Genomic DNA, 113103 nt, shown 5'->3' on the forward strand with positions numbered 1-113103 from the left:
ACTCCGAGAAGGTGTCGGACTTCGGCATCGACACGGCCAACATGTTCGAGTTCTGGGACTGGGTCGGCGGCCGCTACTCCTACGACTCCGCCATCGGCCTCTCGCTGATGATCGCCATCGGCCCGGACCGCTTCCGCGAGATGCTCGACGGCTTCCACCTGGTCGACGAGCACTTCCGCACCGCCCCCGCCGAGTCCAACGTGCCTCTCCTGCTGGGCCTGTTGGGCATCTGGTACGGCAACTTCCACGACGCCCAGTCGCACGCGGTGCTGCCGTACTCGCACTACCTCTCCAAGTTCACCGCCTACCTGCAGCAGCTGGACATGGAGTCCAACGGCAAGCACGTGGCGCGCGACGGCAAGGAGGTCGACTGGCAGACCGGCCCGGTCGTCTGGGGCACGCCCGGCACCAACGGCCAGCACGCGTATTACCAGTTGATCCACCAGGGCACCAAGCTGATCCCGGCGGACTTCATCGGCTTCGCCGAGCCGGTCGCCGAGCTGAGCGGTGAACTCAAGGCCCAGCACGACCTGCTGATGGCGAACTTCTTCGCCCAGACCCAGGCGCTGGCCTTCGGCAAGACGGCGGAGGAAGTCCGCGCGGAGGGTGTCCCGGACGAGCAGGTCCCGCACCGCACCTTCAAGGGCAACCACCCCACGACGACCATCCTCGCGCGGGAACTCACCCCGTCGGTCCTCGGCCAGCTGGTGGCGTTGTACGAGCACAAGGTCTTCACCCAGGGCGCCGTCTGGAACATCGACTCCTTCGACCAGTGGGGCGTGGAACTCGGCAAGGTCCTCGCCAAGCGCGTGGAACCCGCCCTGACGGAGGGCGCGGAGGTGCCCGGCCTGGACGCGTCGACGAAGGCGCTGGTGGCCAAGTACCGGGAGCTGCGCGGGCGTTAGAGCCGGTCATGAAAGAACCCGTACGGCCGCGGTGGCCGTACGGGTTCCTCCATCAGGGCTTCGCCGGCTTCGTCACGCCGAAGCCGGCGGATACAGCGACCGCGGCAGCTGGGAGGCTGCCGTCGAGTCCAGGAGCCACAGGGTGCGCTGGCGGCCCTGGGCGCCTGCCGCCGGGGCCTGGATCTCGCCCGCGCCCGAGAGGGCGATGGCGACGGCCTCGGCCTTGTCCTCGCCCGCCGCCAGGAGCCAGACCTCGCGGGCCGAGCGGATGGCGGGGAGGGTGAGGGAGACACGGGTCGGCGGCGGCTTGGGGGCGCCGTGGACGCCGACCACCGTGCGTTCCGTCTCGCGGACCGCGGGGAGCTCCGGGAAGAGCGAGGCCACGTGGGTGTCCGGGCCGACGCCCAGCATCAGGACGTCGAAGGTGGGCACCGAGCCGTGGTTCTCGGGGCCGGCCGAGCGGGCCAGCTCCGCCGCGTAGGCCTCGGCCGCCGCGTCCACGTCCGTGTCCCAGGGACCGTCCGACGCGGGCATGGCGTGCACGCGCTTCGGGTCCACCGGGACCTGGTCGAGCAGGGCGTCGCGGGCCTGGGTGACGTTGCGCTCCGGGTCGCCCTCGGGCAGGAAGCGTTCGTCGCCCCACCAGAGGTCGAGCCGGCCCCAGTCGATGGCGTCCCGGGCCGGGGCCGCCGCCAGGGCGGCCAGCAGGCCGTTGCCGTTGCGGCCGCCCGTGAGGACCACGGACGCCTCGCCCCGGGAGGCCTGGGCGTCCACGATCTTCGTGATCAGACGGGCCGCGGCGGCCTGCGCCATCAGCTCCTTGTCGCGGTGCACGACCAGCTGGGGAGTGCTCATGTCGCCTTCGCCCTCTTCTTCAGCGGCGGCCTTTCCTGCGGTGCCGCTTCTGTCGTGGGAGCCTCGGCAGCGGCTTCGGGGGCTGCTGCCGCGTGGGTGACCGGTTCTCCTTTGGGGGAGACCTCCGGAGCCGAAGCCTCCGGTACCGGTTCCGCGGCGGCCGACGCGTTCAGGCGCTCCACGCCGAACCGCAGCGCCGACGCGTAGGTGTCGTCCGGGTCGAGCCGGCGCAGCTCCTCCGCGATCAGCTCGGCCGTGTCGCGCCGCTTCAGCGCCACCGCACGGTCCGGCTGACCGTCGATGGACAGGGTCGCGAGGGAGCCGTCCGCGCGGTCGAGCGCGATCGCGCCCTCGCTGGTGGCGAGGCGGACCGCGGTCAGGCCGGGGCCGGCCGAGAGGGAGCGCTTGACGGGGACGTCCAGCCGGTCCGCGAGCCACATCGCGAGCAGCTCGCAGCTCGGGTTGAACTCCTCGCCCTCCACCTCGACCGCCTTGACGTCGCAGACCACCTGGTCCAGGGCCGCCGCCAGCATCGAGCGCCAGGGCGTGATCCGGGTCCAGGACAGGTCCGTGTCGCCGGGGGTGTAGGCGTCCGCGCGGGCGGACAGCTCCCGTACCGGCTGCTCGGAGGAGTAGGTGTCGGTGACCCGGCGCTGGGCGAGGGCGCCCAGCGGGTCCTGCGCCGGGTCGAGCGGGGCGTTCACCGGCCACCAGACGACGACGGGCGCGTCCGGCAGCAGCAGCGGCAGTACGACCGAGTCGGCGTGGTCGGCGACCTCGCCGTACAGCCGCAGGATCACCGTCTCGCCGGAGCCCGCGTCCGCGCCCACCCGGACCTCGGCGTCCAGGCGGGACGCCGTACGGTCGCGGGGGGAGCGGGAGACGCGCTTGATGACGACCAGCGTGCGCGAGGGGTGCTCGTGCGAGGCGTCGCCGGCGGCCTTCAGGGCGTCGTACGCGTTCTCCTCGTCGGTGACGATGACGAGGGTCAGCACCATGCCCACGGCGGGCGTGCCGATGGCCCGGCGGCCTCGCACCAGCGCCTTGTTGACCTTGCCGGCCGTGGTGTCCGTGAGGTCTATCTTCATGGCCGGCGCCAGCTCCGTCCGTCTCGTGCGAGCATCTCGTCGGCCTCGGCGGGACCCCAGGTGCCCGACGGGTACTGGGCGGGCCTGCCGTGCTGGTCCCAGTACTCCTCGATCGGGTCGAGGATCTTCCAGGACAGCTCGACCTCCGCCGTACGCGGGAAGAGGTTGGAGTCGCCGAGCAGCACGTCCAGGATCAGCCGCTCGTAGGCCTCCGGCGAGGACTCGGTGAACGACTCGCCGTAGGCGAAGTCCATCGACACGTCCCGGATCTCCATCGAGGTGCCCGGCACCTTGGAGCCGAAGCGGACCGTGATGCCCTCGTCGGGCTGGACGCGGATGACGATCGCGTTCTGGCCCAGTTCCTCCGTCGCCGTGTGGTCGAAGGGGGAGTGCGGGGCCCGCTGGAAGACCACCGCGATCTCGGTGACGCGACGGCCCAGGCGCTTGCCGGTGCGCAGGTAGAAGGGGACGCCCGCCCAGCGGCGGTTGTCGATCTCCACCTTGACCGCGGCATAGGTGTCGGTCTTCGACTTGCTGTCGATGCCGTCCTCTTGGAGGTAGCCGATGACCTTCTCGCCGCCCTGCCAGCCGGCCGCGTACTGACCGCGCACGGCGTGCCTGCCCAGGTCGTCCGGCAGCCGTACCGCGCCGAGCACCTTCTCCTTCTCGGCGGCCAGCGCGTCCGCGTCGAAGGAGGCGGGCTCCTCCATCGCGGTCAGGGCCATCAGCTGGAGCAGGTGGTTCTGGATGACGTCACGGGCGGCGCCGATGCCGTCGTAGTAGCCGGCGCGGCCGCCGATGCCGATGTCCTCGGCCATGGTGATCTGGACGTGGTCCACGAAGGACCGGTTCCAGATCGGCTCGAACATGGTGTTGGCGAAGCGCAGCGCCAGGATGTTCTGGACGGTCTCCTTGCCGAGGTAGTGGTCGATCCGGAACACCTGGTCCGGTTCGAACACCTCGTGCACGACCTTGTTGAGCGCCTCGGCCGACTTCAGGTCGTGGCCGAAGGGCTTCTCGATGACCGCGCGCCGCCAGGAGCCGCCGGTCTGGTCCGCCAGGCCGTGCTTCTTCAGCTGCTGGATGACCACAGGGAAGGAGCGCGGCGGGACGGACAGATAGAAGGCGAAGTTGCCGCCGGTGCCCTGCGCCTTGTCCAGCTCCTCGATGGTGGAGCGGAGCCGCTCGAAGGCGTCGTCGTCGTCGAAGGTTCCCTGGACGAAGCGCATCCCCTGGATGAGCTGCTGCCAGACCTCTTCGCGGAACGGGGTGCGGGCGTGTTCCTTGACGGCGTCGTGGACCTCGGCGGCGAAGTCCTCGTTGGCCCACTCGCGGCGGGCGAAGCCGACCAGGGAGAAGCCCGGCGGCAGCAGACCCCGGTTGGCGAGGTCGTAGACCGCGGGCATGAGCTTCTTGCGGGAGAGGTCGCCCGTGACACCGAAGATGACCAGACCCGACGGTCCCGCGATACGCGGGAGCCGTCGGTCTGCGGGGTCACGCAGCGGGTTGCTGCTCGACAATTTAGCCCTCCGAGGGGGCCAGGCGCTCCAGCTCCGCCTGGGTCGACTTGAGCAGGTCGTTCCAGGACGCCTCGAACTTCTCGACGCCCTCGTCCTCCAGAACCTGGACCACGTCGTCGTACGAGATCCCGAGCGCCTCGACGGCGTCGAGGTCGGCGCGGGCCTGCTCGTACGTGCCGGTGATCGTGTCGCCGGTGATGCCGCCGTGGTCCTCGACCGCGACGAGGGTGGCCTCCGGCATGGTGTTCACCGTGTTCGGCGCGACCAGGTCGTCGACGTACAGGGTGTCCTTGTACGCCGGGTCCTTCACGCCGGTGGAGGCCCACAGCGGACGCTGCTTGCGGGCGCCCGCGTTCTCCAGCGCCTGCCAGCGGTCGGAGGAGAAGACCTCCTCGTACGCCTGGTAGGCGAGCCGGGCGTTGGCGACGGCGGACTTGCCGCGCAGCGCCTTGGCCGCGTCGGTGCCCAGGTCGTTCAGGCGCTTGTCGATCTCGGTGTCCACCCGGGACACGAAGAACGACGCCACCGAACGGATGAGCGACAGGTCGAGGCCGCGCTCCTTGGCCTTCTCCAGGCCGGAGAGGTAGGCGTCCATGACCGCGCGGTAGCGCTCCAGCGAGAAGATCAGCGTGACGTTGACGCTGATGCCGAGGCCGATGACCTCGGTGATCGCCGGCAGACCCGCCTTGGTGGCCGGGATCTTGATGAGCGTGTTGGGGCGGTCGACCAGCCAGGCCAGCTGCTTGGCCTCGGCGACGGTCGCCTTGGTGTTGTGTGCGAGGCGCGGGTCGACCTCGATCGACACGCGGCCGTCCTGGCCCTCGGACGCGTCGTACACCGGGCGCAGGATGTCGGCGGCGTCGCGGACGTCCGCCGTGGTGATCATGCGGATGGCCTCTTCGACGGTCACCTTGCGGGCGGCGAGGTCCGAGACCTGCTGCTGGTAGCCGTCGCCCGAAGAGATCGCCTTCTGGAAGATCGTCGGGTTGGTGGTGACGCCCACGACGTGCTGCTGGTCGATCAGCTCGGCAAGGTTGCCGGACGTGATCCGCTTGCGCGACAGGTCGTCCAGCCAGATCGCGACGCCTTCGTCGGAGAGGCGCTTGAGTGCGTCTGTCATGGAATTACATCTCCTACGTGTCGTATATGAGCGTCAGCGCTGCGCGGCGGCGATGGATTCCCGGGCCTTGGCGGCCACGTTCTCGGCAGTGAAGCCGAACTCGCGGAAGAGCACCTTGCCGTCGGCGGAAGCACCGAAGTGCTCCAGGGAAACGATGCGGCCGGCGTCCCCGACGTACTTGTGCCAGGTGAGGCCGATACCCGCCTCGACCGACACCCGCGCCTTGACGGACGGCGGCAGGACGCTGTCCCGGTACCCCTTGTCCTGCTCCTCGAACCACTCCACGCACGGCATGGACACGACGCGCGTGGGCACGCCGTCGGCCTCCAGCTGCTCGCGCGCCTCGACGGCCACGTGCACCTCGGAGCCGGTGGCGATCAGGATGACCTCGGGGGTCCCGTTGGACGCCTCGAAGAGGACGTAACCGCCCTTGACCGTGTCCTCGTTGGACTCGTACACCGGCACGCCCTGACGGGTCAGCGCCAGGCCGTGCGGAGCGCCCTTGCCGAAGACCTTCGTGTAGCGCCTGAGGATCTCGCGCCAGGCGATCGCGGTCTCGTTGGCGTCGGCCGGGCGGACCACGTTCAGGCCGGGGATGGCGCGCAGCGAGGCGAGGTGCTCGACCGGCTGGTGGGTGGGGCCGTCCTCGCCGAGACCGATGGAGTCGTGGGTCCACACGTACGTCACCGGCAGGTGCATCAGCGCCGACAGCCGCACGGAGTTGCGCATGTAGTCGGAGAAGACGAGGAACGTACCGCCGTAGACACGGGTGTTGCCGTGCAGGGTGATGCCGTTCATCTCCGCGGCCATGGAGTGCTCGCGGATACCGAAGTGGATGGTGCGGCCGTAGGGGTCCGCACCCGGCAGCGGGTTGTCCGCCGGAAGGAACGAGCTGTTCTTGTCGATGGTCGTGTTGTTCGACCCGGCCAGGTCGGCGGAACCGCCCCACAGCTCGGGGACGACCGCGCCGAGGGCCTGGAGCACCTTGCCGGAGGCGGCACGGGTCGCGACGCCCTTGCCGGGCTCGAAGACCGGGATCTTCTCCTCCCAGCCCTTGGGCAGCTCGCCCGCGGAGATGCGGTCGAACTCGGCGGCCCGCTCGACGTTCTTGTCCCGCCACAGCTGGAAGGACTTCTCCCACTCGGCCTTCGCCGCGGCACCGCGCTCCCCGGCCTGGCGGGTGTGGGCGATGACCTCCTCGGCGACGTCGAAGCTCTTCTCCGGGTCGAAGCCGAGGACGCGCTTGGTGGCCGCGACCTCGTCCGCGCCGAGCGCCGAGCCGTGCGCGGCCTCGGTGTTCTGCGCGTTCGGGGCGGGCCAGGCGATGATCGAGCGCATCGCGATGAAGGACGGCTTGTCCGTCACCTTCTTCGCGGCCTCGATCGCGTTGTAGATGGCGTGCGGGTCCAGGTCGCCGTCCGGCTTCGGGGCGATCCGCTGCACGTGCCAGCCGTACGCCTCGAACCGCTTGACGGTGTCCTCGGAGACGGCCGTCTCGGTGTCGCCCTCGATCGAGATGTGGTTGTCGTCCCACAGCAGGACCAGGTTGCCGAGCTTCTGGTGGCCGGCCATCGAGGACGCCTCGGCGGAGATGCCCTCCTGGAGGCAGCCGTCACCGGCGATGCAGTAGACGAAGTGGTCGAACGGCGACTCGCCCTGCGGCGCGTCCGGGTCGAACAGACCGCGCTCGTAGCGGGAGGCCATGGCCATGCCGACGGCGTTGGCGACACCCTGGCCCAGCGGGCCTGTGGTGGTCTCCACGCCCCTGGTGTGGCCGTACTCCGGGTGGCCGGGGGTCTTCGAGCCCCAGGTGCGGAAGGCTTCGAGGTCTTCCAGCTCCAGGCCGAAGCCGGCCAGGTAGAGCTGCGTGTAGAGGGTCAGCGACGAGTGACCGGCGGACAGCACGAAGCGGTCGCGGCCCACCCAGTCGGGGTCGGACGGGTCGTGCCGCATCACCTTCTGGAAGAGGGTGTACGCGGCCGGCGCCAGGCTCATCGCCGTACCCGGATGGCCGTTGCCGACCTTCTGTACGGCATCGGCGGCCAGGACGCGGGCGGTGTCTACGGCCCGCTGGTCCAACTCGGTCCAGTCGAGGTCTGTGGTGGTCGGCTTGGTGCTCACCCTGAGTCAGGGCTCCTCTCCACATGTTCGGTTACCGGTCCCCGGGCACATGCCCGCACCGGCTGCCGGTGCACTGGGTGCCCACCGGCCGTTGTCGAGCCTACCCCCGTAAGGACGTGCATTTTTTCGAGTGTTTCCAGACTGCCGGGACTCTCGGGGATCCGCCTCCCGACTGGCCGAGAAGGCATTCGGCACATGAATACGGAACCGCTCATCTGACTGCTCAATCGAGCCACCCCACCCCTCTCCCGAGACGCCCGCCAACACGACCCCACCCCCGCGAAGGTCGGGGTATGGGCAACGTCTAAAGTGGCGTGGTACGCGCGAGCCTTTACCGTGAGTTCACACGGCGGGGCTCGCTGGGAGTCTCTGTCAGGGGTGTGCGTGACGGCCGTCGAATCCCGTCCAGCGGGGGTGCTCGGTGCGAGCGAGAGCCCGAGCCACCGGCCGTTCGGGGCCCGTGTCAAAGCTTTCGTGGCGCTGACCAAGCCACGGATCATCGAGCTGCTGCTCATCACCACCGTTCCGGTGATGTTCCTGGCGCAGCAGGGCGTGCCCGACCTGACGCTGGTGTTCCTCACCTGCGCCGGCGGTTACCTCTCGGCGGGCGGCGCCAACGCGCTGAACATGTACATCGACCGGGACATCGACGCACTGATGGACCGCACCTCGCAGCGTCCGCTGGTGACCGGCATGGTCAGCCCGCGCGAGTGCCTCGCCTTCGGCATCACCCTGGCGGTCGTCTCCACCCTGCTGTTCGGTCTCACCGTCAACTGGCTGAGCGCCTGGCTGTCACTCGGAGCGCTGCTCTTCTACGTCGTCGTCTACACGATGATCCTCAAGCGCCGTACCTCGCAGAACATCGTGTGGGGCGGCATCGCCGGCTGTCTGCCGGTGCTGATCGGCTGGTCGGCCGTCACGGACTCCATGTCGTGGGCGCCGGTCATCCTCTTCCTCGTCATGTTCTTCTGGACGCCGCCGCACTACTGGCCGCTGTCCATGAAGGTGAAGGACGACTACGCGCGCGTGGGCGTGCCGATGCTGCCGGTCGTCGCCTCCAACAAGGTGGTCGCCAAGCAGATCGTCATCTACAGCTGGGTGATGGTCGGCGTCTCCCTGCTCCTCACCCCCCTCGGCTACACCGGCTGGTTCTACACGCTGGTCGCCCTGGTGGCGGGCGGCTGGTGGCTGTGGGAGGCGCACGGGCTGCAGAACCGTGCGAAGGCCGAGGTCACGGGCGGGAAGCTCAAGGAGATGCGGCTGTTCCACTGGTCGATCACCTATGTCTCCCTGCTCTTCGTGGCCGTGGCGGTCGACCCGTTCCTGCGCTGACCCACATCACATCGTCCTGCCCTCGCCAGTGGATCTACTCGTGAGTAGCATCCTGTCCATGGCAGACACGCAGCAGGTTGACCAGAAGGCCGAGCGCAAGGTCGCGCGCCTCGCCAAGCAGATCGACACCTTCGCCAAGGCCCACGGCGGCGCCGAGGGCCAGGTGGCGTACATCGGCGAACGCGGCGCCCGCATCGTCCTCGTCGGCGAGGACGGCGGCTGGGGCGACCTGGTGGCCCCGACGTACGAGATCGCCGAGCAGGCGGTCGCCAAGTCCGGCATCACGGTCCACGAGTCCTTCGACGGCGAGTTCGCGGCCAAGGTGACGACGGGCCCGTACGAGTGGAAGCGGATGGCCGGCATTCAGATCGGCGGCTGAACAGGCGCCCCTCGGGGGCGCGGGGCCGTATCGACATGCGGCTCCGCCGCGTGGGCGCGAGCAACCGCATACGGCCCGCAGCCGCCGATCAACCGGTACTCCCTCCCCGAACCGCGACCTCAATCCCGGTTCACCCGTTAAGACGGTTAAACAACCGTCCACCTCGGGGAGCCCGGATGATCGAGACGCCGTCCCTGGTGGACCAGTACTGCCACGGCGTACTCCGAACGGAGTTGGGCCTCGGCACCTTCGAGGCCCAGCTCGCCCGCACCGAAGGCCCCCCGGCCGCCGGCACCACCCTCTTCGACACCCAGACCGGTTTCGCGGTACGGCGCTGGTGCCCCCCGCTCCTGGGCCTGGAACCGCACTGCGCACCGGCCCGCTACCTGGCCCGGCGCCGCGAACTCGGCGTCCTGGAGACCGGCCGCCGTCTCCTGCGCGGCAGCGGCATCACCACCTACCTCGTCGACACCGGCCTGCCCGGCGACCTCACCGGCCCCGCCGAGATGGCCTCGACCGGCGCCGCGGCGGCCCGCGAGATCGTCCGCCTGGAGCTCCTCGCCGAGCAGGTCGCCGACACCTCCGGCACCGTCGAGTCGTTCCTCGCCAACCTCGCCGAGTCGGTGCACGGCGCGGCGGCGAACGCGGTGGCCTTCACCTCCGTCGCCGGTCTCCGGCACGGCCTGGGCCTGGCCCCCGAACCCCCCGGCCCCGGTGAGGTGAGAGGCGCGGCCGGCCGCTGGCTGGCGGGCCGCCGGGTCGGCGGCGAGCTGGCCGACCCGGTCCTGCTGCGACACCTGCTCTGGATCGCCGTCGCCTCCGGTCTCCCGCTCCAGCTGCACGCGGGCCTCGGCGAGCCCGGGGCCCGGATCGACCGCACCGACCCGGTCCTGCTCACCGACTTCGTCCGGGCCACCGCCGGCCTCGGCACCGACCTGGTCCTCCTGCACGGCTACCCCTACCACCGCCACGCCGCCCACCTCGCCGGCGTCTTCCCGCACGTGTACGCCGACTCGGGCGCGGCCCTGGTGCGCACCGGCGCCCGCGCCGCGACGATCCTCGCCGAGATCCTGGAACTGGCCCCCTTCGGCAAGATCCTCTTCTCCAGCGGCGCCCACGGCCTGCCCGAGCTGCACGTGGTCGGCGCCCGCCTCTTCCGCGAGTCCCTCGCCCGGGTCCTCGGCACCTGGGTCGCCGAGGGCGCCTGGTCGCTCGGCGACGCCCAGCGCGTGGCCAGGCTGATCGCGGCGGGGAACGCGAAACGGGTGTATGGGCTGGAGTGAGCTGTACAGACTGAGCCCATGGACACCGAGACGTTACTGGCCCGCTTCGTGCGCGAGCTGTCGGCACTGGACCCCGTGGCCGCGTGGGCGCACGGCTCGCTCGCCGCGGGCGACGACTATCAGGAGGGCCGCAGCGACCTGGACCTGATCGCGGTGCTGCCGGGCCCGGTGACCCCGGCCGTCGTATGGAAGATCGCCGTGGCGCACGCCCGGCTGCGCGCGCTGCCGCTCGCCCCCGTCCTGCACTGCACCTATCTGACCCCGTCGACCGCTGCCGACCCCACCCGGAGCCATCTCACCTACGCGTACGGGCAGTTGTTCAAACGGCCGGTCAGTCCGGTGACCCGGCGTGAGCTGCACGCCTTCGGACGGGTGCTGTACGGCCGGGCGCCCGACGGGCTGCTGCCACCGGTGACGGACCGGGAACTCGGCGAGTTCGTCGTCCGGGACCAGCGGGACTACTGGCGGCCCGTCGTCGACAAGGCCCCGCTGTGGACCCAGGACGTCTGGGTGGACCTGGGGATGATCACCTTCGCCCGTGCCACCGTCACCGCACGTGAAGGCCGCCTGATCTCCAAACGCGAGGCCCTGGACCTGCTGCCCGGTCTGGGCGCGCCCGCCGAGGTCGTCGAGGACATCCGGAGCCGCCGCTACGACGCCCCCGCCCCGCCCACCGAGGAGTGGACGGCGCGCCGGGCCCGGCTGACCCGGGACTACTTGGGCCCGGCGATCGACGCGCTCACGGCCTCGTACGCCTGAGCGGGCACGTCGGCCGTCACCTCGGCGCGTTCCCGCAGGGACAGCAGAACGCGCAGCACGCCGATCCACACCAGGCAGGAGCCGAACATGTGCAGGCCGACCAGAACCGTGGGCAGGTGCGTGAAGTACTGGACGTACCCGATCACGCCCTGACCGAGCAGGATCAGGAACAGGTCGCGGACGCGGTCCCGCGGTCCCTGGGGCGCGCCGACGCCCCTGAGGAAGAACCACAGGGCGAAGGTCAGTGACACCACGATCCAGGCGAACACCGCGTGCAGCTCGGCGACCCCCGACCAGCTGACGTCGATGCGCTCGACGTCGCCGGAGTCGCCGGGGTGCGGTCCCGCACCGGTCACCACCGTGCCCGCGGCGATGAGCAGCAGCGTCACGGCCACCAGGGCCCACACCAGCTGCTGCACGGCCTTGCCGACCAGCGGACGCGGCTCGCCGTCGCCCTCGCGGGTGCGCTGCCACATCAGGGCGGCGACCGTGATGAGCGCCGTGGCGAGCAGGAAGTGCGCGGCGACGGTGTACGGGTTGAGGCCGACGAGCACCACGATGCCGCCGAGGATCGCGTTGCTCATCACGAGCCAGAACTGCGCCCAGCCCAGCCGGGTCAGGCTGCGCCGGAACGGCTTCTGGGACCGGGCCGCGATGATCGCCCAGCCGACCGCCGCGCACAGCACGTAGGTCAGCATGCGGTTCGTGAACTCGATGGCGCTGTGGTAGCTCAGCGCGTCGGTCGGGGTCAGCGAGCCGGCGGTGCACTCGGGCCAGGTCGGGCAGCCGAGCCCGGAGCCGGTGAGCCGCACCGCGCCGCCGGTGACCACGATGACCACCGACATGACGAGCGCGGCGAGCGCCGCCCGCCGCACGGTCCGGGGCTCCGGCGTCCAGTGATCGGCGATGAAGGCGAGCGGGTTGCGCAGCGCCGCTACGAGGTCGGCGGGGGTCAGCTTTGGCACGGGCACCATGGTAGGGGGCCGCTTGTGCATGCGTTCACGAGGGTCGGGGTCACCGTGCTCACAACAGCCGGCGGATGCGGTCCGCCTCGCGCCTGAGCCGGCCTGCCTCCTCGTGGTCGCCGCGGTCCGAGGCGCAGTCGGACAGGTGCTCGCACACCGCCATCAGCGCGGGGTGGTCGTCACCGAGGGCCGCCCGGAAGATCCCGTCCGCCTCCCGGAGCACGTGCTCCGCGCCGCCGCCGTCGCCCTGGGCACGCAGCACGGGACCGAGCCGGGTCAGGGACTTGGCGCGGTAGTAGTGCCGCTCGCCGTAGAGCCGCAGGTAGATCGCCTCGGCCTGCTCCAGCGTCCGCCGCGCCTCGGCCGGCCGGCCCTGCGCGAGCCGTAAGGAGCCGAGCTTGTTGAGGCAGGCCGCGTATTTGTGCTCCTCCGCCTCGCTTCGTTTGCGGTGCAGCTCCACCACCGGACCGAGGAGCCGCTCGGCCCGGTCCAGTTCGGCGCGGGCCCTGCGGCTCAGGTCGCGACGGTGCAGGAGGCGCAGGCTCCGGCGCGCCTGCTCCTTGTGGCTCTCGCTGCGCCGGCGGAGCACGTCCGAGAGGAACTTGGCGATCTGGGCCGTCTCGAAGTCCTCTGGACCCCGATGGGCGCCGAACACCGTCAGGGCCTCGGTGAGCATGGACTCCGCGTGTTCCAGCTGCCCTCTGTCCTGGGCGACGATGCCCAGGTCGCGCTGGAGCATGGCCCGGAACACGGTGTAGTCGGGGGGCTCCTGGTTGCCCCGGGTGGGTATGCACTCCTCCGCCCGCCGGTAGTGCCGGGTGGCCTCGGTGAGGCGCCCCGCGTTCCGGTGGATCAGCCCGGTCTCCTGCTCGGCGACGGCCCAGTCGAGGCTCTCCTCCCGCCACGCCTGCCCCTCGTAGATCCCGACCGCGGTCCGGGCCGCGCGCAGTGCCTCGGGGAAACGGTTGTGCTCGCGCATGATGCCTCCCAGCTGTCGCTGGCAGTGGGCCCGTAACCGCAGGAACGCCTCCTCCTCGCGGTCGTCGCACAGCCGGAGGGCACGGCGGCACTCCCGTTCGGCGTCGTCCAGCCCGGCCAGGAGATAGTGCTGACGGGCCACGGCGTACCGCGCCGTCGCGCGGCCGAGGAGGTCGCCGCCGTTGCCGATCTCGCGCAGCTCGGCCTCCCGCTCGAAGAAGTCCAGGGAACGCACCCAGTCGCAGCGGTGCTCCTGATAGGCGCCGACGCGGTGCAGCAGCCGGGCCAGCGCCTCCGGGTCCTGGGACGCGCCGAGCCCGCCGTCGGCGTCGTCGCCCCACGCGAGCTTGTCGATGACGGCCTCGACGTGCGGCATCAGCCGTTCGCACACCGGCCTGGACGCCAGCAGGTCCGGAGTCGCGGGGAAGCAGGCCTCCACGAGCCGCACCGCCGCCTGGGACCACTCCAGGCGCTCGGCCAGACTCAGCCCGTCGTGGATCAGGGTCTGGACGCGCGGGTGCATGCCGTAGGCGGCGGATCCGTCGCGCCAGTCCCCGCTGCGCGTCAGCAGGGAGTGGTCCACCAGCAGCAGAACCGCGCGGTTGAAGGTGACCGGGTCGGCCATCACCGTCCGCAGCCGGACCGGGAGGACCGACCGGTACTGCATCAGCGTGGTCTTCTGCACGTCCTCCGAGGCGAGGAACGTGCACAGCCGCAGCAGATCCACCGCGGCGGGAGAGGTCTCCGAGATGCGGGAGATGGCGAGCCGGAAGGTGTCCTCGACCGAGGCTCCGCCGGGCAGGTCGCGCAGGTACTCGGCCACGGTCGTCTCCGCCTGGACGATGTAGGCCGCCGCCTGTTCGAGGGCCAGCGGAAGCCAGCCGAGCTGGCGGCCGAGCCGGGTGAAGGCCTCCAGGTCCTGCTCCGAGGCCTCTTTCGGCTCGATGCCGAAGCGCCGCCGCAGGAACTCGATGCCCTCGTTCTCCGGGAAGACCCGGAGTCCGATGGGGCTCGCGCGCAGGCCGTCCCACCCCTGGTTCTGCTGGGTGGTGATCAGCACCTCGCCGTCGCCCTCCGACGGCAACAGGCTGCGCAGCGCGTCCTCGTAGGCGGGCCAGCCGTCGTAGACGAGCAGCCAGCCGCGCTGGTCGCGCAGCCAGCGCCACAGGTTCATGAGGACGACGTTCTTGCTCTCCTGGTCGTGGATGCCCACGTACTGGGCGAACTCCAGCAGCTCCGTGCGCAGCGCGTCGGGCCCGGAGGCGTTGAGCCACCAGGTCAGGGTGTGCCGGTCCAACTGGTCGCGGGCGTAGGCCACGGCGAGCTGTGACTTGCCGGCACCGGTCGCCCCGTACAGGACACAGACCCGGGGCACGGGCCGCTCGTCCCGCCGGCGCCCGCGGTCCGGTCCCCGCAGCACGCCCACGATGCGTGCGGTCTCGGCGGTGCGGCCGGTGAAGTACATGCTGAGGACGGGCAGGTTGTGCGGCGGCCCCTGGAGCGCGCTCGTCGGCACGTCCGGCAGGAGGTCCGGGCCGGACCTGCGGGCGACCTGCGCGGCGATGCCGCCGGCCAGGCCCGCGACCAGTCCCGCGGCGACGGACAACCACCACAGCAGAGCGCCCCCGGAATCGGCGGCCTTCACGGCCACCGCGACGAACGCGGTCGTTCCGGTTCCCGCCCCGGCGGAGACAGTGATCACCCAAGCGCGCATGTGGTTCCCCCGAAGCCGCGCCACTGCCGTGGGATTCGACCCACGTTCAGAGCGAATGTCGTCGAATCTTCTGTTTTCCCTACTTCTCTGCCGTGCAACCAATCGGTAACCGGTTCGTTGAAACCATCAGTTCGGGGCCGGTCGGTGGAATAACATCCCGGCTTGCGCAAGTCTGTTCTGCCGTTCACCGGGTGTGGCCCGAGCACGGTGGCAAGGGTGGCCGGAGGCGGCAATGAGGCAGGAGCCGGATCGACAGACCCCGAAGGCGCTGAACGTCGCCTTCGTCCACTGGGCGTTCCCGCCGACGGTCGGCGGCGTGGAGTCGTACCTCTGGAACTGCTCCAGGCTGCTCGCCAGAAGTGGGTACCGGGTGACGGTGTTCACGGGGACGTCGGACGTCCGGACGCCCCCGGAGGGCGGGGTCGAGGTGCTGCGGCATCCGGGGCTCGACCTGTCCCGGGCCGCCGGGAGCGCCATGGAGCGGGCTGAACTGCGCACGTGGTTCAAGAGCGAACTGGCCCGCAGGGAGATCCGGTTGGTCCACGGCCACAATCTTCATCACTTCTCGGCGGCACCGGCCGAGGCGCTGCTCGACCTCAGGGCCGACCTGGACCTGGTGCTGCTGCACACGTACCACAGCATCTGGCGTGACCCCGAGAGCGTCGCCCTGGCCAGGGCGTGCGGTGAGTTCGACGCGCACTTCGCGGTCTCCGGCTTCCTCCGCGACGCCTGCACGGAGGACCTCGGGGTGAAAGGCGCGGAACTCATGTATCTCGGCATCGACGCCGAATCTTTCCTGCGGGTTCCGGAACTCGCCGATCCGGCACCGGACGACGAGGCGCTCATTCTGTTGCCGGCCCGTCTCATTCCCGACAAGGGAGCGCTCATGGCCGTACGGGCCATGCGTCGGGTCCTGAATGAAAATCTTCCGGTGCGCCCTCGCCTTGTTCTCATGGACACACCGAATTCGGTTGATTTCCATGGCGAAAAGGTCGGTTTCCGAGATGACGTGACCAGGCTTGCCAAGGATTTGAATGTCGCGGATCGCGTGAGTTTCGACCGGGCGGGCGTGGACGGAATGCACGAGCTGTACCGGCGCGCGCGTGTCGTGGTGTGTCCGTCGACCTTCGCCGAGCCCATGGGCCTCGCGGCGCTGGAGGCGATGTGTTCGGCACGCCCCGTGGTCGCCACCGACGTGGGCGGCCTCGCCGAGGGAGTGGGCCGGGACGGCTCGACCGGGTTCCTCGTACCGCCCGGCGATTCGGATGCTCTTGCCCGTCACATCACCGAACTGCTGCGCTCGCCGAGCCTGGCGCGCACCGTCGGCAATGCGGCGAGGAAGCGCGTGGTGGCGGAATTCGATCTGGAGAGTCGTTGTCTGCCCCCCCTGCTGTCGTCCTACGAGGAGTGTTCGGGTCTTCCGTTCCGGCGGCGTCAGGAGGCCACGTGCCGCCACCCCTCGGGAAGTCCCTCGACCGTGATCCCGTCCGTCGGGTGATCCGTGCGGACGGTGATGCTCCGTCCGGCCAGGCGAATGCTCTCGACCGTGCGGATCAGCGGCGCGGTCGGGGAGAGCTCCCGGACCATGGGGGTGACCCGGAGGGTGCGTTCCCTGGCATTCGGCCGGAGACCGAGCAGGGCGCCCAGCAGGGCCACACCCGACGCGGCGGACCAGCCCTGCGGACGGCAGGCGGCAGGGTAGGCGAGCGGGGCGGGCGCTCCCTGCGTGCGGCTGTCGCCGCCGTACAGTTCCGGCATCCGGTACTCGAAGTGACTCGCCGCGTCGAGCAGGCCTGCCGTCAGGGCGTACGCCTCCTCGTGGCGGCCCGCCGCGGACAGGCCCTGGATCGCGATCGCGGTGTCGTGCGTCCAGACCGAACCGTTGTGGTAGCTCAGCGGGTTGAAGCCGGGCAGCCCGGCGGAGCGGCTGCGCAGCCCCCAGCCGGAGTTCAGTTCGGGCGCGGCGAGCCACGCCGCCACGTCCCGGCAGCCGTCGGCGTCCAGGATGCCGGTGGACAGCAACTGGCCCATGTTGGACGCGGGCCCGCTGACCGGTTCCAGGCCCCGGCCGACGGCGATCGCCACGTACCGCGGGGCCGGACCGCGCCGTGCCGACACCCAGAAGGTGTCGGCGAAGTGTTTGCGCAGCGCGTCCGCCCAGGTACGGAGCCGCACGGCCGCGTCGTGACGGCCGCGGGCCGACAGCAGCTCGGCCAGTCCCGTCGCCGCCTGGTAGGCGTACCCCTGCACCTCGCACAGCGCCAGCGGCGGTTCGATACGGCGGCCGGTCGCGTCCCGGACGGCGTCCTCGCTGTCCTTCCACGACTGGTGGCGCAGCCCGCCCTGCCGGGGGTAGTAGCGCAGGAACCCGTCCTCGTCCCCGGCGCAGACCTCCAGCACCCACTCCATGGCGCGCTCGGCGTACGGCAGCAGTGCGTCGACCTCTTCCGCCGGCAGCCCCCAGTGCCATGCGTCCACCAGGAGCGACACGAACAACGGGGTCGCGTCGACCGAGCCGTAGTAGCGGGAGGGAAGACGCAGGCCATGACCGTGTTCGGCGTCGGCCGGGCGCAGTTCGTGGAGAATGCGGCCGGGCGCCTCCTCGCGGAACACGTCGTGGGCCGTGCCCTGACGGCGCGCGAGGGCCCACAGGGTGCCGCGGGCCAGGTCCGTGCCCAGGGGCAGCATCATGCGCGCCGACCAGATCGAGTCACGGCCGAACAACGTCAGGTACCAGGGGCAGCCCGCCGCGATGAACTGGTCCTCGGTGCCGCCCGCCGTTCGCGTTCCGCGTTCGGGATCCGCGAGCCGCAGCGCCCCCAGGTCGTCCAGGCCCCGGCGGACCAGTGCCACCAGCCGTGGGTCGCCCGCCACCCGGGGTTCGGCCCAGGGGGCCGCTGACCGCGGTGCGCCGGGGTGACCGGGCGGAGTGGGGACCGCGCCTCCGGTCACGCCGACGTGGGTGTGCCAGTCCTCGCCCGGGCGCAGCACGATCCCGGGCCAGGCGAAGGTACCGCCCTCCGGTCCGTCCGTGACCTCCGGTGCGCCCGCCCCGCCCACGGTGCGGACCTCGGCGCGGCCCGCCGGGGTCTGCCAGCGCAGACCGCCGCCGTCCCCGGAGGCGGTGCACGGCACGGTCGGCGTCCGGCGGCCCCGCTTGACGTCGGCGATGTCCGCCAGGTCGGTCGCCAGCGCCAGTTCGAGGCGCAGGCGCCGGGTGACCGTACCGACGTTCCTCAGCTGGATGAACTCGCCCTGCCCCGCGACCCGCACCCGCTCGACGATCAGGGTGGGATCGTCGCTCGGGTCGCCCTGGTAGCGGTGGACCGAGGTGAAGCGCACCCGGTCGGGGCCCAGCGGCTGTACACCGATCGGCTCGGGCTCGCGTCCGTCGATCAGCAGACAGGCCGTGTGCAGCAGCCTGCGGTCGTGGCCGTAGAAGCCCTCGGCCCGAAGACCGCGCAGTTGTCCGTCCCGCGGCGATGCCACGAAGGCCGGGGCCGCCACGCACATCACGACGTCGTGCAGCAACGGTTGCAGAGCGCTGTCGTGCAGCAACGGTTGCAGAGCGCTGGGGAGTTCCGCCGACTCGTACACGGAGCGTCTTTTCCCGCTGGGCACGAACGTCACTCACGTGGCCCAGTGACGGCTTCCGCTCCGCCACGGCCGGCCCGTCACTCCCAGCGGAAGAACCTCCCGGCCGCCCCCAGCGCCACCACCGCCCACACGGCGAGGATCCCCAGGTCGCCCCACGGCATCCCCGCCCCGTGCTGGAGTACGTCCCGCAGCCCGTCCGACAGCGCCGAGATGGGCAGCAGGCCGAGTGCGTGCTGGGCCCCGCCGAACTTGTCGAGCGGGACGATGACCCCGCCGCCCACGAGCAGCAGCAGGAACACCAGGTTGGCGGCGGCCAGGGTCGCCTCCGCCTTGAGGGTGCCGGCCATCAGGAGGCCGAGGCCGGAGAAGGCGGCGGTGCCGAGCACCAGGAGGAGCAGGACGGCGAGCGGGTTGCCGTGCGGGGACCAGCCGAGGGCGAAGGCGATCGCCGTCAGGAGGATCACCTGGAGGACCTCGGTGACCAGGACCGACGCCGTCTTCGCCGTCATCAGGGCCCAGCGGGGCAGCGGGGAGGAGGCGAGGCGCTTCAGGACGCCGTAGCGGCGCTCGAAGCCGGTCGCGATGGCCTGGCCGGTGAAGGCCGTGGACATGACGGCGAGGGCGAGGACGCCGGGGGTCAGGAAGTCGACCGAGCTGCCGGATCCCGTGTCGACGATGTCCACCGAGCTGAAGAGCACGAGGAGCAGGGTCGGGATCACCACCGTCAGGAGCAGCTGCTCGCCGTTGCGGAGCAGCATTCTCGTCTCCAGGGCCGCCTGCGCCGCGATCATGCGGGGGAGCGGGGCGGCACCCGGACTGGGGGTGAAGGTACCGGTCGCGGTGGTCATGAGCGCAGCTCCTTGCCGGTCAGCTCCAGGAAGACGTCCTCCAGCGTGTGGCGTTCGACCGAGATGCGCTCGGGCATCACGCCGTGCTGGGCGCACCACGAGGTCACCGTCGCCAGCAGCTGCGGGTTGACCTTGCCGACGACCCGGTAGGAGCCCGGGGTCAGCTCGGCGGCCGTGGAGTCGGCCGGCAGCGCCTTGAGGAGCGAGCCGACGTCGAGGCCGGGGCGGCCGATGAACCGCAGGGTGTTCTCGGCGCCGCCCTTGCACAGCTGCTCGGGGGAGCCCTGGGCGATCACCCGGCCGTCGTCGATGACGGCGACGTCGTCGGCGAGCTGCTCGGCCTCCTCCATGTGGTGCGTGGTGAGGATGACCGAGACACCGTCGGTGCGCAGGTCCCGGACGAGGTCCCAGGTGGCGTGGCGGGCCTGCGGGTCCAGGCCCGCCGTCGGCTCGTCGAGGAAGACCAGCTCCGGGCGTCCGACCACGGCCATGGCGAGCGCGAGGCGCTGCTGCTGGCCGCCGGAGAGGCGGCGGTACGACGTCCGGCCGCAGCTGCCGAGGCCCAGCCGCTCCATCAGCGCGTCCACGTCGAGCGGATGCGCGTGCAGCTTCGCCACGTGCCGCAGCATCTCGTCGGCTCGGGCGCCCGAGTAGACGCCCCCGGACTGGAGCATCACGCCGACTCTGGGGCGCAGCTCGGCTGACTGCCGTACCGGATCGAGGCCCAGGACGCGCACCGCGCCGGAATCCGGCTTGCGGTACCCCTCGCAGGTCTCGATCGTGGTCGTCTTGCCCGCCCCGTTGGGGCCGAGTACGGCGGTCACGCCCGCCTCGGCGGTCAGATCGAGGCCGTTCACAGCGGTCTTGGCGCCGTACCGCTTCACCAGGTCCCGCACCTGGACCACCGGCTCACTTCGCATGGTGACAGAGTCTAAGGACGCCTGCCGTCACCCGGACGGCCGGGTGCTAGATCTCCTCCTCACGGGGGCGATGTACGGCCAGCCATCGCTCGGCGTAGGCCACCGCGTCCGCCACGGGGAAGAGCCGGGCCTCGGCCGCGCCGACCGGGCCGCGGAGGACCACCGGGCGGTCGCGTTCGAAGTCGTACCCCAGTTCGTCGAAGCGGTCGGAGGTGATCGACAGCTCGGTGACCTCCTCCCAGCCGCCCCCGGGGGCGGGGCGGCCGACCCGGACGCGCGGGGAGGGGATCCGGTACTCGGCGAGGTGGAAGCTGGTGCAGGTGGCGTAGCCGGTGCCGAGCATGAGCACGCGCGCGTGCAGTTTCTCCAGCCGGGCCAGCGGGCTGCGCTCGCCGAGCCGGCAGTCGGGGGCGTGGCCGTCGAGGATCTCCGCCGCGCGGGGGCCGACGGCCGCGAAGGAGGTCTGCGGGTGGGCGCTGCGCAGCGCACCCGGCCAGGTCCGCACGGTCTCCGGGATCACGCCGACCCCGCGGGTGGGGGTGGTCCGGGGGTCGTACGGCGGCATGGTGGCCCGGATCGTCTCCCACCACTCCTCGGGCACCGGCGGATTCCGCCACACCGCGGGGTCCGAGAGGTCGCCGGTCTGGGTGGGGACCACCAGGGTGCCGTCCGGGCCGAGGGCGTCGAGGAGGGCTTGGACGACCGCCACGGCTCCGCCGTTCACCCAGCCGAGGGAACTGAGCGAGGTGTGTGCGAGGAGGGTCTCGCCGGTCTTGACACCCAGCAGGTGAAGCTGCTGTGCGAGGGCGTCCCGCGTGACAAGAGGGCCGGTCGGAGGGGGTGTGGGCATGGTTCCGGAGTGTTCCCGAGGGGGCCGTGGAACGCCACCGAATTGGCTGAGGGATGATCGATCAAAGATCGTTTCCGCAGGTCAGGGCCAGTGCTTGGTTAGGCATGCCTAAGTGATGCAGGGCACCGTCCCGTCGCCCGGACGCCGCTTGCCTGGCTCTGAGGAATTACGCAACAATGGCGTTGTGAAAAACGTCGGCGAGGCTCGGGAGACCCCCACGGGGACCCCGCAGGAGGAGCTAGCGACCGGTGAGCGCTCGACGCGCAACCGGGTCGCGCGGTCCATCCTGGACCACGGGCCGTCGACCGTCACCGAGCTGGCCGGACGCCTGGGCCTGACCCCCGCGGCCGTACGCCGGCATCTGGACGCGCTGGTCGCCGACGACGTCGTGGCGGCACGCGAGCAGCGGGTGTACGGCGCGCGGACGCGCGGGCGGCCCGCCAAGGTCTTCGCGCTCACCGACTGCGGCCGGGACGCCTTCGACCAGTCGTACGACAAGCTCGCCGCCGACGCGCTGGGCTGGATCGCCGAGCAGGGAGGCGGCCAGGAGGCGGTCGCCGCCTTCGCGCGGGCCCGGATCACGGCCCAGGCGCGCGCCTACCGCAAGGCGATCGAGAGCGTGAGCCCCGACGAACGCACGGAAGCGCTGGCCAAGGCCCTGAGCCTGGACGGGTACGCTGCAACGGCGCGCACCGCACCGGTCGGCGAACAGCTGTGCCAGCACCACTGCCCGGTCGCCCATGTCGCGGAGCAGTTCCCCCAGCTGTGCGAGGCGGAGACGGAGATCTTCGCCGAGCTGCTCGGAACGCACGTCCAGCGACTGGCGACCATCGCGCACGGCGACGGCGTCTGCACGACGTTCATCCCCAAGATTTCCACTGACGCATCTGCTAGCACGGCCGGGAGGAACCCCGCATGACTCTCCCCACGGAGACTGCCCACCCTGAGCTCGAAGGCCTGGGCACGTACGAATACGGCTGGGCCGACTCCGACACTGCCGGCGCCTCCGCCAAGCGCGGCATCAACGAGGACGTCGTCCGGGACATCTCCGCGAAGAAGTCCGAGCCCGAGTGGATGACCAAGCTCCGCCTCAAGGGCCTGCGCCTCTTCGAGAAGAAGCCCATGCCGAACTGGGGCTCCGACCTCTCCGGCATCGACTTCGACAACATCAAGTACTTCGTGCGCTCCACGGAGAAGCAGGCGGAGTCCTGGGAGGACCTGCCCGAGGACATCAAGAACACCTACGACAAGCTGGGCATCCCGGAGGCGGAGAAGCAGCGCCTGGTCGCCGGTGTCGCCGCCCAGTACGAGTCGGAGGTCGTCTACCACCAGATCCGCGAGGACCTGGAGGAGCAGGGCGTCATCTTCCTGGACACCGACACCGCGCTGAAGGAGCACCCGGACCTCTTCAAGGAGTACTTCGGCACCGTCATCCCGGTCGGTGACAACAAGTTCGCGTCGCTGAACAGCGCGGTGTGGTCCGGCGGTTCCTTCATCTACGTGCCGAAGGGCGTGCAGGTCGAGATCCCGCTCCAGGCCTACTTCCGTATCAACACGGAGAACATGGGCCAGTTCGAGCGGACCCTGATCATCGTCGACGAGGGTGCCTACGTGCACTACGTCGAGGGTTGTACGGCCCCGATCTACAAGTCGGACTCGCTGCACTCCGCGGTCGTCGAGATCATCGTCAAGAAGAACGCCCGCTGCCGCTACACGACCATCCAGAACTGGTCGAACAACGTCTACAACCTGGTCACCAAGCGCGCCGTCGCCTACGAGGGCGCCACCATGGAGTGGATCGACGGCAACATCGGCTCCAAGGTGACGATGAAGTACCCGGCCGTCTACCTGATGGGCGAGCACGCCAAGGGCGAGACCCTCTCCATCGCCTTCGCGGGCGAGGGCCAGCACCAGGACGCCGGCTCCAAGATGGTCCACATGGCGCCGAACACGTCGTCCAACATCGTCTCCAAGTCGGTGGCCCGCGGCGGCGGCCGGACGTCCTACCGCGGTCTCGTCGAGATCGGTGAGGGCGCCCACGGCTCCAAGTCGAACGTGCTGTGCGACGCGCTGCTCGTCGACACGATCTCCCGCTCCGACACGTACCCCTACGTGGACGTCCGCGAGGACGACGTGTCCATGGGCCACGAGGCGACCGTCTCCAAGGTCAGCGACGACCAGCTCTTCTACCTGATGAGCCGCGGCATGACCGAGTTCGAGGCGATGGCGATGATCGTGCGCGGCTTCGTCGAGCCGATCGCGAAGGAGCTGCCCATGGAGTACGCCCTCGAACTCAACCGGCTGATCGAGCTCCAGATGGAAGGCGCGGTCGGCTAAGCGACCGCCGTCACCGTCACACACACGATTTCCGAAAGCGAGCACTACGACAGCCATGGCTGAGGCTCAGAACACCCCGGTGGGCTCCACCACCGCCGGCGCCATCGCGGTGGCCGCCGAGTCGACCGTCGCCACGCGCATGAGCGCGCCCCCGTCCTTCGACGTCGCGGACTTCCCGGTCCCGCACGGCCGCGAGGAGGAGTGGCGGTTCACCCCGCTGGAGCGCCTGCGCGGGCTGCACGACGGCACGGCGGTTGCCACCGGCGACAGCCTGAAGGTCGCGGTGGAGGCCCCCGAGGGCGTCACCGTCGAGCTGGTCGGCCGCGACGACCCCCGGCTCGGCCGGGCCGGCGCCCCGGTGGACCGGGTCGCCGCCCAGGCGTACTCCGCCTTCGAGCAGGCCGGCGTGGTCACCGTCCCCAAGGAGACGGTGCTCACCGAGCCGATCCGGATCAGCGTGCACGGCCAGGGCGGGGTCGCCTTCGGCCACCAGGTCATCGAGCTGGGCGCCTTCGCCGAGGCCGTCGTCGTCATCGACCACACCGGTGACGTGGTCACCGCCGCCAACGTCGAGTACGTCCTGGGCGACGGCGCCAAGCTCACCGTCGTCTCCGTCCAGGACTGGGACGACAAGGCCGTCCACGTGGCCCAGCACAACGCCCTGGTCGGCCGCGACGCCAGCTTCAAGTCCGTGGTCGTCACCTTCGGCGGCGACGTCGTACGACTGCACCCGCGCGTCGCCTACGCCGGCACCGGCGGCGAGGCCGAGCTGTACGGCCTGTACTTCACGGACGCCGGGCAGCACCAGGAGCACCGCCTGCTGGTCGACCACAACACCCCGCACTGCAAGTCCAACGTCGCCTACAAGGGCGCGCTCCAGGGCGAGGACGCGCACGCGGTGTGGATCGGCGACGTCCTCATCGAGGCCAAGGCCGAGGGCACCGACACCTACGAGATGAACCGCAACCTGGTCCTCACGGACGGCGCGCGCGTCGACTCGGTGCCGAACCTGGAGATCGAGACCGGCGAGATCGTCGGCGCCGGGCACGCCTCCGCCACCGGCCGCTTCGACGACGAGCAGCTCTTCTACCTGATGGCCCGCGGCATCCCGCAGCACGAGGCCCGCCGCCTCGTCGTCCGCGGCTTCTTCGCCGAGCTGGTCCAGCAGATCGGTGTCGCCGACATCGAGGAGCGGCTGCTCGCCAAGATCGAGGAGGAGCTGGAGGCCTCGGTCGCATGACGTCCACTGCGTTCGTACGCGCCTGCGGGCTGAGCGAGCTGGAGGAGGACACCCCGAAGCGGGTGGAACTCGACGGCACGCCGGTCTCGGTCGTGAAGACCGAGGGAGAGGTGTTCGCGATCTACGACATCTGCTCCCACGCCAACGTCTCGCTCTCCGAGGGCGAGGTGGAGGACTGCCAGATCGAGTGCTGGCTGCACGGCTCCAGCTTCGACCTGCGCACCGGCAAGCCGTCCGGCCTCCCGGCCACGCGCCCCGTCCCCGTTTACCCCGTAAAGATCGAAGGGGACGACGTGCTCGTCTCCCTCACCCAGGAGTCCTGAGGCACCCATGGCAACGCTTGAAATCCGAGACCTGCACGTCACCGTCGAGGCCGACAACGCCACGAAGGAGATCCTCAAGGGCGTCGACCTCACCGTGAAGCAGGGCGAGACGCACGCCATCATGGGCCCCAACGGCTCCGGCAAGTCCACCCTCGCCTACTCGCTGGCGGGTCACCCGAAGTACACGATCACCGGCGGCACCGTCACCCTCGACGGCGAGGACGTCCTGGAGATGTCCGTCGACGAGCGCGCCCGCGCGGGCCTGTTCCTGGCGATGCAGTACCCGGTCGAGGTCCCCGGCGTCTCGGTCTCCAACTTCCTGCGCACCTCCGCCACCGCCATCCGCGGCGAGGCCCCCAAGCTGCGCACCTGGGTGAAGGAGGTCAAGGAGACCATGGAGCGCCTCTCCATGGACCCCTCCTTCGCCGAGCGCAACGTCAACGAGGGCTTCTCCGGCGGCGAGAAGAAGCGCCACGAGATCCTCCAGCTCGAACTGCTCAAGCCGAAGATCGCGATCCTCGACGAGACCGACTCCGGCCTCGACGTCGACGCCCTTCGCATCGTCTCCGAGGGCGTCAACCGCGTCCGCGAGACCGGAGAGGTCGGCACCCTGCTGATCACGCACTACACGCGCATCCTGCGCTACATCAAGCCCGACTTCGTCCACGTCTTCTCCGCCGGCCGGATCGTCGAGTCCGGCGGCGCCGAGCTCGCCGACAAGCTGGAGGACGAGGGCTACGAGGCATACACGAAGGGTGGCGTATCCGCGTGACACAGTTGCCGGGCCTCCTCGACACCGAGGCGATCCGCAAGGACTTCCCCGTCCTGGACCGTCTGGTCCACGACGGCAAGAAGCTCGTGTACCTGGACAACGCGGCGACCAGCCAGAAGCCGCGCCAGGTACTGGACGCCCTCAGCGAGTACTACGAGCGTCACAACGCCAACGTCCACCGCGGTGTGCATGTGCTCGCCGAGGAGGCCACGGCGATGTACGAGGGCGCGCGCGACAAGGTCGCCGAGTTCATCAACGCGCCCAGCCGCGACGAGGTGATCTTCACCAAGAACGCCTCCGAGTCGCTGAACCTCGTGGCGAACATGCTCGGCTGGGCCGACGAGCCCTACCGCGTGGACCACGAGACCGAGATCGTCATCACGGAGATGGAGCACCACTCCAACATCGTGCCGTGGCAGCTGCTCGCGCAGCGCACCGGCGCGAAGCTGAAGTGGTTCGGCCTCACCGACGACGGCCGCCTCGACCTGTCCAACATCGACGAGATCATCACCGAGAAGACGAAGATCGTCTCCTTCGTGCTGGTCTCCAACATCCTGGGCACGGTCAACCCGGTCGAGGCGATAGTGCGCCGCGCCCAGGAGGTCGGCGCCCTCGTCTGCATCGACGCCTCCCAGGCCGCGCCCCACATGCCGCTGGACGTGCAGGCCCTCCAGGCCGACTTCGTGGCCTTCACCGGCCACAAGATGTGCGGCCCGACCGGCATCGGCGTCCTCTGGGGCCGCCAGGAGCTGCTCGAGGACCTGCCGCCGTTCCTCGGCGGCGGCGAGATGATCGAGACCGTGTCGATGCACTCGTCGACGTACGCCCCGGCGCCCCACAAGTTCGAGGCGGGCACCCCGCCGATCGCCCAGGCGGTCGGCCTCGGCGCGGCCATCGACTACCTCAACGCCATCGGCATGGACAAGATCCTCGCCCATGAGCACGCGCTGACGGAGTACGCGGTCCAGCGCCTCCAGCAGGTCCCGGACCTGAAGATCATCGGCCCCACCACGGCCGAGGACCGGGGCGCCGCGATCTCCTTCACCCTCGGGGACATCCACCCGCACGACGTGGGCCAGGTCCTCGACGAGCAGGGCATCGCGGTCCGGGTCGGCCACCACTGCGCCCGCCCCGTCTGCCTGCGCTACGGAATTCCTGCGACCACGCGAGCGTCGTTCTATCTGTACTCCACTCCGGCCGAGATCGACGCTCTGGTCGAGGGCCTGGAGCACGTACGGAACTTCTTCGGCTGAAGGGCGTGAGCTGAGACCGTGAAGCTGGACTCGATGTACCAGGAAGTCATCCTGGACCACTACAAGCACCCGCACGGGCGTGGTCTCAGGGATGGCGACGCCGAGGTGCACCATGTGAACCCGACGTGCGGCGACGAGATCACCCTCCGAGTGAAGTACGACGGCACGACGATCGAGGACGTCTCGTACGAGGGCCAGGGCTGCTCCATCAGCCAGGCCTCGGCCTCCGTACTGAACGACCTGCTGGTCGGCAAGGACCTGGCGGACGCGCGGAAGATCCAGGAGACCTTCCTGGAGCTGATGCAGTCCAAGGGCCGGCTGGAGCCCGACGACGCGATGGAGGTCGTCCTGGAGGACGCCGTCGCGTTCGCCGGGGTCTCCAAGTACCCGGCCCGGGTCAAGTGCGCCCTCCTGAGCTGGATGGCGTGGAAGGACGCGACGGCCCAGGCGCTGGGTGGCGCCGAAGCCGAAAGGAAGACGGCATGAGCGAGACCGCTGAGATGAAGCCGGCCTCGGAGGAGGAACTCCGCGAGGCGCTGTACGACGTCGTCGACCCCGAGCTGGGCATCGACGTCGTCAACCTCGGGCTGATCTACGGCATCCACATCGACGACGCGAACATCGCGACGATCGACATGACCCTGACCTCGGCGGCCTGCCCGCTGACCGATGTCATCGAGGACCAGGCCAAGTCCGCCACGGACGGCATCGTCAACGAGCTGCGCATCAACTGGGTCTGGATGCCCCCGTGGGGCCCCGACAAGATCACGGACGACGGCCGTGAGCAGCTGCGGGCGCTCGGGTTCAACGTCTGACACCGCGTACGGGAAAGCGGCGGCACCTGGAGGGTGCCGCCGCTTTCCCGTATGTGCGGGTGCGCTCAGGCCAGCGGGTCCACCAACCGGAACGCGGAGTCCGCGCGGTACAGGTCGCTGTTCTGGTAGGAGACCAGCTTCAGCTGGAAGTTCTGGTGGCGCAGGTAGCGGCCGGGGTAGTTCACCGACTCCAGCATGACCGCGCCCGAGTAGGACGAGGTCCGGGCGCAGAAGGTGGCGTCCTGCCGGAACAGGGACGAGCCGTCGTTGCCGTCGGCACGCAGCAGGAAGTTGCGGTGCCGCAGGTACTTTCCGTCGGACGTCCGGAACGAGTAGCAGGAGCTGTTCGCCAGGCCCTTGACCACGGTGAACGTCGAGTCCGCACGGGACTCCGAGCCGCGCGGCGCGTCCAGCTTCACGAAGCCGTCGCTCACATGCCAGTAGCGGTCCGGGTAGTTGACCGAGCGGACCGACTCCTGGGAAGTGCTGGGCTGTTGTGTCGAGCCGCCCGAACTTCCTTTGGAGGGCGTGGACTTGGATGGCTTCGCACTGGACGGCGAGCTTTTCGGACCGGCACCCGGCGCGGTGGCCGTCGCCCTGGCGGACGTGGACGTGGACGCGGTCGGCGAGGTCGCCGACATCCCCGACGTGCCCTTGGGCGGGGCGGTCGTGTCCGACGCCGACGGCGAGGCGAAGGAGAGCAGACCGGGGCCGTTGTCGGTGTTCGCGGACACCGTGGGAGAAGCCGGTGACGCCTTGTCAGGGGCGCTGCGGCTGACGGCTATTGCGGTGACACAGGCGACGACGGTGGCGACGGCCAGCGTGCCCGCCAGCCAGAGTCTTCGGGTTCCGGGGGCCCGGGAGGTGTCGGGAACCCAGCCGCTCTCCCAGGAGGGATGCGGCGGGGGTTGGGGGGTGGTTTCTGGCATGCGCATTTCCTCCAGCGGCGCCAAGGCAGCGGCAGCCGGGGGTGTGAAGGGGAGGTGGGTGAACTGTGAAGCAATGATGGATCACAGAGGTGCACACACTAGTGGAGTCACGGGGCCGCGGGGAGCCGTTTCAGCTAGCGGTTTCTATGAGAATTAAACATCTTGGCGTGGCGTGCGGGAGCGTAAACGCCGCTCCCCGATGTCCTGCAGGGGCCGACTCGCCGCCCGCCTTTATGTACAGTCGTACACATCGTTGCGTACACTCGTACACATGGGATATCTGACGCTCGCCGGCGCCATAGCCGCCGAGGTCGCCGCCACGACGGCGATGAAGTACGCGGACGGCTTCAGCAGACTCTGGCCGTCGCTGCTGACCGCACTGGGATACGTCGTCTCGTTCCTGCTGCTGGCCGAGACCCTGAAGACCGTGTCGATCGGCACGGCGTACGCGATCTGGTCCGGCGCCGGCACCGCCGCCATCGCCGTGCTGGGCCTGCTGCTGTTCGGAGAGACGCTGACCCTGGTCAAGGTGGCCGGGATCCTGCTGATCGTCGGCGGAGTGGTGGTCCTGAACCTGGGAGGCGCGCACTGATGCCCCGCCGTTACGACCCCGAGCGCCGGCAGCGGATCATCGAGGCGGCGATCCGGGTCGTCGGCGAGAAGGGACTCGCTGGGCTGAGCCACCGCACCGTCGCCGCCGAGGCCGATGTCCCGCTCGGCTCCACCACGTACCACTTCAAGACCCTCGACGAGCTGATGGTCGCCGCGCTGCGCCAGGCGAACGAGGGCTTCGCCAAGGCGGTCGCCGCACACGGCGGCCTGGACGACTCCGCCACGGACCTCGCCGCCGCCCTCGCCCGGATCCTCGGCGACTGGCTGGGCGGTGACCGCACCGCCGTGGAGCTGGAGTACGAGCTCTACCTCGCCGCCCTGCGCCGCCCGGCCCTGCGCCCCGTCGCCGCCGAGTGGGCCGACGACCTCGCCGAACGGCTCGCCCACCGCACCGACCCGGTCACGGCGCGGGCGCTGGTCGCGCTGATGGACGGGATCTGCCTCCAGGTGCTGCTGACGGGGACGCCGTACGACGAGGGGTACGCGCGGGAGGTCCTGGGGCGCGTGATTCCCTGAGCGGAACGCGTCCGCCACCGCCCTCCCCGCCGACCCGGCCGGATCACCGTGAACCCTCCGGCGGACATCGGGGAACAGGGGGTGACACGCACGCACCGACGAACCAGGGGGAGCCCTCGTGAGCGGACCGCCGCCGGCCACGGCACAGGCGGGGGACGACGCGGAGATCGTCGCCCAGTCACTGGAACAACCAGAGCTCTTCGCCCGGCTCTACGACCGCTACGCGCCCGACATCCACCGGTACGCGACGCGCAGACTCGGCGACACCGTCGCCGACGACATCACCGCGGACACCTTCCTCGTCGCCTTCCGGATCCGCTCCCGCTACGACCTCACACGCCCCAACGCGCGCCCGTGGCTGTACGGCATCGCGGGCAACCTGATCGGCAAGCAGCGCCGGGCCGAGGTACGGGCGCTCAAGGCGCTGGCCCGCACCGGGCACGACCCGGTCGCCGCGTCCTGGAGCGAGTCCTGGGTCGAGGACACCGACAGCCGGATCGACGCCCAGGGCCCGCTCGCCGGCGCCCTCGCCGCACTGACGGCAGCCGACCGGCACGTCCTGCTGCTCGTCGCCTGGGCCGACCTCACCTACCAGGAGGTCGCCGAGGCGCTGGACATTCCCGTCGGCACGGTCCGCTCCCGGCTCAACCGGGCGCGGCGCAAGGTGCGTACGGCGCTGGGCGCCGATCCGGCATTCGTGGGCGACACCGCGGAGGTGGTCTAGCGATGGACGAGATGACCGAGCTGCGCGCGCTGCGCGCCGACGCCCCGGTGCCGGACCGGGCACGACTGGCGGCGGGGCGCGCCCGGCTCACCGACGCGGTACGGGCCGGGGAGCGGCGCCGGGCCCTGTGGCGGCGGGATCTGTGGCGACGGGATCTGGTGATCGTCGCGGTCGTGGCCGCCGTGACCGCCGTCGCCGTCACCGCCGCCCTGCTGGTGGGCGGCACCGGCACGGGACACAGGGTGCAGCCCGCGACGCCGGACCTCGACCTGAAGGGGATGAGCGCGGCCGACTTCCTGGAACGGGCGGCCGATGCGCTGGAGAAGCAGCCGACGGGCACCGAGCCCACCGGGAAGCAGTGGATCTACACCAGCATGGCCATGAAGCCGGGCCACGGGGAACAGCCGTCCGACTACTGGCGCCGGTACGACGGCGAACTGCAGGCCTATCACCCGGCGGACGGCGATCCCGAACTCACCGTCATCCCGGCACATCTGAGGAGCGAAGGGCCGGACGACTACGACTCGCCGCGTGATGTGTACCGGTTCCTGGCCGCACTGCCGGCCGACGGCGGGGGAACACTGCGGGCGCTCCGCAAGAGGAACGCAGTCCGGGACAACGGGCCCCAGGCGTGGGACGACTACGCCGAGATCAGTCAGCTCCTCAAGGTCGACCTCGTGCCGCCCGCGGGGCTGGCCTCGCTGTACCGCGCCCTCGCGCTCCTGCCCGGCGGGACCGTCACCGACCACCTGGTCGACACGGTCACCGGCCGGAAGGCCGTCGCCCTGACCTACGACATCACCCCGGTCGGCGCGGGCGAGGTCAGCACCAAGGTCGGCGGCAAGACCGGGGGAGCCGCACAGATGCTGATCGACCCGCGGACCTACCACGTCGTGGGCTACCGCACGGTCGTGAACGGCAAGGTCACCATGGCCAGCGAGCGGCTCAGGACGGCGGTGGTCGACAAGGCCGGCGAGCGCCCCTGACCCACCCCCGGACCCGGTCGGCCCGCGCCACGGGGGAGTGCGGGCCGACCGGCGCATCTTCGGGGCCCGCCCCCTGAGACGCCCCGCACGCTGGTTCGCCTCGCAGGCCCCCGGCCGGTTAGGTTGCCCTCATGACCGACACGACTGCTCCTCGTCCCACCGGTGCCGCCGCCGCCGGCCTCGCCACGATCGCCGCCGACGGCACCGTTCTCGACACCTGGTTCCCCGCCCCCGAACTCCTCGCCGAGCCCGGCCCGTCCGGCACCGAGCGGCTGTCCGCGGAGAAGGCCGTGGAACTGCTCGGCGAGAGCGCCGGGAAGGCGATCGGCCGGGACGCCCGCCGCGGTGTCGAGGTCGTCGCGGTCCGCACGGTCATCTCCTCCCTCGACGACAAGCCCCTCGACACCCACGACGCCTACCTGCGCCTGCACCTGCTCTCGCACCGCCTGGTGAAGCCGCACGGCCAGAGCCTGGACGGCATCTTCGGCCTGCTCGCCAACGTCGCCTGGACCTCCCTCGGCCCGGTCGCCGTCGACGACATCGAGAAGGTCCGGCTGAACGCCCGCGCCGAGGGCCTGCACCTCCAGGTGACCTCGATCGACAAGTTCCCGCGGATGACGGACTACGTCGCCCCGAAGGGCGTGCGCATCGCCGACGCCGACCGGGTCCGCCTCGGCGCGCACCTCTCCGAGGGCACCACCGTCATGCACGAGGGCTTCGTCAACTTCAACGCCGGCACGCTCGGCACCTCGATGGTCGAGGGCCGGATCTCGGCCGGCGTCGTGGTCGGCGACGGCTCGGACATCGGCGGCGGCGCCTCCACCATGGGCACGCTGTCCGGTGGCGGCAACGTCATCATCGCCATCGGCGAGCGCTGCCTGATCGGTGCCGAGGCGGGCGTCGGCATCGCCCTCGGCGACGAGTGCGTGGTCGAGGCCGGCCTGTACGTCACCGCGGGCACCCGCGTCACCATGCCCGACGGCCAGATCGTCAAGGCCCGCGAGCTGAACGGCGCCTCCAACATCCTCTTCCGCCGCAACTCGGTCTCCGGCGCCGTCGAGGCCCGCCCGAACAACGCGGTCTGGGGCGGACTGAACGAGATCCTGCACAGCCACAACTGACGCACGCCGCCGCCGGGCTGGGCGCTCTCCCGCGTGACGGGGAGGGCGCTCAGTCGTCGTACGGCAGGGAAGCCCGGAACTCCGTCAGCGCGGCGAAGTCGCCCTCGCGCAGGCCGATCCGGGGACTGACGTGGTGCAGCAGGGCCGGGCCGGGATGGTGGGCCCGGACGTACAGCGTGTCCGCCGGGGTCTGCTCGTCGTCCAGCCAGGCGAACGGCCGCCCCTCGGCGTACGCCACGATCGCCTCGGTCTTCCAGTGGACCCCGTCCGGCCGCTCCGTCAGCAGGCTCCGGCCGAAGTCGACGTACGGCAGCTCGGGCAGGCCGACGACCGGGCCGATCCAGCGGTTGGCCTCGGCCATCCAGGTGGTCGCCCAGCACAGCTCGTAGCCGAGGGCGAGCAGCGCCGGGCCGTGGGACGGGTTCAGCCAGACCCGCAGCGGGCGCCCCGGGCGGACGGTCGCCCGGATCGTCGTGTATCCCGCGGGGCGTCGCTCGGGCTGGGCGGCGTACGGGTTCAGGGGGCCGTCGACGTCCAGGAACAGCAGGGGGCGGCTCACGGGGCCAACGTACGGCAGCGGGTGCGCCGGACACCGGTGAATATTCTCGCGCCGGACAGGCATAGTGGCGCCGCTCCGCACGCGTCACCAGGGGTACAGGGTCCGGACACGAGGCGGGCCCGGGGGAAGAGAAGGTGACGATGGATGCGGAACTGCAGGAGAGCTTCCGGGAGTTCGTGGACAGCCGGTCGTCGGCGCTGCTGAGGACCGCCGTGCTGCTGACCGGCGGCGACCGGCACACGGCCGAGGACCTGCTGCAGAACGCCCTGATCAAGGCGGCCGGCCGCTGGCAGCGCATCGACGAGCCCGAGGCCTATGTACGGCAGGTCCTCTACCGGCAGCAGATCAGCCGCTGGCGGCTGAAGTGGCGCCGCCGCGAACTCACCGTCGCCGAACCACCGGAGAGCCCGCCGGCCCCCGACACCGCCGCCACCGCCGAGCTGCGCCTCGTCCTGCGCTCGGCCCTGTCCCGGCTCACCGCCCGCCAGCGCACCGTCCTGGTCCTCCGCTACTTCGAGGACCTGCCGGAGGCCGACGTGGCCCGGCTGCTCGGCTGCTCCGTCGGCACTGTGCGGTCCACCACCCACCGCTCCCTGGCCCGGCTGCGCACCCTCGCGCCCGAACTGGCCGCCCTCGCCCCGGACACCGGCCGCGACCAGCCGCCGTCCCGTGACTACTCGCCCGTGGAGGTGCGGCCGTGAACGTCGAGGAACTCATCCGAGACGCGCTGCGCGAACAGGCGGCCGAACAGCCGCCGCTGCGGGCCGGGTTCGCCGACCAGGTGCTGGCGGTCCGCCGGCGCCGCCGGGCCCGCCGGCTCGCCTCCGTCGCCGTGGCCACCGCGGCCGTCGTCGCCGTCGCGGTGGGCGTGCCGTTGCTCGACGGCGGCAAGCAGGACGTACGTCCTGCCGGAGTCCTCGACCCCGGCGAGACCCGCGCCCACCCCGACCAGTCGCCGCCCCGCGAGCTGATCCGGGCGGGCGACGCCACCATGGCCGCCTACTACACCACCGACAGCGTCAAGCAGACGGCCCGCCGATACCACACCACTCGCACCTACTGGCTGCTGAACCAGCGCACCGGCCGCTACGAGAAGGACACCCGCTGGTCGTACGTGGCCGTCGCCCCCGGTCTGAAGACGGCCGCTGTCCTGGAGAGGACGATCCCCGCCCGGCGGATCGGCCTGCTCGACCTCACCACCGGCAAGGTGGCCCGTTGGATCCCGGTCGAGCACGGCGTCGGCGGAGCCGAGTTCTCCCACGACGGCCGCAAACTGGTCGCGACGACCTACTCCGCCGACCCCGACGTGGTGACCAGGGCGCCGGGCGACACGACCGGCACCTCCTTCTCCATGCCCGCCACCATGCCGCGCACCGGCTTCTACGTCCTCGACGTGGCCTCCGGGAAAGGTCCCTGGCGCGAGATCGGCGGCTCGCACAGCGGCATGGAGATGGCCGACATCAACGTCCGCCAGGACTTCGGCCTCAGCCGTTCCGGCCAGTACGTCTGGTCCGGTCTGACCAGCGAACCCGGGATGCAGTTCTACGACCTCCAGGGCCACGAGGTCTCCGTGCCGATCGACGAGCGGTACCTGAACTGGTTCGTCCAAGCGGGGCTGTCGCCCGACGGCAAGCGGGCCGCCGGTGACTTCGCGGGCAGGACGATGAAGACGTCGTCCTGGATCACCGACCTCGGCACAGGCAAGAAGACCGAGGTGCGCGGGCAGCAGCTTCTGGCCTGGGCCGACAACGAGTCCCTCATCGCCTGGGACATCGACAAGGACGGCGGCAACGAGTTCCACAACCGTCTGGTCCTGGTCACCATCGGCAGTGACAAGGTCGTTCCGCTCAGCGGCTTCCGCAAGGGCAACGACGGCGCCGCCGGCCGCTGGACACCGGTCTTCGCCGAGCGGCGCTGATCAGGCCGCCCCGAGCTCCTCGTACACCGCCCGCAGCCCGTCGGCCGCCTCCCGGCCGGCGGGCCGCAGCGGTGCCCGTACCGGGCCCGCCGGCAGGCCGATCATGGCGAGCAGCGCCTTCGCCGTGACCGTGCCCGGCAGGCCCGCGGCCATCATCGCCTCGATCAACGGCGTGGCCTGCAGTTGGAGTTCGGTGGCCCGGGTGGTGTCGCCCGCGTCGAACGCGTCCAGGATCGCGGCGACCCGGGAGGGGACGACATTGGCCACCGTGCTCACACAGCCGGCCGCGCCCACCGCGTACAGGGCGAGGATGTGCTCGTCGCAGCCCGCGTAGTACGCCAGGTCCGTGCGCGCCAGCACCTTCTGGGTGCCGAGGAAGTCGTACGAGCAGTCCTTCACGGCCACGATCCGGGGGTGTGCGGCGAGCCGGACCAGCGTCTCCGGCTCGATCCGGGTGCCGGTGCGGCCCGGGATGTCGTACAGCATCACCGGCAGCCCGCTCGCGTCGGCCACCTCGAGGAAGTGCGCCTCGAGAGCGTCCTGCGGGGGCCTGCTGTAGTACGGCGACACCACCAGGACGCCGTCCGCGCCCGCCTTCTCGGCCGCGAGCGTGAGCTCGACGGTGTGCAGGGTGTCCGCGGTGCCCACGCCCGCCACCAGCGAGACCCGTTCTCCCACCGCCGCCCGGACGGCCGCGATCAGCTCGGCCTTCTCCGTGTCCGTCGTGGTCGGCGACTCGCCGGTGGTGCCGCTCAGCACCAGACCGTCGCAGCCCTCCGCCACCAGATGCGCGGCCAGCCGCCGGGCGCCGTCGAGGTCGAGCGCGCCCGCTTCGGTGAAGGGGGTGACCATCGCGCAGAGGGTGCGGCCGAAGGGGCGGGGCGAACGGGCGGTGCCGTGTGGGTTCGTCATGGGGGTAGTCTCGGCAGCGCGAAAGCTTAGCTCTACTTAATTTTTCTACGATACATGTTTTAGCAATGCTAAGTTGTCGGTCGTTCCGTTGTCCGTTCGGTGTCCTTATCGGCGTCCCGAGGCCCTGTGTCCAACTCGGCCCCTCATGGGCCACTATGGGCCGGACGGTCACCGACGGCAGGTCATGGGTCATGGGAGGCATCATGAAGCTGGGCAAGGCACTGGCCACCGGGGTCGCTGAGGAGCGGCCGCTCGTCCACGACGAAGTACCCGGACTCCCCGAACTCTCTGAAGAGATCCACGAGATCCGCGAACCCCGGGTCGCGACCGAGTCCGTATCCGCGTCCGAAGAGGCCTCGGTCGCCCGATGAGGTTGTGGCTCCCGGCGGAACGGCCGACGGAGCCGCCGACCGGCTACAAGATCGCTCACCCGATGCTGTCCCAGGACGGTGCGCGGGCCGGGTTCACCGGTGTGTCGCTGGGCGGCGCGCTGCCGTACGGAGTGCTGGACGACGCGTCCTGCGTCTACGGCCGACGGCATCGCCCGCCCGCGCGGCTGTGCGACTGCGGCTTCCACTGCGTGCACGAACGCGAGGTCGCCGAGGCCCTGCTGTGCACCGCCGAGCACCGGGCGGCCGTGCTGCTCGAAGTCTCCGTCCTCGGCGCCTACATCCGTTTCGAGCGTGGTTTCCGCTACGCCCGGCAGCGGGTGCGGACCGCGACCGTCGGGCCGTGCGCCTGCGGTGCGCCGGCCGTCGCGCTCGCCGACGCGGGCTGGGGCAGGCCCGGTTGGCGTGCCCTGGCGGCCGCCTGCGCGGGCTGTGTACGCGCGCGTGCGTCCGTCCCGCTCGCCGGGTTCGCCCGGCTGGCGGGGCAGGGGCTGCGGGTGATCGCCGGGGGTGCGGGGGCCGGCGACGGCCGTCCGGAGGCGGGGGAGGGCTTCGGGGTGCCCGAACTGGTCGCGGAAGCGGCTCTGTTGCAGGCCCGCCTCGACTGGTTCCAGAGCCAGCTGGCCCGGCTCGGCGAACGGGGCGGACGGGGCGAGCAGGGCTGAGTGCGGTCGGCCCGGGTACTCGGAAGGTCCGCGAGCAGAGCGGACGCCGACGAGACCGGGAAGGGCGGCACGGATGACGAAGAGGACCGCACGTGGGACGGGGGCGGGAGCCCGACTGACCGACACCGTCGGCGCGCTGGCGGCGAGGGCCGGCCTCGGGGGCCGTACCCGGGCCCGCGCCGCCGGCCTCAGGGACAAGGCCGGCGCGCTGACCGTGCAGCTGCGCGAGGGTGCGACCAGGGCCGGCCACCAGGCCCAGGGCCGGGCGGTGCGGAGCGGCCACACGGCGCAGGAGCGGGTGGCGAAGGCGCGGCACACGGTCCAGGAGCGGGCGGGGCGGGCCGGGAGGCCGGCCTCGGGGAAGGCCGCCGAGGCGCGGCACACGGTCGGGGACGGTGGCGTGCGGCCCGCGCGCCGGGTCGTCCGGGCCGTCGCACGGAATCCGCGGCCGGTACTGGGTGCCGTCTCCGCCGTCGCCACCGCCGTGGCGGTGGGCGTGCTGCGCCGACGCCGTCGCCACTGAGATCCACCCGGACTCCGCCCCACCGGCCACCGAAAATTCCGTTCACGTGGACAAAAAAACTTTTCGGTGAGACGGTGGAGCCATGCTGGACGTCACCGTGATCGAGGACCCCGAGGCAGCGGCCGTGTCGCTGGACCCCATACGGGCCAGGCTGCTCGCCGAACTGGCCGACGCGCCCGCGTCGGCCGCGATGCTGGCCGGCAGGGTCGGGCTGCCCCGGCAGAAGGTGAACTACCACCTGAAGACGCTGGAGCGGCACGGCCTGGTCGAGCTCGCCGGCGAGCGGCGCAAGGGCAACGTCACCGAGCGGCTGATGCGCGCGACCGCCGCGTCGTACGTCATCTCGCCGGCCGCCCTGCCCGCCGTGCAGCCGGACCCGGACCGTTTCCGCGACCAGCTCTCCGCGCGCTGGCTGCTCGCGCTCGGCGCGCGCCTGGTGCGCGATGTCGGCATGCTGATCACCGGGGCCGCCGAGGCCCGCAAGCGGCTGGCGACCTACGCACTGGACGGCGAGGTCCGCTTCGCCTCCGCCGCCGACCGCGCGGCCTTCGTGCAGGAGCTGACGGCGGGCGTGAGTGCGCTCATCCGCAAGTACGACGCACCCGACGCGGAGGGCGGCCGGGACCACCGGATCGTGGTCGCCGTCCATCCCACGGTCAAGGACCGGCCCACCCCCGAGCTGGAACAGTAGGCGGCAGGAGCCCCATCATGTCCAAGGAATTCGAGATCGCCCGTGAGTTCGAGGTCGACGCCACGCCCGGGGAGGTGTGGGAGGCGATCACCAACGGGACCGGCGGCTATCTGTGGCCGATGCAGCCGCCCGAGCCCCGGGTGGGCGGTACGGCGGCCTTCGGGTCCACCGTCACCGTCTACGACCCGCCGCACCACCTGGTCACCCGCAGCGAGGACGTCGGCTTCCCGACGCAGAGCGCCAACCAGCTGGAGCACGTCATCGAGGAGCGCGACGGCGGCCGCCGCGCCTGGGTGCGCTACGTGCACAGCGGGATCTTCACCGACGACTGGGACAACCAGTACGACGGCGCGAGCCGGCACACTGATTTCTACCTGCACACCCTGCGCGAGTACCTCACCCACTTCGCGCCCCGCCCGGTGAGCTTCGCCCAGCTGAACGGGGAGCAGGCGTCCCAGGCGCCGGACGCCTTCATCGCCGTGGGCCGTGCCCTCGGCCTGCCGGACGACCTGGCGGCGGGCGCGAAGGCGAGCGTCCGGGGGCCCGGCGGGCGGGCCATCGACGTGGTGGTCGACTACCGCAACCCCTACTTCGTCGGGCTGCGCACCGAGGACGCCCTCGTCCGGCTCTTCGGGCGCAATCACTGGGGCGCCCCGGTCGGCATCAGCATCCACGACTTCGCGCCGGACGCCGACGCGGAGGCGAACGAGGCCGCCTGGCAGGACTGGCTGAACGGGGTGTTCAGCCAGTCCTGAGCCCCGGCCGACCGCTTACGGGCGGAAGCGCAGCACCTGCGGGTCGTGGTCGCTGATCTGGTCGTGGAACTCCGAGTTGATGTGCACGCTGTCGTACTCGAAGTCGCCCTTGCCGCGGATCTGCTTGCTGATCAGGATCTGGTCCAGGACCTGCTCGTTGCCCTGGTAGTCGTAGGTGTAGCGCTCCTTGGTCGGCAGCGACTGGATGGCCGACCAGAGCGCGCCGTGGCTCTCCAGGAGCTTGGTGGTGCCGGAGAAGTCGAAGTCGTTCATGTCGCCGAGCGCGATGACCTCGGCGTCCTTCTGGACGTCGAGGATGTTCCTGACGAACGCGTTGACCAGCGTCGCCTGCGCGTGGCGCTGGGTCTCCGAGCTGCGCACCACCGGCTGGTACTGCGAGGTCAGCCCCTGGTCGCCGCCCTTGGAGTTCAGGTGGTTGGCGATCACGAAGACCGTCTTGCCCTGGAAGACGAACTCACCGGCGAGCGGCTTGCGGCTGGTCGTCCAGGCGGAGTCCGCCGGGTCGACACGGCCGGGGGAGGCCGTCAGCTGGGCCTTGCCGTGCACCTTGGTGACGGCCACCGCGGTGGTGGAGTCGCCGCCCGCGCGGTCGACGAAGGAGACCCGCTCGGGGTTGAACAGGAAGACCTGGCGGATGTTGCCGCCGGGCTCGCCGCCGTCCTGGTCGTTGACCGGGTTGATGGAACGCCACTGGTACTTCGGGCCGCCGGCCGCGACGATCGCGTCGATCAGCTTGTTCACCGTCACGTCGGCGGCGACCGTGCCGTCGTCCGTCGCGCCGTTGTTGTCCTGGATCTCCTCCAGGGACACGATGTCGGGCGACTGGAGGTTGTTCACGATCGCGGACGCGTGCGCGGCGAAGGTGCCGTCCGAGGGGTCGAGGTTCTCGACGTTGTAGGTCGCCACCGCGAGCTCGCCGTGCGACTGCTTCTTCGTCGTCTCGCGCTGCAGGCCACCGCTCTTCAGGGTGCCCAGCGCGCTCGCGACGAGGGTGTAGCCGCCGTACTGGTTGTAGTCCATCGGGCCGGTCGTGGCGCCGGTCAGCGTGTCGCCGACGTTCGCCGCCGGGAAGTCGGCGGTCGAGCCGAGGGACTGGATCTGGAGGCGGCCGGTGTTCTGGTCGCGGTAGGAGCGGTAGAGCGAGCCGCCGCGGCCGGTGCGGTTCTCGTGCGGCTTCACCGTGACCCACAGCTCGGCGTACGGGTCGGTGGCGGTGACCACGCGGGCGTCCTTGACCTGGACGTTCATGCCCTCCACGGACTCGTAGTAGTCCAGGGCGTACTTCTTCGGCTGCAGGGTCAGGCCGTTGACCGAACCGCTCGCGGCGGTGTCACCCGCGGGGGTGTACGCGCTCGGCACCGACTTCTTGTCGATCACGACCGGCGCCGGGACCGCGTTGCCGGTGGAGACGGTGGTGACCGTCGGCTTGGTGATCTCGGTCAGCGACTGGTTGCCGGTGGAGGCGCCGCCCGGGACGTACTCGGAGACCGTGCCGGTGACCGTGACGGAGTCGCCGACCGCGACCTTCGGGGTGGAGCTGGTGAAGACGAAGACGCCCTCGCTGGTGGCCGGGTTGGCGTCCGGCGTCGGATCCTGGAGCCAGAAACCTCTGGAGGAGCCGTAGGTGCGCGTGCCCGTGACGATGCCGGGAACGTCCGTCACCTTCTGGCCGGCGTAGGGCGAGGTGCGCGTGGTGCCCTGGACGTCGTGGATGCGCAGCCCGTCGGCCTGGGCGGGCGAGGTGAGGGCGACGGTGGAGGCCGCGCTGCAGACGGCGGCGACGGTGAGCGCGGCGAGACGCGCGGAAGACCTGCTCGGCAAGGGAATCCCTCCGGGGACATACGGAAGCGCCGGGACGAGGGCGGTTTATGGTGCGTTCATGACACGTTCATGTACGTCATGTGACGCGGATATGACACGCGTAGATACCGAGTGAACAGTTGTCCCCCCGTCTTCTACGCGCGTCAATCTCCTGCCTGGCCACGGCAGTTGTCAAGGTTTCGGCCATGCGCGGGGCCAGGCGGGGAGATGAACCGGGCGGCATGGGTGGAAATCCGTCTAGGCTGAGCGGCTGAGCCGTACGGCGTCCAGGTGCTCGTACGGCCGTCGATACGGTGTCCATGTCGCCGTACGACCGTTGAGGCGTCCGAGGAGAACCAGCCGATGTCTGACAGCGCCCCCCTGCCCCCGGTGCGATTGCGTTCCGAAGCGGAGCTGGCGCACGCCGCGCTGTCCACGCCCTTGCTCACCCGGGCCGCCCGGCTCGCCCGCTGGGCCGGCCCCGACACCCGCGTGGACGCAGGCGGCGAACTGGTCGAGGAGCAGCTCCCGGCCGCCGCCGAGGCGCTCGGACTCACCGGGGAGGACGCCGCCGCCTACGCCGGTGAGGCCTGGCGGGTCGCCGTGGACGCCGGACTCGTCGAGATCGCCGACGAGGAGGCCGGGACGGTGGCGGCGGGGGAAGAGCTGGCACTGCTCACCGGGGGCTCGCCGCACGACGTCCTCGCGGTGTGGCAGGCCGCGCTGGAGACCGTGATCGCCGACGCGAGCGTGCCCGACCTGGACGGAATTGTCGACGCGCTCGACGAGGGCGGCGAGGTCGATTTCTCGTCACTCGGCTGGGACCCCGAGGCGGAGGCGGACTTCCTCGACGGCGTCCTCGGCAACCTGTACCTGCTGACCGTGAGCGAGGGCGGTCCCGGCGAGGCGCCGGTGCCGCTGCCCGCGCTCGCCGCGTCGATGATCGTGCCCAGCGACATGGGGGAGCCGACCAACGACGTCCTCGAACAGGTCTCCGACGCGATGATGCGGCTCGACGACCAGTTCCGGCTGCTCGAACCGGTCGGGCTCGTCGAGTACCAGCCGGTCGACGAGGCGCTGATGGCCGACGCGGAGGAGGAGCCGGCGGCGGGGCCGGTCGACGAGGCCGACGTCTCCCGGTACGGCATGGTGCGGCTCACCCCGCTCGGCGCGTACGGGCTGCGGGCGCGGCTGCTGGAGGCCGGCTTCGAGGCGCCGGCGGTCGGAGAGCTCGCCGACAAGGGTGCGGACGCGCTGCTCGACGGTACGGCGGCGTTTCCGCAGGGGGCCGCGCAGGCCGAGACCGAGCAGTGGCTGGCCCGCCGGGAGTCCCTCGCCGCCGCCCGGGAGCTGCTGGCGGCCGCGCGCGGTGCGGACGCGGGCGCCCCGCTGCGGCGGCTGCGCTGCCAGCAGGCGCTGTCCCTGCTCGGAGCCGAGGCCGAGCCCGCCCTCCGCGAGGTCCTCGACGACCCCGAGCTGGGCGGCCTGGCGAGGGTCTGGCTGGCCGAACGCGGCGCCGACGACGTGCCGGCGCCGTCCCAGGACATGATCTTCTGGCTGACCATCGACACGGTGGCCGCGCAGCTGGCCGCCGAAGGGAACTCCGAGGAACTCCAGGCGCTGGTCGAGGGCCTGGCCCAGCAGCACAGCGGCTTCTTCGCCGAGGCGTGGCGGGTGGGGCACCCGGACACGGCCGACGTCCTCGAGGTGATGGGCCGCCTCCACCCGGACAAGAAGGTGGCCAAGGAGGCCCGCAAGGCGGCGTTCAAGGCACGGTCGCAGCACGGGGGGTAGGGGCCGGGGCCGAAGGGGTGGGGGCGCGCGGAGGTTGGGCAGTGCCGGATGCGTTGTGTACGGCTGAGTGCGGTCGCGGCGGAAAGAGATCGGGCGGCGGAGACCGAGCGGCGGCGTAGAGGCCGCGCCGTGGAGGAGCCGCCGAGTGGAGGGGAAAGGCCGGGTGTCGGGAAGGGCGGCGGTCGGCGGCGAATCCCGTACCGCTGCCGAGGGGAGACGTTGACCTCTGCGGTGTGTTTCTTGGGCGGGGCTTTGGGGCGGCATGGGGTGGCGCATACGGATTCATGGAACAGACGTCCGCGATGTCGCCCTGTGTTCAACCGGTGTTCAGGAGTGGGCGGGAGCGTGTGCGCCGAGTTGAGGTCCGCCACCCTCCACGGCACTCCGACCGTCACAGGAGACACCATGTCGCTCACCCGCAGGGACTTCACAAGGAAATCCGCGATCACCGGTGCCGGTGTCGCGCTGGCGGGCAGCGTCGGCGCCCTCGCCACCGCCCCGAACGCCCTCGCCGCCACCGAGACCGAGACGGCCGAGGCGGCGCACGGGCACGGGCACGGCGGCGTCGGCTACGGGCCGCTGCTCCCCGACCCGGACGGCATCCTCGCGCTTCCCGCCGGCTTCAAGTACCGCGTCATCACGTACAGCGGCAAGACCAAGCTGGAGTCGGGCGAGTTCACCCCCTCCAACCACGACGGCACCTCCACGTTCGACGGCCCGCGCGGCGCCACCCTCCTCGTCAACAACCACGAGCTGGCCGGCCCCCGCGCCAACTGGCCGTACCCGGTTCCGCTCACCGAGGGCCTCGTCTACGACCCGGCCGCGGCCGGCGGCTGCACCGTCGTCGAGGTCCGCCCCGGCGGGCACGTCGCCGAGTGGGTCGGCATCGCCGGCACCGCCACCAACTGCGCGGGCGGCAACACCCCGTGGGGCACCTGGCTCACCTGCGAGGAGACCGAGGACAAGACCGGCACCAACGGCTTCACCAAGGACCACGGCTACGTCTTCGAGGTCGACCCCGAGGACCGCCGGGCCAACAAGAACCCCAAGCCCGTCAAGGCGCTCGGCCGTTACGCCCACGAGGCCGTCGTCGTCGACCCCAAGCGCGGCCACCTGTACCTGACGGAGGACGCCTCCAACCCGAACGGCCTGCTCTACCGCTGGACCCCGCCCGAGCACTTCCACCACGGGCGCGGCAGGCTGCGCACCCTCGCCGACGACGCCGGCACCCTCCAGGCGTTCAAGTGCTTCGACTCCGGCGGCCAGTTCGTCGACGACCTCTCCCGTGCCACGAAGATCGGCACGGTCTACGGCGTCGACTGGATCGACGTCCCGGACCGCGACGCGAAGTCCACCTCCGTCCGCAAGCAGTTCAGCACCGGCCAGGTCACCCGCGCCCGCAAGCTGGAGGGCATGTGGTGGGGCGACGGCGGCGTGTACATCGTCTCCTCGTACGCCCGCGCGGAGAGCCCCGTCCAGCACGACGGCTCGGTCTGGTTCTACGACCCCAAGCGGCGCACCCTCACGCTCAAGGTCCGCATCGGCGTCAACCCGGACCCGTCCGTGGAAGGCAACTTCGACGGCCCGGACAACATCACCGTCTCCCCGTACGGCGGCCTGGTCATCGCCGAGGACGGCGAGGGCCTCCAGCACCTGTTCGGCGCCACCGACAGCGGCCGCACCTACCCCATCGCCCGCAACGAGCTGAACATCGGCACCGCGGAGGAGCCCGAGTACAGCGAGTTCACCGGCGTCACCTTCTCGCCCGACGGCCGGACCCTCTACGCCAACATCCAGACCCCGGGCATCATGCTCGCGATCACCGGGCCCTGGAAGCGCCAGCAGCGCGGATAGTTAATTCACTCGCCCGGCCCGCGGCCCGCCTCCTAAGGTTATGCACGTCCAGGTGCGAAGGCAGGACCTACTTCCACTCTTAATGGGGCGGCCGCGGGTTCGAGTCCCGCCACCGGTACAACGCGCCGGTGTAGCTCAGGGGTTAGAGCACCTACGTCGGTTCCGCCGACTTCGATCTCTGGACACCGAAAACTTCATGCACCTCCCGGTGCGTGTGCTTGACCTCGGGAGGCGCAGCTCATGGTGGGTGTCCGGTGCGAAGGCAGCGGTTACTTCTCGGGATCAGAAGGTTGCGGGTTCGACTCCCGTCATCGGCTCAGGGCCGGTGTAGCTCAATGGATAGAGCATCTGACTTAAGTCCGTCGCCGATTCCGGAACTCGGACACCCTCCTTTTGCCGCGCCTCCTCCCAATCTCCAATGAATTCGGGGGGAATTCACCATGGCGCGGTTCAACACCAAGGCGGCCCGGGCGCAGCCCACTTCGCGGGTCACCTCGACCGGACGGATCCTCCGTACCTACGAGGGCGGCCGCGGTCGTGAGCGGGACACGCGCTCCGAGCTCTTCCTGCTCGCCGTCGCCAACTTCGTCTCGCAGCAGACCTTCTACGAGTCCGGCACGGACCGCGACGACCGCTTCGCCAAGCTCCTGCGTGAGCTCGCCGTCACCGACCCGGCCTGGACGGCCGGTCTGCTCGGCTGGCTGCGCGGCGAGGGCAACATGCGGACCGCCGCGATCGTGGGCGCCGCCGAGTACGTGCACGCCCGCCTGACCGCGGGGGCCACCGACGGCCCCTCGAACCGTCAGGTCGTCGCCTCCGTGCTCCAGCGGCCCGACGAGCCCGGCGAACTGCTCGCCTACTGGACGGCGACGTACGGCCGTGCCGTTCCCAAGCCCGTCAAGCGGGGGATCGCGGACGCCGTACGACGGCTGTACCACGGCAAGTCGCTGCTCAAGTACGACACCGCGTCCAAGGGGTACCGCTTCGGCGACATCCTCAACCTGGTGCATGCGGCGCCGGACCCGGACAAGCCGTGGCAGGGCGAGCTGTTCCGGTACGCGCTGGACCGGCGGCACAACCCGGACACCGCGGTACCGCCCACGTCGAGCCCGGTGCTCGGCGCCCACCGCGAGCTGATGGCGCTGCCCGTCGGGCAGCGGCGCGCGGTCGTCACCGAGCCCGGTGGCGCCGAGCGGCTCGCGGCGGCCGGCCTCACCTGGGAGGCGCTGGCCGGCTGGCTCCAGGGCCCGATGGACAAGGCCGCATGGGAGGCGGTCATCCCGTCCATGGGGACGATGGCGCTCGTCCGCAACCTGCGGAACTTCGACGAGGCCGGCGTCTCCGACGAGATCGCGGCCTCGGTCGCGGCCCGGATCGGCGACCCGGCGGAGGTGGCGCGGTCGCGGCAGTTCCCGTTCCGGTACCTCGCCGCGTACCGGCACGCGCCGTCGCTGCGCTGGGCGTACCCGCTGGAGCAGGCGCTCGGCCACTCGCTGGCCAACGTGCCCGCGCTGCCGGGGCGGACGCTGGTGCTCGTCGACCGTTCGGGCTCGATGTTCTACTCGCGGCTGTCCGAGCGCTCGGAGCTCAACCGGGCCGACGCGGCGGCGATCTTCGGCACGGCGCTCGCGCTGCGGGCGGCGGACGCGGACCTCGTCGAGTTCGGTACGACGAGCAGGCGGCTGACGTTCGGCAAGGGCGAGTCGGTACTGAAGATCCTGGACCGCTTCGGCGACCTGGGCGGCACCGACACCACCTCGGCGATCCGTTCGCACTACCGGGGGCAGGACCGGGTGCTGATCGTCACCGACGAGCAGTACGCGTTCAACCGACACGGCGACCCCACCCAGCAGGTCCCGGCCCACATCCCGGTCTACACCTGGAACCTGGCCGGGTACCGGGTGGGCCACGGCCCGTCCGGCACGGGCCACCGGCATGTGTTCGGGGGCCTTTCCGACGCTGCCTTCCGCACGGTTTCTCTTATCGAGAGCGGTCGTGATGGCCGTTGGCCATGGCTTGCCTGAGCGGCAGCGATTTCGTCAGTATGGCGACGTGAATTCCAGGTCATGTGAAATCGACGACTGTCCGAGGCCGCACAAGGGTCGGGGATATTGCAACCTCCACTACCAACGCTGGCTCGCTTACGGTGATCCGGCGGGAGGCGGTGCTCCTACGGGGGAAGCGGCATCTCCTCCCCGGCCCTGCGGTGTGGACGGCTGCACGCGGCCGCACAAGGCGCGCAACATGTGCGGCACGCACTATCGGCGTTGGCGACTCCACGGGTCACCACTGATCACTCACTTCGAGTGGACACCCAGAGGAACTGGGTGTCGGCATCAGGGTTGTGAGCGCGAACGGTATGGCGGTGGACAGGGGTATTGCCACATGCACTACAACCGTCTGCGTCGTGGGAAGAACGGCCTCGACGGCCGTGAGACCACCGGCAGTCTGCAGAACGGATACCGGATCTACTGGCGCGACGGAAAGCGAGTTCCCGAGCATCGACTCGTCATGGAGGCGATCCTCGGTCGGCCACTCCTTCCTCGCGTCGAAAGCGTGCACCACAAGAATGGAATCCGTGACGACAACCGTCCCGAGAACCTGGAACTGTGGACGTCGGTACAACCGAGCGGCCAGCGCGTGAGCGACTTGCTTGCCTTCGCCCGGGAAATCATCGAACGTTACGGTGAGGTCCCGGACGAAGCACTGTAGAGAGGCGGCTTGTTCATGTCCCCGGCACTGGAATCCTACGCCCGTTACCCCCTCCTCTTCGGCCCCTCGCCCGTGCACCCCCTGGAGCGCCTCACCGCCCACCTCGGCGGCGCCGCGCTGTGGGCCAAGCGGGAGGACTGCAACTCCGGGATCGCGTACGGCGGGAACAAGACGCGCAAGCTGGAGTACCTGGTCGCGGACGCGCTCGCCAAGGGCTGCGACACCCTCGTCTCCATCGGCGGGGTGCAGTCCAACCACACCCGCCAGGTCGCCGCCGTCGCCGCCCGTGCCGGGCTCAAGTGCGTGCTGGTGCAGGAGAGCTGGGTGGAGTGGCCGGACTCGGTGTACGACAAGGTCGGCAACATCCTCATCAGCAGGCTGGCCGGGGCGGATGTACGCCTCGTCCGCGCCGGGTTCGGCATCGGCTTCAAGGAGAGCTGGGAGCTGGCGCTGCGCGAGGTCGAGGAGTCCGGCGGCAAGCCGTACGCCATCCCGGCCGGCGCCTCCGACCACCCGCTCGGCGGCCTCGGCTTCGCGGGCTGGGCGTACGAGGTCGCCGAGCAGGAGCAGCAGTTGGGCGTCTTCTTCGACACGGTGATCGTCTGCTCGGTGACCGGGTCGACGCAGGCCGGCATGGTCGCGGGGTTCGCCGCGCTGGAAGAGGCGGGCGGCCGCGAGCGCCGGGTGATCGGCATCGACGCCTCGGCCAAGCCCGCCGAGACCCGCGAGCAGGTGGCCCGGATAGCCCGGCGCACCGGCGAACTCATCGGGGTCAAGGGCGAGTTGACCGTGGAGCTGGACGACCGCTACCACGCCGGCATCTACGGCGTCCCGGACGACACCACCCTCGCGGCGATGCGCCTCGCCGCCCGCACCGAGGGCATGGTCACCGACCCGGTGTACGAGGGGAAGTCGATGGCGGGGATGGTGGACCTGGTGGAGCGGGGCGAGATCGCCGCCGACTCCACGGTCCTCTACGCCCACCTGGGCGGCCAGCCGGCACTGAACGCGTACAGCGCTTTGTTCTAGACGGTTCCAGCAGCGCCCCTTAAGGGGCGCGAGGAACTGCGCGACCAGCCCCCACGCACCGGCAGTTGACACACGGCCCCAAGCGACGCGTGCAGTCAGGCCGCCTCCTTCCGAGGTGCCGTGATCACGAACCCCGCCACCAGCAGCGCGGCCACCGCGACCAGTGACCCGATGCCGAAGGCGCGGGACGCGCCGTGGGTGAGGATGTCGGCCGGGGTGCCGGTGGCGTGCCGGGTCGCCGTGCCGTACACCGTGACCAGGACGGCGAGTCCGAGGGTGCCGCCCAGCCACTGCAAGGTCTGCAGCAGCCCGGACGCGGCACCCGCCTCCCGTGCCCCGATGCGGGCCAGAATGGTCGCGTTGAGCGGCATGAAGCTCAGGCCGACGCCCACGCCGAGCAGCAGCAGCGGACCGAGCAGCCCGGTGGCGTAGCCGTCGCCGGGCCGCAGCCGCCACAGCCAGCCGCCGGCGGCGACGAGCAGGGTGATGCCGGTCAGCAGTACCGGCTTGGTCCCGAAGCGGGCCAGCAGCTTCGGCAGCAGCCGCACCATCGTGAACATGGCCAGGGTCATGGGCAGGAACGCGAACCCGGCGCGCAACGGGCTGTACTCCAGGACCTGCTGGCAGATGAGGGTGAGGAAGTAGAAGGCGCCGAACATGCCCGCGGGCAGCAGCATGAGGGTGAGATAGCCACCCGCCCGGTCCCGGTCGGCGAACAGCCGCAGCGGCATGATCGGCTGACCGGCCCGGGACTCGATCAGGGCGAAGCCGAGGAGCAGCGCGACGGCGCAGCTGAAGCCGAGCAGGGACCGGGTGTCGGTCCAGCCGTCCTCGGAGACCCGGATGAACGCGTACACCAGCGAGGTCATCCCGGCCGTCCCGGTCAGCGCGCCCGCGAGGTCGAAGCGGCCCGCGTGGCGCGGGGTCTCGGCGACGAACCGGGGCAGGGCCACGAACAGGGCGATGCCGATGGGCACGTTGATGAGCAGGGCCCAGCGCCAGGAGGCCCACGAGGTGAGCATGCCGCCCAGGACCAGGCCGACGGAGCCGCCGATGCCGGCCATGGAGGAGTAGACGCTCAGGGCGTGGTGGCGGCGCGGCCCCTGAGGGAAGTTGGTGGTGATCAGGGCCAGGGTGCTGGGGGCGATCAGTGCCGCGCCGACGCCCTGCAGCGCACGTGCCGCAAGCAGCCAGCCGCCCTCCGCGGCGACCCCGCCGAGCAGCGAGGACAGCGCGAACAGCAGCGCTCCGGCGCCGAGCGTACGACGGCGGCCGACGATGTCGCCGACGCGCCCGCCGAGCAGCAACAGGCCGCCGAAGGCGAGGGTGTAGGCGTTGAGCACCCAGGACAGGCCGGTCCGGCTGAACCCCAGGCCCCGCTGGATGTCGGGCAGCGCGACGTTGACGACGGTGGAGTCGACGCCGACCATCATGTAGGCGGTGACGATGACGAGGAGGGCGGTGCCGAGCCTGGCGGGGTGCGCGGAGTCCGGCGGGGCGTCGGCGGCGGTGGACGGGACGGACGGGCTGGACGGGGCGGACATGAGGTTCTCCCGGTCTGTGCGTCCCCGGCGCGGGCATGGTGGAGTACGGGCAGGCGGACTGCCCGGAGCACGACGAGCACACCATTAAGCGGGGACTGTCTCCGTTTAGTGTTCGATAAGATACGGAGAGAGTCCCCGGTTCGCAAGGAGTAACTGGATGACGCAGGTCAGGCCCATGCGTGCGGACGCCCGCCGCAACTACGAGCGGCTGCTGAAGGTCGCCGTGGAGGCCTTCGCCGAGCAGGGGGAGAACGCCTCGCTGGACGACATCGCCAAGCGGGCGGGCGTCGGCTCCGGCACGCTCTACCGGCACTTCCCGACCCGGCAGGCGCTGCTGGAGGCGGCGATGACCGACCGGATGGAGGCGCTGGCGGCCACCGCCGACGAGTTCGCCGCGAAGCTGCCGCCGGGTGCGGCGCTCATGGAGTGGCTGAACGAACTGTGCGTCGCCACCCTCCAGGTACGCGGCCTGAAGGCCCTGCTCGGCTCGGCGGTCACCGACGGCAGTTCGGCCGCGCTGACGGCCTGCGGTCAGTTGATCCGCGGCTCGGCGACCCGTCTGGTGGACGCGGCGAAGGAGGAGGGGACCCTGCGCCCGGACATCGAGCCGATCGAACTCCTGCGCCTCGCGCACGGACTGGGCACGGCCTCGGAGCTGGCCAACGGGCAGGGCAAGGACATCCGGCGCTATCTGTCACTGCTCACGGAGGGGTTGCGGCCGTAGCGCCCACGGCCGCACACCCGTCGCCGGACCCGGGTCAGAGCGCCTCCGCCCCCGGCTTCACCATGTTCCGTACCGTCCGGGCCTTCACGAACGAGCCCATCGCCGTCATGTCCCACTCACCGGAGAACTGCCGGACCAGCTTCGCCATCATCACGCCCGTCTGCGCCTCGGCGCTCGTCAGGTCGAAGCGGACCAGCTCCTCGCCGGACGCGGCGTCCAGCAGGCGGCAGTAGGCCTTGGCGACCTCGGTGAACTTCTGGCCGGAGAACGAGTTGACCGTGAAGACCAGGCCGGTGACCTCCGGGGGGATCCGGCCGAGGTCGACCACGATCACCTCGTCGTCGCCGCCGCCCTCGCCGGTGAGGTTGTCGCCGGAGTGCTTGATCGCTCCGTTGAGGATGGACAGCTTGCCGAAGTAGCAGCTGTCGACATGGTTGCGCTGCGGGCCGTAGGCGATGACCGACGCGTCCAGGTCGATGTCCTTGCCCCGGAACGCCGGCTCCCAGCCCAGGCCCATCTTGACCTGCGAGAGCAGCGGTCGGCCGCCCTTGACCAGGGACACGGTCTGGTTCTTCTGGAGGCTGACCCGGCCCTTGTCGAGGTTGATCTTCCCGGCGCCGGGGGCGGGCGGGGCGGGCGGTGCCGGGGGAGCGGCGGGCGGGGCCGGCTGGGCCGCGGCGGCCGGTACCGGAGCCGGCTGGGCCGCGGCGGCCGGAGCCGGCGCCTGGGCCGGGGCCGGTTCCTCCACCGTCACGCCGAAGTCCGTGGCGATACCGGCCAGCCCGTTGGCGTACCCCTGGCCGACCGCGCGGGCCTTCCACGCGCCGCCCCGCAGATAGATCTCCACGATCACCAGGGCCGTCTCCGTGCCCAGCTGCGGCGGCGTGAAGGTGGCCAGCACCGAGCCGTCGTCCGCGTTGCGGATCGTCGCCGTCGGCTCGATGCCCTGGAAGGTCTGGCCCGCGGCGTCGGGGCTCGCGGTGACGACGATCTTCTCGATGCCGGGCGGTACGGCGGCGGTGTCGACGATGATCGCGTCCGGGGACGTACCGCCGCCGGAGCGGTACGTCACACCCGGCCCGTTCGGCTGGTTGTAGAAGATGAAGTCGTCGTCGGAGCGCACCTTGCCGTCGCCCGTGAGCAGCAGGCCCGACACGTCGAGCCGCACCGGAGCGGCGACGTCCACCGCCACCCGGGGGGCGGGAAGAGGGATGTTCGAGCCAGGGGTCATAGCTGTCATGCCCCGTGAACGAACGACCCCGCTTTACTGTTCCCTTACCCGGGATCCGGCCCCCGAACGGGTCAGGGGATCACGACGATCTTCCGTCCCACGCCCGCCGCGAACTGCTCCAGTGCCTGCGGATAGCTGTCCAGCGGCAGGCGGTCGCTGATGAAGACGTCCGGGTCCAGGACGCCGTTCGCGAACAGCTCCGCCGCCCGCTCGTAACTGTGCAGCACGGCCATGGAGCCGGTGATGGTGATCTCCTGGTTGTAGATGCGGTACGGGTCGATCGTCACCCGGGTCGCGTAGTCGGCGACGCCGAACTGGAGGAACGTGCCCGCCTTGGCGACCCGCTCCAGGCCGTCCTGGATCGCCGCCGCGTTGCCGGTCGCGTCGATCACCAGGTCCCAGCCCTGCGGGCGGTCCAGCTCGTCGGGGTTCGCCGCGGACCCGGAGACGCCGAGCTGCCGGGCGGTCTCCAGCCGGACGGGGTTCAGGTCCACCACGTCCACGCTCGCCGCGCCGGTCCGCTTGGCCAGCTCCAGCATCATCAGGCCCATGGTCCCGGAGCCGTAGATGAGGACGTGCGCGCCCAGCCGCGACTGCAGGACGTCGTAGCCGCGCACCGCGCACGACAGGGGCTCGACCAGGGCCGCGTCCTGGGTGCGGACGTGCTCGGGGAGCTTCACGCAGTTGGCGACCGGGGCCACCGCATACTGCGCGGCCCCGCCCGGCACGGTCACGCCGATCGCGGCCCACCGCTCACAGAGGTTGTTGTGACCGTTGCGGCACTGCCGGCACTCGTGGCAGTACAGGGACGGGTCGACCGCGACCCGGTCGCCGATCGCCACCTCGGTCACCTGGGAGCCGACGCCGACCACCTCGCCGGCGAACTCGTGGCCCGGCACGATCGGCAGCTTGGGGGCGAACTCGCCCTGGAGGATGTGCAGGTCCGTGCCGCACAGGCCGCAGGCGGCCACCTCCACGACGACCTCGCGGGGGCCCGGTGTCGGGTCGGGGACCTCGGTGACGACGGCGCGGCCCACGGACTCGATGACGGCGGCCTTCATTTCACGGCTCCCAAGGACAGGCCCTGGACCAGTTTGTCCTGGGCGGTGAACCCCGCGGCGAGCACCGGCAGGGAGACGACGAGCGACGCGGCGCACACCTTGGCCAGGAACAGGCCCTGGCTGGTGATGAAGCCGGTCAGGAAGACGGGGGCGGTCTCGGCGACGACACCCGTCAGCACGCGTGCGAAGAGCAGTTCGTTCCAGCTGAAGATGAAGCAGATCAGCGCGGTGGCGGCGACGCCCGGGAGGGAGATGGGGGCGACCACGCGCGCGAGGATCGTCGGCAGCCGGGCCCCGTCCACCCGTGCGGCCTCGATGACCTCGACCGGGACCTCGGCGAGGAAGGACTGCATCATCCACACCGCGATCGGGAGGTTCATGGAGGTGTAGAGGATGACCAGGAGCCAGATGTTGTCGAGCATCCCGGCGTTCTTCGCGAACAGGTAGATCGGCAGCAGGCCCGCCACGGCCGGCAGCATCTTCGTGGAGAGGAAGAAGAACAGCACGTCCGTCCACTTCCGCACCCGGCGGATCGACAGCGCGTAGGCCGCGGGGAAGGCCAGCAGGAGGACGAAGAGCGTCGAGACCACCGACGCCATCGCCGAGTTGATCAGGGCGGGCCACGGGCTCGCCCCGCCGCCGACGCCGAAGAACTCGCGGTAGCTGTCCAGGGTGAGGCCGGCGGTGAAGGACGGCGGGTTGGTCGCCGCGTCCGCCTCGGAGTGGAAGGACGTCAGCGCCATCCAGGCGATGGGCAGGAAGAACACGATCCCGGTCAGCCAGGCGACCAGCCCGAGTCCGTTGCGCCGCAGGACGTTCAGGGCGGTGTTCATGCGCGGGACACCTCCTCGCGGAACAGCGACGACACCACACGCAGGGCGAAGGTCGCGATGATGATCGAGCCGATGACCACCACGACGCCGGCGGCCGAGGCGAGGCCGTTCTCGTGCGCCTGGTAGAAGCTCTGGTAGACGGTGTAGGGGAGGTTGGCGGTGCCCAGGCCGCCGGAGGTGATCGTGAAGACCGCGTCGAAGTTCTGCACGATGTAGATCGAGCCCAGCAGGCCGCCGAGTTCCAGGTACCGGCGCAGATGCGGGAGGGTCAGGTAGCGGAAGATCTGCCAGTCGCTCGCGCCGTCCACCCGGGCCGCCTCCAGCTGCTGCTGGTCACGGCTCTGCAGGCCGGCCAGCAGGATCAGCATCATGAACGGCGTCCACTGCCACACCAGGGCGGCCTCGACCGCGATCAGGGGGTTGTCCGAGATCCAGTCCGGCTGGGGGCCGCCGACGTAGTGCAACAGGCCGTTGAGCAGGCCGTACTCGGGGTTGTAGAGCACGTGCTTCCACAGCAGCGCCGCCGCGACCGGGACGATCAGGAACGGGGCGATCATCAGCGTGCGGACCACGCCCCGGCCCCGGAACTTCCGGTTCAGCAGCAGGGCCACCACCAGTCCCAGGACCAGGCTGACCAGTACCACGGTGACCGTCAGCAGGACCGTCGTCCACACCGAGTGGCGCAGGTCCGGGTCGGTCAGGACCTGGCGGTAGTTGTCGATGCCGGTGAAGTGGCGGTCCTTCGGATAGAGCGCGTTCCAGTCGAAGAACGAGATGACCACGGTCGCCACGAACGGCAGCTGGGTCACCACGATCATGAAGACCAGCGCGGGCAGCAGCGGGGCCCGGGTGGCCCAGGCCCGCAGACGGTCGGACGGGGGCCGGGGCGCCGGCCGCGCGGTGGCGGCGGCGACCCGGGGGGAGGCGGTGGCGGTCATGATCCCTCGTACTTCTTCCCGACGGCCTCGGCGAGCTTCTGCGCCTTCTTCAGCGCGTCGTCCACGGACTGCTGGCCGGCGACGGCGGAGCTGATCTCCTGGGAGACCTTGGTGCCCAGGTCGGTGAACTCGGGGATGTCGACGAACTGGATGCCGGGCGCGGGCCGCGGCTGCACACCCGGGTCGTTCGGCTTGGCGCCGGCGATGGCGTCCCGGGTGACGTCCGCGAAGGCGGCCGCCTCCTTGCGGTACTGCGGGATGTCGTACGTCGAGGTGCGCTTGCCGGCCGGCACGTTGGCCCAGCCCGCCTTCTCGCCCACGAGATTCTCGTAGCCCTTGCTGGACGCCCACGAGATGAACTTCCAGGCGTCGTCCGGGTTCTTGGACGCCTTCTGGATGCCCCACGCCCAGGTGTAGAGCCAGCCGGAGCTGTCGGTCTTCTCGACCGGCGCCGGGACGTAGCCCATCTTGCCCTTGACCGGGGAGCCGGAGGCCTCCAGCGAACCCGCGCCGGAGGTGGCGTCGTACCACATCGCGGTCTTGCCCTGGGTCGTGTCGTTCAGGCACTCGGCGAAGCCGGACTGGGCGGCGCCGGCCTCGCCGTGCTTGCGGACCAGGTCGACGTAGAACTGCGTGGCCTTCTTGAACTCGGGGGCGTCCAGCTGCGCCTTCCAGTCCTTGTCGAACCAGGTGCCGCCGAAGGTGTTGACGACCGTGGTCAGCGGAGCCAGCATCTCGCCCCAGCCGGGCAGCCCGCGCAGACAGATGCCCTTCATACCGGGCTCCGCGCCGTCCACCTTGGCGGCCAGGTCGGCGACCTGCTGCCAGGTGGGGTGGGCCGGCATGGTCAGCCCCTTCTTCTGGAAGACGTCCTTGCGGTACATCAGGAAGGACGACTCGCCGTAGAAGGGTTCGCCGTAGAGCTTGCCGTCCGCAGCGGTGAGGGCCTGCTGCATCGGCTTGAGGATGTCCTGCTGGTCGAAGGCGGTGTCCTTCTTGACGTACGAGTCCATCGGCTCCAGCCAGCCGTTCTTGGCGTAGATCGGGATCTCGTAGTTGGAGAGCGTGGCGACGTCGTACTGGCCGGCCTGGTTGGCGAAGTCCTGGCTGATCTTGTCGCGGACGTCGTTCTCGGGCAGCACGGTGAAGTTCACCTTGATCCCGGTGTCCTTGGTGAAGTTGTCCTTGGTGAGCTTCTGCAGCTCCACCATCTGCGGGTTGTTCACCATCAGGACGTTGATGGAGTGGGCGGAGGAACCGCCGCCCGCGCCGGCGCCCGAGCAGCCGGCGAGCAGCGAGGTGGTCAGCGTTCCTGCGGCGGCCACCGCAAACAGGGCGCGGGGCGTTCGTCGGCTCTGGGTTCGCATGGGGTGCTCCTGGAGAACTTATGGGGATATAACGGGCCCAGGTGGGCGCGGGTGTGCCGTTCGGGGACTGTGTGGGGTCTGTCGGACGGTTCGATGTGTCGGGTGGCTCGGTGGGGCAGGCGGCTCGGTGGGTCAGACGCGGAGGACCTGTGGGCCCTGGAGCGAGTAGCGGTGGGCCTCGGAGGCGGGCAGCAGGGTGCTGGTGACGATGGTCTCCAGCTCGCCGATCTCCGCGAACCGGCAGAAGCTGACCGCCCCGAACTTGGTGTGCACGCCGGCGAACACGGTGCGGCGCGCGGCCCGGATCGCCTGCGCCTTCACCTCGCTGACCGCCGGGTCGGGCGTGGTCAGGCCGTGCTCGCGGGAGATGCCGTTGGCGCCGATGTAGGCGAGGTCGATGACGAAGCCGGCGAGCATCTTCGTCGTCCAGTGGTCGACGGTGGCGAGGGTGCCGGAGCGGACCCGGCCGCCGAGCAGCAGGACGGAGACGTTCTCGGCCTCCGCGAGCGCACCCGCCACCGGCAGGGACGCGGTGACCACGGTCAGCGGCCGGTCCCCGGGCAGCGCCTCGGCGATGAGCTGGGGGGTGAAGCCCTCGTCGACGAAGACCGTCTCGGCGTCGCCGAGCAGCTCGGCGGCGGCGGACGCGATCCGGCGCTTCTCCGGGACATGGCTGGTCGACCGGAACGCGAGCGTGGTCTCGAAACCGGCGCTCTCCACCGGATAGGCGCCGCCGTGGGTGCGCCGCACCAGCCCGTGGTCCTCCAGGGCGCGCAGGTCGCGCCGGATGGTCTCCTTGGCCACGCCCAGTTCGGCGGCGAGCGCGGTGACGTCCACGGAACCGGTGGTCCGGGCGGCCCGCACGATCTCGCGCTGGCGCTCTTCCGCCGTCCTGGTGGTCATACCGTCACCCACTTCCCTGTGGAGCTGCCCGTTCGGGCCATGGGGGAAGTTGTACCTCCGGCGCACGGCCCTGACCAGGCCTGTTGCGAACCCGATGCTGCCCGTATACGCCCGATTGCGCTCAGGTGTGCCCGTCTCGGACCTGGGGCGCTGCTGTGGGTGACGTGAGATCGGGCATGATCCGTGCCCGAATGCGAAGCGGACGGGCCCGTTCGGTGCCCGTCCGCTGTCTCGAACGATCGTTTTCGGTACTGCTTCGGTGTGTCCTCGGCGTCGCTACGCCCTCTAGTGCGGCCAGATCGGCGGGTCGTTCACGAAGCGGCCGCCGAGGTGGGTGTGGGCCGGCTTCTCCGGGTCCAGTTCGCCCTGCTCGGCGATCAGCTTCGCGGCGAACTGCTCGGAGTCGTCCTGCGGCTCGTAGCCGAGCGCCCGCGCGGTGCTCAGGTCCCACCACAGGCGGGTGTTGGCGGAGGAGCCGTAGACGACGGTGTGGCCGACCTCCTCGGCGGTCAGGGCCGCGTGGAAGAGGCGGGCGCCGTCGGCGGGGCTCATCCACACCGAGAGCATCCGCACGTCGGCCGGCTCGGCGAAGCAGGAGCCGATGCGGACGGAGACCGTCTCCAGGCCGTGCTTGTCCCAGTACAGCTGGGCGAGGTCCTCGCCGAACGACTTGGACAGGCCGTAGAAGGTGTCCGGGCGGCGCGGGGTGTCGACCGGGATCAGCGGATCGCCCGCGCGCGGGGCCGGGGTGAAGCCGACGGCGTGGTTGGAGGAGGCGAAGACGATGCGCGGCACGCCGGCCTCGCGGGCGGCCTCGTACAGGTTGTAGGTGCCCTCGATGTTCGCGCAGAGGATCTTCTCGAACGGCGCCTCCAGGGAGATCCCCGCGAGGTGCAGGACCGCGTCCACGCCCTGCACCGCCGCCCGCAGCGCGTCCGTGTCGCCGAGGTCGGCGGTGATCGCGTCCGGTTCGCCCTCGATCGGGCGCACGTCGAACAGGCGCAGCTCGTAGCCGTACTCCGGGAGCAGGGACCGCATCAGGGTGCCGAGTCCGCCGGCGGCACCGGTGAGCAGTAGCGTGCGGGGAGTGGGCATCCACGGTCTCCTTGGATCAGCGCCGGTCGCGTCCGTGTATGGCATTCACATTCATGGACACGCTAGGGAGGTGTGGCGTGCCGAGTCAAGTGTGCCGTGGAGTGCGGGAATCCGCTCGACTGTTGGTCGTTTGTCGCCTTGACCGGCCCCAAGGGGGCCTCGTAACGTGGTCGCGTTCATGAATATGGACGCCGATCAGAGACATGCATCATCAGTACGATCTGCGTCGACCGCCTCGACAGGGAGCGCCCGTGACGCCAGCCCCTCTCGCCGCCCGGCTCCGTGACCCGCGCGGGCCGCTCTTCTTCCCCGTCACCGCCTACGGTCCCGACGGCTCCCTCGACCTCGACGCCTACCGCGAGCACGTCCGCCGGGGCGTCGAGGCCGGCGCCGCCGCCGTCTTCGCCTGCTGCGGCACCGGGGAGTTCCACGCGCTGCTCCCCGAGGAGTTCGAGGCCTGCGTGGGCGCGGCCGTGGCAGCGGCCGGCGGCCGGGTACCGGTGGTGGCCGGCGCCGGCTACGGCACCGCACTCGCCGTACGCTACGCGCGTCTCGCCGAGGCCGCGGGCGCCGACGGCCTTCTCGCCATGCCGCCCTACCTGGTGGTCGCCGGCCAGGAGGGCCTGCTGCGGCACTACCGGGAGGTGGCGGCGGCCACCGGCCTCCCCGTGATCGTCTACCAGCGCGACAACGCCGTGTTCACCCCGCCCGCGGTCGTCGAACTCGCCCGCACCGAGGGCGTCATCGGCTTCAAGGACGGCCTCGGCGACCTGGACCTCATGCAGCGCATCGTCAGCGCCGTCCGCACCGAGGCCCCCGGCGACTTCCTCTACTTCAACGGCCTGCCCACCGCCGAACAGACCCAGCTCGCCTACCAGGCCATCGGCATCGACCTCTACTCCTCCGCCGTCTTCTGCTTCGTCCCCGAGATCGCCCTCGCCTTCCACGCCGCCCTGCGCGAGGGGGACCGGGCGACGGCGGACCGCCTGCTGGACGGCTTCTACCGCCCGTTCGTCGAGCTCCGCGCCCAGGGCCGGGGATACGCCGTCTCGCTGGTCAAGGCGGGCGTACGGCTGCGCGGCCTGGACGTCGGCGAGGTCCGCCCCCCGCTGCACGAGCCGACCGAGGACCATGTGAAGCAGCTCGCCCAGCTGATCGAGCGCGGGTACGCGCTGCTGGAGGGGGACGCGTGACGCATTCCGGAGAGAGCCGGGCAGGGCGACTGAAGGCGTCGGCGTTCGTGTACCCCTGGGACGTCAACGGGGACCCGGCGGCCCCGGAGCGCATCGCCGCACTCGGCGTCGACCAGGTGACCCTGGCCTCCGCCTACCACTCCACCCGCGCCCTGACCCCCCGCCACCCCCGCCACCGCATCGTCACCGCCGAACACGCGGCCGTCTACTACCCGGCCGACGACCGCTGGACGGGCCGCGAGCTGCGCCCCTGCCCGGCCGGCGACTGGGCCCCCGGCGACGCCCACGGCGAGGCGGCCGAAGCCCTGCGCGGCGCCGGCCTCGAAGTCCACACCTGGGTGATCCTCGCCCACAGCTCCCGCCTGGGCGCCGAGCATCCGGACACCTCGGTCGTCAACACCTACGGCGACCGCTACCCCTGGGCACCCTGCATCGCCCAGCCCGCCACGCGCGCGTACCTGGCCGATCTCGCCGCCGAGGCCGCCGTCCGCCCCGGCGCGGCCGGCACCGAACTGGAGTCCCTCGGCTGGTACGGCCTCCAGCACCTGCACGCCCACGACAAGACCGCCGGGGTCGGCCTGGGGGACGCCGGCCAGTACCTGATGGCGCTGTGCTTCTGCCCCGCGTGCCGGGCCGGGTACGGCGCACAGGGCCTGGACGCCGACGAACTGGCCGCCGCCGTGCGGGAGGCCCTGGAACCGCTGTGGCGGGGCACGGGTGACGACGCCGGCTGGCCGACGGTGGAGAAGCTGCTCGGCGAGCCGGTGGCGGCGGCCACGCGCGCGTGGCGCGACGGACAGGCCCGCACGCTCCAGGAGACGGCCGTGGCCGCGGTCCGGGCGGCGGCCCCCGCAGGCTTCCAGGTGCTGCTGCACGCCGACCCGGTGACGTACCACTGCGGAGCCAACGTGGGCGTGGACCCGGCCTGGATCCTCTCCGTCGCGGACGGCGTCGTGGTCCCCTGCACGGCCGGTACGGCCCTGCTCGCGCCCTTCGCCGAACACGCGCGCGCGGACACCGTCCTGGCCGCCAACTTCACGGTGGTCTCCGGGATGGGCGGCAGCCCCACCACCCTCGCGGCCGACGCGGAGCGCGCCCGTGCCCAGGGCGCGACCGAACTGCGCCTGTATCACGCCGGGTTGGCGTCCGACGGGGACCTGTCGGCGGTGCGGGAGGCGTTGCGCTGAGCCAGTGACCCGGCGGTGAGGAGCAGCGCCCCGCCGAAGACCGGCAACAGCAGCCGGTGGTCGACGAGTTCGACGAGGGCGGCCCCGGCGGCCAGGCCGAGCACGTTCGGTGTGAACATCAGCGTGTCGGCCGTCGCGGTCGCCCGGCCCAGCGCGGCGGCCGGGATCTCGCGCTGTACGGCGGTGTAGGCGGCGATCAGGACGCAGGGGAGGCCGAGGCCGCCGGCGAGGCTGCAGGCGAGCAGTGCCATGTCACATGGCACGGCCCGCCCCGCCACCGCCACCCCCGTCAGCGCGATCCCGTACGCCGCGAACCGCCGCTCCCCGAGCCGCCGCAGCGCGGGCCCCGAGACCAGCCCGACGCCGACCGAGCCGACGCCTTGGACGGCGTACATCACCCCCGTGTAGGCGGGGGAGTGACCGAGGGCGGCCACGACGGCGTAGTTCATGCTGCTGCCGAGCGAGGCGAGGCACATCGTGGCGCCGCCGGCCCGGACCAGCGCCCGCAGGGCCGGGTTCGCCCAGATCAGCCGGGCCCCTTCGGCGGTCTGCCCCCGCCAGTTGCCGCGAGCCGGTTCGGGCCGCTCCTCCCGCACCCGGAGCAGCGCGCACAGCCCCGCCGCCAGCACGAAGGTGCAGGCGTCCAGCAGCGCCACGCCCGGCCCGCCGTACGCCGTGTACAGCGCGGCGCCGGTCAGCGGGGCGACCAGCTTCATGCCCTCGCGGGCGGTCATCCGCAGCCCGTTGAAGTCGCCGAGGAGAGACGGGTCGACGGCGGCGACGACCAGCGCGGAGTTGGCCGCGCCCTCGACGACGCCCGCCGCGCCGTAGAGGACGAGGACGGCGAAGAGCAGCCAGACGGAGGCGGGGGAGGAGACCGTCCACAGGGGCAGAAGCAGGAGCGCGAGGGCGAGGTTCGTGCGGACCACCAGGGGTTTGCGGCGGACGCGGTCGGCGAGGGTGCCGAGGGCGGGGCCGAGGAGGGTGGGGGCCCAGAGGGCGGCGGTGCACAGGGCGGCGAGGCCGTCGGAGCCGGTGAGGTCCTTGACCCAGACGCCGGACACGAGCCAGAGCGCGGAGGTGCCGAAGCCGGAGACCACGACGCCGGTGAGGTAGAGGGCCGCGTTCCGGTCGCGGAGCAGGCGGGTCACGGCCCAGGAGGTGCTGGTCGTCATGCCTGGTCATCGTGGGTCTAAGGCGGGGGTGGGGGGATCGGGAAGGTGCCTTAGAAGGACGCCGGTACGGCGCCGGGCAGGGCGTGAGGTCCCCGTGCGGGCCGCCCGGCGGAAATCCGTCGGAACCTGTCGGCAATGCCCATGGGGTGGGTGCGCCCGCAACCCTGACGTCGGCCTCATGCGCTACCTCGCACCCATCTGGGCGGAGTGTCGGTGTGGCGGATCGATGAGTTTCGGAAGGCCGTGCGGTCCACCCCCTGACGGAGACCGAGCAGACGACCGAACCGGTGCACCGGGAGGCAGCACGATGACTGGTACGACCATGATCGACCTGGGCCCACAGGCGAGGATCGTGGCGGAGCTCGCGGAGCGGGTGGCGGACGGGCAGCTCGCGGAGCCGACGCCGTGTCCGGACTACGCCGTCCGCCACCTGCTGGGCCATGTGGCGGGCCTGTCCGTGGCCTTCCGGGACGCGGCCCGCAAGAACCTGGGGGCCACGACCGACCACCGCCCCGACGCGTCGCTGCCGGCGATCGGACCGGAATGGCGGCAGGAACTGCCCAAGGCGCTCGACGCACTGGCCGAGGCCTGGCGCGACCCGTCCGCGTGGGACGGCATGACGCGCGCCGGCGGGATCGACCTGCCGGGCGGGGTGGCGGCCGCGGTCGTCGCCGACGAACTGGTCATCCACGGCTGGGACCTGGCCCGGGCCACCGGTCAGGAGTACGTCCCGGATCCCGCGGCCCTGGAGGCGGCGTACGGCTTCCTGCGGATGGCCGCGAAGGGCGATCGCGGCCCGTTCGGCCCCCTCGTGCCGGTGCCGGAGGGTGCGCGGCTGCTGGACCGGGCGGTGGGGCTGAGCGGCCGGGACCCGGGGTGGAAGCCGTAACGGGCCGGCCGCGACGGATCACCCCGTAAGCGGCCGGCCCGTGAGCAGCCAGGCCGTAAAAGGGCTCAATCCGTGAGCGGGCGGGGACCCGGATCCGTACTCTCCTCGCCATGCCCTTGAGCCTCACCGTCCTCGGCACCGCCTCCCCCTACCCTCGACCCGGCCGCCCGTGCTCCGGTTACCTGGTGCGGGGCGGAGGCGCCGAGGTGTGGGTGGACGCGGGGACCGGGACCTTCGCGGAGTTGCAGCGGCACACGGATCCGGCGCGGCTCACGGCGATCTGGATCTCGCATCTGCACGCGGATCACAGTGCGGATCTGCTGGCCGCCGCGTACGCCTACGCCTTCGGCGGACTGACACCGGCCGCACCGATCCCGGTCTATGCGCCCCAGGAGTGCGCGCAGCGGCTGGCGGGCTTCTTCGGCCGGCCGGACCTCGGCTTCCTGAGCGGGGTGCTCGACTTCCGGCCCCTGTACGACGGCCACGCCGTCCAGCACTGGAACCTGCGGCTCGCCACCCGGGCGGTGGCCCACGACACGGAGGCCTACGGGCTGCGCGCCGAGTGCCAGGGCAGCGTGCTGGCGTACTCCGGCGACAGCGGCCCGTGCGCCGCCCTGGCCGAGCTGGCCGCCCGGGCGGACGTGTTCCTGTGCGAGGCCGACCTCGACAGGCATCGCGAAGACGAACGGGTTCATCTGACCCCGGAGGACGCGGGACGGATCGCCCGGGACGCGGGGGCCCGGGAGCTGCTCATCACCCATGTGGGGCCGGCCCTGACCCGGGAGATGGCGGCGGCCCGTGCGGGAGTGGTGTCGGGACGGCCCACCAGCGTGGCGCGGGAGGGGGAGTCGAGGGGGTTCTGACACGGCGGCGTCCACCCGCAGTCCCGCGTCGGCCGGCGAGGGAGTCCGCCGCACAACCTCGCCGAGCCCGAAATCCGGGCCTTCCCTCAACCGCCTTCTCTGTCAGAAGCATTGACGAAACACAGCCGTCCTCCTACCTTCATCCGCGTCGTACTTCGTACGTCATATATGAGACGCGATACGCGAGATCAGATACGTCAGATCGGGTCCCGCACCTGATCGTGACCCCGAGAGGCGCGCATGACCTCTGTGCCCATGCCGATTCCGTCGCGCACGCAGTTCGTGCTGGACGCGATCAAACACCGCATCCTCACCGGGCAGCTGACGCCTGGTCAGGCCCTGGTGGAGACCGAGCTCGCCGCGCAGTTCGGGGTGTCCAAGACGCCCGTGCGGGAGGCGCTCAAGACCCTCGCCGGGACCGGGCTGGTCGTGATGAGCCAGTACAAGGGCGTCACGGTGCGCATGGTGGACGCGGACATGGCGCGTGAGGTCTACGACGTACGGCTGCTCCTCGAACCCGAGGCCCTTCGGCGGGCCGTGCGGCGCGGCGCCTCACTCGACGCCGCCCGTGACGCCCTCACCCGCGCCGACGACGCCACCGACACCGCCGAACGCTCGCTCGCCAACCGCGACTTCCACCGCGCCCTGTACCTCCCGTGCGGCAACCCGCTCCTCGGCCGGATGCTCGACGAGGTCCGCGACCAGGCCGCCCTCGTCTCCGCCGTCGCCTGGGCCGCCTCCCCCTCCTGGGAACAGGAGGCCGGGGAGCACCGCGAGATCCTGCGGCTGGCGCTGGCGGGCGACGCCGACGGTGCCGCCCGCACCCTGCACACCCACATCGCGTCCTTCGTCGACCGGGCGTTTCCCCGGGCGGCCGACCAGGCAGGCCAGGAAGGCCGGGAATGAGCAGCGTGGCGTTCGAGACCCAGCAGGCGGCCCTGGCCGACGTGGTGGCCATCCCGGTGACCCCCTTCGCCGAGGACGGCGGCGTCGACCAGGACGCCCACCGGGCCCTGCTCCGCCGGCTCCTCGACGGCGGCGTCCGCACCCTCACCCCCAACGGCAACACCGGCGAGTTCTACGCCCTCGCCCCCCGGGAACGGCGGCTGGTCACCGAGCTGACCCTCGACGAGGTCGGGGACCGGGCGGTCGTCCTGGTCGGAGTCGGACACGACATCGCGACCGCCGTCGCCGCCGCCCGGCACGCCCGCGAGCACGGCGCGCAGATGGTGATGGTCCATCAGCCCGTCCACCCGTACGTCTCGCAGGCGGGCTGGGTCGACTACCACCGGGCCGTCGCCGCGGCCGTCCCCGAACTCGGCGTCGTCCCGTACGTCCGCAACGCCCAGCTCCCCGGCGCCCGCCTCGCCGAACTCGCCGACGCCTGCCCCAACGTGATCGGCGTCAAGTACGCCGTCCCGGACGCCGCCAAGTTCGCCGCCTTCGCCCGGGACGCGGGGCTCGACCGCTTCGTCTGGGTCGCCGGGCTCGCCGAGCCCTACGCACCCTCCTACTTCTCGGCCGGCGCCACCGGCTTCACCTCCGGCCTCGTGAACGTCGCCCCGGCCGTCTCGCTGAACATGATCGAAGCGCTTCGATCCGGTGACTACCCGGCCGCCATGAAGGTCTGGGAACAGATCCGCCGGTTCGAGGAACTCCGTGCCGCGAACGGCTCCGCCGACAACGTCACCGTCGTCAAGGAGGCCCTCGCCGCCCTCGGCCTCTGCCGCCGCGACGTCCGCCCGCCCAGCAGGCAACTGCCGGAGGAAGAGCGCGCCGAGGTCGCCGCCATAGCCGCCGGATGGTCCCTGTGAGCCTCGGTGAGAACGTCCCGCGCAAGCAACCCGAGGAACTCCGGAGCCACCAGTGGTACGGCACCGACGGGCTCCGCTCCTTCAGCCATCGCGCCCGCACCCGCCAGCTCGGCTACCTCCCCGAGGAGCACCTCGGCAAGCCGGTCATCGCGATCCTCAACACCTGGTCGGACATCAATCCCTGTCATGTACACCTCCGTGACCGGGCCCAGGCGGTGAAGCGGGGCGTCTGGCAGGCGGGCGGATTCCCGCTGGAGTTCCCGGTCGCCACCCTCTCCGAGACCTTCCAGAAGCCGACCCCGATGCTCTACCGCAACCTCCTCGCCATGGAGACCGAGGAGCTGCTGCGGTCGTACCCGGTCGACGGGGCGGTGCTGATGGGCGGCTGCGACAAGTCCACCCCGGCCCTCCTCATGGGCGCGGCCTCCGTGGACCTGCCGACCGTCTTCGTGCCCGCGGGACCCATGCTCCCGGGCCACTGGCGCAACCAAGTCCTCGGCTCGGGCACCGACATGTGGAAGTACTGGGACGACAGGCGTGCCGGTCTCATCGGCGACTGCGAGATGGCGGAGCTGGAGAGCGGGCTGGCCCGTTCGCCCGGTCACTGCATGACCATGGGGACGGCCTCCACCCTCACCGCCGCCGCCGAGGCGCTCGGCGTGACCGTCCCGGGCGCGTCCAGCATCCCGGCCGTCGACTCGGGGCACGACCGCATGGCCGCCAGGTCCGGGATGCGGATCGTCGAACTCGTCCACCGCGACCGGAGACTCTCCCGCCTCCTCACCCGCGACGCCTTCGAGGACGCGGTCACCACCGTCCTCGGGCTCGGCGGCTCCACCAACGCCGTCATCCACCTCATCGCCATGGCCGGCCGGGCGGGGGTCCGGCTCACCCTCGACGACTTCGACCGCATCGCCCGCACCGTGCCCGTCCTCGCCAACGTCCGCCCCGGCGGCCAGAGGTACCTCATGGAGGACTTCCACTTCGCGGGCGGCCTCCCCGGCTTCCTCTCCCGCATCCCCGACCTGCTCCACCTGGACCGGCCCACGGTGTCGTACGACACCTACCGCGAGCAGCTCGCCGGCGCCCAGGTACACGACGACGATGTCATCCGGCCCCGCGGCAACCCGGTCGCCGCCGAAGGCGGGGTCGCCGTGCTGCGCGGCAACCTCTGCCCGGACGGCGCCGTCATCAAGCACATCGCCGCCGAACCGCACCTGCTGAAGCACACCGGTCCCGCCGTCGTCTTCGACGACTACCGGACCATGCAGCGCACCATCGACGACCCGTCCCTCGGGATCACCGCCGAGACCGTGCTCGTGCTGCGCAACGCCGGGCCCAAGGGCGGTCCCGGCATGCCCGAGTACGGCATGCTGCCCATCCCCGACCACCTCCTCAAACAGGGCGTGCGGGACATGGTGCGGATCTCCGACGCCCGGATGAGCGGCACCAGTTACGGCGCCTGCGTGCTGCACATCGCACCCGAGTCGTACGTCGGCGGGCCGCTCGCCCTGGTCCGCACCGGGGACTCCGTCACCCTGGACGTCGCGGCCCGCACCCTCCGGCTCGACGTGGACGACGAGGAGCTGGAGAGGCGCCGGGCGGCGTGGACGCCCCCGCCGGTGCGGTACGAGCGCGGGTACGGCGCGCTCTACGACCAGCAGATCACCCAGGCCGACACCGGCTGCGACTTCGAGTTCCTGGCCCGGCCGGGAGAAGTCCCGGACCCGTACGCGGGCTGACTCTCATGGGACCACCGTCGAAGCGCTTCAACCATGTGCACCTAGCAAGCGCTTCCTGTACGTACCGCAACCGCCCCATCGCGAACGGAGAACAGGTCATGGCCCAAGCCGCAGCCGTGGCGAAACCGCCCGCGCCACCCCGGCGGCGCCGTGCCTCCGCGACGCCGCGCAGGCTGCCGTACCTGCTGATCGCCCCGGCGGCCCTGCTGATGCTGGGCTTCATCGCCTACCCGGTGCTCAGCGTCTTCTACTACAGCCTGCAGAACTACAACCCGACCAAGCCCTGGCGGAACGGCTTCGCGGGCCTCGGCAACTTCACGCATGCCTTCGCGCACGACCCGCAGTTCTGGGACACGCTGACCTTCAGCGCCAAGTGGGTCGTGGTGGAAGTCGGATTGCAGCTGCTGTTCGGGCTCGCGCTCGCGCTGATCGTCAACCAGACGTTCGTGGGGCGGGCTCTGGGCCGTGCGCTGGTCTTCTCGCCGTGGGCCGTCTCCGGCGTGCTGACCTCCGCGATCTGGGTGCTGCTCTACAACTCCCAGACCGGCATCACGCGTTACCTCGCCGACGCGGGCGTCGGGTCGTACGGCACCAGCTGGCTCTCCGACCCCTCGACCGTCTTCCCGGCGGCCGTGGTCGCCGACCTGTGGCGGGGCGTGCCGTTCTTCGCGATCCTCATCCTCGCCGACCTCCAGTCCGTGTCCAAGGACCTGTACGAGGCGGCGGGGGTCGACGGGGCGAGCCGCCTCAAGCAGTTCTGGCACATCACGCTGCCGCATCTCAAGGACGCCATCGTCCTCTCCACGCTGCTGCGGGCGGTGTGGGAGTTCAACAACGTCGACCTGCTCTACACCCTGACCGGAGGCGGCCCGGCGGGGGAGACCACGACCCTTCCCCTCTACATCGCCAACACCAGCGTCGACGCCCACGACTTCGGCTACGCCTCCGCGCTGACCACGGTGGCCTTCGTGATCCTGCTCTTCTGCTCCGTCCTCTACCTGCGGCTGAGCAAGTTCGGAGGCGAGGCGAAGTGATCACCGAGATCGCCCCCGCGGCCGGGCCCGTCGTGTCCGAGCCCACCCGGCCGGGGAAGAAGCGCCGCGCCTGGGACGAGGTCCCCCGCCGGCAGATCTACCTCCCCCTCGGCATCTACCTCCTCTTCACCCTGATCCCGTTCTACTGGATCCTGCTCTTCGCCCTCCGCCCGGCCGGCTCCACCTCTCTCGTCCCCTGGCCGGTCACCTTCGACCACTTCCAGAAGGTGTGGACCGAGCGCAGCTTCGGCACCTACTTCACCAACAGCGTCTACGTCGGCGTCTCGACCCTGCTGCTGACCACGGTCGTCGCGCTGGCCGGCGGCTACGCCCTCGCCCGCTTCGACTTCCGGCTCAAGCGCGGCTTCATGCTGGCCCTGCTCTGCTCCCAGTTCGTGCCGGGCGCGCTGCTCCTGGTCCCGCTCTTCCAGATCTTCGCCAAGCTCCAGATGATCAACTCGCTCGGCAGTGTCGTCATCGCCGAGACCGTCTTCCAGCTCCCGCTGTCGATGATCCTGATCAGCGGCTTCATCAGGAACGTGCCGTACTCCCTGGAGGAGGCCGCCTGGGTCGACGGCTGCGACCGGCTCACCGCCTTCCGGATCGTCGTCCTGCCGCTGCTGCGGCCCGGACTGGTCGCGGTCGGCTCCTTCGCCTTCGTGCACGCCTGGAACCACTTCCTGTTCGCCCTGATGTTCCTCTCCGACCAGAGCAAGCAGACCATCCCGGTCGGCCTCAACACCCTGATGAGCGCCGACAGCGTGGACCTGGGCGCGCTGGCCGCGGGCGGGATCATCGCCGCCGTACCCGTCGTGATCGTCTTCGCCTTCATCCAGAAGTGGCTGGTCACCGGCTTCAGCGCGGGGGCGGTGAAGGGATGAGACACCTCGCGGGCGGCCCGGGGCAAACGCTTACCCTGCACGCAAAGATCGACGACGCAGGGAGGACCCCATGACCATCGACCTCGTCCTGGCGGGCGCGCGCGGCCACGGCCGCTGGCACCTGGAGAACATCCGCCGGCTCCAGGAGAAGGGCCTCGTACGGCTCGCCGGCATCTGCGAGCTGACCCCGCTGGGCGCGGACGAACTGCCGGAGGGGCTGGGGCAGCCCGCGCAGTCCGCCGACTTCGGCGCCCTGCTCGACGCGACCGGCGCCCGGGTCGCCGTGATCTGCACGCCCATCCCCACCCACACGGACCTGGCCCTGACGGCCGCCGAGCGGGGCGTGCACGTGCTCCTGGAGAAGCCGCCGGCGCCGTCGTACGCGGAGTTCCGGCGGATGGCCGACGGGGTCGCCAAGGCGGGCGTGACCTGCCAGATCGGCTTCCAGTCGCTGGGCTCGCACGCCGTGCCCGCGATCCGGCGGCTGATCGCGGAGGGCGCCATCGGCGAGGTGGTGGGAGTGGGCGGCGCGGGCGCCTGGGCCCGCCCCGAGGCCTACTACCGGCGGGCGCCCTGGGCCGGCAAGCGGCGGCTGAACGGCGTCGACGTCGTCGACGGGGTCCTCACCAACCCCCTCGCGCACGCCGTCGCCACCGGCCTCGCCCTGCTCGGCACCGACCGCGCCGAGGACGTCACCGGCATCGAGACCGAGCTGCTGCGCGCCAACGACATCGAGTCCGACGACACCTCCTGCGTCCGCGTCACCACCCCGCGCGGCCCGGTCACGGTCGCGGCCACGCTCTGCGCCGAGGAACCGGGGGACCCGTACGTCCTGGTGCACGGCACCGGCGGCCGGATCACCCACTGGTACAAGCAGGACCGGGTGCTGGTGCAGCGGGCGGGCCACGGCCCGGAGGAGACCGAGTACGGCAGCACGGACCTGCTGGAGAACCTCGTCGACCATCTCACCACCGGCGCCGCCCTGCTGGTGGAACCGGACACGACCGGTGCCTTCATGAAGGTCGTTGAAGCGATTCGACTGGCCGACGACCCGGTCGCGCTGCCCGCCGACGCCTGGCACCGCCTGCCCGAGGACGGGCGCCGGGTCGTGACCGGCATCGACGCACTGGTCGCGGCCTGCGCCGACACCCTCTCCCTCTACTCCGAACTGGGCGCCCCCTGGGCCCCGCCGAACGAGGTGAGCCCATGAGGGACGACGGTCAGCCAGGTGCCGCGGGCGCCGCCGGGGCCGCCGCCTTCCCGTACTTCCGCGTCACCCCCTGCTGACCCCGACAGAGGAGAGCCGATCGATGAAGAGCAGCATCCGCAGAAGCAGGCACGCGGCCGTCGCCGTCGCCCTGGGCTCCGTGCTCGCGCTGACCGCCACCGCCTGCGGCGACGACGGCAGCGGCAGCGCGGGCGACAAGGGCGGCGAGGGCTCCGGGAAGGGCACGATCACCTTCTGGGACAACAACGGCGGTGTCCGCACCGACGTCTGGAAGGAGATCATCGCCGACTTCGAGAAGCAGAACCCCGACATCAAGGTCACGTACGTCGGGGTGCCGGCCGCCAGTGTCCAGTCCAAGTACGACACCGCCATCCAGGGCGGCGGGCTGCCCGACGTCGGCGGGGTCACCACCGCGATGCTCGCGGAGGTCGCCGCGCAGGGCGCGCTGGAACCGCTGGACAGCCGGCTCCCGAAGAGCTCGCTGAACGGCAGGCTCAACGAGAAGTTCCTGGAGAGCGTGAAGTCGGCGGGCGGCGACGGAAAGACGTACTCCGTGCCGACCTCCGCGAACAACGGCACGCTCTGGTACCGGACCGACCTGTTCGGCGCGGCCGAGCTGGACCCGCCGACCACCTGGACGAAGTTCTACGAGGCCGCCGGCAATCTCACCGACCAGGCGAAGAACAGGTTCGGGTACACCATCCGGGGCGGCGAGGGCTCCATCGCCCAGGCGCTGGACGCCATGTACGGGCAGAGCGGGATCACCTCCTTCTGGAACGGTGACACGACCACCGTCAACGACCCGAAGAATGTCACCGCCCTTGAGAAGTACGTCGGGCTGTACAAGAAGGACACGCCGTCCGCCGACGTCAACAACGACTTCACCAAGATGGTCGCGCAGTGGGATTCCGGCACGATCGGGATGCTGAGCCACAACCTCGGTTCCTATGCCGACCACGAGAAAGCGCTGAGCGGGAAGTTCAAGGGCATTCCGAATCCCACGCTGGACGACGGGACCCGGGTGCAGGTCTCCAACCCCGTGGACGGTCTGGGTCTTTTCAAGTCCAGCAAGAACAAGGCCGCCGCCTGGAAGTTCATCGAGTTCGCCGCGTCCCACGAGGCCAACAGCAAGTGGAACGAGTCGGCGGGGCAGGTGCCGGCGAACAACGAGGCGGCGCAGGACGCGTGGGTGCAGGCGTCGGAGCCGACGAAGCTGGCCGCCGAGGCGCTCAACGGGGCTACGACGAAGATCGTGCAGCTTCCCTACTATCTGCCGGACTGGAACACCGTTTCCAAGGCCGGCAACGAGCCGAACTTCCAGAAGGTGCTGCTCGGGAAGATGACGGCGAAGGAGTTTCTGGACACGTTGGCCGATCAGCTTGATAAGGCTCAGGCGGACTGGAAGAAGAACCACTGAGATCGGGTGGTTGCGGTTGTGGGGGACTGCGACTCCGTAGTGGCTGGTCGCGCAGTTCCCCGCGCCCCTGGGTAAGAAACCTCGTCCCTTGTTGGGAAGGCGACGCACGTGTCCCTTACGCGCAGACAGGTAACTTCCGCGGCCCTCGCCGCCGTTCCGCTCGTCGGCCGTTCTCCCGAGAGGAGTCGTCGAACGCTTTACATCGCCGGAGACTCCACCGCCGCCCAGAAATACGCCGACGCGGCCCCGGAGACCGGGTGGGGAATGGCGCTCCCCTTTTTCCTCCGGGAAGAGATCAGCGTCTCCAACCAAGCGGTCAACGGCCGCAGTTCCAAGAGCTTCGTCGACGAGGGGCGGCTCGACGCCATCCTCGCCACCCTTCGGCCGCACGATCTGCTGCTCGTCCAGTTCGCGCACAACGACGAGAAGAGCGACGACCCCACCCGGTACACCGAGCCCTGGACGACCTACCAGGACTACCTGCGGCGCTACATCGAAGGCGCCCGCGCGCACGGTGCCCGGCCGGTGCTCGCCACCCCCGTCGAGCGGCGGCGGTTCGACGCCGACGGCAACGCCGTGCCGACGCACGGCGACTATCCGGCGGCGATGCGCGCGCTCGCCGCGCGGGAGCGGGTCGCGCTGCTCGACATCGAGGCGCTGTCGCTCGCGCTCTGGCAGGCGCTCGGGGCCGAGGCGACCAAGACGTACTTCAACTGGACGGACACCGAGCAGGACAACACGCACTTCAACCCGCCGGGGGCCATCGCCGTGGCCCGGCTCGTGGCGCAGGAGCTGCTGCGCACCCGGGTGCTGGCCCGGCACGAGGTCGTCCGGCTGCACAAGGACATCCCCACCTCCTGGATCACCTGGCCACCCGCAAGCTGAGGAGACCCGCACAGTGCGCACACAGAGATGTCATGGACGCGTCATAATGGGGATGGTGGTCGTGGGCTGCACGGCCCTCGTGCCGGCCGTCACCGGAACCGCCCAGGCCGCCGCCCTCCACCGGGTCGCGCTCGACCGGCAGGTGCTGGCCGCGAACGACGGCTGGGGAGCGGCCACCACGGGGACCACCGGCGGGGCCGCCGCCGACGCCGCACACGTCCACACCGTCACCACCTGGGACGAGTTCAAGGCCGCCCTCGCCGACGGCGGCAGCTCGCCGAAGATCATCAGGGTGAAGGGGACCATCGACGCGGACGGGCCGAGCTGCGACTCGTTCGCCGTGCCCGGCTACGACTTCGACGCCTACCTCACCACGTACTCACCGGTGGCCTGGGGCCACTCCACCAACCTCGACAACGAGCCCGACGACAGCCCGGAGGGGCTGCGCCGTGCCTCCGCCGCCAACCAGGACGCCTACATCAAGGCGTACGTCCCGGCCGACACCACCATCGTCGGCATCGGCAAGGACGCCGGCTTCAAGGGCGCCAGCCTGCAGATCAAGGCCGTCGACAACGTCATCGTCCGCAACCTGAGCTTCGAGAGCCCCCTCGACTGCTTCCCGCAGTGGGACCCGACCGACACCGCCGACGGCAACTGGAACTCCGAGTACGACAGCGCGGTCGTCTACGGGTCGACCCATGTGTGGATGGACCACGACACCTTCACCGACGGCGACCACCCGGACAGCACCCTGCCCTCCTACTTCGGGCGGATCTACGAGCAGCACGACGGCGAACTGGACATCGTCAAGGGCGCCGACTACGTCACCGCCTCCTGGAACGTCTTCGCGGACCACGACAAGACGATCCTCATCGGCAACAGCGACAGCGCGTCCACCGCGGCCGTCGACCGGGGGCACCTCAAGGTCACCTTCCACCACAACCTGTTCTCCGACCTGGTGGAGCGGGCACCCCGGGTGCGGTTCGGGCAGGTCGACTCCTACAACAACCACTTCGTCGCCGAGGACGGCTACGGCTACAGCTACGGCATCGGGATCGAGTCCCAACTCGTCGCCGAGCACAACGCGTTCACCCTGCCCGACACCGTCAAGGCGGGTTCGATCCTGAAGAAGTGGAACGAGTCGACGCTCACCGCCGACGACAACTACGTCAACGGTGAGCCGACGGACCTGATCGCCGTCCACAACGCGCAGATCCCGGCCGAGACCCTCACGGCGGGCTCCACCTGGACCCCGGCCCTGCGGACGAAGGTCGATCCGGCGCGGGCCGTGCCGCGCATCGTCGACTGCGGCGCGGGCGCCGGCCGACTGCGCTGACGTGCGTGCGTGACCGGGCCGGGGCCCCGACCGCCCGGCCCGCCCCACTCCCACCGCACCCGCCCCACCCCCCACCGCAAAGGACGTACCGCCACCCATCTCCCTCGCCAAGGAGCACCCGCATGTCCTCGCCCCACCTTCCCCTGTCCAGACGGGGTTTCCTCGCCGCGGGCGCCGGGGCGGGCGCCGCGCTCGCCCCGGCCGCCCGCCCCGCGTACGCCACCGCCCGCCCCTTCGGGCGGTACGGCTCCCCGGAGCGTCGCCGCAGCCCGCAGACCCTGTACGTCGACCCGCACGGCCGCGGCGACTTCAGCACCGTCCAGGCCGCCGTCACCGCCGCCACCGGCAGCGGCTGGACCCTGGTCATCGCCCCGGGCGTCTACCGGGAGACGGTCGCCGTCGACACCACCCGCACCGAGGCCACCTGGATCGGCGCCGCCGAGAACCCGCGTGCCGCCGTCATCGTGTACGACAACGCGGCCGGTACCCCGAGGCCCGGCGGCGGGACCTACGGCACCACCGGCTCCGCCACCACCACCGTGCAGGCCGACGGCTTCACCGCCCGCTGGATCACCTTCGCCAACGACTGGCTGCGCGCCGACCACCCCGACATCAGCGCCACCCAGGCCGTCGCCCTCAAGGTGCAGGGCGACCGCAGCGCCTTCCACCACTGCCGGTTCCTCGGCCACCAGGACACCCTGTACGCCGACTCGACGGCTCTCGGCGTCTTCGCCCGGCAGTACTTCGCCCACTGCTATGCCGAGGGTGACGTCGACTTCGTCTTCGGACGGGCCACGGCCGTGTACGAGGGGTGCCACTTCCGCACCCTGAACCGGACCGACCTGGCGGCCGCCCCGTACGGGTTCGTCCTCGCGCCGTCGACGGCGGCCGCCAACCCGTACGGCTGTCTGGTGAGCCGGAGCCGTATCAGCAGCGAAGCCCCGGACGCCGCCTACAAGCTGGCGCGCCCCTGGGTGCCCAGCTCCGACACCACGGCCCGCCCCTCGCTCGTCGTCCGCGACGCGTACCTCGGTGCGGGCATCGACGCCGTCGCGCCCTACACCAACATGTCGGACGCCTTCCCCTGGCAGAGCCAGCGCTTCGCCGAGTACCGCAACTCAGGGCCCGGCGCGGCGATCACCGTCCCCGGGAACCGGCCCCAACTCACCGCCGAACAGGCCGGGTCCGCGACCCGGGCGGCCTACCTCGGTGACTGGACCCCCTGGAAGGAGCGCTGACGTGCCGACCCGACGCGCACTTCTCGCCGCCGGAGCGGCGGCGCTGGCCATGGGATCGGCCACGGCCTTCACGCACGACCGCCGTGTCCTGCACGTCCACCCCGGTGACTCCGTCCAGGCGGCCGTGGACGCGGTGCCGGGCCCCGGGTGGACGATCGTCGTGCACCCGGGGACGTACCGCGAGGTCGTCAACGTGCCCGCGGACAAGGTGCAGTTGACCCTGCGAGGGGCGAGCCGCGACCCCCGGGCCGCTGTCATCGTCTACGACAACGCCAACGGCACGCAGAGACCGGACGGTTCGGGGACCTACGGCACGGCCGGCTCGGCCACCTTCACCTCGGCGGCGCCCGGGCTCGTGGTCCGCGATCTCACCCTCGCCAACGACTGGCTGCGCGCCGACCACCCGGAGATCACCGGAACCCAGGCCGTCGCCGCCTACCTGACCGGGGACCGGACCCACGTCGAGAACGTGCGGCTGCTCGCGCACCAGGACACCCTGTTCGCCGACACCGCCGAACTCGGCTCCTTCGACCGGCAGTTCTTCCACCGCTGCCACATCGAGGGCGACGTCGACTTCGTCTTCGGACGGGCCACGGCGGTGTACGAGCACTGCCGCTTCCGCACCCTGCGACGGGACGTGACCTTCACTCCCAAGGGCATGGTGTTCGCCCCCTCGACCGCCCGTGCCAACCCGCACGGGTTCCTCGCCGTCCGCTGCCGGTTCTCCTCCGGCGCGGAGGACGGGGCGTACAAACTGGCGCGGCCCTGGGTGCCGACGTACGAGACCACCGCCTGGCCCTCGCTGGTCGTGCGGGACAGTCTCGTCGGCCCCGGGATCGACCCCGTCGCGCCCTACACGAACATGCGGGACGCCTACCCGTGGCAGTCCATGCGGTTCCGCGAGTACCGCAACTCCGGGCCGGGCGCGGTGATCACCGTCCCCGACAACCGGCCCCAGCTCACGGCCGCCGAGGCCGCGTCGCACACCCCCGCCACCTACCTCGGCGACTGGCAGCCCCAGCAGAACCACACCCTCTGATCGACGAAAGGACCCGCACGTCATGCGTCGAATCAGCACCTTCACCGCCCTCGCCGTGACCTCGGCTTCGCTCGGCCTCGCCGTGCTCGCCACCCCGGCGCACGCGGCCACCGTCGTGGTCAGCAACTCCACCGACCTGTCCAACGCCGTCAAGAACGCCACCGCCGGCACGGTCATCCAGGTCCGCGGCGGCACCTACTACCCGACGGCCACCCTCCAGTCCACCGCCAACGGCACCTCGTCCGCGCCGGTCACGCTCACCGCGTACGGCTCGGAGACGGTCAAGATCGACGGCTCCTCGCTGCCCTCCGGCCAGTGGATCTTCAAGCTGACCGCGGACTACTGGAACGTCTCCGACATCACCTTCCAGAACTCCCCGGACAGCGCGGTCGTCTGCCAGTCCTGCACCGGGACGAACTGGAGCAACATCAAGACCATCAACGGCGGCGACTCCGGCTTCACCCTGACCGGGGACGGGACCGTGAACAACACGGTCAAGAACCTCGACTCGTACGGCAACTACGACGCCGCCACGCACGGCCAGAACGCCGACGGGGTCGCCATCAAGTTCGGCTCCGGCACCGGCAACCTCGTCACCGGGGCCCGTCTGTACAACAACTCGGACGACGGGATCGACCTCTGGTCCTTCTCCTCGCCGGTCACCATCGAGCACACCTGGTCCTTCGGCAACGGCGTCAACCGCTGGGGCGACTCCGCCTTCGAGGGCAACGGCAACGGCTTCAAGCTGGGCGGCAACGGCGTCACCGTCGCACACGTCGTCAACAACTCGGCCGCCTGGGGCAACTCCGGCAACGGGTTCACCGAGAACTCCAACACCGGCGCGATCGTCATCAACCGCACCACCGCGTACGCCAACGGCGGCTGGGGCTACTACTTCGCCACCAGCGCGGCCCGGCTCGGCAAGAACCTCGCGGTGAGCAACGGCAGCGGGCTGGTCGGCAAGGGCTCCTCGGTGGTGTCCGCCGGCAACAACTGGGACAGCGGCATCAGCACCCCCGCCTTCAAGTCGACGGACGCGACCAGCACGTACAACGCCCGGCAGTCGGACGGGTCGCTGCCCGCGACCACCTTCCTGACGACGGGGAGCACGACCATCGGGGCCACCATGAACTAGGGCCTGCCTCCTTGGTCACTGCTGGGTCTGGACGAGGATGCCGGCGGCGTGGAGTGCGGCCGCCCGGGCGATCGCGAGCCTGTCGGTTCGTGTGGCCGGGCCGCGCCACCGCTTGAGGCGGTTGATGCACCGCTCGACGGTGTTCCGCTGCTTGTGGGTCTCGTCGTCGAAGCCGGGGGGACGGCCACCGAGTCGGCCTCGCCGCAGGCGGTGGCCGACTCGGTCGGACGGCTCCGGGATGACCGCACGGATGCCCCGGCGCATCCGGTCAACCGACCGACCCGTCGAAGAGACACGCGCTAGAGGCCGGCCCCGGCCCGGGGACGGATCCGGGGGCGGACGGTCATCCGCAGGGTGTGCGGCCGCACGGTGAGCCGGGCGACCTGGCGGATGACCTGGCCCTCGGAGAGCTCCAGCCGTACCGAACGCAGCATCGTCGCGAGCGCCGTGACCATCTCGGTGAGGGCGAGACGGTCCCCCATGCACTTGTGCTTGCCGTCCCCGAAGGGCAGGAACGCGCCCGGCGGAGGCTGCTTCTGCGCGGGGTCGATCCACCGGTCCGGGGCGTAGGTGTGCGGGTCGGGGAAGCGCTCGGGGTCGCGGTGCAGGGCGTGCTGGCAGTAGGCCAGTTCGGTGCCGGCGGGCAGCGTCCACTCGCCGAGCTTGGTCTCCTCGGTGGTGCGGCGGGTGACGAGCCAGCCGGGGTGGTGCAGCCGTAGGGTCTCGGTGATCACCCGGTTCAGGTACGGCAGCCGGGTCACGTCGTCGAAGGCGACCGGCCGTTCGCCGATGACTTCGTCCAGCTCGGCCAGGATCCGGGCCTCGACGTCGGGGTTGCGGGCGAGTTCGTACAGGGTCCAGGACAGCACCGACGCGGTGGTCTCGGTGCCCGCCACGGCCAGGGTGAGGATCTCGGAGCAGATCTGATGCCCGGTCAGCGGCTCGCCGGTCTCCTCGTCGACGGCGCGCAGCAGCATGGAGAGCATGTCCCCGGTGTCGTGCCCGGAGGCCTGCAGTTCGTCGACGGCGGCGGTGATGGTGGCGCGTACACCGGCCGTGGCCCGGTCGAAGCGGCGGTTGAAGGGCAGCGGCAGGCGCTGGGCCCAGTCGGGCACCATGATGCGCACACCGACGTCGTTCAACACCACCGACAGGTCGCTGCGCAGCCGGTGGAAGACGGCGTCGTCGAGGCTGCCGGCGAACACCGTCTTGGCCAGCATGTCGAGGCTGAGCCCGACCATGGCCTCGCGTACGTCGAGGGTTCGCCCGGGTTCCCAGCCGGCCACGGTGGCTGTCACCTCGGCGCGCATGAGGTCGACGTAGCGACTGATCTCGGTGTGGGCGAACGCCGGTTGCAGCTGGCGGCGTTTGCGTACGTGGTTCCGGCCGACGGCCGTGACGACACTGTCGCCCAGCAACTGGCCGAGCTTGTCGTAGAGCCGGCCCTTGTCGAGGGTGGGCCCCAGGGCCTTGAGCATCTGGTGGATCAGGGCCGGGTCCTGGACCACGATGGTGCGCGTCCCGGGCTGCAGGACGATCTCGACGAGTGGCTCCCGTGTCTCGCGCAGCGAGTCGATGAAGCCGAGGTTGTCGCGCATCTTCAGCGCGTGGCCGATGAACGGAAACGATCCTGCGGCTCGGGGTATGGGGGGAGGCGCGTTGGACGTCACGGGTCATCCCTTCGCGGCAATCGTAGGCGCCCCTATGACTTCCCTGAGCTTTCCTCAGCGCAATCCTGTCATGAACGTGTCCTGCGCCACGTGGCACGAGCTGGTGGTGAGCCGCTCCGGAGCGGTGGACGCGCAACCCACCGCCATCGTCCCGCGCCTGCACGACCGTCCCTGGCCCTGCCGGACAGCTCTGACCGCTGTCCGTGCGTGTCGCCGTCGGCGATCCCGTCGTAGTCGTGTGCCGGCTGTACGGCAGCCGCGACGGCCCGGTGGTGAGTATCGATCAGATAAAGGGCTCGCCGAATTCCGTGTGATGCGCGTAGACATGGCGCGACCTGGTGCAACACCCACCCGACCCAGACCCGGAGATTCCATGCGGAAATCACTCAGAGCAGTCGCTGTCACCGCCGCCTGTGCGCTCGCCGGCGGTGCCCTCTACGGCGCCGGCGCCGCCACGGCCGGCCAGTCGACCGCGAACTCCACCCACGAGCCGTACAACATCGGGCTCCTGGTGAAGGACATCGACACCTACTACGGCACCGCCGCCGACGCCAACGGCGTCTACCAGGCCTCGCCGACCAGCCCCTACGCCAAGGACCTGGCGCGCATCGACGCGGACGCCAAGCGCTACATCGACCGGGCCGCGCGCAAGGCGCACCGCAAGGGCGAGAAGCCCGCGGTCGTCTTCGACATCGACGACACGCTGCTGCTCAGCCTGGACTACGAGAAGCGCTACAACTACACGTACAACAGCGCCACCTGGGCGGCCTACGTCAACAAGGCCGACCGTCCGGGCGTGTTCGGCAGCGCCGAGCTCGTCCAGTACGCGGCGAAGGAGGGCGTCGAGGTCTTCTACAACTCCGGGCTCAGCGAGGCGCAGCGCACCGCGGCGGTCGAGAACCTGAAGAAGATCGGCGCCGACGTCAACCTCGACAGCGCGCACATGTTCCTCAAGGACGCGGCCAACCCGCCGTCGTACCTGAGCGGTTGCGCGACCGCCGGCAGCTGGACCTGCACGACCGTGCAGTACAAGTCCGGCACCCGCAAGCACATCGAGAAGGACCTCGGGTACGAGATCGTCGCCGACTTCGGCGACCAGTACTCGGACCTCGACGGCGGCTACGCGAACCGCACCTACAAGCTGCCGAACCCGACGTACTTCGTGTCGTAGCCGAGAAGCACGGCAACCCTTTCCGGCCACGGCGGCGACTGGGAGACAGAAACGGGCCGGGGCGGCCCCTCCGGCCCGTTTCGCTCCCTCGTCGAACACGTCCAGCACGTCACGGACGTCAAGGAAAGGAACGGCCAGTGCGCTTCAGCACCGGACGCCACCGCAGGACGCGTACCCTCTCGATCGCCGCGGCGGTGGCCGTCGCCGCGGGGGCGGGAGGCGTCTACCTCGGCCTGTCGAACGGCGGTGCCCAGGCCGCCACCAGCACGGTCACCGTCTCCACCACCGCCCAGCTGGAGTCGGCCGTCGCGGGCGCCGCCGCCGGCACCGTCATCCAGGTGCGGGCGGGTACGTACTACCCGACCGCCACCCTCAAGTCGACGGTGAGCGGCACCGCTTCGAACCGCATCACGCTCAAGGCGTACAGCGGTGAGAAGGTGAGGATCGACGGTTCGAAGCTGCCCGCCGGCCAGTGGCTCACCGGGATCTACGGCAGCTACTGGACCGTCCAGGACCTCACCTTCCAGAACTCCCCGGCCCAGGGCTTCGTCGTCACCTCGTCCACGGGCGGGATCTTCAAGAACCTCGTCACCGCGGACAACGGCGACTCCGGGTTCACGCTGCGCGGCGACAACACCGTGAACAACCTCGTCCAGAACCTCGACAGTTACGGGAACTACGACAAGGCCGGGCACGGGCAGAACGCCGACGGCATCGCCATCAAGTTCGGCTCGGGCACCGGCAACAAGGTGACCGGCGCGCGTCTGTACGACAACTCGGACGACGGTCTTGACCTGTGGCAGTTCTCGTCCCCCGTCAGGATCGAGCACAGCTGGGCCTTCGGCAACGGCAAGAACCGGTGGAACGACTCCGCGTTCGAGGGCAACGGCAACGGGTTCAAGCTGGGCGGCGGGGGCGTCGCCGTCGCGCACGTCGTCAACGACGACGCGGCCTGGGACAACACGCTGAACGGGTTCACCGAGAACTCCAACACGGGTGCGATCGTGCTGAACCGCAACACCGCCTACGCGAACGCCCAGGCCGGGTTCTTCTTCGAGACCGGCAAGGCCCGGCTGGCGCGGAACCTGGCGGTGGGCAACGGGGGCGGGGCGGACAAGCTGGGGTCCCGGGCCGTGTCCGCGGCGAACAGCTGGGACGGCGGGGTGAGTACGCCGGCGTTCAAGTCGACGGACGCGACGACGGCGTACGGGGCGCGTGGCTCCGACGGTTCGCTGCCGGCGACCACGTTCCTGACTACGGGCTCCACCGCCGTCGGGGCGACCATGAACTGAGGCCGCGGGTTTCGCTGTGGCTGATCGCGCCCACGCGGCGGAGCCGCATATCGGTACGGCCCCGCGCCCCTGAGGGGCGCGGAGAGCCGCCGTTCCTTTATGAGTCGCCGTCGGCTGTCGTGTGCGTCGCGAAGTCGCCCGTCACCGCGTACTGCCTGCCGCCCGCGCTGCCGGTGATCGTGTAGCTGTCGTTCCTGGCGTCGCGGCCGCCCTGCTGGTGGTTGTACTGGCCCGCGAACACCCACTCGCCGACCGCGACCTTGCTGCCCGGCTTGAGCGTCCACGTGTAGACGAGGAAGCCGTCCTGCTCGGTGACCGACTGCGTGAAGTCGGTCTCCGGCAGGGAGCGCCAGGCTCCGGTGTTGGACACTCCGCCGGTCTGGGCCACCTTCAACCGCACTGTGAGTGCCGTCAGCTGCCCGGAGGTCTTCAGGGTCACGTTGGACTGCGCCCAGAAGTCGTTGCTGTGCGGGTCCACCGAGCCGTCCGACCAGAGCGGGCCGTCCTGCTCGCCCTTCGCGACGGGTGCCGCGGGGGTGGCGGAGGCCTTCGCGGTCGCCGAGGGCGTCGAACTCGCCTTGGGGGACGAGTGGGCCGAAGGCACCCCGGGGGCCGGCGGGGCGGCCGTGCGGGACGGCGGGCGGCTGGTCGCGTCCGGGGACGCGGAGGGCGTGGGCGACACCGCGACCGTCTTCTCGGTGGGCGGGTCCTTCACGGCCGAGGCGACCGCGTAGCCGCCGACGCCGAGGACCGCGGCGACCGCGGCCGTGGCGCTGACCACCCGGACCCAGCCGAAGACGGGCGGAAGGGTGGCCCGGTGGTTCGGGCGTCCCTGCGCGGCCATGCCCCGTTCGACCCGGGCCAGGATGCGGGCGCGGTCGGGTTCGTGCGCCTCGGCCGCCTCGTGCAGCCGGGCGCGCAGCTCGTCGTGCACGTCCTGCTGCCTCATCGGTTCCTTCCTCCGCTCTCGCCGGTCCGCGGTGCCATCGCCGCGTGCACCCTCTGCGGAACACCCTGGGACTCGCCGAGCAGCCGCTGCAGCTCCGCCATGCCCTTCGACGTCTGGCTCTTAACCGTACCCACCGAGATCCCCAGGGCGAGCGCGGTGTCCTTCTCCGACAGGTCGAACGCGTGCCGGAGCACCACACACGCCCGCTTGCGGAACGGCAGGCGGGCCAACGCCCCCTGGACGTCGACCACTCCGGCCACGTCCGGGTTCTCGGTGGTCTCCTCGCGGTGCGACCAGAACAGGGCGATACGGCGCCGCTCGCGCACGGCGCTGCGGATGCGGGTGCGGGCCAGGTTGGCGACGACACCCCGGGCGTACGCCACCGGATGGTCGGCGGCCCGCACCCGGTCCCAGCGGTGCCACAGCGCCAGCAGGGCGTCGGCGGCCAGATCGTCGGCGGCGTCCGCCTCACCGGTCAGCAGATGGGCGAGACGCGCGAGTTCGGCGTAGTGGCGTTCGAAGAAGGCATGGAACTCCACGGAGGCGGCGTCGTCGACGACTGTGCCCACGGGTGACCTCTTCTGTCAGGGATTCTGTGTCATGTAGATGACATGCGATGACATGCGTATGTCCGGAGGAACGTTCCGGCGAGATCCGGAGCGTAGCAGTGATCATTTCGTGTCTGTCGTACGGGGGTTCGGTGCGTTCCGTGCGAGGGGCCGGACACGGTGTGGTCCACCGAACCACATCGAGCCCGATTCCGTAACACGGGGAAAACCTGAAACAGGTTCGACGCGGGAACAATCCAGCCAGCATCCGCACACGCACGCCCAGGGGACGAGGAGTACGAGCATGTCCGAGACGCAGAAGGCGGCCCGGCCGCAGGGGGCCGCGCCACCTGCCGGGAACGGCGTCGACCGGTTCTTCAGGATCTCCGAACGGGGCTCCACCTTCGGCCGGGAGATACGCGGCGGCTTCGCCACGTTCTTCACCATGGCCTACATCCTTGTCCTGAACCCCATCATCCTCGGCAGCGCCAAGGACAAGTTCGGCCACACCCTCGACACCGGCCAACTGGTCACCGCCACCGCGCTGGTGGCCTGCGTCATGACGGTCATCATGGGCGTCGGCGGCAACCTGCCCCTCGCCATCGCGGCCGGCCTCGGCCTCAACGCCGTCGTGGCCTTCCAGCTGGCGCCGCTGATGAGCTGGTCCGACGCGATGGGCCTGGTCGTCCTCGAAGGCCTGCTGATCTGTGTGCTCGTCCTGACCGGCCTGCGCGAGGCGATCATGAACGCCATCCCGCAGCAGCTGAAGCAGGCGATCGGCGTCGGTATCGGCCTGTTCATCGCGTTCATCGGCTTCGTGGACGCGGGCTTCGTCAGCCGGATCCCGGACGCGGCGGACACCACCGTGCCGGTGCAGCTGGGTGCGGTCGGACGGCTCACCGGCTGGCCCGTGCTCGTCTTCTGTGTTGGCGTGCTCCTGACCATCGCGCTGGTCGCGCGGAAGGTGAAGGGCGCGATCCTGATCAGCATCGTGACGATGACCGTGGTCGCGATCGTCATCAACTCCGCCGCCGACATCAAGAGCTGGGGCCTGACCACGCCGAAGATCCCCGACAAGATCGTGGGCACGCCCGACTTCGGGCTCATCGGTCACTTCAGCCTGTTCGGCGGCTTCGGCAAGGCCGGTGTCCTCACCGCCGTCCTGCTCGTCTTCACCCTGATCCTGTCCGACTTCTTCGACGCCATGGGCACGATCGTCGGCATCAGCGCGGAGGCCGGGCTGCTCGACGAGCAGGGGCAGGTGCCGGGCATCGGGCGGGTGCTGTTCATCGACGGCGCGGCGGCGGTGGCCGGCGGCCTCGGCTCCGCCTCCTCCAACACGGCGTACATCGAGTCGGCGGCGGGGGTGGGGGAGGGGGCGCGCACCGGCTTCGCCAACCTGATCACCGGCGGCCTGTTCGGTCTCGCGTTGTTCCTCACGCCGCTGCTGACCATCGTCCCGCTGCAGGCGGCGGCGCCCGCGCTGATCGCCGTGGGCTTCCTGATGATGACCCACGTCAAGCACATCGACTGGGACAGGTACGAGATCGCGATCCCGGCGTTCCTGACGATCGCCGCGATGCCGTTCACCTACTCCATCACGGACGGCATCGGGGCGGGGTTCCTGGCGTACGTCGTGATCAAGGCGGTGCTGGGGAAGGCGAAGGAGGTCAACTGGCTGTTGTGGGCCGTGTCGGCGCTGTTCCTGGTGTACTTCGCGATTGATCCGGTGGAGCAGGTGCTGGGGGTGAAGTAACAGGGGACGGGAGCGCCCCGTCAGGGGCGCGGGGCGGTAGCCGATATGCGGCTACCGCCGCGCGGGCGCGACCAGCCACGACGAAACCCGCGGCCGATCGCGCAGAGAACCCCCTAGTTCTTCAGCGCCGCTTGCATCATCGCCTTCGCCACCGGCGCCGCCAGCCCGTTGCCGCTGACCTCCGACCGGGCCGCGTCCGACTGCTCGACGAGGACCGCCACCGCGACCTCCTTGCCGGTGCTGTCGGACTTGCCGTACGACGTGAACCAGGCGTACGGCGTCTTGCTGTTGTTCTCGCCGTGCTGGGCCGTGCCCGTCTTGCCGCCCACCGTCACACCGTCGATGAGCGCGTTCGTGCCCGTGCCCTCCTTGACGACCGTCTCCATCGCGGACTGCAGTTGCTCCGCGGTCGAGGAGCTGACGATCTCCTTGCTGCTCGCCTCGTCGTCGTAGTCCTTCAGCACGTCACCGCCGCTGTCGGTGATCTGCGAGACCATATGCGGGGAGACCAGCTTGCCGCCGTTGGCTATGGCGGCCGACACCATGGCCATCTGGAGCGGGGTCGCGGTGACGTCGAACTGGCCGATGCCGGAGAGACCGGTCTGGGCCTTGTCCATGTTCGACGGGTACACGCTGGCGTAGGCGCGCACCGGCACGTCCTGCTTGTCGTCGTTGAAGCCGAACTTCTCGGCCATCGCCCGCACCTTGTCCTGGCCGAGGTCGACGGCCATCTTGCCGAAGACGTTGTTGCAGGAGTAGCGCAGGGCGGTGCGGATCGAGGCGTTCTCGCAGGGCGCCGAGGCGCTCTCGTTCTTCAGGGGGGTCGTCGTGCCGGGCAGGGTGTACGGGTTGGGGCTGTCGGTCTTGTCGTCGACGTTCGCGTAGAGGCCGTCCTCCAGGGCGGCCGCCGCGACCACCAGCTTGAACGTCGAACCCGGTGGCAGCGGCTGGCGCAGCGCCCGGTTGGTGAGCGGCTTGTCGCTGTCGGCGTTCAGCTTCTTCCAGGCCGTACCGGCGGTGTTGGCGTCGGTGAGCGAGGAGGGGTCGTACGAGGGGGTCGACACGACCGCCAGGATCTTGCCGGTCTTCGGGTCGATCGCGACCGCCGCGCCCTTCTTGTCGCCGAGCGCGTTGTAGGCCGCCTTCTGGACGGCCGGGTCGACCGTCGTGATCACGTTGCCCGGCTCGGCGCGCTCGCCGGTGACGGTGTCCATCACCGTCTTCAGCCGGCTGTCGGTGCCGTTGAGCAGGTCCTGGTAGATGCCCTCCAGCTGGGTCGGGGCATAGCTCTGCGAGGCGTAGCCCGTCACGGCCGCGTACAGCTTGCCGTTCGTGTACGTGCGCTTGTACTTGAGGTCGCTGTTGCTCAGGGTCTGTGCCGAGCCGGTGATCGACTCACCGGCCACGATGATGTTCCCGAGCGGCTGCGAGTACGTCTCGATCGCATTGCGCCGGTTGTCCGTGTCGTCCGCGAGGGCCTGACCGTCGTAGAACTGCACCCATGTCGCCCTGACCAGCAGGGTCACCACGAGCAGCAGCGCGAAGACGGACGCCCGCCTGATCGTCTTGTTCATCCCGCTCAGACAGACGAGCGAAGGCGGGGTGTGCGTTCCCGTATGGCCGGATTTCTCATCGTCCGCTCATACGGGTCGACGGGTCGACGGGTCGTACGGGCCCTGTCCGGGTCAGAGCCGCCGCGTCGCCAGCGTCAGGCGGTCCCGCGCGTCGAACAGGGCGTCCTTGATCATCTGTTCGTGGGCGGGGGTGAGGCGGGCCACCGGCACCGAGCAGCTGATCGCGTCGCGGGCCGGGGTGCGGTACGGGATCGCCACGCCGAAGCAGCGCAGCCCCAGCGTGTTCTCCTCGCGGTCGATCGCGAAGCCCTGCTCGCGGATCTGGTGGAGCTCCTCGATGAGCTTCTCGCGGTCCGTGAGGGTGTGCTCGGTGAGCGCCGGCAGGGTCTCCGGCAGCAGCTTGCGGACCTGCTCGTCGGTGTGGGTGGCGAGCAGCGCCTTGCCGAGCGAGGTGGAGTGCGCGGGCAGCCGGCGGCCGACCCGGGTGAAGGGGCGCAGGTAGTGCTGCGACTGGCGGGTGGCCAGGTAGACCACGTTCGTGCCGTCGAGGCGGGCGAGGTGGATGGTCTCCGTGGTGTCGTCGGAGAGCCGGTCCAGGGTCGGGCGGGCCGCCGCGACCACCTCGTCGCCGTCGATGTACGAGGTGCCGACCAGCAGCGCCCGCACGCCGATGCCGTACCGGGTGCCGGTCGCGTCCGTCTCCACCCAGCCCAGCTCCACCAGGGTGCGCAGCAGCATGTAGAGGCTCGACTTGGGATACCCGACGGCCTCCTGGACGGCCGCGAGGGAGTGCATACCGGGCCGGCCCGCGAAGTACTCCAGCAACTCCACGGTCCGTACCGCGGATTTGACCTGTGCCCCGCCGCCTGTCTCGCCTGCCGACATCGCCCTTGACCCCTTCGTTGGACGAGAAACCGAGGTTATAGTCTCCAACAGCATATTCATCATCAGAGACAGCGTTCAGTATATCGAACACTCCTGGTGAATGACCCGGATATGACCCGGATACTGCGGCAGAACGCAACTCATGGAGGGACCCGCGGTGGCAGCAGCACCAGTCTGGAGCGTCGACCCGCGCACCGGGAAGCAGCGTGAGCAGGTTGCGGTGGAGGCCACAGCCGAGGAGGTCGACGCCGTCGTCACGGCCGCGCACGCCGCCCGCGGCTCTCTCGCCGACCGCACGGTCCGCGCGGCCTTCCTGCGCTCGGCCGCCGCCGGACTCGACGCGGCCAAGGACCGGCTGGTCGAGGCCGCCGACGCGGAGACCGCGCTCGGCCCCGTCCGGCTGACCGGGGAACTCGCCCGCACCGTCTACCAGCTGCGGGCCTTCGCGGACATCGTCGACGAGGGCGCCTTCCTCGACGTCATCATCAACCACCCCGACGCCACCGCCACCCCGCCCATCCCGGACCTGCGCCGCTACAAGGTCCCGCTGGGCGTCGTCGCCGTCTACTCGGCCTCCAACTTCCCCTTCGCCTTCTCCGTCGCCGGCGGCGACACCGCGAGCGCGCTGGCTGCCGGCAACCCGGTCGTCGTCAAGGCCCACCCCGACCACCCGGCCCTGTCCGAGCTGGTCGCCAAGGTGCTGCGCCTGGCCGCGGCCGGGCACGGCATCCCCGAGGCCGTGGTCGGTCTCGTGCACGGCTTCGAGGCCGGCATCGAGCTGATCAGGCACCCGCTGGTCGCCGCCGCGGGCTTCACCGGGTCCGTCCGGGGCGGGCGGGCGCTCTTCGACGCGGCCGCCGCGCGTCCGGTGCCGATCCCCTTCCACGGCGAGCTGGGCTCCCTGAACCCGGTCCTCGTGACGGAGGCCGCGGCCACCGAGCGGGCCGAGGAGATCGGCACCGGACTCGCCGGGTCGATGACGCTGGGCGTCGGGCAGTTCTGCGTGAAGCCGGGCCTGGTGCTGGTGCCGGCCGGCGCCGCCGGTGACGGCCTGGTCAAGTCCCTCACGGACGCGGTCAGCAACACCGACGCGGGCGTGCTGCTCGACCACCGGATGCGGGACAACTTCGTCGCCGGGGTCGCCGAGCGCGCCGAACTCCCCGACGTGGAGAGCCCGGTGACGCCGGGGGCGGGCGGCGAGCACACCGTGAGCGCCGGGTTCCTGACGGTGCCGGCGGACAGGCTCGCCGAGGCCGGGGCGTACGACCTGCTCCTGGAGGAGTGCTTCGGGCCGGTGACCGTGGTGGTCCGCTACGAGGACCGGGGTGAGGCGACGGCGGTGCTGTCGCGGCTGCCGGGGAACCTCACGGCGACGGTGCACGTCTCTGCCGAGGAGGCCGCGGGGGAGGGGCTGGGGGCGGAGATCCTGGCGGAGCTGACGCCGCTGGCGGGCCGTGTGCTGGTGAACGGCTGGCCGACGGGGGTCGCTGTGGCCCCGGCCCAGCATCATGGCGGGCCCTACCCGGCCACCACCTCTACGTCTACTTCCGTGGGCGGTACGGCCATTGAGCGGTGGCTGCGGCCGGTGGCTTATCAGGGGGCGCCTGCCGCGTTGCTGCCGGCGGAGTTGAAGGACGAGAATCCGCTGGGGCTTCCTCGGCGGTTCAACGGGGTTCTGGAGCGGTAGCGCCGTCGGGGCGTGGGGTGCTTCGGCGGCTGCGGGTTGTCCGTGGCTGGTCGCGCGGTTCCTCCCCCGGCCTTCGGCCGGGGGTACCCCCAGCGCCCCTTCAGGTCGGCTGGGCTTGCCCTGGCTTTCGCGCTCGGCCCCGCGCAGCATTGGGTCGGCCGGCCGTGCGCATGTCGAATGGTTCTGCTGACACAATCCGACCATGGACGTCGAACTTCCCGAACTTCCTTTCCCGCTCCGTACCTACGGGCCCGACGGGCACTGGTTCCATGAGGACGGGGTGCTCACCGGGTGGGCCGGGGCCCGGCAGGATCGGTTTGTGTCGCCCACCGGGGAGGCATTGGATCCCGCCTCGGACGCGCCCCGGCTGCTGGGGGCGCCCGAAGGGGACTTCCAGCTGATCGCCCGGGTCACCGTCGGGTTCGGTGCCGCCTTCGACGCCGGTGTGCTGTACGTCCACGTCGGCGACCGGGCCTGGGCCAAGCTCTGTCTGGAGAACTCCCCGGACGTGCCCACCGTCTGCACGGTGGTCACCCGGGGGCACTCGGACGACGCCAACGCCTTCACGGTGGAGGGGAGTTCGGTCTGGCTGCGGATCAGCCGGACCGGCCGGGCGTTCGCCTTCCACGCCTCCCGGGACGGCAAGAAGTGGGTCTTCGTCCGGCTGTTCACCCTGGGCGGCGAGAAGGAGACGGAGGGCGCGCTGGTCGGCTTCATGACCCAGTCGCCGATGGGGGAGGGGTGTGTGGTGACGTACGACCACATCGAGTTCAGGCCCGACTGGCCGGCCGACCTGCGCGACGGAAGCTGAGGACGAAGGTCGCGGCGAACAGGGCCGCGGCCAGTGCCAGGCTCGCCCGCATCCCGGCCGCGAACCCGCCGTCGACCAGGGCGCCGAACACCGCGATCCCGAGTCCGCCGGCCACCTGCCGCGCCGCGTTGAGCACCCCGGCCGCCAGGCCCGCACGCTCGGCCGGTACGGCATCCATCATCACGACGGTCAGCGGCGGCACGGTCAGCGCGCAGCCGACCGCCATCGGGACGAGCAGGACGGCCACCACGGCGGCCGGCGTGCCGGAACCGACCGCGAGCAGGCCCAGCAGACCGGCCGCGGCCAGCGCCTGGCCGATCAGCATCGGCAGCCGTGGCCCGTGGCGGGCGGCCAGTTTCCCGGACAGCACGTTGGTCAGGCCGATCAGCCCGGACATCGGCAGGAACAGCAGCCCGGTGTACAGCGCCGAACGGCCCTGCACCTGCTGGAGGAAGAGCGAGAACAGGAACACCACGCCGTAGAAGGCCACGCTGCACGCCACCCCGGTCGCCACGGACACCCGTACCGCCCGGTCCCGGAACAGTTCCGGCGGGACGACCGGATGCGCCTGCCGTCGCTCGACGCGGACGAACAGGACGGCGCCGGCCAGTGCCACGGCGAAGGCCACGAGTCCCGTCGTACCGCCCTCGATGACCGCGAAGGTGAGGGCGGTCAGGGTGACGACGGCGGTGAGCTGGCCCGGCAGGTCCAGCGGGGCCGGGCGGCGCTCCGAACGCGGGGCGCGCACCAGCAGGAGCAGCGCGGCCGCCCCGAGCGGCAGGTTGATGAAGAAGATCCCGCGCCAGTCCCAGGCCGCGGTCAGCGCGCCGCCCGCCACCGGGCCCAGCGCCAGCGCGACCGAGCCGCCGGCCCCCCACAGCGCCACCGCCCTCGTGCGCTGGGCCGGATCCGCGTACGCCTGCCGCACCAGGGAGAGGGAGGCGGGCAGGACGACGGCCGCCGCGGCGCCCTGCACCACGCGCGCGCCGACCAGCGCCGGGAGGGTCGGCGCCAGGCCGCAGGCCGCCGAGGCGAGGGTGAAGACGGCGATGCCGAGCCCGTACGCCCGGCTCGCCCCGGCCCGGTCCGCGAAGGCGCCGGTGGAGAGCATCAGGGCGGCGAAGGCCAGCGTGTAGGCGTCCACCGTCCACTGGAGTCCGGACAGCCCGCCGCCGAGCGCCGAGCCGATCGCGGGCAGGGCCACGTTCACCACGGACGCGTCGAGGGTGATCAGTGCGAAGCCCAGCAGGGCGGCGGTCAGGGTGAGGGCGGGGGTGCGGCTCTGCCCACTCTTCCGCCCCTTGTCGTGCCCCTTGTCGTGCCCCTTGTCCTGTTCCTTGTCCTGTTCCTTCCTCAACTCGCTCTTTTCGGCGTCGATCCGGACGGCCCCTCGGGGCTGGTCGGTTGGCATGGCTCCATGCTGCTGATCGGTCGCGGCGTACAGTAGTGGCCCGAACGCCAGGTATCCGGAGGTTCTGGCCATGCTGCGAGTCGCGGTGGTCGCGTCCCCGCCCGTGTCGATGTTCAACCTCGCCATTCCGGAGATGCTCTTCGACAAGGCGGAGGTCGACGGGCGACCGGGGTACGAGGTGGTGATCTGCGCGCCCGACCCCGGCCCGGTGCCCACGACGGGTGGCCTGGACCTGCACGTCCCGCACGGGCTCGAGGCGCTGCGGGAGGCGGACACCGTGATCGTGGCCGGTACCGGCAAGCTCTACTCGCCGGATCCCCGGGTGCTGGCGGCGCTGCGTGACACCGCCGACGCCGGCGTGCGGATCGCCTCCATCTGCACCGGCGCCTTCTCGCTCGCCGAGGCCGGACTGCTCAAGGGCCGCAGGGCGACCACCTACTGGACGCACGCCGACGAACTGCGCCGCCGGCACCCCGACGTCGAGGTCCAGGGCGACGTCCTCTACGCCCAGGACGGCCCGTTCCTCACCTCCTCCGGCTACGCCGCCGGCATCGACCTGTGCCTGCACCTCATCCGCACCGACTACGGCGCCGCCGTCGCCAACGAGGTCGCCCGCCTCGCCCTGGTCGCGCCGGTACGGCCGGGCGGGCAGACCCAGTTCACCCACACCCCGCTGCCGCCCGAGCGCGGCACCGCCTGCGCCGACACCCGCGGCTGGGCCATGCGCAACCTCGACAAGCCGCTCACCCTCACCGACCTGGCCCGGCACGCCGGGGTCTCGGTGCGCACCCTCACCCGCCGTTTCCACGCGGAGAGCGGGGTCAGCCCGCTGCAGTGGCTGCTGCACCAGCGCGTCGAACGGGCCAGGGAACTGCTGGAGACCACCACTCTGCCCATGGACCAGGTGGCCGCCGCCTGCGGCCTCGGCACCGCCGACTCCCTCCGCGCCCACCTGGTGCGCCGCACCGGGCTGACCCCGAGCGCCTACCGCGCCCAGTTCAGCCGGCTCGGAACCGGCGCGGACGAGGTCTCGTCCTCCGTTGCATGATCAGTGACCATGCGAAAGGGATCCGGGTGATCCGTACGGCCCTGTCCGCCGAGGCGGAGACCATCGCTGCGCTGCACCACCGGGCCCGGGCGACGTACTACCCGGACGGCCTCCCGGACGACGGCGTCGACTGGACGGCGGCCTGGCGCGGCGCCGTCGAACGGCCCGACGGGCAGGTTTTGTGCGTGGTGGAAGCGGGGGCGATCATCGGGGTCGCCTCCTTCCGCACCCCGGAGGGCGCCACCGCCGAAACGGTCAAGCTGTTCCAGTTCCACGTCGACCCCGACCGCTGGCGGGCCGGTGTCGGCACCGCCCTGCACACCGCCTGTCTGGAGCAGTGGCGGGCCGACGGCAGGCGGACCGCCGTGCTGGACGTGCACGTCGACAACCGGCGGGCCCAGGCCTTCTACGCCCGCCAGGGCTGGGTGCCGGACCCGGAGAACCCGCCGGCCGAGGGGGACCACCACCTGTACCTGCGGTACGCGGTGGGCGGGGAATGAAGCGGGCTGTTTGAAGGTTCAGGTAGTTGAGAGATTCCTTATCGCTACCTGGAGAGCCGACAACATGCGCGTCGAGATCTGGTCCGATATCGCTTGTCCCTGGTGCTATGTCGGAAAAGCGCGCTTCGAGAAGGCGCTCGCCGCCTTCCCGCACCGCGACGACGTTGAGGTCGTGCACCGCTCCTTCGAGCTCGACCCCGGCCGCGCCAAGGACGACGTCCAGCCGGTGCTCGCCATGCTCAGCAAGAAGTACGGCATGAGCGAGGCCCAGGCCCAGGCGGGCGAGGAGAACCTGGGCGCGCAGGCCGCCGCCGAAGGTCTTGAGTACCAGACCCGGGGCCGCGACCACGGCAACACTTTCGACATGCACCGGCTGCTGCACTTCGCCAAGGAGCAGGGGCGCCAGGACCAGCTGATCCAGATCCTGTACCGGGCGAACTTCGCCGAGGAGCGGTCCGTCTTCAGCGAGGGCGAGGACCGGCTCGTGGAGCTGGCCGCGGAGGCCGGGCTGGACACGGCGGCCGTGCGCGCGGTGCTCGCCGACCCGTCCCGCTACGCCGACGAGGTCCGCGCCGACGAGCGCGAGGCCGCCGAGCTCGGTGCGAACGGGGTGCCGTTCTTCGTCCTCGACCGGAAGTACGGGGTCTCGGGGGCCCAGCCCGCCGAGGTGTTCACGCAGGCGCTCAGCCAGGCCTGGGGTGCGCGTTCCCCGCTCAGGCTGATCGACGAGGGCGGCGCGGAGGCCTGTGGGCCGGACGGGTGCGCGGTGCCGCAGCACTGAGGAAGGCGCCGCGGAAGGCACTGAGAAGGTGCAGGTCAGGGGCGTCGTATAAGCGCCGCTTAGCGGATCCACGTAAAAATCCGCAATGGACGGGGAGTTCCGCGGGCCGCAGAGTGGACGCATGGAGACCACGGAGACGTTCGAGAGCCTCGTCCGCGCCGAGTTCGCCCCGAAGACCACCTACCTCAACACCGCCAGCAACAGCCTGCTGCCCGCCCGTACCGTGGCCGCCCTGCACCAGGCGGCGCTGCTGCGGGCCGAGGGGCGGCCCCTGACCTCGCTGTACGAGGACGTGGAGGCGTGCCGGGCCGCCTACGCCCGGCTCGCCGGCGTCCCGGCGACCCGGGTCGCGGCGGGTGCCTCGGTCGCCGCGCACTCCGGCGTGATCGCCGCCTCGCTGCCGGCCGGCGCCGAAGTCCTCTCCGCGGAGGACGACTTCACCTCCGTACTGAACCCCTTCCACGTCCGCGGCGACCTCAAGGTCCGCGCGGTGCCGCTGGAGCGCATCGCCGAGTCCGTCCGCCCGGACACCGCCCTCGTCGCGGTCAGCGCGGTCCAGTCGGCGGACGGCCGGCTCGCCGACCTGCCCGCGCTGCGCGAGGCCGCTCGCGCGCACGGGGCCCGCACCTACGTCGACTTCTCCCAGGCCGCCGGCTGGCTGCCGATGGACGCCGACGCGTACGACTTCACCGCGTCCGTCTCCTTCAAGTGGCTGCTCGGCCCGCACGGCGTGGCCTTCCTCGTGCTCCCCGAGGACTTCGGCGGGCTGACCCCACTGCTCGCCGGCTGGGTCGCGGGCGAGGAGCCGTGGGACAGCTGCTACGGCCCGGTGGCCGAACTCGCCCACTCCGCCCGGCGGTTCGACCTCACCCACGCCCTGTTCACGTTCGCCGGCCTGCGCCGCTCGCTCGATCTGATCGAGGAACTGGGCGTGACCGCCGTACACGCCCACGACGTGGGCCTCGCCGACCGGTTCCGCACCGGGCTCGCGGCCCTCGGGCACGAGCCGGTGCCCGCCCCCGGCTCGGCGATCGTCTCGGTCCCCGGGCTCGGTGGCCGCCAGCCCGGACTGAGCCGGGCAGGCATCGAGGTCTCCAACCGCGCGGGCAACCTGCGCGCGGCCTTCCACCTCTTCAACACGCCCGCCGACGTGGACCGTCTGCTCGACGCCCTCGCGGGCTGACCGGTCCGGCCCGGTCCTGCCGGGTCAGTTCCGTGCCGCGTTGCGGGACCACAGGTTGGCCTCGACCCGGCCGAGCAGGGTGAGCAACTGCTCGCGCTCGGCCGGGTCCAGACCGGCGAGGCTCTCCTCCTCCAGCGCGGTCCACACCCGCTCCACCTCGGTCAGCAGCCGGGCGCCCGACTCGGTCGCCTCCACCAGCACCGCGCGCCGGTCCGCCGGGTCCGGCAGCCGCCGCACCTGGCCGGCCTGCTCCAGCCGCTGGAGCATCTTGGTCACCGTGGAGGGGTCCAGGCCGAGCATCTTTATCAGGTCGGCCTGCCGGGCCGGGCCGTTCTCCCACAGGTGCATCATCACCAGCTCCTGGCCCGGATAGAGGCCGAGCCCGCGCAGCAGCCCGGCGGCGGCGGTGCGGTGCAGCCGCGCCACACGGCTCAGCGCGTGGCTGACCGGACCGCCCTGGGCGGCCGCGGGCAGGGCACAGCCGCATCCGGCCGCGTGCGCCGCCGGTTCCCTGGTGGCGTCCATCGTCGCTCCCGCACCTCTCCGACTTCCGGGTAACCGTCCTCGAAGCCTACTCAGACCTGGCCCGGGGGATTTGATTGGTCGGCCAATCATTCGGGTAGAGTGGGCGCCGCGCTTTACTTGGCCGACCAATGAAAGCATCTCTGGAGCCCCCGTGACCACTGCCTTCGACCCGATCGACCTCCCCGGCCACCGCCTGGCCAACCGCATCGCCATGGCCCCGATGACCCGCAGCCGCGCCGCGCAGGGCGGTCTGCCCACCGCCCTCATGGCGGAGTACTACAGCCAGCGCGCCTCCGCCGGCCTTGTGGTGACCGAGGGCATCCAGCCCTCGGCGGTCGGTCAGGGCTACCCCGACACCCCCGGCCTGCACACCGCCGAGCAGACCGCCGCCTGGCGCGCGGTCACCGACGCCGTGCACGCCGCCGACGGCGTGATCTTCGCCCAGCTCATGCACACCGGCCGGATCGGCCACCCCGACCTGCTGCCGGACGGGCTCGTCAACGTCGCGCCCTCCGCGGTCACCGCCCGCGGCCAGGTGTACACCCACGAGGGCCCGAAGGACTTCGTCGAGCCGCGCGCGCTGACCGACGGCGAGGTCCACGCCACCGTCGCCGCGTACGCGGCCGCCGCCCGCGCCGCCGTCGAGGCCGGCTTCGACGGCGTGGAACTGCACGGCGCCAACGGCTACCTGATCCACCAGTTCCTGGCCCCCGGCAGCAACCGGCGCACCGACGAGTGGGGCGGCTCCCCGGCCGCCCGCATCCGGTTCGCGGTGGCGGCCGTCAAGGCGGTGGTCGAGGCCGTCGGCGCCGAGCGCACCGCACTGCGGCTGTCCCCGGGCAACCCGTTCAACGACATCGACGAACCCGAGCCGGAGCCGGCGTACACGGCGCTGGTCGACGCGGTGGAGCCGCTGGGCCTGGCGTACCTGCACGTGATGGAGGTACCGGGCACCCGCGAGCTGACCAACGCGCTGCGCAAGCGGTTCAGCGGGGCGTTCGTGCTCAACCCGGCGACCGAGGGGCCCACAGGACCGGAGGCCCTCGCCCTCGTCGAGGACGGCACGGCCGACGTCGTCTCCTACGGGCAGCTCTTCCTCGCCAACCCCGACCTCCCGGCCCGGCTCCGGGCCGGCGGCCCGTTCAACCCCGCGAACCCGGCGACGTTCTACGGTGGCGGGGCCGAGGGATACACGGACTACCCGGCGCTGTGACCCGGCTCAGGGGCCGCCACGACGGACGTGACGGCCCCTGAACGGAAGGCGAGGCGCTCAGCGGATCGGCGTGAAGTCCCGCGCCCCGATGAACTCCGGCCTGCGCACCGGCGCCGCGAACGGCTCCACCGCCGCGTTCTCCACGCTGTTGAACACGATGAAGACGTTGCTGCGCGGGAACGGCGTGATGTTGTCCCCGCTGCCGTGCATGCAGTTGCAGTCGAACCAGGTCGCCGAGCCGGCCTTGCCGGTGAACAGCCTGATGCCGTGCCGCGAGGCCAGCTCCGTCAGCGCCTCGTCGGTGGGGGTGCCCGCGTCCTGCATCTGCAGCGACTTCTTGTAGTTGTCCTCGGGCGTGGCGCCGGCGCAGCCCAGGAACGTCCGGTGCGAGCCCGGCATGATCATCAGGCCGCCGTTGGTGTCGTGGTTCTCGGTCAGGGCGATCGAGACGGACACCGTGCGCATGTTCGGCAGGCCGTCCTCGGCGTGCCAGGTCTCGAAGTCCGAGTGCCAGTAGAAGCCGCTGGCGCCGAACCCGGGCTTGACGTTGATCCGGGACTGGTGGACGTACACGTCCGAGCCGAGGATCTGCCGGGCCCGGCCGACCACCCGCTCGTCGTGCACCAGCCTCGCGAACACCTCGCTGATCCGGTGCACCTCGAAGACGGACCGGATCTCCTTGGACTTCGGCTCCACGACGGAGCGTTCGTCGGCCCGGACCGCCGGGTCGGTGACCAGCCGCTCCAGCTCCCGCCGGTACACGGCGACCTCGTCGTCCCCGATGAGCTGGTCGACGGTGAGGAAGCCGTCGCGCTCGAACGCCTCCAGCCGGTCGGCGGCGATCGGCCCGGGCGCGCCGGGCGCCGACCAGACGACCGGGTCCTTGCGGGGGACGGCGACCTCGACGGGGCCGCGGCTCGGGTAGAGGTCGGTGATGGTGGTCATGGTCAGCCCTCCTCCGTCAGCAGGGGATAGACGCCGTTCTCGTCGTGGTCCTCCCGGCCGGTGACCGGCGGGTTGAACACGCAGACGCAGCGGAAGTCCTCCTTGACGCGCAGCGAGTGCCGCTCGTGCCCGTCGAGGAGGTACATGGTCCCGGGAGTGATCGTGTACGACGTCCCGGTCTCGTGGTCGGTCAGCTCGGCCTCGCCCTCGACGCAGACGACGGCCTCGATGTGGTTGGCGTACCACATCGACGTCTCCGTGCCCGCGTAGAGGATCGTCTCGTGCAGCGAGAAGCCGACCCGCTCCTTGGCGAGGACGATGCGTTTGCTCTCCCAGGTCCCGGACGCGGACTTCACGTGCCGGTCGGTGCCTTCGATCTCCTTGAACGAACGGACGATCACGGTGGTGTACAGCCTCCTTGTTCTGATCCGGTCAGACGGTCTCGCGGACGGCCCGGGCGAGGACGCTCAGCCCCTCGTCCAGTTCGTCCGGGGTGACGGTCAGGGCGGGCAGCAGCTTGACGACCTCGCTCTCCGGCCCCGACGTCTCGATGAGCAGCCCGAGTTCGAAAGCCCGCCCGGCGATCCGCCCGGCCCGCTCCTTGTCGTGGAACTCCAGGCCCCACACCAGGCCCCGCCCCCGGTACTCCCGCACGTCGGCGAGGTTCTCCTCGACGATCGCGATGAGCCCCTGCTCGATCTGCTCGCCCTTGGCCCGGGTCTGCTTCTCCATCGCCGGGCCGTCGGCCCAGTAGGTCTCCAGGGCGGCGGTCGCGGTGACGAAGGCGGGGTTGTTGCCGCGGAAGGTGCCGTTGTGCTCGCCCGGCTCCCACACGTCCAGCTCGGGCCGGAACAGGCACAGGGACATGGGCAGCCCGTACCCGCTGATGGACTTCGACACCGTGACGATGTCGGGGACGATGCCCGCCTCCTCGAAGGAGAAGAAGGCACCGGTGCGTCCGCAGCCCATCTGGATGTCGTCCACGATCAGCAGCATGTCCTGCCGCTCGCAGAGCGCCCTGAGGGCGCGCAGCCACTCGGGCCGGGCGACGTTGATGCCGCCCTCGCCCTGCACGGTCTCCACGATCACCGCGGCCGGCTTGTTGAGCCCGGACCCCTGGTCCTCAAGGAGTCGCTCGAACCAGAGAAAGTCCGGGACGGTCCCGTCGAAGTAGTTGTCGAACGGCATCGGCGTCCCGTGTACCAGCGGGATCCCGGCCCCGGCCCGCTTGAAGGCGTTGCCGGTGACGGCGAGCGAGCCGAGGGACATCCCGTGGAAGGCGTTGGTGAACGACACGATCGCCTCGCGCCCCTTCACCTTCCGGGCGAGTTTCAGGGCCGACTCGACGGCGTTCGTCCCCGTCGGCCCCGGGAACATGACCTTGTACGGCAGCTCGCGCGGCCGCAGCACCAGGTCCTGGAACGTCTGCAGGAACGACCGCTTGGCCGTGGTCGACATGTCGAGGCCGTGGGTGACCCCGTCGCGTTCCAGGTAGTCGAGCAACGCCCGTTTCAGTACGGGGTTGTTGTGGCCGTAGTTGAGTGATCCGGCGCCGGCGAAGAAGTCGAGGTACTCGTGTCCGTCCTCGTCGAACATGCGGCTGCCCCGGGCCCGGTCGAACACGGTCGGCCAGCCGCGGCAGTAGCTGCGGACCTCGGACTCCAGGGTCTCGAAGACGCTGAGATCGGGCTGGGTGATGGTCACGGCGGGGCTCCTCAGTGCGATGTGGGGGTCAAGGGGCCGATGCGGTACAGGACTTCGGGGTCGTGCGGACCGTCGGGGAACTCGCCGGCCTCGAACAGCACCGTGCGCTCGACGGCGGCGCCGTGCCGGGCGGCGTACGAGGTGAACAGGCGCTCGGAGGCGGTGTTGCCGGGCGTGATGGTGGTCTCGACGGCGGTGAGCGGCCGGTCGGCGGCCACCCGTGCCGTGAGCCCGTCCAGCAGTCGCGCCGCGATGCCGCGCCCGCGCTGCGCGGCGTCCACGGCCACCTGCCAGACGAGCAGCGTGTCCGGCCGGTCCGGCCGGGTGTACCCGGTCACGAACCCGACGGGCTCGCCGTCCGCGCCACGTGCCACCGCCGAGGTGCCGGCGAAATCCCGGCACCACAGCAGATAGCTGTACGAGGAGTTCAGATCGAGGCTTCCGGAATCCTTGGCGATATGCCAGAGAGCGGCACCGTCGGTCACCAGCGGACGGTCGACGATCAGGTCTGCTTGTGGGGCAGTCATGTGAATTGAATTTAGCGAGGCAAATGCAAAAATGCACGGCAGGTGGAACCGATGGTCCGACCTGACGTGCCTGTATGTGCCGATATGGCCCGCCAAAAAGCGGGCAAATGACCCTGTGGTGTGGAGTGTGTCACAGGGTTGAAACCCGGATGAAATTCCCCCGGTTTAGCTCTGCAAAAAGCGGGCAGAAGAACTCGGGTAAGCCATCGAAAAAGAGGGAATTCGAAATTGTTTTGAATTCTGCTACCGCCAGGCAGATTCCACGGCCCGCCGAGCGCCCGCCAGGTCCACCGTCAGTCCCCGTTTCGCCAGCCCCGCGCCGAGCGCCGCCAGGCTCGACCGGACGGCGTCGGCCGTCGCGTCCGCCCCGTAGTGGTTGACCCGGATCATCTCCCCGGCCAGTGCGCCCCCGCCCGCGGCTAGCGGCAGGGTGCCGTCGCCCGCCAGGGCCTCGGCGACCAGTTCCGACGCCACCACGTCCGAGGGCACCCGCAGCGTCGTGGCGACCGGGGCCGCGTCGGACTCCGCGTACACGTACGGCTCCAGGCCGCCGCCCAGGGCCACCGCCCCGGCCCGGGTGGCCAGCGCGGCCGTGCGGTGCCGGGCCATCACGGTCGCCAGGCCGTCCGCCTCGATCCGCTCGACGCACGCCTCCAGCGCCAGCATCTCCAGCTGTGCCGGCGCGTGCAGCAGCACCGTGCGGCCGCCGTCGACCCAGCGCTCCTTCCAGTCCAGCAGGGAGAGGTAGGAGCGGCGCGGGGCGTTCGGGTTCGCCGCCATCCGGGCCCACGCCCGCTCGCTCACCGACACCGCCGAGACGCCGGCCGGGCCGCCCATCGCCTTCTGTGCCCCGATCACGCACAGGTCCACACCCCACGCGTCCGGCAGCACCGGCTCGGCCCCGACCGAGGCGACCGCGTCCAGGTAGAAGAGGGCGCCGTGCGCCCGTACCGCCTCGCCGATCTCCGCGACCGGGTTGGTGTTGCCGGTCGCGGCCTCCGCGTGCACCAGGGACACGAAGTCGATCTCCGGGTGCTCGGCGAACGCCTCCCGGATCTGTTCGGCCGTCACCGCCGTGTGGAACGGCACGGAGAGGTCGATCACCGTCGCGCCGCAGTCCCGCAGCCAGTTCCCGAAGGTCTGCCCGTACGGGCCGGTGACCACGTTCAGCGCGGTCGTCCCCGGCCCGGCCGCGGCCCTGATCGCGCCCTCCAGTGGCAGCAGCGCCTCGCCCTGCATGATCACGACGTCCTGGCGGGTGTCCAGCAACCGGGCCACCCGGTCCTCGATCGCGGCGAAGCGGGCGGCGGTCAACGGGGGCAGGTCGAGGAAGGGGTGGGTCACGGCGGTGCTCTCTTCGCTCATGGGGGGGTATGCGGGGTAGATCAAGACGAGCGTAACCGGCACCCGCCGCACAGCCCCGACCGGCGACTTCTTAGGCCGGACGGCCGCTCAGCCATCGGTTTGGTTTGAGGAACCCAAACATCTCCTTATAATCTGAACCCGAAGAATCGGAATCCAAAGCTCCCTCACAGCTTCGCGGGGAGCCCCCACAGACCCACGGGAGGTCTCGTGACCACGCTCCTCGGGCGCCGCCGGGCTCGCGCCCTGGCCGCCGCCACCGCCGCGGCCGGGCTGGCCCTCGTGGCCGGCTGCACGTCGAGCGGCAACGGCTCCAGCGCCTCCAGGACGGCCGCCGGCGGGGTCGAACTGGTCAAGGCAGGCCAGCTCACCACCTGCACCCACCTGCCGTACCCGCCGTTCCAGTCGGAGATCGACGGCAAGGTGCAGGGATTCGACGTGTCGATGATCGACCTGGTCGCCAAGAACCTCGGCGTGAAACAGCAGATCCTCGACACGCCGTTCGAGAACTTCAAGACCGGCGCCTTCCTCAACTCCGGCGAGTGCGACCTGGCCGCCGCCGGCATGACCATCACCGCGGAGCGGAAGAAGAACGTCGACTTCTCCGACCCGTACTTCGACGCCACCCAGGCCCTGCTCGTCGACAAGAACAGCGGCATCACCTCGCTCGCCGACGCCAAGGCCAAGAAGGTGCAGCTGGGCGCACAGGCGCAGACCACCGGCGAGGACTACGTCAGGAAGCAGGGCTTCGACCCGGTCTCCTTCGAGTCCTCCGACGCCGTCCTCAACGGCCTGCGCACCGGCCAGGTCAAGGCCGTCGTCATCGACTACCCGGTGGTCCAGGGCTGGCTGAAGGACAAGGCCAACGCGAACGCCTTCCAGGTCGCCGCCGACATCAACACCGGTGAGCAGTACGGCTTCACGGTGAAGAAGGGCAACACCAAGCTCCTCGCCGCCGTCAACAAGGCGATCGCCGACGCCAAGGCCGACGGCACGTACAAGAAGCTGTACGAGAAGTGGATCGGCCCCTACGACGCCTCGGCCGCGTCCCCCGCCGCCTCATGACCGCAGGCACGGACACGGAACTCCAGCCCCGCCGGAAGGGGCTGTCCCGGCGGCAGAAGCGCCGGCTGTCGCGCGGGGCGCAGTACGTCGTCTTCGTCGCCGCCGTGGTCGCGTTCGCGGTCGCCGCCGACTGGGGACGGCTGCAGAACCAGTTCGCCCAGTGGGACATCGCCAAGCAGATGTTCCCGGACGTCATCACACTGGCGCTGAAGAACACCGTGCTCTACACCCTGTCCGGCTTCGTCGTCGGACTGGCCCTCGGCATGGTGATAGCGCTCATGCGGCTGTCGTCGGTCGGGCCCTACCGCTGGCTGGCCGGCGTCTACATCGAGATCTTCCGCGGCCTGCCCGCCCTGCTGATCTTCATCTTCATCGGCGTCGCCGTCCCGCTCGCCTTCCCCGGCACGGAGATCATCGGCGGCACCTACGGCAAGGTCGCCCTCGCGCTCGGCCTGGTCGCCGCCGCCTACATGGCCGAGACGATCCGCGCGGGCATCCAGGCGGTCCCCAAGGGGCAGCTGGAGGCGGCCCGTTCGCTGGGCTTCTCACCCGCCCGCGCCATGGTCTCGATCGTCATCCCGCAGGCGTTCCGCATCATCCTCCCGCCGCTGACCAACGAACTGGTCCTGCTCTTCAAGGACTCCTCCCTGGTCCTCTTCCTCGGCGTCACCCTGGAGGAGCGCGAACTGTCCAAGTACGGCCGCGACCTGGCCAGTACGACCGCCAACTCCACGCCGATCCTCGTCGCCGGCCTGTGCTACCTGCTGGTCACGATCCCGCTCGGCTTCGTCGTGCGCCGCATGGAGGCGAAGGCCCAGGAGGCCGTCCGATGAGCCGACCCGAGATCGAGGTGAAGGGCCTGCACAAGTCCTTCGGCGACAACGAGGTGCTGCGCGGCATCGACCTGGAGATCGGCCAGGGCGAGGTCGTCTGCGTCATCGGCCCGTCCGGCTCCGGCAAGTCGACCCTGCTGAGGTGCGTCAACCTCCTTGAAGAACCCACCCAGGGGCAGGTGTTCGTCGGCGGCACCGAGTTGACGGACCCGGACGTCGACATCGACGCCGTGCGCCGCCGGATCGGCATGGTCTTCCAGCAGTTCAACCTGTTCCCGCACCTCACGGCGGTCGAGAACCTCACCCTGCCGCAGCGCCGGGTGCTGCGCAGGGACAAGGCGACGGCGGCACGGGTCGCCGCCGAGAACCTCGCCCGCGTGGGTCTCTCCGAAAAGGCGGACGCCTACCCCGCCGCCCTCTCCGGCGGCCAGCAGCAGCGGGTGGCGATCGCCCGCTCGCTGTCCATGGGCCCCGAGGTGATGCTCTTCGACGAGCCGACGTCCGCCCTCGACCCGGAACTGGTCGGGGACGTCCTGGCGGTGATGCGGATGCTGGCGCGGGAGGGCATGACCATGATGGTGGTCACCCACGAGATGACCTTCGCCCGCGAGGTCGCCGACCGGGTGGTCTTCATGGACGGCGGAGTGATCGTGGAGCAGGGCGCACCGGACCGGGTCATCGGCAACCCCACGCATGACCGGACCCGCCACTTCCTGTCACGCCTGCTGGATCCGGCGATGGCGGATGTGGAGGAGGATGCCTCTTAGCGCGCCCTGGGGAACGCGCCCCAAAGGGGCGCGGGGCTGTATTCGACATGCGGCTGCCGCCGCGTGGGCGCGACCGGCCACGTGGAAACCCGCACCCGACGAACTATCGTGCGTCCCATGAGCGATCAAGCGGTGCTGCACGTGAAGGGACGGATCCTTGTCGGCCCCGACGACGTCCGCGACGAACTTTGGGTCCTCGGCGGACGCATCTCCTACGACCGCCCCTTCGGCACCCAGGACATCCGGACCGTCGAAGGCTGGGCCCTCCCCGGCCTGGTGGACGCCCACTGTCACGTCGGCCTCGGCCCACAGGGCCCGGTCGACGCGGAGACCGCCGAGAAGCAGGCGCTCACCGACCGCGAGGCCGGCACCCTCCTCATCCGGGACGCCGGCTCGCCCTCCGACACCCGCTGGGTCGACGACCGCGACGACCTCCCGAAGATCGTCCGGGCCGGCCGGCACATCGCCCGCACCCGTCGCTACATAAGGAACTTCGCCCACGAGATCGAGCCGGCGGACCTGGTCGCGTACGTCGCCCAGGAGGCCCGGCGCGGCGACGGCTGGGTCAAGCTGGTCGGCGACTGGATCGACCGCGACCTCGGCGACCTGGCCCCCAGCTGGCCCCGCGACGCCGTCGAGGCGGCCATCGCCGAGGCCCACCGGCTCGGCGCCCGGGTCACCGCCCACTGCTTCGCCGAGAACTCGCTCCAGGACCTGGTCGAGGCCGGCATCGACTGTATCGAGCACGCCACGGGCCTGACGGAGGACCTGATCCCCCTCTTCGCCTCCCGTGGCGTCGCGATCGTCCCCACCCTCGTCAACATCGCCACCTTCCCGGACCTGGCGGCGGGCGGCGAGGCCAAGTTCCCCCACTGGTCGGCCCACATGCGCCGGCTGTACGAGCGCCGCTACGACACCGTCCGGGCCGCCTACGACGCCGGGATCCCGGTGTACGTCGGCACGGACGCCGGCGGCAGCCTGGCCCACGGCCTGGTCGCGGGCGAGGTCGCCGAGCTGGTGACCGCCGGGATCCCGCCCCTCGACGCGCTCGCGGCGACCAGCTGGGCGGCCCGCGCCTGGCTCGGCAGGCCCGGCCTGGAGGAGGGCGCGCCGGCGGACCTGGTGGTGTACGAGAGCGATCCGCGCGCGGACGTGCGCGTCCTCGCATCCCCCCGGAGAGTGGTGCTGAACGGGCAGGTCGTGGAGTAAGGGAACTCCTGTGCCGACCGATTCGAATGCATTCACGGAAAGTCCACTATTGAGTGAAGTAACGCAGGATTGCTGCCCGTTCACCCACAGTGCGTAATTCTTGGCGGGTCCCGAGCAAGTTTCCTCTGGGGGTCCCACCACCTTGAACAGCGACACATTCCGTATGCCCGCACGCCGTCTCGCGACCCTCGCGACGGCCACGGCTCTGGCCGCCGGTCCCGCGGCCCTGGCCGGCGCGGGCACCGCACACGCGACCACCGACCACGGTCGCGCGAGCGCGGTCGTCCTCCGTACCGGCCTGCACGTCTCCCTCCTCGACAAGACCGTGAACGTCCCGCTCGCGGTCTCCCTGAACGAGGTCCGGGCACCGCAGAGCGCCGACAGGACGGCGCTCACCGCCACCCTCGACGGAGTCGACGGCGGCAAGCCGTTCAACGTCCTCGGCGCGGACGTCGCCGCGGCGAAGGCGACGGTCTCCGCCGACCGCGCCGAGGCCTCCGTCCACCTCGCCCACGCCCGCCTGCACCTGCCGGGCCTGCCCCTGCTGTCCCTCGTCGAACTCGACACGGTCACCTCCAAGGCCACCTGCGAGACCGGAAAACGGCCGGAGGCCTCCGCCAACGTGCTCGGCGCCGTCACCGTGCTCGGCAAGCGCGTGACGCTGAGCGCGGGCGGCCCCACCGACGTCAAGGTCCCCGGCGTCGGCGAGGTCCGCCTCGACCTGTCCAAGCGCGAGACGACATCCACGTCGGCGGCGGCCAGCGCCCTCGAACTCAAGGTCTCCATCAACCCGTTGAAGCTCAACGTGGCCGAGGTGGAGGGGACGCTGACCCTGGCGAAGGTGACGTGCGAGACACCGCCGGACCCCGCGGCAGCCCCGGCCGATCCCGCCGATCCCGCTGACCCCGCCGACCCGGTGTCCGACGTGAAGGTACAGGGCGCCCCGGCGAAGGAGACGAAGCTGGCGGAGACGGGCGGGAGTTCGGTGACGCCGTATGTCGTGGGAGGAGCGGTGGCGTTGGTTCTGGCGGGCGGAGGAGCGGTGACTGTCGCCCGACGCCGACGCTGACGCCCCGCTTTCAGGGGCGGGGGAACTGCGCGACCAGCCATGACGAGACCCGCACTCGCCCACGGCGTGCGCAGTTCCCCCGTCCCCTCCCTCACGCCCGTATCAACATCAACGCCTGATCAAGCGCCTGCAAGAACCGGTTCACCGTCACCCGGTCCCGCACCGCGATCCGCACCCACTCCTCGTCCAGGCCGGGAAACGTGTCCCCCCGCCGCACGGCATACCCCAACACCCGCAGCTGCCGCCGCACGGCCGCCGCCCCCGCCATCCGGACGAGCACGAACGGCCCCTCCGCCGGCCCCGCGACCCGCACCCCCTCCGGCGCGAACTCCTCAAGGCCCGCCACCAGATGGGCCCGGTCGGCGGCGACCCGGTGCGCCGCATGCGCCGCCTCCGCCAGCGCGCGCGGCGCCACACACGCCTCCGCCGCCGCCAGCGCCGGCGTGGACACCGGCCACAACGGCTGCGCCCGCTCCAGCTCGGCGACGATCTCCGGCGCGGCCAGCGCGTACCCGATCCGCAGCCCGGCCAGCCCCCACGTCTTCGTCAGGCTCCGCAGCACCACAAGACCCGGCACGTCGGTCCGCCCGGCCAGCGCCTCCCGCTCGCCCGGCACCGCGTCCATGAACGCCTCGTCGACCACCAACGTCCGCCCCGGACGGGCGAGCCGGGCGATCGCCCCGGCCGGATGCAGCACCGACGTCGGGTTGGTCGGATTGCCGATCACCACCAGGTCGGCGTCCTCCGGGACGGCCGCCGGATCCAGCCGGAACCCGTCCGCCTCCCGCAGCAGCACCCGGTCCACGGTGTGCCCGGCGTCCCGCAGCGCCGCCTCCGGCTCGGTGAACTGCGGGTGCACCACCACCGGCCGGCGCACCTTCAGCGCCCGCGCCAGCAGGACGAACGCCTCCGCGGCACCCGCCGTCAGCAGCACCCGCTCCACCGGCAGCCCGTGCCGCGCCGCGACCGCCGCCCGCGCCGCCCGCCCGTCCGGGTAGGCCGCGAGCCCGCCCAGCGACTCCGCGATCCGCTCCCGCAGCCAGACCGGGGGAGTGCCGGTCCGCACGTTGACCGCGAGGTCGACGAGCGCCGGACCGCCGTCCCGGACCTCGGCGTCGCCGTGGTGCCGCAGATCGTGCCCGCCTCCGGAGCCTCTGTCGCCTCCGGGGCCGTCAGAACCGCCGGAACCGTCCTCAGTGCGCATGCGCGTGCCCGCCATGGTGATGGTGTCCGTGTCCGTGGTGGTGGCCGTCGTCGTCCGGGTGGAAGTGCGGCTGCTGCGGCAGCCCGACCTTGTCCTCGAAGCCGGGCAGCGCGATCCGGTACACGCACGAGTCGCAGTTCATTCGCAGATCACCCTCGACCGCCTCCCGGTACCGCTCCATCACCAGGTCGAGCAGTTCCGGCTCGGGCCCGATGACGTCCGCCGAACACACCTCGATCTCCGGGTGCGCGGCCGCCCAGCCCTCGGCCTGCTGCCGCACCCGGTCCGGCAGGATCCCGGTGAAGAGAAAGTACGGCAGGACGACGATCCGGCGCGCCCCCAGTTTCAGACACCGGTCGAGCCCGCTCGGCACGTCCGGCGCCGCCAGCGACACGAACGCCGTCTCCACCCCGGCGTACCCGCGCCCCTCCCAGAGCAGCCGGGCCGCCTTGTGCACCTCGGCGTTGGCGTCGGGGTCCGTCGAACCCCGGCCCACCAGCAGCACCGTCACGTCGGCGCGGTCCCGCACGGCCCGCGAGGAACCGCCCAGCGCCTCGTCCAGGCGCCGTTCGAGGACCGACAGCAGGGAAGGGTGCGGCCCGAGCGGACGGCCGTAGGCGTACGAGATCCCCGGGTGCCGCTCCTTCTCCCGGGCCAGCGCCGCCGGGATGTCGCCCTTGGCGTGTCCGGCGGAGACCAGCATCAGCGGAACGGCGGCGAACCGTCGTACGCCCTGCTCCACCAGCTCGGCCACGGCGTCGCCGAGGGGCGGCGGGGACAGCTCGATGAAGCCGCCCGCGACGGGCAGTTCGGGGTGGCGGCGCCCCAGCTCCCGCACGAAGTCGCGGAACGCCTCGGCCCCGGCTTCGTCCCGGGTGCCGTGGCCGGCGATGAGCAGGGCGGGCGGGGTGGTCACAGGGTCTCCTCGGAAGTGGGGTGGTACAGCAGGGCGTTGAGCGCGGCGGCGGCGACCGCCGAGCCGCCCTTCTCGGACACGTTGCTCACGGCGGGCAGCCCGCTCGCCCGCAACGCGGCCTTGGACTCGGTCGCGCCGACGAAGCCGACGGGCAGACCGATGACGAGCGCGGGGGCGGCGTCCAGCGTCAGCAACTCCTCCAGGGCGGTCGGCGCGTTGCCGATAACCCACAGGGCGCCGGGCCCGACCTGCTCGTAGGCGAGCCGGATCGCGTGTGCCGAACGGGTGAGTCCCGACCCGGACTTGGCGTCCTTCAGCCGGCACACGGTCTCCCGGCGGGTGATCCCGGCGGCGACCATCTCGACGTCCACGACGACCGGCGCTCCGGCGTGCAGCGCGGCGTGCGCCTTCACCAGGTCGCTCTCGTCGGTCACCAGGTCGGTCGCGTACTCCAGGTCGGCGGCGGAGTGGACGACCCGCTCCACCACGGCCCGGGTCAGCGGCGGGAAGTGCGAGGTGTCCAGGCGGGCGCGCAGCCGCCGGTAGGACTCCACCTCGATGGGATGGACGACCCGGTTCACTTGCCCTCCTCCTGAGCGCTCTCCTGCCAGCGGTAGCCGCGCGGAGTGACCATGCGCCCGGCGATGTTCCTGGTCGCCGTGTTGCCCACGGTCACGACCGTCATCATGTCCACCCACGCCGGGTCCAGCGCACCCAGGGTGGTCAGCCTGCTCGACTCGTCGGGACGCGAGGCGTTGCGTACGACACCGACGGGCGTCCCCGGCTCCCGGTGCCCGGCGAGGATCGCGAGCGCCTTGGGCAGCTGCCAGTCGCGGCCCCGGGAGCGCGGGTTGTAGAACGTCACGACGATGTCCGCCTCGGCCGCCGCGCGCACCCGGCGCTCGATGACCTCCCACGGCGTGTGCAGGTCGGACAGGCTGATCGAGACATGGTCGTGGCCGAGCGGCGCACCCAGGATCGCCCCGGCCGCGAGGGCGGCCGTGACACCGGGTACGCCGATCACGTCGATGTCGTCGGAGGCCTCGGCGAGTGCGGGGGAGGCCATGGCGTACACCCCTGCGTCCCCGCTGCCGATCAGCGCGACGGCATGCCCGGCACGCGCCTCGGCGACCGCGGTACGCGCCCGCTCCTCCTCGGCGCCGAGCCCCGACTCCAGGACCCGGGTGCCGGGCCGCAGCAGGTCACGGATCTGGTCGACGTACTGGTCGAGGCCGACGAGCACGGCGGCGCGCCGCAGTTCGGCCTTGGCGCGCGGGGTGAGCAGGTCGCGGGCACCGGGACCGAGGCCGACGACCGCGAGCCGCCCGCGCGCCGGACGCCGTACGACGGCGCAGGTCGCCATGGCGGGCCGGCCGTCGTCCCGCTGCGACTTCCGCTTGGGAACGAGGAGTTCGCCACCCCGCGCGAGGGCCGCCGCCTCGGCGACGGAGGGGGTGCCGACGGCGGCGAGCGGGGCGTCCGAGGGGTTGGGGACCCGGACCCCGGCCAGCTCCTCGGCGGAGTACGTCACCAGCGGGACCCCGAGTCGCGCGGCCGCCGCGACGATCCCGGGCTCCTCGGCCTTCGCGTCGACGGTGGCGAGTTCGGCGATGCTGCGCGGCGACAGCCCCGCGTCCCGCAACGCCGCCTCGACGAGGCCGAGCACCTCGTCGACCGGGGCGCCCCGGGAGGCACCGACGCCCACGACGAGGGACGGCGGCCGCAACAGCACCTCGTCGGCGGCGGGTTCGACCGCGCGGTCGGTCAGCCGGACGGAGTGGGCGCCCTCCTCCGCCAGCGGCAGCGGGGGCAGCGGCCACGCCAACTCGGCGTGCAGCGCGACCGGTTCGCCGTCCAGCAGGGCCCGCGACACGGCCGCCACCGAGCCCTCGGCCGGGAAGCCGAGGGTGTCGAGCCCGGGCAGCCCGACCGAGTCGGTCGCGGTGGTCACCACCGGCTGCGCGGAAAGCAACTCACCCACCTCCCGGGCGAGTTCGTTCGCACCGCCCCCGTGCCCGCCGACCAGCGACACGGCGAACCGCCCGCCCTCGTCGACGCACACCACGCCCGGGTCGGTCGCCTTCTCGCCCAGCAGCGGGGCGATCAGCCGTACCACCGCACCCGTGGCCAGGAAACACACCAGCTGCTCGCACTCCGCGAACGCGGACCGTACGGCGTCCTTGACGGGGCCGTCGTACACCCGCGTGCGGTCCGGCCACGCCGCGGCCAGCCGGTCGCGCGCCGCCGCCCCCGCCGCGGTGGCGGAAATGAGGCCGATCACTGGGCAACTCCTTCTTGAGACAAGGGGGTTCGTGTTCCCCAGAGCAGGAACACGGGATTGGTCGCCGCCAGCCGGGTCACGTCACCCGGCAGCGGCGCGAGACGGGAGGACTGCAGCAGCACCCCGTCGCAGGAGAACCCGGCACCGGTGAGCGCCGCGCGCGCCGCCGGTACCCGGTCCAGGGCGGCCATCGCGACCACCACGGTCCGCCGGGCGCGCGCGGCGCAGGCGGCGACGATCGCGGGCAGTTCGGTCCCGCCTCCGCCGATGAACACGGCGTCGGGGTCGGGGAGTCCGGCCAGCGCGTCCGGTGCCATGTCACACACCACATCCACGTACACCCCGTGCGCCCGCGCGTTGGCCGCGATCCGCTCCACCCCGTCCGCCGCCCTCTCCACGGCGACGACGGCGGCGCCGAGCCGGGCGCACTCCACCGCCACCGACCCGGACCCCGCGCCGACGTCCCACACCAGGTCGCCCAGCCGCGGCCCGAGCCGGGCCAGGGCCAGCGCCCGCACCTCGAACTTGGTGATCATCGAGTCGCGGTGCGCGAACGCGTCCTCGCCGAGGGCCCACCCGGCGGGTTCCGCCCGGCCGCCCGCGACCGTCCGCACCGCACTCAGCGCCCGTGCCTCGTCGAGGCAGAGGACGACACTCACGGCCGTACCCCAGTCGCGTGCGGCGGCCTCGGCCGGGGTGACCCGCTCCACCCGCTCCCGTTCCGGATCACCGAGCGCGCTCGCCACGACGAGCAGCCGGTCCGGGGGCACCGCGGCTCCCAGCTCGGCGGGCCCGGCGCCCGGCCCGGTCAGCACGGCGACCTTGGGATGCGCCCGGCAGGCATGGACCGCCGTACGCAGCTCCCGCCCGTGCGCGCTGACGACCACCGCGTCGTCCCAGGGCAGTCCGAGACGCGCGAAGGCGGCGGCCACGGAGGACACGCCGGGGCGTACGTCCAGCGCCGCCGCCCCGAACCGTGCGGCCAGCGCCCGTACGATCCCGAAGAACCCGGGGTCGCCGGAGGCCAGCACGACCACCCGGTGTCCCTTGTCCAGATGCCGTTCGACGACGTCGAGAGCCGGTGCCAGCGGACCGAGCACCACCCGCTCGGCATCCTCCGGAACCGGCGCGGCCGACAGGTGCCGCTGCCCGCCGACGACCAGCCGGGCGCCGGTCAGCACGCCGGGCGGCAGCGGCGCGCCCGTCCCGGTACCGACGACCGTGATCATGTGCTGGCCCCCCGCTCGCGCAGCTCCCGCCGGGCCTGAGGGTCGGCCTTGCGGAAGCCGTGGAAGTGGCCGGGGTGGTAGAGGTGCGAGCGGGTGCCCTGGGCGGCCAGGGCCGGGCCGACCAGGAAGAGGGTGTGCTTCCAGAGCTTGTGCTCCTTGACCGTCTCCTCCAGCGTCTCGATCGTGCACCGCACGACCAGCTCCTCCGGCCAGGTCGCCTGATACGCGACGACGACCGGGGTGGATGTCGGGTAGCCGCCCTCCAGCAGCTCGCGCACCAGCTGCCCGCTGCGCGCGGCGGAGAGGAAGATCGCCATCGTCGTCCCGTGCCGGGCGAACTCCCGCACCTCCTCCCCGGGCGGCATCGGCGTCTTGCCGCCGCCGAGCCGGGTGAGCACGACGGACTGCGCCACCTCGGGAATGGTCAGCTCACGCTGGGCCAGCGCGGCCACCGCCGAGAAGGAGGAGACACCGGGCACGATCTCGACCTCGATGCCTATCCCGGCACACCGGTCCACCTGCTCCTGCGTACCGCCCCAGAGCGCCGGATCCCCGGAGTGGATCCGGGCGACCCGCAGCCCGTGGGTATGAGCCCTCTCGTAAACGGCGACCACGTCTTCCAGCGACATCGTCGCGGAATCAAGCACCTCCGCGTCCGCGCGCGCGTGCTGGAGGACCTCCGCCTGGACCAGGCTCGCGGCCCAGATCACGACGTCGGCCTCGGCGATCGCGCGCGCGGCCCGGAACGTCAGCAGATCGGCGGCGCCGGGACCGGCACCGACGAAGGTCACCTTGCCGGCGGGAGTGCCTGCTGCGGCGGCGGCATCGGCCATGAAAATTCGGTCCTCTCTGGACAAAGGGTGTTACTGGTGGTGCTGGATGTGCGCTGAGGCGGGTCGATCGGATAGCAAGGGCACATGGCGGTCTTCGTCGCGCTCGGCGCGTTCCTGATGACGCTGGCCGGCGGCTGGACGGCACAGCGTGTGACCGACCGTCGTCACCTGGTCCTGGGCCTGGCCGGCGGTCTGATGCTCGGGGTGGTCGGCCTCGACCTGCTGCCGGAGGCGCTGCGCGCGGCCGGCCGCGCGGTCTTCGGCGTACCGGCCGCCCTGCTGCTGTTCGTGGCCGGCTTCCTCCTGGCCCATCTGGTGGAACGCACCCTGGCCCTCCGCCAGGCCGCGCACGGCGGCGACGAGCACGGCCACCGGGCGCCCGAGGTGGGTCTGACGGCGGCCGGCGCGATGGTCGGCCACAGCGCGATGGACGGGGTGGCGATCGGCGCGGCCTTCCAGGTGGGCGGCGGCATGGGCGCGGCGGTGGCGCTCGCGGTCATCGCGCACGACTTCGCGGACGGCTTCAACACGTTCACGATCACGAGCCTGTACGGCAACGCGCGCCGCCGGGCGATAGCGATGCTGGTCGCCGACGCCTGCGCACCGGTCCTCGGCGCCCTCTCCACGATCTTCTTCACCATCCCGGAGGCCCTGCTCGGCGGCTATCTCGGCCTCTTCGGCGGCGTCCTGCTCTACCTGGCCGCCGCCGAGATCCTCCCCGAGGCCCACCACGAGCACCCGGCCCGCTCGACGCTGCTGTGCACGGTCGCCGGCGCGGCCTTCATCTGGCTGGTGGTGGGCATTTCCAGCTGACGCCCGACCGCTCACAGCTTCCCGCCTCTGCCACCGTCCCGGCGCGGGGGCGCGATGAGCGTGGAGAGGTACGGCAGCGGGGAGCCGTCGAGCTCGGCGGCGGGCC

The 113103-nt window shown here is 71.1% G+C and carries 108 protein-coding genes (2 of these 108 only partly in view); 64 read left to right on the plus strand and 44 right to left on the minus strand.

The annotated features are described in order from the left end of the window. A protein-coding gene (gene pgi / locus ABT137_RS09960) for a glucose-6-phosphate isomerase (protein WP_351705291.1) crosses the window boundary here: on the plus strand, window positions 1-905 show its 3' portion. The gene continues 748 nt to the left of window position 1, outside the view; 905 of the gene's 1653 nt are visible here — the last part of the coding sequence; its start codon lies beyond the left edge, outside the window; the stop codon is at window positions 903-905. A gap of 72 nt (window positions 906-977) precedes the next feature. On the opposite strand, the gene pgl is transcribed toward pgi, so the two are convergent. From pgl to tkt, 5 genes are read right to left on the minus strand one after another with little or no spacing between them, the layout of a single operon-like run. Then, on the minus strand, window positions 978-1760 hold the full coding sequence (pgl, locus tag ABT137_RS09965; protein ID WP_351705294.1) for a 6-phosphogluconolactonase: 783 nt from the start codon (window positions 1758-1760) through the stop codon (window positions 978-980). Beyond that, complete coding sequence (gene opcA, locus ABT137_RS09970; RefSeq protein ID WP_351705297.1) at window positions 1757-2848, minus strand: glucose-6-phosphate dehydrogenase assembly protein OpcA; 1092 nt, start codon at window positions 2846-2848, stop codon at window positions 1757-1759. Before opcA ends, pgl begins: the two co-directional genes overlap by 4 nt. Then, on the minus strand, window positions 2845-4368 hold the full coding sequence (gene zwf, locus ABT137_RS09975; protein WP_351705300.1) for a glucose-6-phosphate dehydrogenase: 1524 nt from the start codon (window positions 4366-4368) through the stop codon (window positions 2845-2847). The genes opcA and zwf overlap by 4 nt, the downstream gene beginning before the upstream one ends. Before the next feature lies 1 nt (window position 4369). Then, complete coding sequence (tal, locus tag ABT137_RS09980; RefSeq protein ID WP_351705303.1) at window positions 4370-5488, minus strand: transaldolase; 1119 nt, start codon at window positions 5486-5488, stop codon at window positions 4370-4372. A gap of 33 nt (window positions 5489-5521) precedes the next feature. After that, a complete protein-coding gene (gene tkt / locus ABT137_RS09985; protein ID WP_351705305.1) occupies window positions 5522-7609 on the minus strand; it encodes a transketolase in 2088 nt (695 codons plus the stop codon). Between the two features lie 378 nt (window positions 7610-7987). Here tkt and ABT137_RS09990 point away from each other — a divergent pair, with 378 nt between their 5' ends. The 4 genes from ABT137_RS09990 to ABT137_RS10005 all read left to right on the plus strand — a co-directional run bounded on the left by ABT137_RS09990 (window position 7988) and on the right by ABT137_RS10005 (window position 11362). Further along, the gene (locus tag ABT137_RS09990) at window positions 7988-8941 is read left to right on the plus strand and encodes a heme o synthase (protein WP_351705308.1); all 954 of its coding nucleotides are present in this window, start codon (window positions 7988-7990) and stop codon (window positions 8939-8941) included. A 58-nt stretch (window positions 8942-8999) separates the two neighbouring features. Further along, complete coding sequence (locus ABT137_RS09995) at window positions 9000-9320, plus strand: hypothetical protein (protein ID WP_351705311.1); 321 nt, start codon at window positions 9000-9002, stop codon at window positions 9318-9320. Window positions 9321-9496: 176 nt separating this feature from the next. Further along, window positions 9497-10603, plus strand: a complete 1107-nt coding sequence (locus tag ABT137_RS10000) for an amidohydrolase family protein (RefSeq protein ID WP_351705313.1) — start codon at window positions 9497-9499, stop codon at window positions 10601-10603. Between the two features lie 18 nt (window positions 10604-10621). Beyond that, window positions 10622-11362, plus strand: a complete 741-nt coding sequence (locus ABT137_RS10005) for a nucleotidyltransferase (RefSeq protein ID WP_351705316.1) — start codon at window positions 10622-10624, stop codon at window positions 11360-11362. Here ABT137_RS10005 and ABT137_RS10010 read toward each other — a convergent pair. Beyond that, window positions 11317-12336 (minus strand): COX15/CtaA family protein, encoded by a 1020-nt coding sequence (locus ABT137_RS10010; protein ID WP_351705319.1) that lies wholly within the window; start codon window positions 12334-12336, stop codon window positions 11317-11319. The two genes, ABT137_RS10005 and ABT137_RS10010, sit on opposite strands and share 46 nt — an antisense overlap. A gap of 49 nt (window positions 12337-12385) precedes the next feature. Beyond that, the gene (locus tag ABT137_RS10015) at window positions 12386-15007 is read right to left on the minus strand and encodes a tetratricopeptide repeat protein (RefSeq protein WP_351705322.1); all 2622 of its coding nucleotides are present in this window, start codon (window positions 15005-15007) and stop codon (window positions 12386-12388) included. Window positions 15008-15251: 244 nt separating this feature from the next. On the opposite strand from ABT137_RS10015, the gene ABT137_RS10020 reads away from it, so the two are divergent. Continuing rightward, a complete protein-coding gene (locus ABT137_RS10020; RefSeq protein ID WP_351705325.1) occupies window positions 15252-16517 on the plus strand; it encodes a glycosyltransferase family 4 protein in 1266 nt (421 codons plus the stop codon). On the opposite strand, the gene ABT137_RS10025 is transcribed toward ABT137_RS10020, so the two are convergent. From ABT137_RS10025 to ABT137_RS10040, 4 genes are all read right to left on the minus strand, one after another. Further along, window positions 16454-18616 (minus strand): glycogen debranching N-terminal domain-containing protein, encoded by a 2163-nt coding sequence (locus ABT137_RS10025; RefSeq protein ID WP_351705328.1) that lies wholly within the window; start codon window positions 18614-18616, stop codon window positions 16454-16456. The two genes, ABT137_RS10020 and ABT137_RS10025, sit on opposite strands and share 64 nt — an antisense overlap. A 77-nt stretch (window positions 18617-18693) precedes the next feature. Continuing rightward, window positions 18694-19464, minus strand: coding sequence for an ABC transporter permease (locus ABT137_RS10030; protein WP_351705331.1), 771 nt, complete (start codon window positions 19462-19464; stop codon window positions 18694-18696). After that, window positions 19461-20384: an ABC transporter ATP-binding protein gene (locus ABT137_RS10035; RefSeq protein ID WP_351705334.1), complete on the minus strand. Its 924-nt coding sequence runs from the start codon at window positions 20382-20384 to the stop codon at window positions 19461-19463. Before ABT137_RS10035 ends, ABT137_RS10030 begins: the two co-directional genes overlap by 4 nt. A 46-nt stretch (window positions 20385-20430) precedes the next feature. Then, window positions 20431-21234, minus strand: a complete 804-nt coding sequence (locus tag ABT137_RS10040; RefSeq protein WP_351705337.1) for an AAC(3) family N-acetyltransferase — start codon at window positions 21232-21234, stop codon at window positions 20431-20433. 184 nt (window positions 21235-21418) lie between these two features. Between ABT137_RS10040 and ABT137_RS10045 the strand changes: the two genes are divergently transcribed. Genes ABT137_RS10045 through ABT137_RS10080 form a run of 8 tightly spaced genes read left to right on the plus strand, consistent with a single transcriptional unit; the run spans window position 21419 to window position 27974 of the window. After that, window positions 21419-22153: a helix-turn-helix transcriptional regulator gene (locus ABT137_RS10045; RefSeq protein WP_351705340.1), complete on the plus strand. Its 735-nt coding sequence runs from the start codon at window positions 21419-21421 to the stop codon at window positions 22151-22153. Next, window positions 22150-23571, plus strand: a complete 1422-nt coding sequence (gene sufB / locus ABT137_RS10050; RefSeq protein ID WP_351705342.1) for a Fe-S cluster assembly protein SufB — start codon at window positions 22150-22152, stop codon at window positions 23569-23571. Before ABT137_RS10045 ends, sufB begins: the two co-directional genes overlap by 4 nt. 55 nt (window positions 23572-23626) lie before the next feature. Beyond that, a complete protein-coding gene (gene sufD, locus ABT137_RS10055; RefSeq protein WP_351705345.1) occupies window positions 23627-24811 on the plus strand; it encodes a Fe-S cluster assembly protein SufD in 1185 nt (394 codons plus the stop codon). Next, window positions 24808-25134, plus strand: coding sequence for a non-heme iron oxygenase ferredoxin subunit (locus ABT137_RS10060; RefSeq protein ID WP_093504535.1), 327 nt, complete (start codon window positions 24808-24810; stop codon window positions 25132-25134). The genes sufD and ABT137_RS10060 overlap by 4 nt, the downstream gene beginning before the upstream one ends. A 7-nt stretch (window positions 25135-25141) precedes the next feature. Continuing rightward, window positions 25142-25906 (plus strand): Fe-S cluster assembly ATPase SufC, encoded by a 765-nt coding sequence (gene sufC / locus ABT137_RS10065; protein ID WP_089100904.1) that lies wholly within the window; start codon window positions 25142-25144, stop codon window positions 25904-25906. Next, window positions 25903-27159 carry a cysteine desulfurase gene (locus ABT137_RS10070; RefSeq protein ID WP_351705349.1) on the plus strand — a complete coding sequence of 419 codons (1257 nt, stop codon included), beginning with the start codon at window positions 25903-25905 and terminating at the stop codon, window positions 27157-27159. The genes sufC and ABT137_RS10070 overlap by 4 nt, the downstream gene beginning before the upstream one ends. Window positions 27160-27177: 18 nt before the next feature. Then, window positions 27178-27645: a Fe-S cluster assembly sulfur transfer protein SufU gene (sufU, locus tag ABT137_RS10075; protein WP_351705352.1), complete on the plus strand. Its 468-nt coding sequence runs from the start codon at window positions 27178-27180 to the stop codon at window positions 27643-27645. Then, window positions 27642-27974: a metal-sulfur cluster assembly factor gene (locus tag ABT137_RS10080; protein ID WP_046733484.1), complete on the plus strand. Its 333-nt coding sequence runs from the start codon at window positions 27642-27644 to the stop codon at window positions 27972-27974. The genes sufU and ABT137_RS10080 overlap by 4 nt, the downstream gene beginning before the upstream one ends. A gap of 65 nt (window positions 27975-28039) precedes the next feature. Here the strand turns inward: ABT137_RS10080 and ABT137_RS10085 are convergent, their stop codons facing one another. Beyond that, a complete protein-coding gene (locus ABT137_RS10085) occupies window positions 28040-28903 on the minus strand; it encodes an AbfB domain-containing protein (protein ID WP_351705355.1) in 864 nt (287 codons plus the stop codon). A gap of 271 nt (window positions 28904-29174) precedes the next feature. Here ABT137_RS10085 and ABT137_RS10090 point away from each other — a divergent pair, with 271 nt between their 5' ends. The 5 genes from ABT137_RS10090 (at window position 29175) to dapD (ending at window position 32862) form a co-directional block, all read left to right on the plus strand. Further along, window positions 29175-29495, plus strand: coding sequence for a DMT family transporter (locus tag ABT137_RS10090; protein ID WP_351705358.1), 321 nt, complete (start codon window positions 29175-29177; stop codon window positions 29493-29495). Then, a complete protein-coding gene (locus ABT137_RS10095; RefSeq protein ID WP_351705361.1) occupies window positions 29495-30031 on the plus strand; it encodes a TetR/AcrR family transcriptional regulator in 537 nt (178 codons plus the stop codon). Before ABT137_RS10090 ends, ABT137_RS10095 begins: the two co-directional genes overlap by 1 nt. A gap of 118 nt (window positions 30032-30149) precedes the next feature. Next, window positions 30150-30755, plus strand: coding sequence for an RNA polymerase sigma factor (locus ABT137_RS10100; protein WP_351705364.1), 606 nt, complete (start codon window positions 30150-30152; stop codon window positions 30753-30755). A gap of 2 nt (window positions 30756-30757) precedes the next feature. Then, window positions 30758-31741 (plus strand): CU044_5270 family protein, encoded by a 984-nt coding sequence (locus ABT137_RS10105; protein ID WP_351705367.1) that lies wholly within the window; start codon window positions 30758-30760, stop codon window positions 31739-31741. A 131-nt stretch (window positions 31742-31872) separates the two neighbouring features. Further along, window positions 31873-32862 carry a 2,3,4,5-tetrahydropyridine-2,6-dicarboxylate N-succinyltransferase gene (dapD, locus tag ABT137_RS10110; RefSeq protein WP_351705370.1) on the plus strand — a complete coding sequence of 330 codons (990 nt, stop codon included), beginning with the start codon at window positions 31873-31875 and terminating at the stop codon, window positions 32860-32862. Window positions 32863-32911: 49 nt separating this feature from the next. Here dapD and ABT137_RS10115 read toward each other — a convergent pair whose 3' ends face one another. After that, the gene (locus tag ABT137_RS10115) at window positions 32912-33421 is read right to left on the minus strand and encodes a hypothetical protein (protein ID WP_351705373.1); all 510 of its coding nucleotides are present in this window, start codon (window positions 33419-33421) and stop codon (window positions 32912-32914) included. A 140-nt stretch (window positions 33422-33561) separates the two neighbouring features. Between ABT137_RS10115 and ABT137_RS10120 the strand changes: the two genes are divergently transcribed. Both ABT137_RS10120 and ABT137_RS10125 read left to right on the plus strand, forming a co-directional pair. Continuing rightward, complete coding sequence (locus ABT137_RS10120) at window positions 33562-34122, plus strand: SigE family RNA polymerase sigma factor (protein WP_351705376.1); 561 nt, start codon at window positions 33562-33564, stop codon at window positions 34120-34122. Further along, complete coding sequence (locus tag ABT137_RS10125) at window positions 34119-35339, plus strand: WD40 repeat domain-containing protein (protein ID WP_351705379.1); 1221 nt, start codon at window positions 34119-34121, stop codon at window positions 35337-35339. The genes ABT137_RS10120 and ABT137_RS10125 overlap by 4 nt, the downstream gene beginning before the upstream one ends. Here ABT137_RS10125 and dapA read toward each other — a convergent pair whose 3' ends face one another. Further along, window positions 35340-36251 carry a 4-hydroxy-tetrahydrodipicolinate synthase gene (gene dapA, locus ABT137_RS10130; RefSeq protein ID WP_351705382.1) on the minus strand — a complete coding sequence of 304 codons (912 nt, stop codon included), beginning with the start codon at window positions 36249-36251 and terminating at the stop codon, window positions 35340-35342. It abuts the gene before it with no gap. Between the two features lie 191 nt (window positions 36252-36442). On the opposite strand from dapA, the gene ABT137_RS10135 reads away from it, so the two are divergent. The 5 genes from ABT137_RS10135 to ABT137_RS10155 all read left to right on the plus strand — a co-directional run bounded on the left by ABT137_RS10135 (window position 36443) and on the right by ABT137_RS10155 (window position 39274). Next, window positions 36443-36622: a hypothetical protein gene (locus tag ABT137_RS10135; protein WP_351705385.1), complete on the plus strand. Its 180-nt coding sequence runs from the start codon at window positions 36443-36445 to the stop codon at window positions 36620-36622. After that, window positions 36619-37305: a hypothetical protein gene (locus tag ABT137_RS10140; protein WP_351705388.1), complete on the plus strand. Its 687-nt coding sequence runs from the start codon at window positions 36619-36621 to the stop codon at window positions 37303-37305. The genes ABT137_RS10135 and ABT137_RS10140 overlap by 4 nt, the downstream gene beginning before the upstream one ends. A gap of 73 nt (window positions 37306-37378) precedes the next feature. Continuing rightward, complete coding sequence (locus ABT137_RS10145) at window positions 37379-37828, plus strand: DUF3618 domain-containing protein (RefSeq protein ID WP_351705391.1); 450 nt, start codon at window positions 37379-37381, stop codon at window positions 37826-37828. Window positions 37829-37910: 82 nt separating this feature from the next. Beyond that, on the plus strand, window positions 37911-38519 hold the full coding sequence (locus ABT137_RS10150; RefSeq protein ID WP_351705394.1) for an ArsR/SmtB family transcription factor: 609 nt from the start codon (window positions 37911-37913) through the stop codon (window positions 38517-38519). 17 nt (window positions 38520-38536) lie between these two features. Continuing rightward, complete coding sequence (locus ABT137_RS10155; RefSeq protein WP_351705397.1) at window positions 38537-39274, plus strand: SRPBCC family protein; 738 nt, start codon at window positions 38537-38539, stop codon at window positions 39272-39274. Between the two features lie 15 nt (window positions 39275-39289). On the opposite strand, the gene ABT137_RS10160 is transcribed toward ABT137_RS10155, so the two are convergent. Next, the gene (locus tag ABT137_RS10160; RefSeq protein ID WP_351705400.1) at window positions 39290-41116 is read right to left on the minus strand and encodes a DUF8508 domain-containing protein; all 1827 of its coding nucleotides are present in this window, start codon (window positions 41114-41116) and stop codon (window positions 39290-39292) included. A 342-nt stretch (window positions 41117-41458) separates the two neighbouring features. Here ABT137_RS10160 and ABT137_RS10165 point away from each other — a divergent pair, with 342 nt between their 5' ends. The 5 genes from ABT137_RS10165 (at window position 41459) to ABT137_RS10185 (ending at window position 48484) form a co-directional block, all read left to right on the plus strand. Further along, the gene (locus ABT137_RS10165; RefSeq protein ID WP_351705403.1) at window positions 41459-42889 is read left to right on the plus strand and encodes a hypothetical protein; all 1431 of its coding nucleotides are present in this window, start codon (window positions 41459-41461) and stop codon (window positions 42887-42889) included. 405 nt (window positions 42890-43294) lie between these two features. Continuing rightward, on the plus strand, window positions 43295-44743 hold the full coding sequence (locus ABT137_RS10170) for an alkaline phosphatase PhoX (protein WP_351705406.1): 1449 nt from the start codon (window positions 43295-43297) through the stop codon (window positions 44741-44743). 440 nt (window positions 44744-45183) lie between these two features. Further along, entirely contained in the window at window positions 45184-46767 is a 1584-nt protein-coding gene (locus ABT137_RS10175) for a TROVE domain-containing protein (RefSeq protein ID WP_351705409.1), read from the plus strand. Between the two features lie 361 nt (window positions 46768-47128). After that, on the plus strand, window positions 47129-47455 hold the full coding sequence (locus tag ABT137_RS10180; protein WP_351705412.1) for an HNH endonuclease: 327 nt from the start codon (window positions 47129-47131) through the stop codon (window positions 47453-47455). A gap of 15 nt (window positions 47456-47470) precedes the next feature. Continuing rightward, on the plus strand, window positions 47471-48484 hold the full coding sequence (locus ABT137_RS10185) for a 1-aminocyclopropane-1-carboxylate deaminase (protein WP_351705415.1): 1014 nt from the start codon (window positions 47471-47473) through the stop codon (window positions 48482-48484). A gap of 95 nt (window positions 48485-48579) precedes the next feature. Here ABT137_RS10185 and ABT137_RS10190 read toward each other — a convergent pair whose 3' ends face one another. Then, the gene (locus ABT137_RS10190) at window positions 48580-50028 is read right to left on the minus strand and encodes an MFS transporter (RefSeq protein ID WP_351705418.1); all 1449 of its coding nucleotides are present in this window, start codon (window positions 50026-50028) and stop codon (window positions 48580-48582) included. 157 nt (window positions 50029-50185) lie between these two features. Here ABT137_RS10190 and ABT137_RS10195 point away from each other — a divergent pair, with 157 nt between their 5' ends. Continuing rightward, window positions 50186-50752: a TetR/AcrR family transcriptional regulator gene (locus tag ABT137_RS10195; protein ID WP_351705421.1), complete on the plus strand. Its 567-nt coding sequence runs from the start codon at window positions 50186-50188 to the stop codon at window positions 50750-50752. Window positions 50753-50786: 34 nt separating this feature from the next. Here the strand turns inward: ABT137_RS10195 and ABT137_RS10200 are convergent, their stop codons facing one another. The 7 genes from ABT137_RS10200 to ABT137_RS10230 all read right to left on the minus strand — a co-directional run bounded on the left by ABT137_RS10200 (window position 50787) and on the right by ABT137_RS10230 (window position 58180). Continuing rightward, on the minus strand, window positions 50787-51983 hold the full coding sequence (locus ABT137_RS10200; RefSeq protein ID WP_351705424.1) for a TerD family protein: 1197 nt from the start codon (window positions 51981-51983) through the stop codon (window positions 50787-50789). 71 nt (window positions 51984-52054) lie between these two features. Beyond that, a complete protein-coding gene (locus ABT137_RS10205; RefSeq protein ID WP_089100876.1) occupies window positions 52055-53044 on the minus strand; it encodes a zinc-dependent alcohol dehydrogenase family protein in 990 nt (329 codons plus the stop codon). After that, window positions 53041-53877, minus strand: a complete 837-nt coding sequence (locus ABT137_RS10210; protein WP_350786397.1) for a carbohydrate ABC transporter permease — start codon at window positions 53875-53877, stop codon at window positions 53041-53043. Before ABT137_RS10210 ends, ABT137_RS10205 begins: the two co-directional genes overlap by 4 nt. Then, the gene (locus ABT137_RS10215; protein ID WP_351705429.1) at window positions 53874-54815 is read right to left on the minus strand and encodes a carbohydrate ABC transporter permease; all 942 of its coding nucleotides are present in this window, start codon (window positions 54813-54815) and stop codon (window positions 53874-53876) included. Before ABT137_RS10215 ends, ABT137_RS10210 begins: the two co-directional genes overlap by 4 nt. Beyond that, window positions 54812-56182 carry an ABC transporter substrate-binding protein gene (locus ABT137_RS10220; protein ID WP_351705432.1) on the minus strand — a complete coding sequence of 457 codons (1371 nt, stop codon included), beginning with the start codon at window positions 56180-56182 and terminating at the stop codon, window positions 54812-54814. The genes ABT137_RS10215 and ABT137_RS10220 overlap by 4 nt, the downstream gene beginning before the upstream one ends. 132 nt (window positions 56183-56314) lie before the next feature. Continuing rightward, entirely contained in the window at window positions 56315-57085 is a 771-nt protein-coding gene (locus ABT137_RS10225) for a DeoR/GlpR family DNA-binding transcription regulator (RefSeq protein WP_351705435.1), read from the minus strand. A gap of 285 nt (window positions 57086-57370) precedes the next feature. Continuing rightward, window positions 57371-58180, minus strand: coding sequence for an NAD-dependent epimerase/dehydratase family protein (locus tag ABT137_RS10230; RefSeq protein WP_351705438.1), 810 nt, complete (start codon window positions 58178-58180; stop codon window positions 57371-57373). Window positions 58181-58431: 251 nt separating this feature from the next. Here ABT137_RS10230 and ABT137_RS10235 point away from each other — a divergent pair, with 251 nt between their 5' ends. Both ABT137_RS10235 and ABT137_RS10240 read left to right on the plus strand, forming a co-directional pair. After that, complete coding sequence (locus tag ABT137_RS10235) at window positions 58432-59373, plus strand: 5-dehydro-4-deoxyglucarate dehydratase (protein ID WP_351705441.1); 942 nt, start codon at window positions 58432-58434, stop codon at window positions 59371-59373. Between the two features lie 29 nt (window positions 59374-59402). Then, window positions 59403-60560 carry a hypothetical protein gene (locus tag ABT137_RS10240; RefSeq protein ID WP_351705822.1) on the plus strand — a complete coding sequence of 386 codons (1158 nt, stop codon included), beginning with the start codon at window positions 59403-59405 and terminating at the stop codon, window positions 60558-60560. Here ABT137_RS10240 and ABT137_RS10245 read toward each other — a convergent pair. Further along, window positions 60503-61735 carry an MFS transporter gene (locus ABT137_RS10245; RefSeq protein ID WP_351705444.1) on the minus strand — a complete coding sequence of 411 codons (1233 nt, stop codon included), beginning with the start codon at window positions 61733-61735 and terminating at the stop codon, window positions 60503-60505. The two genes, ABT137_RS10240 and ABT137_RS10245, sit on opposite strands and share 58 nt — an antisense overlap. Window positions 61736-62042: 307 nt before the next feature. Here ABT137_RS10245 and ABT137_RS10250 point away from each other — a divergent pair, with 307 nt between their 5' ends. The 14 genes from ABT137_RS10250 (at window position 62043) to ABT137_RS10315 (ending at window position 77236) form a co-directional block, all read left to right on the plus strand. After that, the gene (locus ABT137_RS10250) at window positions 62043-62624 is read left to right on the plus strand and encodes a TIGR03086 family metal-binding protein (RefSeq protein ID WP_351705447.1); all 582 of its coding nucleotides are present in this window, start codon (window positions 62043-62045) and stop codon (window positions 62622-62624) included. Window positions 62625-62734: 110 nt separating this feature from the next. Further along, complete coding sequence (locus ABT137_RS10255) at window positions 62735-63487, plus strand: MBL fold metallo-hydrolase (RefSeq protein ID WP_351705450.1); 753 nt, start codon at window positions 62735-62737, stop codon at window positions 63485-63487. A gap of 240 nt (window positions 63488-63727) precedes the next feature. After that, window positions 63728-64393, plus strand: a complete 666-nt coding sequence (locus ABT137_RS10260; protein WP_351705453.1) for a GntR family transcriptional regulator — start codon at window positions 63728-63730, stop codon at window positions 64391-64393. After that, the gene (locus ABT137_RS10265) at window positions 64390-65301 is read left to right on the plus strand and encodes a dihydrodipicolinate synthase family protein (RefSeq protein ID WP_351705456.1); all 912 of its coding nucleotides are present in this window, start codon (window positions 64390-64392) and stop codon (window positions 65299-65301) included. The genes ABT137_RS10260 and ABT137_RS10265 overlap by 4 nt, the downstream gene beginning before the upstream one ends. Continuing rightward, window positions 65298-67043 carry an L-arabinonate dehydratase gene (gene araD, locus ABT137_RS10270; protein WP_351705459.1) on the plus strand — a complete coding sequence of 582 codons (1746 nt, stop codon included), beginning with the start codon at window positions 65298-65300 and terminating at the stop codon, window positions 67041-67043. The genes ABT137_RS10265 and araD overlap by 4 nt, the downstream gene beginning before the upstream one ends. A gap of 98 nt (window positions 67044-67141) precedes the next feature. Next, window positions 67142-68077 (plus strand): carbohydrate ABC transporter permease, encoded by a 936-nt coding sequence (locus ABT137_RS10275; protein ID WP_351705462.1) that lies wholly within the window; start codon window positions 67142-67144, stop codon window positions 68075-68077. Then, entirely contained in the window at window positions 68074-68958 is an 885-nt protein-coding gene (locus ABT137_RS10280) for a carbohydrate ABC transporter permease (RefSeq protein WP_351705465.1), read from the plus strand. Before ABT137_RS10275 ends, ABT137_RS10280 begins: the two co-directional genes overlap by 4 nt. Before the next feature lie 70 nt (window positions 68959-69028). Beyond that, window positions 69029-70168 (plus strand): Gfo/Idh/MocA family protein, encoded by a 1140-nt coding sequence (locus ABT137_RS10285; RefSeq protein WP_351705468.1) that lies wholly within the window; start codon window positions 69029-69031, stop codon window positions 70166-70168. A gap of 100 nt (window positions 70169-70268) precedes the next feature. After that, the gene (locus ABT137_RS10290) at window positions 70269-71603 is read left to right on the plus strand and encodes an ABC transporter substrate-binding protein (protein WP_351705471.1); all 1335 of its coding nucleotides are present in this window, start codon (window positions 70269-70271) and stop codon (window positions 71601-71603) included. A 108-nt stretch (window positions 71604-71711) separates the two neighbouring features. After that, window positions 71712-72488, plus strand: a complete 777-nt coding sequence (locus ABT137_RS10295; RefSeq protein WP_351705474.1) for a rhamnogalacturonan acetylesterase — start codon at window positions 71712-71714, stop codon at window positions 72486-72488. A 13-nt stretch (window positions 72489-72501) separates the two neighbouring features. Beyond that, window positions 72502-73824 carry a pectate lyase family protein gene (locus ABT137_RS10300; protein ID WP_502984495.1) on the plus strand — a complete coding sequence of 441 codons (1323 nt, stop codon included), beginning with the start codon at window positions 72502-72504 and terminating at the stop codon, window positions 73822-73824. A gap of 122 nt (window positions 73825-73946) precedes the next feature. Then, window positions 73947-75062 (plus strand): pectinesterase family protein, encoded by a 1116-nt coding sequence (locus tag ABT137_RS10305; RefSeq protein ID WP_351705480.1) that lies wholly within the window; start codon window positions 73947-73949, stop codon window positions 75060-75062. 49 nt (window positions 75063-75111) lie between these two features. Next, window positions 75112-76101, plus strand: a complete 990-nt coding sequence (locus tag ABT137_RS10310; protein ID WP_351705825.1) for a pectinesterase family protein — start codon at window positions 75112-75114, stop codon at window positions 76099-76101. A gap of 22 nt (window positions 76102-76123) precedes the next feature. Further along, complete coding sequence (locus tag ABT137_RS10315) at window positions 76124-77236, plus strand: right-handed parallel beta-helix repeat-containing protein (protein WP_351705483.1); 1113 nt, start codon at window positions 76124-76126, stop codon at window positions 77234-77236. Between the two features lie 15 nt (window positions 77237-77251). On the opposite strand, the gene ABT137_RS10320 is transcribed toward ABT137_RS10315, so the two are convergent. After that, window positions 77252-77500 carry a hypothetical protein gene (locus ABT137_RS10320; protein ID WP_502984496.1) on the minus strand — a complete coding sequence of 83 codons (249 nt, stop codon included), beginning with the start codon at window positions 77498-77500 and terminating at the stop codon, window positions 77252-77254. 35 nt (window positions 77501-77535) lie between these two features. Beyond that, the gene (locus tag ABT137_RS10325) at window positions 77536-78906 is read right to left on the minus strand and encodes a cytochrome P450 (RefSeq protein WP_351705486.1); all 1371 of its coding nucleotides are present in this window, start codon (window positions 78904-78906) and stop codon (window positions 77536-77538) included. Window positions 78907-79279: 373 nt separating this feature from the next. On the opposite strand from ABT137_RS10325, the gene ABT137_RS10330 reads away from it, so the two are divergent. Beyond that, window positions 79280-80077, plus strand: coding sequence for an HAD family acid phosphatase (locus ABT137_RS10330; RefSeq protein WP_351705489.1), 798 nt, complete (start codon window positions 79280-79282; stop codon window positions 80075-80077). A 137-nt stretch (window positions 80078-80214) separates the two neighbouring features. Beyond that, a complete protein-coding gene (locus ABT137_RS10335; RefSeq protein WP_351705492.1) occupies window positions 80215-81369 on the plus strand; it encodes a right-handed parallel beta-helix repeat-containing protein in 1155 nt (384 codons plus the stop codon). Between the two features lie 97 nt (window positions 81370-81466). On the opposite strand, the gene ABT137_RS10340 is transcribed toward ABT137_RS10335, so the two are convergent. Then, window positions 81467-82318, minus strand: coding sequence for a hypothetical protein (locus tag ABT137_RS10340; protein WP_351705495.1), 852 nt, complete (start codon window positions 82316-82318; stop codon window positions 81467-81469). Continuing rightward, window positions 82315-82887: a SigE family RNA polymerase sigma factor gene (locus tag ABT137_RS10345; protein ID WP_351705498.1), complete on the minus strand. Its 573-nt coding sequence runs from the start codon at window positions 82885-82887 to the stop codon at window positions 82315-82317. Before ABT137_RS10345 ends, ABT137_RS10340 begins: the two co-directional genes overlap by 4 nt. 283 nt (window positions 82888-83170) lie before the next feature. Between ABT137_RS10345 and ABT137_RS10350 the strand changes: the two genes are divergently transcribed. Then, window positions 83171-84622, plus strand: a complete 1452-nt coding sequence (locus ABT137_RS10350) for an NCS2 family permease (RefSeq protein WP_351705501.1) — start codon at window positions 83171-83173, stop codon at window positions 84620-84622. Window positions 84623-84735: 113 nt separating this feature from the next. On the opposite strand, the gene ABT137_RS10355 is transcribed toward ABT137_RS10350, so the two are convergent. Both ABT137_RS10355 and ABT137_RS10360 read right to left on the minus strand, forming a co-directional pair. Continuing rightward, window positions 84736-86196: a peptidoglycan D,D-transpeptidase FtsI family protein gene (locus ABT137_RS10355; protein WP_351705504.1), complete on the minus strand. Its 1461-nt coding sequence runs from the start codon at window positions 86194-86196 to the stop codon at window positions 84736-84738. A gap of 111 nt (window positions 86197-86307) precedes the next feature. Beyond that, window positions 86308-87081, minus strand: coding sequence for an IclR family transcriptional regulator (locus ABT137_RS10360; RefSeq protein WP_351694752.1), 774 nt, complete (start codon window positions 87079-87081; stop codon window positions 86308-86310). Window positions 87082-87238: 157 nt separating this feature from the next. On the opposite strand from ABT137_RS10360, the gene ABT137_RS10365 reads away from it, so the two are divergent. Both ABT137_RS10365 and ABT137_RS10370 read left to right on the plus strand, forming a co-directional pair. Continuing rightward, window positions 87239-88768, plus strand: a complete 1530-nt coding sequence (locus ABT137_RS10365) for an aldehyde dehydrogenase (NADP(+)) (RefSeq protein ID WP_502984497.1) — start codon at window positions 87239-87241, stop codon at window positions 88766-88768. A gap of 202 nt (window positions 88769-88970) precedes the next feature. Then, window positions 88971-89579: a DUF1349 domain-containing protein gene (locus ABT137_RS10370; RefSeq protein WP_351705507.1), complete on the plus strand. Its 609-nt coding sequence runs from the start codon at window positions 88971-88973 to the stop codon at window positions 89577-89579. On the opposite strand, the gene ABT137_RS10375 is transcribed toward ABT137_RS10370, so the two are convergent. After that, window positions 89539-90990 carry an MFS transporter gene (locus ABT137_RS10375; RefSeq protein ID WP_351705510.1) on the minus strand — a complete coding sequence of 484 codons (1452 nt, stop codon included), beginning with the start codon at window positions 90988-90990 and terminating at the stop codon, window positions 89539-89541. The two genes, ABT137_RS10370 and ABT137_RS10375, sit on opposite strands and share 41 nt — an antisense overlap. Window positions 90991-91060: 70 nt before the next feature. On the opposite strand from ABT137_RS10375, the gene ABT137_RS10380 reads away from it, so the two are divergent. From ABT137_RS10380 to ABT137_RS10395, 4 genes are all read left to right on the plus strand, one after another. Next, window positions 91061-92038 (plus strand): GlxA family transcriptional regulator, encoded by a 978-nt coding sequence (locus ABT137_RS10380; protein ID WP_351705513.1) that lies wholly within the window; start codon window positions 91061-91063, stop codon window positions 92036-92038. Beyond that, window positions 92035-92538: a GNAT family N-acetyltransferase gene (locus ABT137_RS10385; protein WP_351705516.1), complete on the plus strand. Its 504-nt coding sequence runs from the start codon at window positions 92035-92037 to the stop codon at window positions 92536-92538. The genes ABT137_RS10380 and ABT137_RS10385 overlap by 4 nt, the downstream gene beginning before the upstream one ends. A 64-nt stretch (window positions 92539-92602) precedes the next feature. Then, window positions 92603-93319, plus strand: coding sequence for a DsbA family oxidoreductase (locus ABT137_RS10390; protein WP_351705519.1), 717 nt, complete (start codon window positions 92603-92605; stop codon window positions 93317-93319). 121 nt (window positions 93320-93440) lie between these two features. Next, window positions 93441-94502 (plus strand): aminotransferase class V-fold PLP-dependent enzyme, encoded by a 1062-nt coding sequence (locus tag ABT137_RS10395; protein WP_351705522.1) that lies wholly within the window; start codon window positions 93441-93443, stop codon window positions 94500-94502. A gap of 24 nt (window positions 94503-94526) precedes the next feature. Here the strand turns inward: ABT137_RS10395 and ABT137_RS10400 are convergent, their stop codons facing one another. Continuing rightward, window positions 94527-95027, minus strand: coding sequence for a MarR family winged helix-turn-helix transcriptional regulator (locus ABT137_RS10400; protein WP_351705525.1), 501 nt, complete (start codon window positions 95025-95027; stop codon window positions 94527-94529). Window positions 95028-95178: 151 nt separating this feature from the next. Here ABT137_RS10400 and ABT137_RS10405 point away from each other — a divergent pair, with 151 nt between their 5' ends. Then, the gene (locus ABT137_RS10405) at window positions 95179-96240 is read left to right on the plus strand and encodes an alkene reductase (protein ID WP_351705528.1); all 1062 of its coding nucleotides are present in this window, start codon (window positions 95179-95181) and stop codon (window positions 96238-96240) included. Between the two features lie 57 nt (window positions 96241-96297). Here the strand turns inward: ABT137_RS10405 and thpD are convergent, their stop codons facing one another. The 5 genes from thpD to ABT137_RS10430 form a co-directional block, all read right to left on the minus strand. Continuing rightward, window positions 96298-97185 carry an ectoine hydroxylase gene (gene thpD / locus ABT137_RS10410; RefSeq protein WP_351705531.1) on the minus strand — a complete coding sequence of 296 codons (888 nt, stop codon included), beginning with the start codon at window positions 97183-97185 and terminating at the stop codon, window positions 96298-96300. Window positions 97186-97187: 2 nt separating this feature from the next. After that, a complete protein-coding gene (locus ABT137_RS10415; RefSeq protein WP_293997165.1) occupies window positions 97188-97586 on the minus strand; it encodes an ectoine synthase in 399 nt (132 codons plus the stop codon). 31 nt (window positions 97587-97617) lie between these two features. Further along, a complete protein-coding gene (ectB, locus tag ABT137_RS10420; RefSeq protein WP_351705535.1) occupies window positions 97618-98889 on the minus strand; it encodes a diaminobutyrate--2-oxoglutarate transaminase in 1272 nt (423 codons plus the stop codon). Between the two features lie 11 nt (window positions 98890-98900). Further along, window positions 98901-99416: a diaminobutyrate acetyltransferase gene (gene ectA, locus ABT137_RS10425; protein WP_351705538.1), complete on the minus strand. Its 516-nt coding sequence runs from the start codon at window positions 99414-99416 to the stop codon at window positions 98901-98903. A 243-nt stretch (window positions 99417-99659) separates the two neighbouring features. After that, window positions 99660-100760, minus strand: a complete 1101-nt coding sequence (locus ABT137_RS10430) for a pyridoxal-phosphate-dependent aminotransferase family protein (RefSeq protein WP_351705831.1) — start codon at window positions 100758-100760, stop codon at window positions 99660-99662. 228 nt (window positions 100761-100988) lie between these two features. Here ABT137_RS10430 and ABT137_RS10435 point away from each other — a divergent pair, with 228 nt between their 5' ends. The 5 genes from ABT137_RS10435 to ABT137_RS10455 all read left to right on the plus strand — a co-directional run bounded on the left by ABT137_RS10435 (window position 100989) and on the right by ABT137_RS10455 (window position 105721). After that, the gene (locus ABT137_RS10435) at window positions 100989-101843 is read left to right on the plus strand and encodes a transporter substrate-binding domain-containing protein (protein ID WP_351705541.1); all 855 of its coding nucleotides are present in this window, start codon (window positions 100989-100991) and stop codon (window positions 101841-101843) included. Beyond that, window positions 101840-102676 carry an amino acid ABC transporter permease gene (locus ABT137_RS10440; RefSeq protein ID WP_351705544.1) on the plus strand — a complete coding sequence of 279 codons (837 nt, stop codon included), beginning with the start codon at window positions 101840-101842 and terminating at the stop codon, window positions 102674-102676. Before ABT137_RS10435 ends, ABT137_RS10440 begins: the two co-directional genes overlap by 4 nt. After that, window positions 102673-103443 carry an amino acid ABC transporter ATP-binding protein gene (locus ABT137_RS10445; protein ID WP_351705547.1) on the plus strand — a complete coding sequence of 257 codons (771 nt, stop codon included), beginning with the start codon at window positions 102673-102675 and terminating at the stop codon, window positions 103441-103443. The genes ABT137_RS10440 and ABT137_RS10445 overlap by 4 nt, the downstream gene beginning before the upstream one ends. Window positions 103444-103560: 117 nt before the next feature. Beyond that, on the plus strand, window positions 103561-104652 hold the full coding sequence (locus ABT137_RS10450; RefSeq protein ID WP_351705550.1) for an amidohydrolase family protein: 1092 nt from the start codon (window positions 103561-103563) through the stop codon (window positions 104650-104652). A gap of 142 nt (window positions 104653-104794) precedes the next feature. Continuing rightward, window positions 104795-105721, plus strand: a complete 927-nt coding sequence (locus tag ABT137_RS10455) for an SCO1860 family LAETG-anchored protein (protein WP_351705553.1) — start codon at window positions 104795-104797, stop codon at window positions 105719-105721. Between the two features lie 91 nt (window positions 105722-105812). On the opposite strand, the gene cobC is transcribed toward ABT137_RS10455, so the two are convergent. From cobC to cobM, 6 genes are read right to left on the minus strand one after another with little or no spacing between them, the layout of a single operon-like run. After that, complete coding sequence (cobC, locus tag ABT137_RS10460) at window positions 105813-106925, minus strand: Rv2231c family histidinol phosphate aminotransferase CobC (RefSeq protein ID WP_351705556.1); 1113 nt, start codon at window positions 106923-106925, stop codon at window positions 105813-105815. Further along, window positions 106915-107841 (minus strand): sirohydrochlorin chelatase, encoded by a 927-nt coding sequence (locus ABT137_RS10465; protein ID WP_351705559.1) that lies wholly within the window; start codon window positions 107839-107841, stop codon window positions 106915-106917. Before ABT137_RS10465 ends, cobC begins: the two co-directional genes overlap by 11 nt. Next, window positions 107838-108422 (minus strand): precorrin-8X methylmutase, encoded by a 585-nt coding sequence (locus tag ABT137_RS10470; protein WP_351705562.1) that lies wholly within the window; start codon window positions 108420-108422, stop codon window positions 107838-107840. The genes ABT137_RS10465 and ABT137_RS10470 overlap by 4 nt, the downstream gene beginning before the upstream one ends. Beyond that, window positions 108419-110122: a precorrin-3B C(17)-methyltransferase gene (gene cobJ, locus ABT137_RS10475; RefSeq protein ID WP_351705565.1), complete on the minus strand. Its 1704-nt coding sequence runs from the start codon at window positions 110120-110122 to the stop codon at window positions 108419-108421. Before cobJ ends, ABT137_RS10470 begins: the two co-directional genes overlap by 4 nt. After that, window positions 110119-111351: a precorrin-6y C5,15-methyltransferase (decarboxylating) subunit CbiE gene (gene cbiE, locus ABT137_RS10480; RefSeq protein ID WP_351705568.1), complete on the minus strand. Its 1233-nt coding sequence runs from the start codon at window positions 111349-111351 to the stop codon at window positions 110119-110121. Before cbiE ends, cobJ begins: the two co-directional genes overlap by 4 nt. Next, the gene (gene cobM, locus ABT137_RS10485) at window positions 111348-112184 is read right to left on the minus strand and encodes a precorrin-4 C(11)-methyltransferase (RefSeq protein WP_351705571.1); all 837 of its coding nucleotides are present in this window, start codon (window positions 112182-112184) and stop codon (window positions 111348-111350) included. Before cobM ends, cbiE begins: the two co-directional genes overlap by 4 nt. 84 nt (window positions 112185-112268) lie before the next feature. Here cobM and ABT137_RS10490 point away from each other — a divergent pair, with 84 nt between their 5' ends. Further along, window positions 112269-112997, plus strand: coding sequence for a ZIP family metal transporter (locus ABT137_RS10490; RefSeq protein ID WP_351705572.1), 729 nt, complete (start codon window positions 112269-112271; stop codon window positions 112995-112997). A gap of 11 nt (window positions 112998-113008) precedes the next feature. Here the strand turns inward: ABT137_RS10490 and cobI are convergent, their stop codons facing one another. Beyond that, a protein-coding gene (gene cobI / locus ABT137_RS10495) for a precorrin-2 C(20)-methyltransferase (RefSeq protein WP_351705575.1) crosses the window boundary here: on the minus strand, window positions 113009-113103 show its 3' end. The gene runs 652 nt beyond the window's last position; the window shows 95 of its 747 coding nt (coding positions 653-747); its start codon lies off the right edge, out of view; its stop codon occupies window positions 113009-113011.

Origin of the sequence: Streptomyces sp. NPDC001980 (assembly GCF_040296885.1) — a bacterium.
Lineage (GTDB): Bacteria > Actinomycetota > Actinomycetes > Streptomycetales > Streptomycetaceae > Streptomyces.

What these genes read in the sequence shown, in the direction of transcription:
- pgl (WP_351705294.1), bottom strand. Translation starts at nt 1,760, where the DNA reads ATGAGCACTCCCCAGCTGGTCGTGCACCGCGACAAGGAGCTGATGGCG.
- opcA (WP_351705297.1), bottom strand. Translation starts at nt 2,848, where the DNA reads ATGAAGATAGACCTCACGGACACCACGGCCGGCAAGGTCAACAAGGCG.
- tal (WP_351705303.1), bottom strand. Translation starts at nt 5,488, where the DNA reads ATGACAGACGCACTCAAGCGCCTCTCCGACGAAGGCGTCGCGATCTGG.
- ABT137_RS09995 (WP_351705311.1), top strand. Translation starts at nt 9,000, where the DNA reads ATGGCAGACACGCAGCAGGTTGACCAGAAGGCCGAGCGCAAGGTCGCG.
- ABT137_RS10000 (WP_351705313.1), top strand. Translation starts at nt 9,497, where the DNA reads ATGATCGAGACGCCGTCCCTGGTGGACCAGTACTGCCACGGCGTACTC.
- ABT137_RS10005 (WP_351705316.1), top strand. Translation starts at nt 10,622, where the DNA reads ATGGACACCGAGACGTTACTGGCCCGCTTCGTGCGCGAGCTGTCGGCA.
- ABT137_RS10010 (WP_351705319.1), bottom strand. Translation starts at nt 12,336, where the DNA reads ATGGTGCCCGTGCCAAAGCTGACCCCCGCCGACCTCGTAGCGGCGCTG.
- ABT137_RS10020 (WP_351705325.1), top strand. Translation starts at nt 15,252, where the DNA reads ATGAGGCAGGAGCCGGATCGACAGACCCCGAAGGCGCTGAACGTCGCC.
- ABT137_RS10030 (WP_351705331.1), bottom strand. Translation starts at nt 19,464, where the DNA reads ATGACCACCGCGACCGGTACCTTCACCCCCAGTCCGGGTGCCGCCCCG.
- ABT137_RS10035 (WP_351705334.1), bottom strand. Translation starts at nt 20,384, where the DNA reads ATGCGAAGTGAGCCGGTGGTCCAGGTGCGGGACCTGGTGAAGCGGTAC.
- ABT137_RS10040 (WP_351705337.1), bottom strand. Translation starts at nt 21,234, where the DNA reads ATGCCCACACCCCCTCCGACCGGCCCTCTTGTCACGCGGGACGCCCTC.
- sufB (WP_351705342.1), top strand. Translation starts at nt 22,150, where the DNA reads ATGACTCTCCCCACGGAGACTGCCCACCCTGAGCTCGAAGGCCTGGGC.
- sufD (WP_351705345.1), top strand. Translation starts at nt 23,627, where the DNA reads ATGGCTGAGGCTCAGAACACCCCGGTGGGCTCCACCACCGCCGGCGCC.
- ABT137_RS10060 (WP_093504535.1), top strand. Translation starts at nt 24,808, where the DNA reads ATGACGTCCACTGCGTTCGTACGCGCCTGCGGGCTGAGCGAGCTGGAG.
- sufC (WP_089100904.1), top strand. Translation starts at nt 25,142, where the DNA reads ATGGCAACGCTTGAAATCCGAGACCTGCACGTCACCGTCGAGGCCGAC.
- ABT137_RS10080 (WP_046733484.1), top strand. Translation starts at nt 27,642, where the DNA reads ATGAGCGAGACCGCTGAGATGAAGCCGGCCTCGGAGGAGGAACTCCGC.
- ABT137_RS10085 (WP_351705355.1), bottom strand. Translation starts at nt 28,903, where the DNA reads ATGCCAGAAACCACCCCCCAACCCCCGCCGCATCCCTCCTGGGAGAGC.
- ABT137_RS10090 (WP_351705358.1), top strand. Translation starts at nt 29,175, where the DNA reads ATGGGATATCTGACGCTCGCCGGCGCCATAGCCGCCGAGGTCGCCGCC.
- ABT137_RS10095 (WP_351705361.1), top strand. Translation starts at nt 29,495, where the DNA reads ATGCCCCGCCGTTACGACCCCGAGCGCCGGCAGCGGATCATCGAGGCG.
- ABT137_RS10105 (WP_351705367.1), top strand. Translation starts at nt 30,758, where the DNA reads ATGGACGAGATGACCGAGCTGCGCGCGCTGCGCGCCGACGCCCCGGTG.
- dapD (WP_351705370.1), top strand. Translation starts at nt 31,873, where the DNA reads ATGACCGACACGACTGCTCCTCGTCCCACCGGTGCCGCCGCCGCCGGC.
- ABT137_RS10120 (WP_351705376.1), top strand. Translation starts at nt 33,562, where the DNA reads ATGGATGCGGAACTGCAGGAGAGCTTCCGGGAGTTCGTGGACAGCCGG.
- dapA (WP_351705382.1), bottom strand. Translation starts at nt 36,251, where the DNA reads ATGACGAACCCACACGGCACCGCCCGTTCGCCCCGCCCCTTCGGCCGC.
- ABT137_RS10135 (WP_351705385.1), top strand. Translation starts at nt 36,443, where the DNA reads ATGGGAGGCATCATGAAGCTGGGCAAGGCACTGGCCACCGGGGTCGCT.
- ABT137_RS10140 (WP_351705388.1), top strand. Translation starts at nt 36,619, where the DNA reads ATGAGGTTGTGGCTCCCGGCGGAACGGCCGACGGAGCCGCCGACCGGC.
- ABT137_RS10145 (WP_351705391.1), top strand. Translation starts at nt 37,379, where the DNA reads ATGACGAAGAGGACCGCACGTGGGACGGGGGCGGGAGCCCGACTGACC.
- ABT137_RS10150 (WP_351705394.1), top strand. Translation starts at nt 37,911, where the DNA reads ATGCTGGACGTCACCGTGATCGAGGACCCCGAGGCAGCGGCCGTGTCG.
- ABT137_RS10155 (WP_351705397.1), top strand. Translation starts at nt 38,537, where the DNA reads ATGTCCAAGGAATTCGAGATCGCCCGTGAGTTCGAGGTCGACGCCACG.
- ABT137_RS10165 (WP_351705403.1), top strand. Translation starts at nt 41,459, where the DNA reads ATGTCTGACAGCGCCCCCCTGCCCCCGGTGCGATTGCGTTCCGAAGCG.
- ABT137_RS10170 (WP_351705406.1), top strand. Translation starts at nt 43,295, where the DNA reads ATGTCGCTCACCCGCAGGGACTTCACAAGGAAATCCGCGATCACCGGT.
- ABT137_RS10175 (WP_351705409.1), top strand. Translation starts at nt 45,184, where the DNA reads ATGGCGCGGTTCAACACCAAGGCGGCCCGGGCGCAGCCCACTTCGCGG.
- ABT137_RS10180 (WP_351705412.1), top strand. Translation starts at nt 47,129, where the DNA reads ATGCACTACAACCGTCTGCGTCGTGGGAAGAACGGCCTCGACGGCCGT.
- ABT137_RS10185 (WP_351705415.1), top strand. Translation starts at nt 47,471, where the DNA reads ATGTCCCCGGCACTGGAATCCTACGCCCGTTACCCCCTCCTCTTCGGC.
- ABT137_RS10190 (WP_351705418.1), bottom strand. Translation starts at nt 50,028, where the DNA reads ATGTCCGCCCCGTCCAGCCCGTCCGTCCCGTCCACCGCCGCCGACGCC.
- ABT137_RS10195 (WP_351705421.1), top strand. Translation starts at nt 50,186, where the DNA reads ATGACGCAGGTCAGGCCCATGCGTGCGGACGCCCGCCGCAACTACGAG.
- ABT137_RS10200 (WP_351705424.1), bottom strand. Translation starts at nt 51,983, where the DNA reads ATGACCCCTGGCTCGAACATCCCTCTTCCCGCCCCCCGGGTGGCGGTG.
- ABT137_RS10205 (WP_089100876.1), bottom strand. Translation starts at nt 53,044, where the DNA reads ATGAAGGCCGCCGTCATCGAGTCCGTGGGCCGCGCCGTCGTCACCGAG.
- ABT137_RS10210 (WP_350786397.1), bottom strand. Translation starts at nt 53,877, where the DNA reads ATGAACACCGCCCTGAACGTCCTGCGGCGCAACGGACTCGGGCTGGTC.
- ABT137_RS10215 (WP_351705429.1), bottom strand. Translation starts at nt 54,815, where the DNA reads ATGACCGCCACCGCCTCCCCCCGGGTCGCCGCCGCCACCGCGCGGCCG.
- ABT137_RS10220 (WP_351705432.1), bottom strand. Translation starts at nt 56,182, where the DNA reads ATGCGAACCCAGAGCCGACGAACGCCCCGCGCCCTGTTTGCGGTGGCC.
- ABT137_RS10225 (WP_351705435.1), bottom strand. Translation starts at nt 57,085, where the DNA reads ATGACCACCAGGACGGCGGAAGAGCGCCAGCGCGAGATCGTGCGGGCC.
- ABT137_RS10230 (WP_351705438.1), bottom strand. Translation starts at nt 58,180, where the DNA reads ATGCCCACTCCCCGCACGCTACTGCTCACCGGTGCCGCCGGCGGACTC.
- ABT137_RS10245 (WP_351705444.1), bottom strand. Translation starts at nt 61,735, where the DNA reads ATGACGACCAGCACCTCCTGGGCCGTGACCCGCCTGCTCCGCGACCGG.
- ABT137_RS10250 (WP_351705447.1), top strand. Translation starts at nt 62,043, where the DNA reads ATGACTGGTACGACCATGATCGACCTGGGCCCACAGGCGAGGATCGTG.
- ABT137_RS10255 (WP_351705450.1), top strand. Translation starts at nt 62,735, where the DNA reads ATGCCCTTGAGCCTCACCGTCCTCGGCACCGCCTCCCCCTACCCTCGA.
- ABT137_RS10260 (WP_351705453.1), top strand. Translation starts at nt 63,728, where the DNA reads ATGACCTCTGTGCCCATGCCGATTCCGTCGCGCACGCAGTTCGTGCTG.
- ABT137_RS10265 (WP_351705456.1), top strand. Translation starts at nt 64,390, where the DNA reads ATGAGCAGCGTGGCGTTCGAGACCCAGCAGGCGGCCCTGGCCGACGTG.
- ABT137_RS10275 (WP_351705462.1), top strand. Translation starts at nt 67,142, where the DNA reads ATGGCCCAAGCCGCAGCCGTGGCGAAACCGCCCGCGCCACCCCGGCGG.
- ABT137_RS10285 (WP_351705468.1), top strand. Translation starts at nt 69,029, where the DNA reads ATGACCATCGACCTCGTCCTGGCGGGCGCGCGCGGCCACGGCCGCTGG.
- ABT137_RS10290 (WP_351705471.1), top strand. Translation starts at nt 70,269, where the DNA reads ATGAAGAGCAGCATCCGCAGAAGCAGGCACGCGGCCGTCGCCGTCGCC.
- ABT137_RS10305 (WP_351705480.1), top strand. Translation starts at nt 73,947, where the DNA reads ATGTCCTCGCCCCACCTTCCCCTGTCCAGACGGGGTTTCCTCGCCGCG.
- ABT137_RS10310 (WP_351705825.1), top strand. Translation starts at nt 75,112, where the DNA reads ATGGGATCGGCCACGGCCTTCACGCACGACCGCCGTGTCCTGCACGTC.
- ABT137_RS10315 (WP_351705483.1), top strand. Translation starts at nt 76,124, where the DNA reads ATGCGTCGAATCAGCACCTTCACCGCCCTCGCCGTGACCTCGGCTTCG.
- ABT137_RS10320 (WP_502984496.1), bottom strand. Translation starts at nt 77,500, where the DNA reads ATGCGCCGGGGCATCCGTGCGGTCATCCCGGAGCCGTCCGACCGAGTC.
- ABT137_RS10330 (WP_351705489.1), top strand. Translation starts at nt 79,280, where the DNA reads ATGCGGAAATCACTCAGAGCAGTCGCTGTCACCGCCGCCTGTGCGCTC.
- ABT137_RS10340 (WP_351705495.1), bottom strand. Translation starts at nt 82,318, where the DNA reads ATGAGGCAGCAGGACGTGCACGACGAGCTGCGCGCCCGGCTGCACGAG.
- ABT137_RS10350 (WP_351705501.1), top strand. Translation starts at nt 83,171, where the DNA reads ATGTCCGAGACGCAGAAGGCGGCCCGGCCGCAGGGGGCCGCGCCACCT.
- ABT137_RS10355 (WP_351705504.1), bottom strand. Translation starts at nt 86,196, where the DNA reads ATGAACAAGACGATCAGGCGGGCGTCCGTCTTCGCGCTGCTGCTCGTG.
- ABT137_RS10360 (WP_351694752.1), bottom strand. Translation starts at nt 87,081, where the DNA reads ATGTCGGCAGGCGAGACAGGCGGCGGGGCACAGGTCAAATCCGCGGTA.
- ABT137_RS10370 (WP_351705507.1), top strand. Translation starts at nt 88,971, where the DNA reads ATGGACGTCGAACTTCCCGAACTTCCTTTCCCGCTCCGTACCTACGGG.
- ABT137_RS10375 (WP_351705510.1), bottom strand. Translation starts at nt 90,990, where the DNA reads ATGCCAACCGACCAGCCCCGAGGGGCCGTCCGGATCGACGCCGAAAAG.
- ABT137_RS10380 (WP_351705513.1), top strand. Translation starts at nt 91,061, where the DNA reads ATGCTGCGAGTCGCGGTGGTCGCGTCCCCGCCCGTGTCGATGTTCAAC.
- ABT137_RS10385 (WP_351705516.1), top strand. Translation starts at nt 92,035, where the DNA reads ATGATCAGTGACCATGCGAAAGGGATCCGGGTGATCCGTACGGCCCTG.
- ABT137_RS10390 (WP_351705519.1), top strand. Translation starts at nt 92,603, where the DNA reads ATGCGCGTCGAGATCTGGTCCGATATCGCTTGTCCCTGGTGCTATGTC.
- ABT137_RS10395 (WP_351705522.1), top strand. Translation starts at nt 93,441, where the DNA reads ATGGAGACCACGGAGACGTTCGAGAGCCTCGTCCGCGCCGAGTTCGCC.
- ABT137_RS10400 (WP_351705525.1), bottom strand. Translation starts at nt 95,027, where the DNA reads ATGGACGCCACCAGGGAACCGGCGGCGCACGCGGCCGGATGCGGCTGT.
- thpD (WP_351705531.1), bottom strand. Translation starts at nt 97,185, where the DNA reads ATGACCACCATCACCGACCTCTACCCGAGCCGCGGCCCCGTCGAGGTC.
- ectA (WP_351705538.1), bottom strand. Translation starts at nt 99,416, where the DNA reads ATGACTGCCCCACAAGCAGACCTGATCGTCGACCGTCCGCTGGTGACC.
- ABT137_RS10440 (WP_351705544.1), top strand. Translation starts at nt 101,840, where the DNA reads ATGACCGCAGGCACGGACACGGAACTCCAGCCCCGCCGGAAGGGGCTG.
- ABT137_RS10445 (WP_351705547.1), top strand. Translation starts at nt 102,673, where the DNA reads ATGAGCCGACCCGAGATCGAGGTGAAGGGCCTGCACAAGTCCTTCGGC.
- ABT137_RS10450 (WP_351705550.1), top strand. Translation starts at nt 103,561, where the DNA reads ATGAGCGATCAAGCGGTGCTGCACGTGAAGGGACGGATCCTTGTCGGC.
- cobC (WP_351705556.1), bottom strand. Translation starts at nt 106,925, where the DNA reads ATGCGCACTGAGGACGGTTCCGGCGGTTCTGACGGCCCCGGAGGCGAC.
- cbiE (WP_351705568.1), bottom strand. Translation starts at nt 111,351, where the DNA reads ATGATCACGGTCGTCGGTACCGGGACGGGCGCGCCGCTGCCGCCCGGC.
- cobM (WP_351705571.1), bottom strand. Translation starts at nt 112,184, where the DNA reads ATGGCCGATGCCGCCGCCGCAGCAGGCACTCCCGCCGGCAAGGTGACC.
- ABT137_RS10490 (WP_351705572.1), top strand. Translation starts at nt 112,269, where the DNA reads ATGGCGGTCTTCGTCGCGCTCGGCGCGTTCCTGATGACGCTGGCCGGC.